Below are 114,468 nucleotides of genomic sequence, written 5' to 3'. Positions count from 1 at the left end.
GCTCATCACAAAGCCGTAGGCACCGGCGGAGTGCACGGCCAGCAGGTCACCTTCGGCCAGGGCCAGATCACGGTCCTTGGCCAGGAAGTCACCCGTCTCACAGATAGGGCCGACGATGTCGTAGGTGCGGGTTGCCGTGTCGCGTGGCTGCACGGCAGCCACGTCCATCCAGGCCTGGTACAGCGCCGGGCGGATAAGGTCGTTCATGGCCGCGTCGACGATGGCAAAATCCTTGTGCTCGGTGTGCTTGAGGTATTCCACCTGGGTCACCAGCACGCCTGCATTGGCTACGATATACCGGCCAGGTTCAAACAGCAGCGCCAGGCCACGGCCTGCAGTACGTTCCCGTACGGCTTGGATATAGTCACTGACCGGCGGTGGCGTTTCGTCTCGATACCGCACGCCTACGCCGCCGCCAAGGTCGATATGGCGCAGGTGAATACCGCATTCGCCCAGGCGGTCTGTCAGCGCCAGCAGGCGGTCAAGTGCGTCCAGGAACGGTTCCAATGTGGTCAGTTGAGAACCGATATGGCAGTCGACACCGACCACGTCCAGGTTGGGCAATTGCGCCGCACGCAGGTACACGCTCTCGGCCTGCTCGATAGAAATGCCAAACTTGTTTTCTTTCAGGCCTGTAGAAATGTACGGGTGGGTGCCGGCGTCCACGTCCGGGTTCACACGTAGCGATACAGGAGCACGCAAGTTCATGTCGGCGGCGACCGCCTGCAGGCGCTCGAGCTCGTCAGCGGACTCTACGTTGAAGCAATGAACGCCTACCTCCAGCGCCCGGCGCATGTCGGCGCGGGTTTTGCCAACGCCAGAAAACACGACACGGTCGGCACGCCCGCCGGCGGCCAGAACCCGCTCCAGTTCACCACCGGACACGATATCGAAACCGGCCCCCAGGCGCGCCAGCACGTTGAGCAAGGCCAGGTTCGAGTTGGCTTTCACCGCGTAGCACACCAGGTGCTCCACCCCTTGCAGGGCGTCGGCGTAGCTGCGGTACTGGGCTTCGATATGGGCCCGTGAGTAAACGTAGGTGGGGGTGCCGAAGCGCTTGGCAATGGCCGACAACGCTACGCCCTCCGCGAACAGCTCACCGTCGCGGTATTGAAAAGCGTTCATATCGACCCTTATTCGTGTTGCGACTGGCTATGGCCGTCGTGTTTGGCGTCGTCCGGAAGATACAGCGGGCCCTTCTGGCCACAGGCAGACACGAGGCAGGCAACCGCGACGAGCGCAGCGAATGAGGCGATCAGGCGCTTCATGGCGAAATCCTTTGTATAAACCGTCAGTTGCGCCCGAGTATACCGGCGAGCTGTCAGCTTGCCTACGAAATGACCACCCCGCCGAGCGGCAGCCCATTGGCCGATAGTCTTTGCATTCGCCTGGATCTGCTCGTATCGTGCCGCAGTTGTCTGGCCCGTTCGATACTGAGGTTGCTCATGAGTTTGACTGAAGCGCGTTTCCACGATCTGGTGGACAAGACCCAGGAAGCCCTGGAAGACGTGTTCGATGAGAGTGGCCTGGACGTGGACGTGGAAAGCTCCGGCGGCGTGTTGACCGTGCGTTTCGATAATGGCACCCAACTGATCTTCAGCCGTCAGGCACCCCTGCGCCAGCTCTGGTTGGCCGCCCGTTCAGGGGGCTTTCACTTCGACTACAGCGAAGAGTCGCGGCAGTGGATGTGCGATTCTTCGGACGAGCTGCTCAATGAAATGCTGGTGAGGATTGTGTTCGAACAATCTGGCGAAAAACTGGACTTCGACGACATCTGATGGCCGCCAAACCCCTCTACAGCAATATCAGCACAGCCGTGAAGTCGCCCTGTGTAAGCCTGTGCAAGCTGGACGAAGACCGCTATTGCCAAGGGTGTCACCGCCACGTGGAGCATATCCGCGAATGGCGTGCGGCCAGCGACGAGCGCCGGCGGGAGATTCGAGCACTGGCCGAGCAGCGTGAGGCCAGCGTTTAGGCAAAGTACGCAAGGAGATAGGCCCCAGAAGCTCATGGCTATGGGGCTGGGCGTAGCTCAGGAGCTGGTCACAGGCTCTTCAAGGCCGCATTCAGCGCTTCTTCCAAAGTGGCCTTGTAACGTAGGTAGGTGTTGCTGGACAGTTGCAGGTCGCCGCTCAGCCCAGACAAATCCAGGTCTGTGATGTAGCAGCGGTAGCCCTCTGTACCGTGCCGCTGCTGCAGTATCTCGCGGGCTACTTCCAGGTACAGCCTGTCTCCGTGCTCAGCCTCGCTGAATTCTTTCTGATGGCAGAACAAGGTTACACGGGGCGCGCCTCCTGGCTTCTTGTGCAGAATGGCTTGCACGGCGTAAAAGCCGCTGCTGTCGTCGGGCTCTGAAGGATGGCGGCGTTCGACGCTGCGGCGCTGCCCTGGTGCGTTATTGATTCGGTAGTACAACGGGCCGAGGGCAGGGGGGCTATCCGCAGCCATTCGGGTTTCGCGTCGATACGCCACGCTTCGAAGAAAGCGTTGCAGTGGCAGCAATAGCCCAGCCTCATCATGGAACGCAAATGGCTGGAGCCACAGGCTGTTGTATTCATCCAGCACGTACACCAGCGCCTCATGCCCCTGCGGGCTGTAGAAAACCTGCACGCAGTCGGGGTGGGCATGCGGCAATATCAGCGACAGCTCATGGCCGCCCAGAGCATAGGTATCCAAATGCAGGGGGCTGTAACGCTTGAGAGGCCTGGCCAGGTAGTCAAGCAGCACGGGCAGGCCTGGCAGCGGCACATGACGCACATGGCCAGGTGCAAGCTCCAGCACATGGTACTGTTGCTGGACCTGAATCAGATAACGGTGCCCCAGGTCGCGGGCCAGCAGCTGCACTGCGGTGTCAAACAGGTCCTTCACCCGTGTACTGATCGCGTGGGCGCGGTTGTGGCAATAGCAGCCTACCTGCAGCTTGGGCGCCTTGTGCCCTGGCAGCCCATTCAGGTAATCGCGCAGGCAGTCGAGCAAGGCGTGGCGGCTGTCATAGCGGTGGTACAGCACTTCGTTCCAACTGTTCACAGTCACTTGGTCCAACGTTAGTACAAGGTTGTCACCTGCAGCAGCGTAGCTAAGCGAGTCGGTGCGCTCCGTGGTCATCAGAATGTTGAGTTCCCGGTGGTGCCTGAGCGGGTCTACGCCCACGTTTACGATCAGCAGCACCTCGGCCGGCACACTGGGTTGTAGCAACTGCGCCTCACTGACAGCCGGCATAGGCAGTGACACCGTGCGCTGCAGGGCACCCAGCACATTGAATAGCTCAAGCTCCGACAGGTCCGACTCTCCCGGATGAAGCGCGATACGGGTGGCCGTATCGATAATGCCGTTGAGGTGCCCCCAAGTCAGCAGCGCAATCAGCTCATGGCTGCGTTTCAACGGCGTGTGGTGCTCGTACTCAAATGCGCCAAGGTTGCCGCGGTACAGGCACCAGAGGCGCTTTCCTGCTTCACGGCGGTCAGGGACCTCTACCAAGGTAATGGTGTGCTCGGCCAAGTCGGGCGCAATGCCAGGGTTCAGGCGTTCAACCTTGCCTGCACGCCGGTCAAAGGCTGCATAGAGGCGGCGCCCCAACACGTTGAGGTCCTTGCGGTTGGCCGGGCTGCTGGCCTGTTGCACATGCGAAAAGCGCGTGAGGAATTGATAGCTGTTGTTCAATTCACCCACCAGTGCCTGGCGCTCATAAATGACCTGAGCCACTTTCCACTGGTTACGGTGGTCCAGCAGGCGAACCTGTTGCTCGCTCCAGTGCCACTCGGTAACCAGCTGCTGCATAACGCATAGCTGCCAACTCTTGGTGCGCTCAGGGCGCGCCAGGCTGACCTTCCGGTTCACCTTCACGTACAAGCTGCGCCGTACCAGCTCCAGCCGATCATGTTGGCTGCGGGCGAGCAGGTATGTCTCGATACGGCGATAGACCATCAGGTAAGGGTCCAGCTCATCCAGTATCAGCCGGCCCGCATACACCGCCTGCTTGAACTGCAGGCTTACACACTGCACAGCGGGATGCTGCGCGGCATACACCTCCGTCAGTAACAGCTTGAGCAGAGACTTGTAGGGTGACGCCAGGCCTTTGAACAGTTGCCACAGGCCAGCACCGAGGTATTCGCCTGGCGGAATATGCGACAGGTTTCCCAGGTCCAGTACGTCTTGCTGGCGAACGAACCGTTTGCTTAGCAGGGCTTGGGTGAAACCAGCGTAATTCGCTTCCTCATAGGCAGGTACCAGCCACCACAGGGGGGTGCGCCCGGCTAGCCAGATGGCGGTACGGTAAAACTCGTCCAGTAGCAGGTAGTGCTGGGTCGTACCGCTGTCATCCGAACTGAGAGCGTTGTCGCGGTCTTCCCGAACGAAGCGCTCGCAGTCGATCAGGAAGAAATGTACTTCGGCACCCTGGCTCTCGGCCCAAACCTCGATAGCGTGGGCTTTGCGTCGCAGCTCGTCGCACGCTTGAGGGTCGAGGTCGGAGGCATGGCACACCCATACATCCATGTCGCTGCCTTCCTCCTGGGCCAGGCTGCCCAGGCTCCCCATCAGAAAAAGCCCCTGCACAGGCGTAGGGGCGTTACCTCGACGTGGCTTGTAGCTGAAAGAGCGGGTAAGGCGCTGTGCTTCGGCCAGGGTCTCCTCGTCGGGTTCGTACGCGCTCAGCCCTGCTGGGGTGAACCCTGACACATAACCCGGCAGTAAGGGATGGTTCACGTGGAACAGCAATGGCATCAGGCGCAACACGGACTGCTGGCGGCTGCCGAACCCTTCCAGGGCGCGCTCCAAGCGACCGGCATTGACCCTAAGAAAACGCTGGCGCAGATGGGCCAGCACCTTGCGATCGATGCCTGTACCCAGGTCAGGGCGGATCTCGCGAGTACGGGTCATCTCATGCTCAGGCCATCAGGCCGACAACGACCTATAGGTGTTATCGGCTGGTTTGGCTCAAGGTTGAGGGTGGTCAGGCGTTTTCTGTGGCCGTCAGTATGGTGGTGAGCGCTTGCGCATGTCGCGCAGCTTCAAGGCCAAGGCTGGTGAGGTAGCCCCCATCGGGCTGGGTGAGCAGCTCTTTGTCGTGCAGCCGTAGCGCTGCCGCAATGGCGGCAGGTGCCGCCGTATGATGGACTTTCAACCCTTCTTGGGTGTTGGCAAGGTTGAACAGGGACAGCAATTCGATTTCGGCAATCAATTCCGTGCTGTAAGTCATGAAGCGGCCTCGCTATTGTTGTTGTCGTCGATGAGGCATACCGGCTTTAGGTATGCCCCGTGGGCCACTCGACGGGTCAGGCTTCCTCTTCAGGAAGTTCAGGTAGCGCACGAAGCGCCGCCTCGTACCATGCCCCGTCGAAGGGGCGGTCGGCCTTGAGCATGTTGTCGATCTCGATCGCCAGCACGTGGGCCATGAGGTTCAGGATATCGTCTTCTTCGTATCCCACCAGTTTGAGTTTGTTGAAAGTGGCTTTGGCCGCTGGGGGTTCATCATTTTCCAGCTGGTTGCGGATGGCCTCGGTCAGGGTTGCCTCGGCAAAGTCTTCATCGTTGAGTTCGTCGTTCATTGTCAGGCCTTAGCGTTGGGCAATCAGAGAGCGGCCACGGATGACAGCTGCCATTACCTGTGCAGGCGCAGTGCCCCCCACATGGTCACGGGCGTTCACCGAGCCTTCCAGCGTCAGCACTTCAAACACATCGCCATCGATATGGGCGCTGAACTGGCGCAGCTCCTCAAGGCTCATCTCGGCCAGGTCCTTGCCGGTGTCTACGCCATATTTCACAGCATGGCCGACGATTTCGTGGCAATCGCGGAAGGGCAGGCCACGGCGTACAAGGTAGTCGGCCAGGTCTGTAGCAGTGGAGAAACCGCGTAGCGCGGCTTCGCGCATTACGTCCGGGCGGGGCTTGATAGCTGGCACCATGTCGGCGAAGGCGCGCAACGAGTCGCGTAAGGTATCCGCGGCGTCGAACAGCGGCTCCTTGTCTTCCTGATTGTCCTTGTTATAGGCCAGGGGCTGCCCCTTCATCAGGGTGAGCAGGCCCATCAGCGCGCCGAATACGCGGCCGCTCTTGCCCCGTACCAGCTCCGGCACATCCGGGTTTTTCTTCTGAGGCATGATGGAGCTGCCAGTGCAGAAGCGGTCTGGCAGGTCGATGAACTGGAATTGCGCGCTGGTCCACAGCACCAGTTCTTCGGAGAAACGTGACAGGTGCATCATGGCCAGGCTGGCCACCGCGCAGAATTCGATGGCGAAATCCCGATCGGATACGCCGTCCAGCGAGTTTCCACTGACGGCTTCGAAACCCAGCAGCGCGCAGGTTGCTTCCCGGTCGATGGGGTAGGTGGTGCCTGCGAGGGCGGCGCTGCCCAGCGGCATGCGATTGGTACGCTTGCGGCAATCGACGAGACGTTCGTAGTCCCGGCTGAGCATTTCAAACCAGGCCAGCAGGTGATGACCGAACGTCACAGGCTGTGCTGTCTGCAAGTGCGTGAAGCCTGGCATGAGGGTACCCGCCTCGCGCTCGGCAAGGGTCAGCAAGCCTTCCTGAAGGCGCGTGATCTCGGCCAGGATGGTATCGATCTCATCGCGTAGCCAGAGGCGGATATCGGTAGCCACCTGGTCGTTACGGCTTCGGCCGGTGTGTAATTTTTTTCCCGTGACACCAATGCGATCGGTGAGGCGGGCCTCGATGTTCATGTGCACGTCCTCAAGGTCCGTGCGCCAATCGAACTCACCGGCTTCGATCTCGGCCTGGATCGTGCTTAGCCCCTCAACGATGGTGTCTCGTTCTGCCTCTGTCAGTACCCCCACTTGCGCCAGCATGGTGGCATGGGCCACCGAGCCCATGATGTCATGGCGATACAGGCGGCGGTCAAAGCTGACCGAAGCGGTGAAACGGGCGACGAAGGCGTCGACGGGTTCGCTGAAGCGGCCGCCCCAGGACTGATTGGTCTTGTCGGTGCTCATGAAAGGCTCGTAGAGGTTCGAACGGGAGGGCTGCATCATAGCAGGGTTGCCCTGCAAGGGCTGCGTGCCGCCGTTGCATGGCCAACGCTTGGCCGCTGGCTAAAAGGAGGCAGGGCGATTGAGCAATATTGCGCTAACAAGCGTCTACAGTGAGAAGGACGCCGCAATCGTGTGCATTGGCCCGTCCAAAGGCCTGATGCTACGAGCACAGACCTTGTCCTTTTGGGGGGCAATGGCAGGCGACCAGGGAGAGATCAGTTGCGCCTCAATTACAGCACTACCCCCCTTGCGATAGCAGCTTTAACACCCATGCCTGCAAGCGCAGGTGAGAGATCGGTGAGGCTTATGGCACTTTTCGATACAAGCGCCAGTCTCAGCGTGGAGCGCCGTCACGGCTGCCCGCTCACCTGTTTCCGCTTTTTATCCGCAAGACTTACCCAGGAATCCGGCACTCTATGAATGTCCTGATCGTTGATGACGAACCCATGGCCCGCGAGAAACTGAGCCGAATGGTCAGCGACCTCGAAGGGTACAGCGTCCTGGAGCCAGGCGCAGGAAACGGCGCCGAGGCCTTGACGCTGATCGATAGCCTTAAGCCAGATGTGGTGCTGCTGGACGTCCGCATGCCTGGCCTCGATGGCCTACAGGTTGCTGCAAAGCTCTGCGAACGAGACGCTCCGCCGGCCATCGTATTCTGCGCCGGGCAGGACGAGTTTGCCGTCAGCGCCTTTGAGAACAACGAAGTTCGCTACCTTGTGAAACCGGTAAGTTCGGACAAGTTGTCTGATGCATTGAAACGGGCAGAGCGACCCAACCGCGTGACATTGGCCGCACTTACCCGGCCAGCCGCCAGTGCCGGCAGTACGGGCCCCCGCACCCATATCAGCGCACGTACGCGCAAGGGCATTGAGCTGATTCCCATGGATCAGGTCATCTATTTCATTGCTGATCATAAGTACGTCACGCTTCGCCACGAGAGCGGCGAGGTGTTACTGGATGAACCGCTCAAGGCCCTCGAAGACGAGTTTGGCGACCGGTTTGTGCGTATCCACCGCAATGCGCTGGTGGCCCGGGAGCGAATAGAAAAGCTTCAGCGTACGCCCGTGGGTCACTTTCAGCTGTACCTCAAGGGGCTCAATGGTGACGCATTGATTGTCAGCCGCCGCCATGTGGCCGGTGTGCGCAAGATGATGCAGCAGCTTTGAGTGACCTGCCGTTGCCCTTGATGAATAGGCCTCTATCAGGCCAATAGGGGCACAGAACGGTCTTGGGCGTGGGGAAATGTTATTATTGGCCGTATTTTGGCTTTGGTATCTCCCCCATGTACGCTCGAACGGTTCGCATCGCCACGCGCAAAAGCGCACTTGCCTTGTGGCAGGCCAACTATGTAAAGGCTAGCCTTGAACGCGCCCACCCAGGGCTGCAAGTCACCCTGGTTCCTATGGTTAGCCGAGGCGACAAGTTGCTCGACTCGCCATTGGCAAAGATCGGCGGCAAGGGCCTGTTCGTGAAGGAACTGGAGACAGCGTTGCTCGAAGACCGCGCAGATATCGCCGTGCATTCGATGAAAGACGTGCCCATGGACTTTCCCGAAGGGCTTGGCCTTTACTGCATCTGCGAGCGTGAAGACCCCCGAGACGCCTTCGTATCCACCACCTACGCCAGCCTTGAAAGCCTTCCCGCAGGCAGCGTTGTCGGCACGTCCAGCCTCAGGCGCCAGGCTCAGTTGCTTGCATCCCGGCCAGACCTGCAAATCCGCTTTTTGCGCGGCAACGTCAATACGCGTTTGGCCAAACTGGACGCCGGTGAATATGACGCCATTATTCTCGCGGCGGCCGGGCTCATTCGCCTGGGCTTTGAAGACCGGATCCGGGACACGCTTTCTGTGGAAAGCAGCCTGCCGTCTGGTGGGCAGGGCGCTGTAGGCATCGAGTGCCGCACCACAGACGCCGTGCTGCATACCTTGCTTGCACCTTTGCATCATGGCCCCACCGCCGTGCGTGTAGACGCTGAACGCGCCATGAACAAACAGCTCAACGGCGGCTGTCAGGTGCCCATTGCCGCTTATGCAGTGTTGGAAGGTGAGCAGGTATGGCTGCGGGGAATGGTCGGGCGGCCAGACGGCACTCACTTGCTGCACGCTGAGGGCCGGGCGCCCATGGCCAGCGCCGAGGCCTTAGGTCGCCGTATTGCGGATGAACTACTGGCCAAAGGTGCCAAGGTCATTCTGGACGAGGTTTATGCAGGCGACGAGCCTCGGTGAGCGCATGGCGGCTGCTGCTGACACGCCCACAGGCTGAGTGTGAGGCATTGGCAGCTGAACTGGCAGAGCAGGGCCACTATGGCAGTGCCATGCCCATGCTGCTGATAGAGCCACATGTGGTAGCGTCCTTGCCCCTGCCTCCCAACTTGAAGCGCTTCACTGCTGTGGTGGTCGTGAGCAAACCGGCTGCCCAGCTAGGCGTGCGCTTTTTAAACCCTGCCCCAACCCTTGCCAGCCCAGCCTGGTTTGCCGTGGGCGCTGCAACTGCTGGGGTGCTTGAGCAGGCTGGCCTGAAGCCACAGTTCCCCCCAAAGGGGGATGACAGCGAAGCCTTGTGGCGATTACCTGCGTTTGAGGCCGCCATAGGCGAGCCTGACGCCCGCGTATTGATATTGCGCGGAGAAGGGGGGCGGGAGTGGTTGGCCGAGCGCCTGGGCGACCGAGGTATTGCTGTGGAACATCTCGAACTGTACCGGCGCAGCGCGCCTGACTATCCTGCCGATGCAGTAGCCCAACGGCTGCAAGCGGAACGCCTGAATGGCACGGTGGTCAGCAGTGGTCAGGGGCTGGAACATTTGTACCGTGTTGCGGGTACTGCCTGGCCTGAACTTGCAGCGCGGCCCTTGTTCGTGCCTAGCGAACGCGTGGCTGGCCTTGCACGATCGCTAGGCTGCCGTAACCCTATCAACTGCCGCGGCGCAGGTAGCGTTGCCCTGATGGCTGCCCTGTCCACCTTAAGCCCGTGAACCGCGCCCCTCGACAAAGGAAGGATACGTGAGCGAAACAGTCCCGCCTAACGACTCTAAAGGCCCTCTCCCTAAGCCGACACCGGTAGGGGAGCCGGTACCCAGTACGGCAAAAGCTTCGGCCTCAGGGCCAGAGCCTGTACGCGAGCCTGTCAAGCCTGCACAGGGTTCAGCAACACCGCCGCCTGCTGCCCGTAATGCTGCTACGCGCCAACGCGCTGGCCGAGGCATCGCCGCGCTCGCCTTGCTGGTAGCTGCAGCAGGCCTTGGTGTAGGCGGGTGGGCCGCCTGGCAACTGCGCCAGCTTAGTGCAGGCCAGCAGCAGCAAGGCAGCCAGGTAGAAAGCCTGGCATCCAATGGTCGTGAACTTGCCAGCCAGGCCCGCAGCCTTGATGAGCGACTGGCTCAGCTGCCGACCGCTAGCGAGCTTGACGAACGGCGCAGGCTGATCACTCAGCTCCAGGGCGATCAACAGCGCCTCGGGCAGCGCCTGGAAACTGTACTAGGTGCAAGCCGTCAGGACTGGAGACTGGCTGAGGCCGAACACTTGGTCCGCCTGGCAAGCCTGAGGTTATCGGCGCTTCAGGATGTAAACAGTGCTCGTGCACTGGTTCAAGGCGCCGATGATATTCTGCGTGAGCAGGATGATCCCAACGCCTTCGCTGCCCGCGAGCAACTTGCTCGTAGCCTGGCCGCCCTGCAGGCCACGGAGCAGCCTGACCGTACCGGGCTGTTCCTGCAGCTTTCGGCCCTGCGTGAGCAGGCAGCCCAGCTCTCTGTGCTTGCACCACAATTCGAAGCCGATCGTGATGCAGTCAATGCCGTCGAAGACGACAGCACTCTGCATTGGCGCCAATGGTGGGCGCGTATTTCCAGCTTCTTCCGTATTGATTTCAACCCGGATGCCAACGTGCGGCCATTGCTGGCTGGGCAAAGCCTTACGCAGGTACGGTTAGCGCTAAGCCTTGCCCTTGAGCAGGCCCAATGGGCCGCTTTGAACGGTGAGCAACCGGTGTTCAAACAGGCGGTAGCGCAGGCCCGTGAGGTGCTTACAGCAAACTTCAACCAGGACAACACCCAGAGCGCCAGTGTGCTGTCGAAGCTGGAGCAATTGGCTTCCAGTCGTGTGACCGTGGATACCCCGGACCTGTCAGCTAGCCTGGCGGCGTTGCAAGCCTACATGGCACGTCGTCATCAGCCGGCTGAAACACAGGAGCGTCAGCCATGAAGCGCCTGTACGTGGTGCTGTTTGTCACGATCGCGCTCGCGTTGGTGATCGGCCTGAGCATTTCCCTCCATCCCGGCTACGTACTAATCGACTACCCACATGTATTCCGTTATGAGTCAGGCCTATGGACCACCCTGGCAGCCCTGCTGATCTTGGTACTGATAGGTGTTGTGCTCGTCAGCCTGCTCCGCATGCTGGCCACTTCCGGAGGTGTGGTAAATCCCTGGTCGCGCCGCAACCGTAAGCGCCGCCTGCATTCGGCGATCGCGCGTGGCCAGGTAGACCTGGCCGAGGGTCGCTGGGCCAGTGCGCAAAAGCACCTTACGCTTGCTGCTGAAAATGAGCAGTACCCGCTGTTCTATTACTTGGGCGCCGCACGCGCGGCTAACGAGCAAGGCCTTTACGACCAAAGTGATGCGCTATTGGAGAAGGCCTTGGCGCGTCAACCCAAGGCTGAGCTGGCGGTGGCGCTGAACCACGCCCAGTTGCAGGTCGATCGCGCAGACAGTGAAGGTGCGTTTTCAACACTTGAGGTTATGCACCAACGCTACCCAGGGAACACTCAAGTACTGCGGCAACTGGCGGGTGTCTGTGTGCAACGCCAGGAGTGGCCTACTCTGGTTCGCCTGCTGCCGGACTTGCGCAAGCATAAAGTCATGCGCCCAGAGGATATTGCGGCGCTGGAGCAGCAAGCGGTGGGTTCACGGTTGCTCTCAGGTGGGCTCGAAGGCGAGGCTGCTAATGAAGCGGAACTGGATAACGCCTGGCAGCAACTGAGCTCCAGCCAACGCCAGGAACCTGCCTTGGTGCTTAGCTACGCCGAGCGGTTGCGCCGTCTGGGCGCGTCAGCGAAAGCTGAAGAAGTGGTACGCAATGCTCTGAAACGCGGCTATGACAGCCATTTGGTGCGCCAGTATGGCCTAGTGGCAGGGGACGCTCCTGCGAAGTCGGTAGCCTTTGCCGAAAGCCTGCTCAAAGCGCACCCACAGGACCCTAGCCTTCTCCTGACATTGGGGCGCTTATGCCTACAGGACAGGCTATGGGGGAAAGCACGTGATTACCTGGAAGCCAGCCTACGTTGTCAGCGTAATCCTGAAACCTGTGCTGAGCTCGCGCGGCTGCTGGCGCAATTGGGCGATACACAGCGTAGTAATGCGTTGTTCCAGGAAGGGTTGGGCCTATTGGACGAGCGCCTTTTGGCGTTGCCACTGCCCGGCCCTGTCAGGGCGTAACCTGATTGCGACCACACGCTGCTGGTGAGCTGCGACCGGCGGTTTGAACACCTTGGTTTTTCAGATTGGTTCTGGTGTTGCCACGCTTGAAAGGCTTGGAGGCTTTCAACTAACGTGGCTGCCCTTTAACCGCGTAGCTGGATTGCACATGCCATTGGCCCGTTCGCGTCATCTGTTTGTGTTGATCTTCGCAGTGGCCATGCTGGCATTGAGCGCGGCAGTCTATGTAGAAAACACAGGCTTTTTGCGACCATGCCCTACGTGTGTGATTCAGCGGGGTTGCCTACTGCTGGTTGCAATCACAAGCGTGTTTGGCTGGTTCAAGGCACGTACCCTCTCAGGGGCGCGCCTGTGTGCAGCCGGCGCTTTGCTGGCCATAGGTGTCGGCGCCGCGTCGGCCATGCGGCAATTGTGGCTTCAAGCTCACGCCCCCCTACAGGAACGGGTTTGCATGCCGAACCTTTTGCACCTTGATAAGTCAGACGCTCTGCTCCAGACATTGAAGGTGCTTGTATTGGGTTCTCCCGACTGCGCCATCGTCACCTGGACGCTACTGGACATGAGCTTGCCTGAGTGGAGCCTTCTGACCTTCGCCGGCCTTGGGGTGATTTCATTCATGCAAGTACTCCAACGCTAAGCAGCCGATCGCTGGAATCAAACGCTTGTATGAAGATTGCGGCGCTGCGCCTTGCCGCTGCAAGCACTGGGGCATACTCTCCTTTAAGGCACCAGAGCATGGCCCTTTGCTACGCTCGATGAGTCGTACAGTGCTGGTTCGCTGGCCATTGGCTGGTTTGCGTTCCGTCTTCAGCGTAAACCTCAAGGGAAGAACAGACCATGCTGGAAAGTTGTCAGAATGCGCAGGAACGTTGGGGTGGTGTCCATTTGATCATCGACCGATGGTTGCAGGATCGCCAGCACCTGATTCAAGCGTTCGGTGCTATTGAAGAGGCCTCAGAGGAAGGCCGTCTTCGTCGCTCGGCACTGCAGGACTTCTGCGGAACACTGGTGGATTACGTATCTGCCGGTCACTTCGGGGTGTATGAGCAGCTAACCCAGGAAGCCAAAGCGTTTGGTGATGAGCGTGGCCTTGAGCTGGCTGAACAGATCTATCCACGCCTCGATGTGCTTACCGAGCGCTGCTTGCAATTCAACGACCATTGCGACAAGGGCGACTGCACGGATTTTGCAGACCTCTGCGCGCGGTTGCGTGAGTTGGGCGGCATTCTGCACGAGCGTTTCGAACTGGAAGACTGCCTGATCGAGGTGCTGCATACCGCTCACCGCGAGGACGTCGCCGTCCAGGCCTGAACCGCTTCAACCCGCCAGGTTACGCAGTTCGATCTCAAATACCAGGGGGCTGTAGGGTGGAATAAGCTCCCCTGCGCCTTCTGCGCCGTACGCCAGGTTTGAAGGCACTACCACGCGCCACCGAGCCCCGGTAGGCATCTGCTCAAGTGCGATTTTCCAGCCCTCTATCACGCTGTCCAGCCGAAACCATTGCGGCTGATCATTCCTGTCAAACACCGTGCCGTCTGGCAATTGTCCTACATACACCACCTCCACACGTGAGCTGGCAGTAGGTTTCTGCCCCTGGCCGGGCGTTAACTCCGTGTATAGAACGCCACCTGGCAATTCATGAACGCCAGCGCGAGCGCGCTCAGTGGCCATGAAACGCCGCTCGGCCTGTAGCGCTGCTTCCACTGTTGACCCTTGCGCAGGCGGGTTCAGTGCGGCCTCATGGTCCGCTAGAATCTGGCGGATCCTGGCTTTGTCCAACGCCAACGGCTGATCACGGTAGGACTGCTGCAAACCCTCTACCAGTGCTTCTATGTCCAGGCCAGGCTGGTCATCGCGCAACCGCTCGCCGATGCTGGCACCCAGGCTGTAGCCTAGGTCGTGAGCGGTCGCAGGTGCGTCTTCGGCCAAGCTCAAGGGCGCGGCCAGGCATAGCGTTAACAACAGGAAACGCGACATTGAAAACTCCCGAGGTGAAGCCCGATTATCGTCGCCTCTGGCCAGGGTTGCCACCTTTGGCATGCATTGCCTGACGCCAGCAGGCTGTCACGTAAAATTATCCGTTGCTTGCTGGCGAGCTGGGACCGGTAGGCATACCATGCAAGGCCACCCAGTCAGGAGGAACATCATGTCGGCTAAGAAGAAGCCCGTAAGCACACCGTTGCACCTGCTTCAGCAACTGACTGCCAGTTTGTTAGACCATTTTGAAGACGCCTGTACACAGGCCCTGACTGATGCCGAAAAGGTCCTTGCCAAGCTCGAAAAGCAGCGGACCAAGGTGCAAGAAAAACTTCATAAGCAGCGCGCGCGTGTCGAAGAGGCTGCCGCTGCGGGTAAGGCCAAAGCGCAGTCAAAGGCGCGCGCTAATGTAGATGTGCTGGAAAATGCCTTGGACGATCTGCAACGGCGTCAGCGTGAAACCCGGCAGTACATTGGCGAGCTCAAGAATGATGTGCAGGCCGGCCTGGCGCTTGCCCAAGGTGTTGGCAAAGTGCGTGAAGCCGTGGCGCAAGCCCTTGATAAACGCAATGCCAAAGGCGCCACAGTTCCACCCTCCGTTGCGCCTGCCCGCAAGGCAGTACCCCAGGCTGCTGCGGCAACACCTGCCACCCCCGCCACTGATTCGGTGCCTGTGCCAGCTATCAAGCCCGCAGGGCGCAGGCCTGCTGTACGCAAGGCGGCCTTGGCAACCGCTGTTCATTCAGGTGAGGAGGTTACGAACGCTCCTGCTGCCGCAGCGCTCACCAAGCGCGCCCCGCGCAAGCCACGGGCGGCCGCTTCTGCTCCCAAACCGGTCGCTGGCAAGGTCACAGCCTCTGAAGCGCCTACCGGTGGGAATGACGGGCCTGCGAACGGCTAACGCTGTGCAATAGCCTCACGTAGCGCAAGGCGGGCGTTCACGTCCGCCACTGCCCAGGCCAACCAGGCCGGGTCTGCAGAAGGGCCGCTGGGCCAGCCTGCAGTAGCCTGCTCCAGGCGTTGCAGCAGCACGTGCTCAGCTTCAAGCTCCAGGCGTTTCACTTCGTTCCTGATCGAGCCCAGTGCGGCATCGCGCTGGGCGTCAGCACGCCAGCCCTGACGTAGCGCCCTGAGCGGGTTTACGACAGCCTCGGCCCAGGTGTTCGCGAGATTCTCCAACGTGTCGGCACCGGCGCCTGACCACCTGACTTGCCGGTGCTCCAGCCACAGTGCACATAAGGCCAGGCATACGTTAGCGCCAGTGGCCTGAAGTTCGAGGCAGGCGGTTTCCACCCCAGGCAATGCATACATCCTACAGGCATACTGCCAAAGCTCATTGTGCATCGTCAGCCCACGCCAGTTTGCAGGGAAGCTGGTAAACTCCGCCGCCATTATGATCCGAATTCAGAACCTTACTTTACAACGTGGCCCGCAGCGCTTGCTAGAAGGCGCCGAGCTGACCCTGCACGCCGGTCAAAAAGCCGGGCTCATCGGTGCCAATGGCGCCGGCAAGTCCAGCCTTTTCGCCCTGTTGCGCGGCCAACTTGCGCCTGACGCCGGCAGTTGCAACCTGCCGCCAGACTGGCGCATCGCTCACATGCGCCAGGAAATCGATACACTTGACCGTATCGCCGTGGACTACGTGCTCGATGGGGACCAGCGCCTGCGCGCTATCCAGGCCGAGCTGGCGGCTGCCGAAGCCTCTCAGGAGGGCACGGCGCTGGCCCGCGCTCATGCTGAGCTGGACGCTGCCGACGGCTATACCGCCGATGCAAGGGCGCGCAAGCTGCTGGCCGGGCTGGGGTTCAGCAATACACAGATGGACCAGCCCGTGGGCGACTTCTCCGGTGGCTGGCGGATGCGTCTGAACCTGGCCCAGGCCCTGATGTGCCCATCGGACCTATTGCTGCTCGACGAACCCACCAACCACTTGGACCTGGATGCGATCCTGTGGCTTGAGGAATGGCTAAAGGGCTATCCCGGTACCTTGCTGCTGATTTCTCACGACCGCGACTTCCTGGACGCCGTGGTTGACCACATTGCCCACGTGGACCAGCGCAAGCTTACGCTTTACCGGGGTGGTTACACGGCCTTCGAGCGTGCCCGGGCCGAGCGCCTGGCGCAGCAGCAGGTGGTGTACGAGAAGCAGCAAGCCCGCCGTGCACACATGGAAAAGTACATTGCGCGGTTCAAGGCGCAGGCGACCAAGGCGCGGCAAGCTCAAAGCCGGATCAAGGCCCTGGAACGCATGGAAGAGATTTCCGCAGCCCATGTGGACTCTCCCTTCGAGTTTATCTTCCGCGAAGCCCACAAGCTGTCCAGCCCCTTGCTGGACTTGTCCGACGCACGCCTGGGTTATGACACCAAGGTGGTGCTGGAAAAGGTGAAGCTGCAGCTCGTGCCGGGCGCGCGCATTGGCCTCTTGGGGCCAAACGGCGCGGGTAAATCCACCCTGATCAAGAACCTGGCAGGCGAACTCTCACCTTTGGGCGGAGAGCTGCGGCGGGGTGAAAACCTTGAGGTTGGCTATTTCGCTCAGCACCAGCTGGACTCGCTGGACGGCAAAGCCAGCCCCTTGCTGCATATGCAGCGCCTGGCCCCGGCCGAGCGCGAACAAACGCTGAAGGATTTCTTGGGCGGCTTCGATTTCCGTGGCGCGCGCATTGACGAGCCCGTACTCAATTTCTCAGGGGGCGAGAAAGCTCGCCTGGCATTGGCGCTGATTGCCTGGGGCCGCCCGAACCTACTGCTGCTCGACGAACCCACCAACCACCTGGATCTGGAAATGCGCCTGGCGCTGACCATGGCCTTGCAGGAGTTCGGTGGTGCGGTCTTGGTGGTGTCTCACGACCGACACCTGCTCAAGAGCACTACAGACGACTTCATGCTGGTTGCCGAAGGCCGTGTGGAGCCCTTCGACGGCGATCTGGACGATTACGCTCGGTGGCTGGTGGATTACCGCCAACGCCATGCGCCCACCTCCGCGCCTTCAAGCAACGGTAACGGCCTGGATAAAAAGGCCCAGCGCCAGGCGGCGGCTGCCCTGCGCCAACAATTGGCGCCACACAAGCGTGAAGCGGATCGGTTGGAAGCCCGTTTGGGTACCGTACACGAGGAGCTGGCCCGCATAGAAGCTCGGCTGGGTGACAGCGCCGTGTACGAAGCGGCGCAGAAGGATGAACTCAAGACGCTGCTTGCTCGCCAGGCCTCCCTCAAGGTAGAGGAAGGCCGCCTTGAGGAAGACTGGATGGCGGCGCTAGAGCTGCTGGAAACCCTGCAAGGTGAGCTGGAACAACTTAGCTGACGTTCAGGCAGTGCCCTTGCTTCAATAAGCAAGCTTACCCACGGTACAGGAGGTATTTCATGGCGTGGCACACATGGTTGGCGTTTCTGGCCGCCAGTTGGGTAATCAGTCTATCCCCCGGCGCGGGTGCTATTGCTTCAATGAGTTCTGGCCTGCGATATGGCTTTGGCAGGGGATACTGGAACGCATTGGGCCTTCAGCTAGGGTTGGCCTTGCAAATTGCTGTGGTCGCGGCAGGGGTGGGTGCCATTCTGGCAGCCTCCGCTACAGCCTTTACTGTGATCAAATGGTTTGGGGTGTTTTACCTGCTGTACCTTGCGATACGCCAATGGCGTGCCGCACCCATGGACATGCAGGGCGACTCAACCCCAGTGGTGGGCAGCAGCCGCACCAGCCTGGTGCTTCGCGGGTTTCTGGTAAATGTAAGCAATCCCAAAGCCTTGGTGTTCATGCTGGCCGTGTTGCCCCAGTTCATTGACCCGCAGGCCCCGCTGCTTGCCCAGTATCTGATCATAGGGGCCACCATGGTGACCGTCGATTTGATTGTGATGGCGGGTTATACAGGCCTGGCTTCGAAGGTGCTGCGCCTGATGCGTACCCCACGGCAGCAGCAGCGCCTTAACCGCACGTTCGCGGGCCTTTTCATAGGCGCTGCTACCTTCCTGGCAACGCTGCGTCGAGCACCACTGTAGGCTTATTGAGCCGGAGGCTCAGGTAGCTTGCCGGCCTGTTCAGCCTTGCGTGCAATGCGGGCGGCCTTGATGCGGCGGGTGATCCATAGGCCCACGCCCAGTAATAGCAGAATGCCGAGTACCCAAAGCTCGTACTTCTTTACACTGCCCAGCAAACGCTCTAGCACCGAGCCGAAGTGATACGCCGCCTGGCCCAGGGCGATGGACCAAACAGCGGCACCGATGCCATTGAGCAGCAGGTAACGGCGTGGTGGATAGCCGGACAGCCCGATGGCGACAGGCATCACAGTGCGCAGCCCATAAACGAACCGGAAGGAAAGCACCCACAGGTCTGGGTGCTTGCGGATATGCTCCAGCGCACGATCCCCCAGGGTTTGCCAACGCGGCTTGCGGGCCAGCAGCCGCCGGCCATGGCGCCTGCCCAGGAAATACCACAGCTGATCGCCGGCATAGCTGCCGAAGAAGGCCACCAGCATCACCAGGTTGATGTCCATGTATCCGCGAAACGCGAGAAACCCGGCAAGCACCAGGATGGTTTCGCCTTCGAAGAAGGTCCCCAGGAACAGGGCCAGGTAGCCGAAATCGTTGAGAAATTGATGGAGCATTTTCAAGATGCTGGCGAAATGAACGCGCAGCCTAACCCTTAAGAGAACTTCATGAAAGTGTCGATATGTGTCTCGACGTGAACATTGAGGCCTGCAGACGCTCTACGTCTATCAATACGTGGCTGTCATGCGGTTGTCACAGGCTGGCCTTATAACAGCCCGGTTCGTCTCCGACGGCAATTGCACGCTTGCTTGGCGCCCGCTCGCTGGCGGCCGTGACCTTGGCCTGCAAGCCATCGTCACTGTGGCTAACGACATTGCAGTGTGTGCCGCCCATTGCCCCCGGGCCTCTGGCCCTTCAGGATATTCACATGAATAATGAAGCGCTCCCCGATCTGGTCGTAGAAGAGGCTCAACCTGTGACCGAACCCTTGCAGGACATCGTGGCCGAGATGCCGCTCGAAGCACCCCTGGAGGCAGCGCCAGCCGTGCCCGTCATGGCCATTCCGGGCCTGGACGACCCTGTGTTGTACAGCCATCGGGAACTGTCCCAGCTGCAGTTCAACATTCGCGTCCTTGAGCAGGCACTGGACGAAAGCTACCCCTTGCTTGAGCGCCTCAAGTTTCTATTGATCTTTTCCAGCAACCTGGATGAGTTCTTCGAAATCCGCGTAGCCGGGCTCAAGAAGCAGATCACCTTTGCCCGTGAGCAGGCAGGTGCCGATGGCCTGCAGCCTCACCAGGCGCTTGCCCGCATCAGCGAGCTGGTGCATGTTCAAGTGGACCGGCAATACGCGATTCTCAACGACATTCTATTGCCCGAGCTTGAAAAACATCAGGTACGGTTTATTCGCCGCCGCCATTGGACGCCCAAGCTCAAAGCGTGGGTGCGGCGCTATTTCCGTGATGAAATTGCTCCCATCATCACGCCTATCGGATTGGACCCGACTCACCCGTTCCCGCTGCTGGTGAACAAGAGCCTGAACTTCATTGTGGAGCTGGAGGGCGTTGACGCCTTCGGGCGAGACTCAGGCCTGGCCATTATTCCAGCGCCGCGCCTGCTGCCGCGCGTAATCAAGGTGCCAGAGGACGTGGGCGGTGTGGGCGACAACTTCGTGTTCCTGTCCTCCATGATTCATGCCCATGCTGACGACCTGTTCCAAGGCATGAAGGTGAAAGGGTGCTACCAGTTCCGCCTGACCCGAAACGCCGACCTGTCACTGGATTCCGAAGATGTGGAAGACCTTGCGCGCGCTCTGCGTGGCGAGTTGTTCTCGCGCCGTTACGGAGATGCAGTACGCCTGGAGGTGGCCGATACCTGTCCCAAGCACCTGTCGGACTATTTGCTCAAACAGTTCAACCTGGCTGAGTCAGAGCTGTACCAGGTCAACGGGCCGGTCAACCTTACGCGCCTGTTCAGCATCACGGGCCTGGATAGCCACCCTGAATTGCAGCACGTGCCGTTCACGCCGGCCATACCCAAGCTGCTGCAGAACGCTGAAAACATTTTTAGCGTGATCAGCAAGCAAGACATTCTGCTGTTGCACCCTTTCGAGTCCTTCACACCGGTCGTGGACCTGCTGCGTCAGGCCGCGAAGGACCCTCATGTTCTGGCTATCCGGCAAACCCTGTACCGTAGCGGGGCCAACTCGGAAATCGTAGATGCCTTGGTAGACGCGGCACGTAGTGGCAAGGAAGTCACGGCCGTGATCGAACTGCGCGCGCGCTTTGACGAAGAGTCCAACCTGCAAATGGCCAGCCGGCTGCAGGCAGCAGGTGCGGTGGTGATCTACGGCGTGGTCGGTTTCAAGACGCACGCCAAGATGATTCTGATCCTACGGCGCGAGGCAGGCGAAATTGTTCGCTATGCGCACTTGGGGACTGGTAACTACCACGCCAGTAACGCACGGCTGTACACCGACTACAGCTTGCTGACATCCGACGACGCCCTGTGCGAAGACGTGGGTAAACTGTTCACGCAGTTGATCGGCATGGGTAAAACCTTGCGCATGAAAAAGCTCTTGCATGCGCCTTTCACCCTCAAAAAAGGCATGCTGGACATGATCGCGCGGGAAACCCAGTTTGCTGTAGACGGCAAGCCTGCGCACATCGTGGCCAAGTTCAACGGGCTTACCGATGCCAAGATCATCCGCGCGCTGTACAAGGCCAGCCAGGCCGGCGTGCGGATCGACCTGATCGTGCGTGGCATGTGCTGCCTGCGGCCTGGCGTGCCAGGGGTTTCCCATAACATTCATGTGCGCTCGATCATCGGCCGGTTCCTGGAACACACCCGCATGTTCTATTTCCTCAACGGAGGGGAAGAGCAGCTGTACCTGTCCAGTGCTGACTGGATGGAGCGTAACCTGGACCGGCGAGTGGAAACCTGCTTCCCGGTAGAGGGCAAAAAGCTGATCACGCGGGTGAAGAAGGAGGTGGAGGCCTACCTGACGGACAATACGCACGCCTGGATTCTACAGCCGGACGGCACCTACGTACGTCAAACGCCAACCGGCAACCAGAACCCCCGCAATGCACAGGTCACGTTGCTCGATCGGCTCAGCAACCAACCCCTTACCGTACGGTAAGGGTGAACCCGACCCGGGTCAGCCACTCGGCCTCAAGGGCGAAGTCGGCCTGGGTCAACGGGTTGTTTTCCAGCCACCCGGCAGGGAATGCCACGTCCAGGGTATCTTTACCCGCCTGGAGCTGCACCTGGGGCATTTCCTGGGTGCCGCGGATGTGGTGGAACAGAATGGCAAAGCGCAGCAGCACGCATAGCCGGATCAGCTTATTGCCGTCTTCACCAAATTCGGCGAAGCGCTCGCGAGGAATGTTGCGGCGATGGCCGCGCACCAGCAGTGCCAGCATATGCTGATCTTCCCGGGAAAAACCGGCCAGGTCGGAATGCTCGATCAGGTAGGCACCGTGCTTGTGGTAATGGTAGTGGGCGATGTCCAGGCCCACCTCGTGCACCTTCGCCGCCCAGCCCAGCAGGTCTCGCCATACGCCGTCCTCCAGCCCCCAAGCATCCGCTACCTGGTCGAACGCGCTCAGCGCTTTCTGTTCTACGCGTGCGGCCTGGCCCAGGTCCACATGGTAGCGGTCCATGAGCGAGCTCAAGGTGCGCTCACGCACATCCTCATGGCCATGGCGGCCCATCAGGTCATACAGCACCCCTTCGCGCAAGGCGCCTTCGCAGTGATCCATGCGTTGCAGCTCAAGGCTGTCGAAGATGGCTTCCAAAATGGCCAGCCCTGCGGGGAAGATAGCGCGGCGATCGGGCTTGAGCCCGTCGAAGTCGATCTTTTCAATATCGCCTAGCTTGAATACCTTGCGCTTGAGCCAGGCCAGCCCTTCAGCGTTCACCTCACCCGAGCCTAGCCCCGCGGCTTTGATGGCGGCGCCAATGGCCCGAATGGTGCCTGACGAGCCGATGGCTTCATCCCAACCCAATCGATGCAGGGCATTTTCGATGCCCATGATTTCCAGGCGTGCGGCCGTGTAGGCTTGTGCATAGCGGGCTGGGGTAATCTTGCCATCGCGGAAATAGCGCTGGGTAAAGCTCACGCAGCCCATTTGCAGGCTTTCGCGAATCAGTGGCTCGAAGCGCTGGCCAATGATGAACTCGGTGCTGCCACCGCCAATGTCCGTTACCAAGCGTTTGCCGGGGGTGTCGGCCAAGGTATGCGACACACCCAGGTAGATCAGGCGGGCTTCTTCACGGCCTGAAATCACCTCCACCGGATGGCCCAGCAGCGCTTCGGCGCGGCGGATGAACTCACCGCGGTTACGTGCTTCACGCAGAGCGTTGGTGCCTACGATACGCACAGCGCCCAAAGGCAGGCCATTGATCAGCTGCGCAAAACGTTTGAGGCAGTCCAGCCCGCGTTGCATGGACTCTTCGCTCAACTGGCGCTGGTCGTCTATGCCAGCAGCCAACTGGACCTTTTCGCCGAGCCGTTCAAGGATACGAATTTCGCCTTGGACCGGTTTGGCCACAACCATGTGAAAGCTGTTGGACCCCAGGTCAATCGCAGCAATGAGTGACAGGTTCGTCGGCTTGAGTGGCGGCATGTTCGAGGTTCTCGGTCGATAACCTGTGCATCCTGCCACGATCCGCGTGCTTCGCCAACGGCACCCGGTTTTAGGCGGCCACCCTCATTGCGCCCCTTGCCCTAGGAAATGGGCCAGCTCGGGTGTGCCTGGTGCGGCGAACAGCTGCCGGGGATCGCCGCTTTCATGAACCCGGCCCTGGTGCATGAAGACCAGTTTGTCCCCTACCTCTCGGGCAAAGCGCATTTCATGGGTCACCATGATCAGCGTCATGCCGTCCTTGGCGAGCTGCCGGACCACGCTCAACACCTCGTTCACCAATTCTGGGTCCAGCGCCGAGGTGATTTCGTCGCACAACAATACCTTTGGCGACATGGCCAGCGCTCGCGCAATAGCTACGCGCTGTTGCTGGCCCCCTGACAGGCGATCTGGAAAGGCATCGAACTTGTCTGCAAGGCCTACTCGTTCCAGCATGTCACGGGCCAGGGCGCGGGCTGCTGCTTTGCTGACCTTGCGCACCACTTGGGGCGCAAGCATGACGTTTTCCCCCACGCTCAGGTGCGGGAACAGGTTGAACTGCTGGAACACCATGCCAACCGTCTGGCGAAGCGCGCGTAAATCGGCACGGGCGGCATCCAGGTAATGGCCATCTACCTCGATAACGCCGTCATTGATGGTTTCCAGCCCGTTGAGGGTGCGTAACAGCGTGCTTTTGCCCGAGCCACTGCGCCCGATGATTGCCACCACCTGGCCTTCTTCTACGCTAAGGTCGATCCCTTTGAGTACGTGGTGGTCGCCATAGTATTTGTGCAGGGCAGTCACTCTAAGTAGCGGCATGCAGCCTCCTTTCCAGATAGCGAGCGAACAACGAGAGCGGGAAGCACAGGCAGAAATAACCTAGGGCAACCAGGCCATACACCATGAACGGTTCAAAGGTGGCATTGGCCAGCATGCTGCCGGTTTTAGTGAGCTCGGTGAAGCCGATAATGGAGGTCACGGCCGTGCCTTTGACCACCTGAACGGAAAAGCCCACCGTTGGCGCAACGGCAATGCGCAAGGCCTGGGGAAGCACCACGTGGCGCAATTGCTCGTAGCGAGTAAGGGCCAGGCTGGCAGAGGCTTCCCACTGGCCGCCCGGAATGGCCTCTACACAGCCGCGCCAGATTTCGGCCAGGTAGGCGGCGGTAAACAACGTGAGTGCGATAGCAGCGGACATCCAAGGGGATATGTCGCCGCCCAGCAGAGCAACCCCGAAAAACACTAGAAACAGCTGCATCAGTAAAGGTGTGCCCTGGAACACTTCGATGAATACAGTGGCCAGTGCCTGAGGAAAGGTATGGGTAGAGACGCGTGCCAGCAGCACCAGCCAGCCCAGTACGCCACCACCGATGAAGGCTAGCAGTGACAGCAGCAGGCTCCATTGCAGGCCCGTGAGCAGGTTGCGAGCGATGTCCCAGAACGTGAAGTCCATCAGCGGGCCCCTTTGAACAGGTATCGCCCCAGCCATGCCAGTGCCCAGCGCACGCCAATGGCCAGCAACAGGTACAGCAAGGTGGTCAGCAGGTAGGTTTCGAATGCTCGGAAATTGCGCGATTGAATGAAGTTGGCTGCAAAGCTGAGCTCTTGGGTCGCAATCTGCGAACACACGGCCGAGCCGAGCATCACGATAATGATCTGGCTGCTCAACGCTGGCCACACCTTGGCAAGGGCGGGCCGCAGTATCACATGCCGGAAGGCCTCGGCTCGGGTCAGTGCCAACGCTGCTGCCGCTTCCAGTTGCCCGTGGGGCACGGCCTGGATACCTGCACGGATGATCTCGGTACTGTAAGCGCCCAGGTTGATGATCATCGCCAAGGTTGCAGCCTGCCATTCGCTGATGTGAACGCCCAACGAAGGCAGCCCGAAGAAGATGAAAAACAGCTGCACCAGAAAGGGCGTATTGCGAATAGCCTCTACATAGACCGCAAAAATGCCCGCTAGCGGCTTTACCTTCCAGGCCCGAGCCACGCCACCTAGGATGCCCAAGGCCAGGCCACATACCGCGCCAGTTGCCGTAAGTGCCAGGGTAACTCCCGCGCCCTTGAACAACAGCGGAGCGGCTTGCAGCACTGGCGTGAAGTCGAAGTGATAAGCCATGGGGCGTCCTTGGTCAGCCGGCGCAGCGCGCCATCAGAGGTCGGCAGGCAGCGGCTGCTTGAGCCAGGTCATGGCATTCTTGTTGAGGCTACCGTCAGCTTTTGCTGCTGCGATGATGTCATTGATTTTGGCCAGCAACGCCGGCTCGTTCTTGTTCACGCCCACATACACAGGCGAGTCCTTGAGCTTGAACTTAAGGGCGGGAACCCGCTTGGGGTTGCGTTCGGTAATGGCGGTCATCACCACGTTGCCGCTGGCGATCAGGTCGGTTTGCCCGGCCAGGTAGGCGGCGATGGTGGAATTGTTGTCCTCGAAGCGTTTGATGGTGACGCCTTCGGGGGCCACCTTGCTCAGTTCGATGTCCTCGATAGCCCCCCGGGTAACACTGATGGTCTTGCCCTTAAGGTCGTCAGGGTTGGCAGCAGCGGTATCTGGCGGGCCGAACACGGCCAGGTAGAAGGGCGCATAAGCGTTGGAAAAATCGATCACCTGCTCACGCTCAGGGTTTTTCCCTAGGCTGGAAATCACCAGGTCAACCTTGCCGGTGGTCAGGAAGGGAATGCGGTTGGTGCTGTTCACCGGGGTCAGTTCCAGCTTCACATTCAACCGTTGGGCCAGCAACTGGGCAGTATCGATGTCCAGGCCGCGGGGCTTCATGTCAGGGCCCACTGAACCAAAGGGTGGGAAATCCTGTGGTACCGCCACGCGTAGCGTGCCGCGCTCGGTGATGTCGGCCAAGCCATCTGCATGAGCGATCTGGGTGAGCGAGCAAGCGAATACGGTGGCAGCGAACAGTGAAATACAACCTTTGAGCATGGGGTGCTCCAATATGGGCCAGGATGGAGCGGCCGTTGCACAGGGCATGCCAGTGCATTTAGGGCCCCTACGAAAAGGCGCCAAGCCTTGCCACAAGCCTGATGCTGCCAAGCAGGTGCTCTGCCGTGGTGCTTGCGCACCAGTGTTTTAAAGGCAGTGATCGTTCACAGTGCATTTTTTTGCAGGGGCTCGGTCATAAGTTAAATGCTTGCAGGCCATAGGTAGACTCAATAGCCCTTAGCTTCCGGTTACAACCGTAGAGAGCTATGATGTACCCAACTTTTCAAGGTCGTGACCAGGAGATTTTAATGAGCAGCGACAAGATCAAACACGTAAGCGATGCCTCGTTCGAGGCTGACGTACTCAAGGCCCAAGGCCCTGTGCTGGTCGACTACTGGGCTGAATGGTGCGGCCCGTGCAAAATGATCGCGCCTGTGCTGGACGCCGTTGCTTCGGAATACGAAGGCAAGCTGACCGTTGCCAAGCTCAACATTGACGAAAACCAGCAAACCCCAGCCAAGCATGGCGTGCGTGGCATTCCTACCCTGATGCTGTTCAAAGACGGCGAAGTGGCGGCTACCAAGGTAGGCGCCTTGTCCAAGTCCCAGCTCGCAGCCTTCATCGACGCGAACATCTGATGTTTGCATCTGCTGCACAAGGCCCCGCACTTCGCGGGGTTTTTCATTCTGCCGACTAGACGGGCCTGCGATCAGGTGTTAAATTCGGCCTCGCACTAGCCTCTCTAGTGCCCCCTGCAAGTCGTCGCCGACGCATTCCAATTCGAATTTGTGCGCGATCCTATCGCCTCTTCCCGGCGCGGCCTCTCTAAGCCCAAATGCTTATTCCCTCCATACAGAACACGTCATTCCCTCTATGAACCTGACTGAACTCAAGCAAAAGCCGATCACCGACCTGCTCGAAATGGCCGAACAGATGGGCATCGAAAACATGGCCCGCTCTCGTAAGCAGGATGTGATTTTCTCCCTGCTGAAAAAGCACGCCAAAAGTGGCGAGGAGATATCCGGTGACGGCGTGCTGGAGATCCTCCAGGACGGTTTCGGCTTCCTCCGTTCCGCAGACGCCTCCTACCTGGCAGGGCCGGATGACATCTACGTCTCGCCGAGCCAGATCCGCCGGTTCAACCTGCGCACCGGTGACACCATCGTGGGCAAGATTCGCCCGCCGAAGGAAGGCGAGCGTTACTTCGCCCTGCTGAAGGTCGACACCATCAACTACGACCGTCCGGAAAACGCGAAGAACAAGATTCTCTTCGAAAACCTGACACCGTTGTTCCCCAACAAGCGCTTGAAGATGGAAGCCGGTAATGGTTCCACCGAAGACCTCACCGGCCGCGTGATCGACCTGTGTGCACCTATCGGTAAAGGCCAGCGCGGCCTGATCGTTGCGCCGCCCAAGGCTGGCAAAACCATCATGCTGCAGAACATCGCCGCGAATATCACCCGTAACAACCCTGAGTGCCACCTCATCGTTCTGCTGATCGACGAGCGCCCGGAAGAAGTAACCGAAATGCAGCGTACCGTGCGCGGCGAAGTGGTTGCGTCCACCTTCGACGAGCCGCCAACCCGCCACGTGCAAGTGGCCGAGATGGTGATCGAGAAGGCCAAGCGCCTGGTCGAGCACAAGAAGGATGTGGTCATCCTGCTGGACTCCATCACCCGCCTGGCGCGTGCCTACAACACCGTGATTCCAAGCTCCGGCAAGGTACTGACCGGTGGTGTGGATGCCCACGCCCTTGAGAAGCCAAAGCGCTTCTTTGGCGCGGCGCGGAACATTGAGGAAGGCGGGTCGCTGACCATTATCGCCACCGCGCTGGTTGAAACCGGCTCGAAGATGGACGAAGTGATCTACGAGGAATTCAAGGGTACGGGCAACATGGAGCTGCCGCTCGATCGCCGTATTGCTGAAAAGCGTGTATTCCCGGCCATCAATATCAACCGCTCCGGCACCCGCCGCGAAGAGTTGCTGACCGCTGACGACGAATTGCAGCGCATGTGGATTCTGCGCAAGCTGCTGCACCCGATGGATGAGATCGCTGCCATCGAGTTCCTCACGGACAAACTCAAGCAGACCAAAACCAACGACGAGTTCTTCTTGTCGATGAAGCGCAAGTAACAGTGCGTTTCAAAAGAACGGCGCCTTAGGGCGCCGTTTTTTGTACTTTGCGAAAATGTACCGCTAGGCTGGGTAGGCGTAATAGCGAGCGATCAAAGCAATACCGGAAACAAGTACAACGACATTGATCACTTTGAGAAACTGCTCTCGGGACATAGTGAGTGTGATGCGTCTGCCCACAGTCACGCCGATCAGCATGCCAGGCGCGAGGAAGAGCACTAGCCACAACAGGCTGGTATCGAGGTACACGCCGGCAAGTGCAAACAGCACAACACGGGTAAGGGTGCTTAGGCCGATGAGTGTTGTTTGAGTGATGCGCATGGCCTCTTTGGTGGGGAGCCGGCCGCTAAGGTAGATCGCATAGATAAACCCACCACTGCCAAACAAGGCACTGAAGATGCCGCCAATCGAACCGAAGGGGTAGGCTGCGGCGGCATTGAAGCTACGCTGAGGTTTAAACCCGCTAAGGGAGTACAGCGCATAGGCCGTGACGAAAATGCCTAGCGCCGGTAGAAGGTGTTCTGGGCGGGTGGTCAGAAGAATTGCCGCACCTATCAGGCTGCCCAGGATCATCATGGGCACAAGCCGCCGCAACTCACTCCAATCAGCATTGCGCCCATCACGGCTTACATTCACCAATGCCGCAAACAAGTCCATCAACGCCAGCAAAGGGACAATCTTGGCAACAGGGATGAACACTGCCAGTACAGGGCTTGCCACTAAAGCGGTGCCAAAACCTGCAATACCAAAAATCACGTAAGCGACCAGCAGGGTGGCAAAAATCAAGGCATAAGGGCCCAAGCCGATGGTCAACCCATCACTCATCGCACGAATCCTTTATTGTTATAGGGCTAATTCGCTTTGGGATCCTAATAAGGCGAAACTTATTGTGCAAGCGTTAAAGGATCCAAGTTACGGCTTTTTTGCGGCTGTGATTCAAGGCGCTGTGTCTGGCATGGCTTGGCAAGTCTCACGAAGCTGACTCACACGGCTACGGGTCCGCGCCAGGTCTCCCGACTCACAATCGTCCATCATTTGAGAGAGGGGCACCTCGCTGATCAAAAAAAGCACGGAGCGCCTGTCGTACAGCACGTCTATGAGGTTCAAGAAACGCTGTTGCCCGGCGGCACTGGCGGTAGAAAGCCTAGGGACGGCATCGATAATCCAACGCGCGTAACGGTCAACCAGCGCCAGGTAGTCGATTGTGGCCGAGTCGGCCTCACATAGGTCTACAAACGTGAAGTACACGGTGCTTTCGTCCAGTGCCAGGCCAGTCAGTGGGCGGCGGTTGACTGTAAGGGTTTCGGTTATCACAGGCCCGTCAGGTAGCCCAAGGCTTTGCCGCTGCCTTGCCGTGCCAGGGCAGATAAAGGCACCTTGGTTGAAAGCGTCTGCCGAGGCGTTGCTGGAGGCACGATAGTCCGTATCGCCCGCTACGGGCTGCACCTCCAGATGCTGTTCGATCAGCTGGATAGTCGGCAAAAAGCGCTCATGATAGAGCGGGTTCGGCAATAGGCCTTCAGGCGGGTAGTTAGAGGTTATAACCACAACGCATCTGCGGTTGAACAATGCTCTGAACAATTGGCTCATGAGCATGGCATCGCCAATGTCGTGCAAGTGAAACTCGTCAAAGCACAGCAATCGGCAATCGCCAAGCAGGCCATCCAGTGCCATGCCTACGGCATTGCGGGTGGCACCGTGATCGAACATCCGCTGGTGGAACTCTCGAAAAAATGCATGGAAATGCACGCGACGCTTTTGCTGCAGAGGAACGGCTGCAAAAAAGGCGTCCAGCATAAAGCTCTTGCCACGGCCTACCGGCCCCCAGAGGTATAGCCCCTGCGGTATCCCTTGCCCGAGCCGCATCAGCAGCGACGGCTTGAGCAGCTTCTGGGTTAGAGCGCCCAGGCGTTGCGCCACGGCAACTTGATAGGTATCGAGCGTGTACCCCTTGGCATGGGCGGCCTGCTCAATGGCGGCTATAACGTCGTTTCCAGGGGTGCCATGTTTCATCGTTGAGCCTATCGAAGAGCGGTGCTGAATAGTAGGCGCAGCCGAGGCAGAGGAACAGTTGTCGGAGCCTGACAAGCTACCTGTGTTCGGCATTTTCCAGGTGCGAGTATCGACGGGCGCTCTCGCTAGCTTTACGCGCGCTGCACTTGAAAGCCAAGCACGCCTATCACACCTATGCACCAAGGGGTTGCGCACAGGCAAGGTATAGCGGGTAAGCTAGGCGCCTCTTTTGTGGTGTGATCTGGGCGATGGAATTCAAGGACCTGCGGGACTTCGTGCAGCAGCTAGAGCAGCGCGGAGAATTGAAACGCATCGCAGTGCCGGTGTCGCCGGTGCTGGAAATGACTGAAATCTGCGACCGTACCCTGCGCAAGCAGGGCCCGGCGCTGCTGTTTGAAAACCCGGTGGGGCATAGCATGCCGGTGCTGGGCAACCTGTTTGGCACACCGGGGCGCGTGGCGCTTGGTATGGGTGCCGAATCGGTCAGTGAGCTGCGCGAAATCGGCAAGCTGCTGGCCTTTCTCAAAGAGCCGGAGCCACCCAAGGGGTTGAAAGACGCCTGGTCCAAGCTGCCGATTTTCAAGAAAATCATCTCCATGGCGCCCAAGGTGCTTAAAGACGCTGCCTGCCATGACGTCGTGATCGAAGGCGAAGACGTGGACCTGGGCGCGCTGCCTGTTCAGCACTGCTGGCCAGGCGATGTAGCCCCGCTGATCACCTGGGGGCTTACGGTTACCCGAGGGCCCAACAAGGAACGGCAGAACCTGGGTATCTACCGGCAGCAGGTGATCGCCCGCAACAAGGTCATCATGCGCTGGCTCAGCCACCGTGGCGGCGCACTGGATTACCGGGAATGGTGTGAGAAGCATCCGGGCGAACCGTTCCCGGTGGCCGTGGCGCTGGGCGCAGACCCTGCGACTATTCTGGGCGCCGTCACGCCAGTGCCGGACAGCCTGTCCGAATACGCATTCGCCGGCCTGCTGCGCGGCCACCGCACCGAACTGGTCAAGTGCCGTGGCAATACCTTGCAGGTGCCGGCCAGTGCAGAAATCGTGCTTGAAGGCGTGATTCACCCTGGTGAGATGGCCGATGAAGGCCCCTACGGCGACCACACCGGCTATTACAACGAAGTCGATCGCTTCCCGGTATTTACAGTGGAGCGTATCACCCACCGTACACGGCCTATCTATCACAGCACCTATACCGGCCGGCCACCAGACGAGCCTGCAATCCTGGGCGTGGCGCTGAACGAAGTGTTCGTGCCCATTCTGCAAAAGCAGTTCCCGGAAATTGTCGACTTTTACCTGCCACCAGAAGGGTGCTCATACCGCATGGCGGTCGTGACCATCAAGAAGCAGTACCCCGGCCATGCCAAGCGGGTGATGCTGGGGGTGTGGTCATTCCTGCGCCAGTTCATGTATACCAAGTTCGTGATCGTCACCGACGACGACATCAATGCCCGGGACTGGAACGATGTGATCTGGGCCGTGACCACCCGCATGGACCCCAAACGCGACACGGTGCTGATCGACAATACGCCCATCGATTACCTGGACTTCGCTTCACCGGTGTCCGGCCTGGGCTCGAAGATGGGCCTGGATGCCACCCACAAGTGGCCAGGGGAAACCACCCGGGAATGGGGCAGGGTGATTGAGAAGGACCCTGCGATTACCCGCCGTGTGGACGAACTCTGGAATCAGCTGGGAATAGACTGATGCGCGTAACCTTGCAGCCTTCGGGCGCCGTATTGGACGTGCAGGTTGGTGAGCACATCCTCGATGCCGCCCGGCGCCTGGGCTATGACTGCCCTCACAGTTGCCGTAATGGTAATTGCCACGTGTGTGCGGCCCTGTTGGTCGAGGGCCGGGTCTCTCAGGAGGGGCAGGTGCGCGACCATGGCGAGCTGTATACCTGCGTGGCTACGCCCCTGGACGATTGTGTGGTGCTATGGGACGGCGTGCTGCTGCGGGGCGAGCTGCCCTTACGAAGGCTCGCCTGCCAGGTGACGGAATGCACGCAGGTAGGCGGAGACGTATGGCGCGTGCGGTTGCAGGTACCGGCTGGGAAGCTCCCTCGCTACCATGCCGGGCAGTACTTGCTGATGGAGCGCAACGGCGCTGACAAAGCGGCATTTTCCATTGCCTCCGCTCCCCACAGTGGCCGTGCGCTGGAGCTGCATATCCTGGGGCGCGAGGAGGGTGCGCTCAAACTGCTCGCTCAACTGCAACGGGAAGGCCTGGCCCAAGTGGAGCTGCCTTATGGTGATACTCATCTGGCAGCGCTGCCAGACCAGCCGTTGGTACTGATCGCCGCGGGTACGGGTATGGCGCAGATGTGCAGCCTGATCGAGCATTGCCGCGCCAAGGGCTTTCACTATCCGGTTCATCTGTATTGGGGCGTGCGGCGGGTAGAGGACTTCTACCAGGTCGATCAATGGGGCGAATGGGAAAACCTGCCTAACCTGTTCCTGCACAAGGTGGTCAGTGACCCATGTGGTTGGGAAGGGCGTTGTGGGCTGTTGCATGAAGCCGTAAGGGAAGACATCCCGGACCTGACGACCGTGCAGGTGTATGCCAGCGGTTCGCCGGCCATGGTTTATGCCACCCTGGATGCCCTTGTGGATGCAGGCATGGATGCGCACCAGATGCGCGCGGATGTATTTGCCTACGCCCCTCGCGCTTGAGCTGTCGCGATGGCCGGTACTCCCTTGGCAGCGTGCTTCGGTTAGAGTGACGGGGAAGCAGTCTGGAACTTCCGGGGTTTTTCCATGTCGGCACTCGAACCTGCCCTTGCGTACCCAACCGCGTACCCACCCATCCTTGATACACCGCAACTGAGCGATGAAGAGCTGGCCTGCTCGCTGGCCGCAACCATGAGCCAGCACGCGGGTGGGCCGGTATGGCTGTTTGCCTACGGGTCGTTGATCTGGCGACCGGAATGTAACAGTGTCGAACGGCGCCGCGCGCGGGTACATGGCTACCACCGCGGGCTGTATCTGTGGTCACAAGAGCACCGTGGCACACCACAGAAACCTGGCCTGGTGTTTGGCCTGGATCGTGGTGGCTCCTGCACCGGGTTTGCCTACCGGCTGCATGACGAGCACCTGCAGGCGTCACTGATGGCCCTGTGGAAGCGTGAGATGCCCTATCCCTCTTACCGCCCTCACTGGCTCACCTGCCGGCTGGAGGACGGAAGCAAGGTCCAGGCACTGGGCTTTGTGCTTGAGCGCCACCTGCCCACCTATGCCGGCAACCTGCCTGACGACCTGCTGGTGCAGGTGTTGGCCAGTGCGTGCGGGCGGTCTGGCAGTTGCCGCGACTACGTGGAGCAAACCATCACGGCACTGCGCTCCCACGCTATGCCTGACCGAAACCTGGAAGCGCGGTTCAAGCGTTGGCTGGAAATGGCACTGACGCCTGCCAGTGCTATTCCACCAGGGTGTGTACAAGGTACTCAGCCCACCTGAATCACGCCGCGCGTTTGCCCGAATGTTGTGTGTATCGCCAAAGGCTTTGCACAATTACGCGATCTTGGGCTATTCCTTTGCAGGTAGTGGCCGATAGTGTAGGCAAGCCCGACCTTGCACGGGCGGCCGCATCTGGTCGCTGCCCATAATTGCTGTGCCTGCCGCGCATAGAATGAGGAATCAACGCTGTGAAACCCTGGATCGCTGTATTGCTGGCTGTGTGTCTTCCCTTCGCCGCCCACGCTGAAGAAGGCGGGGAGTCCAAGGAAGGCCCGCCCAAGGTTGTCTACTACTCACTGGCCCCGCCTCTGGTTGGCAATTACGCCATGGACGGCGGGCCTCGGTTGCATGTGTACAAGGCCGACATCGCCTTTAAAGTCACAGGCCCCGAGGCCCTGGCAGCAGTGAAGCACCACGAGCCTTTGATCCGCAACCAACTGGTGCAGCTGTTCAACCAGCAAACCATGGATTCGATGGGCTCTGGGGATGCCAAGGAAGCGCTGCGCCAGCAGGCCTTGAAGCAAACCCAGCAGGTATTGAATGACGAGGAAGGGAAGCCGGTGGTCGAGGACTTGCTGTTCAATAACCTGATTGTGCAGTAAGGCGCGCTTTCCCTTTACACAGGCTTCGCATCGAAGCCTGTGCTGCCTCACCTGAGGCCTGATAACACCCTTGAATGGCTGAAACGTGCGATCTGAATAAGACCGTCTACAGTTCAGATACATTTCAATTCAAGGAGTTACCTATGCCGTTGCCGCCATCCAACCGTCTGCTGCTGTCCGCCTTGGCACTGGCCATGTCCCTGGCCGTATTACCGGTGCAGGCTGCCGTCGACGCCAAAGTGCAACAGGCAGCAGAGCACTTGAAGGATCCGGCCCTCAAGTTGTTGGAACAACTGGTCAACATCGACTCAGGCTCTGGCTATGAGCCCGGCCTTACCCAAGTCCGCACCCTGGTTGAGGCGGAGCTGAAAAAGCTGGGCGCCAGCATCGAAACCTTTCCCAACACGGCACCTGATAAAAGCCAGCACCTGGTTGCCACTTTAAAAGGTACGGGCAAGGCTAACATCTTGTTGCTGGCCCACATGGATACTGTGTTCAAGGAGGGTTCGGCCGCAGCAAGGCCCTTCCATATCAAAGACGGGCGCGCTTACGGGCCGGGGGTAATGGACGACAAAGGCGGTATCGTGGTCGCGCTCCAGGCCTTGCAGATTCTCAAGGAGTCCAACTTCAAGGATTACGGCCAGATCACGCTGCTGCTCGACGCCAGTGAGGAAACAGGCTCCGAGGCGGCCAGCGCCTTGATTCAGAAGGTTGCCAAAACCCATGATGTGGTGCTCAACCTGGAGCCCGGTCGGCCTGCGGACGGCCTAGTGGTATGGCGCAAGGGCAGCGCCACGGCGGTGGTGGAAGTGACTGGCAAGGCTTCCCACGCTGGCGTTGCGCCTGAATTGGGCCGCAATGCGGCCATGGAAGCGGCGCATCAGATCCTCCAACTGGGCCAGTTGGGTGATGCCGAGAAAAAAACCACGGTCAATTTCACCGTCATCAATGCGGGGGATCGTATCAATGTGATTCCCGACCACGCCGTGGCCAAGGCGGATGTAAGGGCGGCCGTGCCGGAAGAATTCGACCGGGTGGAAAAAGACCTGGCTCGGGTCTCTGCTGACAAGCTTATTGCAGATACCCAGGTGACCACTCGCCTGGAGCGCGGCTTGCCGCCCATGCCGCAAACCCCCGCGAGCGACAAGCTAGTGGCCATGGCCCAAGGCATCTACGGTGAGCTGGGGCGCAAGCTGACCGTAGAAGGCACCGGCGGTGCTGCGGATGCCAGCCTGGCCGCCGCGGTCGGCGTTCCTACCCTGGACGGCTTTGGCATTGTGGGCGGCAATATCCACACGCCTGAAGAGTATGCGGAGGTAGAAAGCGTGGTGCCGCGAGTGTATCTGCTGACACGGATGTTGATGGAGTTGTCTAAGTAACCCAACCTTAGTGGGGGCATTGCCCAATGTAGATCAGGCGCCCCCACGCCTTCCTCTAGCTTTTTGAAGGACGTTGAGTTTGCGCTGTACGCTAAACCAACCCTATCACCGCTTCCCACTGCGCCTCTGTCACTGGCATCACCGACAGGCGGCTGCCTTTTTTCACCAGCGCAAGTTCTTCAAGTGCTACCTGCTGCTTGAGCACCCCTAAGCCAAGTACCGAGGGGAACACCTGCTGACAACTAACGTCGACTGATAGCCACGGGTTTTTAAGCTCGCAAGCTTTTGGGTCGTGATAGGGGCTATCTGGAGCCAGTGCGGTGGGGTCGGGGTAGGGCAGGCTGTCAACGCGCGCAATCCCCGCGATACCAGGTTCAGGGCAGCTGGAATGGTAGAAAAAGAACAGATCACCAGGCTGCATGGCACGGATGAAGTTGCGGGCCTGATAGTTGCGCACCCCATCCCACCGAGCGTTGCCCAGTGATGCGAGGCTTTGGACGGACAATTCTTCGGGCTCTGATTTCATCAGCCAATAGGCCATGTTTGGCGATCCTTCAAGCGGGCTTTATCAAGGAAAGGTTACAGGGTTGATTCTCCCGACGGTTGGTCAAAATCAACGTTTGCATGTGACGGAAAGCTGTCGGAGAATGCGCCCATTTTAAGCCTAGGCGCCTCAAATAGGGGCCTTGAGCCACCACTCACTGTGATTGAAATGCCTTAAGGAGGGCCAGGAATGCGGCGTAAACCGGACTTGCTGTGGATACTGGTCTTTCTGTTTGGCCTGGGTGTGGTCACTACCGGCTATGCACAGAACTTCTGGGAGCGGAGCGCAACCGACCCTGCTGAAGCGGTGTATGCCGTTCCGTTGCGCTAAGCGTTCCTGCGCCCGTTTGGGCTAGGCCAAATACCAGCGCTTGTCTGTCACCGTTCCTTGCAAGGGAACGTCCCAGCTGGCCTGCTCCAACCTGTCTACCTTCTGGCATTCATGCGCAAGCCCCAGCAGTGTAGGCTTTCGCCAGGCCGCTCGGCGCGTTCGGTAGGCCAAGCTACGGTCGTAAAACCCTCCACCCATCCCTAGCCTTCCGCCGAGCTCATCAAAGCCCACCAATGGCAGCAGCACCAGGTCCAGCGCCCAGATGCGCCGTTGCCTCCTCGGGCAGCGCACAGGTTCGGCAATGCCGAAACGGTTTGCCCGTAGGCGCTCGCCAGGGCGTATGCGCTGGAATACCATTTTGGTTCTTGGCCAAGGGCTGAGCACGGGCAGGTAAGTATGCTTGCCTCGGCGCTGGGCACAGCGTAGCAAGGGGCGGGGGTCTATTTCGCCGTCATTGGGCAAGTAGAGCGCCACACTGCGCGCTCGGTGGAACACAGGGCTGTGGCTCAACTGCCGATACAAGCCTGCTGCGGCTTTGCGTTGCTGGGCTTGCGGCAGCGACTTGCGCGCTTCACGAAGCGTTTTGCGCAGTTGGCTACGGGTGAGGCTGGAGGCTTCAATCATGCAGGCAGGCTCCGGAGGTAGCAGGGGAACCTGGGGTGCCCAAGGGCTGGGCCAAGAAAAGGTACTCCCCGACGTACCGCTGTCGGTGTAGCCCTTGAACCCGAAAGTTCAAGGTGGAAATTACAGGGGGCCTTCAGGCTTTCCGTCGAGCGGACATGCACACCAGCCCCGACGTGCAACTTCCGTGGTTGTGCGTATCGGCTCAGGGACATGACCGACTGGCGCGCACTACAGGGAGCGGGCACCAGTATACCCCAAACCTTCTCCACGAATCAGCCTCTGGTTGCGATCTGACTAGTGGCAAGCGCCAGGTCTACCCGCTCCAGCAAGTCGCGCACTTGCTCACGGGTAGCCGCACCAGGCTGCGATTCGCTGGTTTCCTTGCGGTTCAGCAGGTCATGGGTGATGTTCAAGGCTGCCATTACCGCTATACGGTCGGCACCAATGACTTTGCCACCTGTGCGGATATCACGCATTTTGCCATCCAGGTAGCGCGCCGCGCTGATCAGGTTACCGCGCTCTTCGGGCGGGCACATGATCGAGTATTCCTTGTCGAGGATATGCACAGTAACGCTGTTGCTCGAATTCATCAGTCTTGCTCCAGGGCCTTGAGGCGCGAAATCATTGACTCGACCTTGCGGCGGGCGACTTCGTTTTTCTCGATCAGGTAGGCTCGCTCTTCTCGCCAGGTGCGTTCCTGGGCATGGAGGAGGGCGTTTTGCCGGTTCAGGTGCTCGACGCGTTCGATCAACAGTTCGATCTTGCCCATCAGCGCTTGCAGGTCATTCTGTTCCATGGTTGGGCGGTTGGATGTCCTGGTTATGGAGCGGTGTGATCGAATGCAGACCACAGTATGGGCCGGCGGTTGCGTCGATGGCCTTGGCTATCCTGCCGGTGTAGGATACGAAGCCTTCATTCTAGACATTGCGCCGCCCGGCGCCTAGCCGCCTATGCCTAACACCACTTCACCGTACGCCGCCTTCGCCTCACTGCTCGCTGACAATGGGTATCCCGTTTCCCCTGCCGAACTGCATGGCTTGCTGCTGGGGCGCAGTTGCGCTGGCGCCGGCTTCGAACCGGAGCCTTGGCTGGACGACGCTGTTGAAGTCCTTGGCGCGCCGGCTGACGGCACTGTTCGTCAGGCCCTGGTAGGCCTGCAGGAAATGGTGAAGGCCGAACTCACCAGCACCGACATGACCGTTGTGCTGCTGCTGCCAGGCGATGATTTCCTGCTGGCCGAACGCACGGGTGCGCTTGGCCAATGGTGCCAAGGTTTCCTGACCGGCTTCGGGCTGGCCGCTGGCGGTACCAAACTCAGCGAAGAGGCCCAGGAAGTGCTTCAGGATCTGGCGTCCATTGCACAGATCCAGGACGCGCTCGATGAGTCCGAGGAAGCTGAAACCGACTACATGGAAGTGACCGAATACCTTCGAGTCGCCCCTTTGCTGCTGTACTCGGAGCTGGCAAAACCGGTTGCACCGGCGCCCAAGCCATCCTTGCACTGACTGCCCAGGAGCCCTGCCGCATGGTCCAGATTCCAAAGCCCGAATATGCCCGTCGGCGCAAGGCCCTGATGGCCGAAATGGTCCCCAACAGCATTGCCATTCTTCCAGCCGCGGCAGTAGCCCTTCGCAATCGTGATGTTGAGCACCCTTACCGCCAGGACAGCGATTTCCAGTACTTGAGCGGCTTCGGGGAGCCTGAGGCAGTAATGGCCTTGATCCCGGGTCGGGAGCACGGGGAATACGTACTGTTCTGCCGGGAGCGTGACCCGTTGCGAGAGTTATGGGATGGCCTGCGTGCTGGCCAAGAGGGCGCCATTGGAGACTTCGGCGCAGATGATGCCTTCCCTATCAGCGATATCGACGACATCCTGCCAGGGCTGATCGAAGGGCGCGATCGTGTCTATACCGCCATGGGTAGCCATCCGGAATTCGATCGCCACTTGATGGAATGGGTGAACCAGATCCGTTCCAAAGCCAACCTGGGTGCGCAACCGCCGAAGGAATTCGTGGCGCTGGATCACTTGCTTCACGACCTGCGCCTGTACAAGTCCACGGCTGAAATAAAGGTGATGCGCGAGGCAGCGGCCATTTCGGCAAGGGCTCATACAAGGGCCATGCAGGCCGCACGCGCCGGCTTGTACGAATACAGCCTGGAAGCGGAACTGGACTACGAATTCCGCCGTGGAGGTGCTCGGCTGCCGGCCTACGGCTCCATCGTCGCCGCTGGCCGAAATACATGCATTCTTCATTATCAAGACAACAACGCACTGTTGCGCGATGGGGACCTGGTGTTGATCGATGCCGGTTGCGAGATCGACTGCTATGCCAGCGACATCACGCGCACCTTCCCGGTAAACGGCGTGTTTTCGCCTGAGCAGCGGGCTATCTACGAGATCGTGTTACAGGCCCAGGAGGCCGCTTTCGCCGAAATCGCGCCAGGCAAGCACTGGAACCTCGCCCATGAAGCCACGGTGAAGGTGATTACAGCAGGCCTGGTTCGCCTGGGCCTGCTGGAGGGGGATGTGGATACACTGATTGCTGCCGAGGCCCACCGTGGCTTCTACATGCACCGTGCCGGCCATTGGCTGGGGCTCGATGTGCATGATGTGGGTGAGTACAAGGTGGGCGGCGAATGGCGCGTGCTGGAACCCGGCATGGCCTTGACGGTAGAGCCGGGCATTTATATTTCTCCCCAGAATGAGCAGGTTGCCAAAAAGTGGCGTGGCATCGGCGTACGTATCGAGGATGATGTCGTGGTCACGCGCACAGGCTGTGAGGTGCTTACCAGCGGCGTACCCAAGGCGATCGACGACATCGAGGCTTTGATGGCGGCATCGCGTGCGGTGAACCCATGACACGCTCTGACATTGCCATCATCGGGGGCGGCCTGGTAGGTGCCAGCCTGGCATTGGCGCTACAGCCGCTGGCGCGAGAAAAAGGTTGGAGCATTCTGCTTATCGAGCCTTTCGCCCCTGGAAAGGGCTACCAGCCCAGTTACGATGCCCGCAGCTCTGCGCTCTCTTACGGCACGCGGCTTATCTATGAACAGCTTGGTGTATGGCCTGAAATAGAGCGCCATGCCGAGCCTATTCGGCGCATTCATGTGTCAGACCGCGGGCGTTTTGGCGCCACACGGCTCGACGCCACGGAAGAAGGTGTACCGGCGCTGGGCTATGTGGTTGAAAACGCCTGGCTTGGGCAATGTTTATGGGCGGCACTGGACCCTGCAGTGGTCAGCTGGCGATGCCCTGCCGAGGTCGTGGCACTGCAGGCGAAACCGGATGGTTACCAACTGACACTGGCTGATGAAACCCAGCTGGACTGTTCCCTGGCCGTATTGGCCGACGGCGGCCGCTCCGGGTTACGTGATCAACTGGGGATCGAGGTCAGCGTTCGGCACTATGACCAGACGGCCTTGATCGCCAACGTCAGCTTCGACCAGCCTCACCACGGGCAGGCGTTCGAACGCTTTACCGACGACGGGCCGCTGGCCTTGCTCCCATTGGCTGATAATCGTTGTGCCTTGGTCTGGACCCGCACGCCAGCCGACGCACAGCGGCTGCGCGAGCTGCCGGATGCCGCTTTCCTGGCTGAGCTCCAGCGCCGGTTCGGCTATCGGCTGGGCTCGCTTACCCAAGTAGGGGCTCGCAGCCTGTACCCGCTGTCATTGTCTCAGGCACGTGAGCAGGTAAGGCGTCATCTGGTGGTGCTGGGCAACGCCGCGCACAGCCTGCACCCGATCGCTGGCCAGGGGTTCAACCTTTCGCTGCGTGATGTGCACGCACTGGCCCTGGCCCTTGGGGCGAGCGATCACGCGCCTGGAGACCTTTCTACCCTGCACGGTTACCTGGCGGCTCAGCAACGGGACCAGCAATGGACAACAGGCTTTTCGGACCAAGTGACTCGGCTGTTTTCCCAGCCGGGCCAGTGGGTAGCTCACGGGCGTAACCTTGGCCTGATCGGGCTGGACCTTCTACCCCCTGCACGTCAGTGGTTCGCGCGCCAGGCCATGGGCCTGGGCAGTAGCCGCGCACCGGTTACCCCTCGATGAATACAACAGCCACTGGCAAAGGCGGCCACCCCGTGGAAATGACAGCGGATGTAACGATTGTTGGCGCTGGCATGGTAGGGAGTACGCTAGCCCTGGCCTTGTTCGGTCACGGCCTCGATGTACTGGTGATCGACGGCAGCCCAATGGCCTCGGTTGCCTTTGACCCCACGGCCCCGTTCGAGCCGAGGGTAAGCGCGCTATCGGCTGCCAGCCAGCGTATTTTCGAGCGACTAGGCGTGTGGGAGGGCATGCAGGCCCGGCGTGTAAGCCCTTATACGGACATGGACGTCTGGGAAGGCAGCGGTACGGGTAACGTGCACTTCAGTGCCGCCAGTGTGCGTGCCAACGTACTAGGCCATATTGTCGAGAACCGTGTGGTCCAGGATGCCCTGCTCGATGCCCTGCAACAGCGGGGCGTCCGTTTGCTGGGCGGAGCCAGGGTGGAGCAGATGCGGTACTCAGGCGATGATCGCCTGCTGACACTGGCTGATGGCGTGAAGGTACGCACGCCTTTGGTGGTCGCTGCCGACGGTGCCCATTCAGTGATCCGGCAATTGGCTGGAACGGCTACCCGGGAGTGGGATTACCTCCATCACGCCATCGTGACCAGCGTACGCACCGAACTCAGCCATCGAGCCACCGCCTGGCAGCGTTTCGGTGACGATGGGCCACTGGCCTTCCTGCCTCTACAGGGCCCTGCGGGGGAATACTGGTCGTCTATTGTCTGGTCCACGACGCCCGAGGAAGCCAAGCGCCTGATGGCCATGAGCGACGAAGGCTTTTGCACAGCGCTCGCCGGCCGCTTCGAGCATCGCCTCGGGAACGTGCTGCATACCGATACCCGGGTGTGCATTCCCCTGCGCCAACGTCATGCGCAGCGCTACGTGGAGCGTGGGCTGGCCTTGATCGGTGACGCGGCCCATACCATTCACCCACTGGCTGGCCAAGGCGTAAATCTGGGCTTACTGGACGCGGCGGTATTAGCTGAAGAGCTGCTGAAAGCTCATCAACGGGGTGAGCGCCTGGCGGACAAACGTGTGCTGAGCCGCTATGAGCGTAGACGCATGCCGCACAACCTTGCGCTGATGGCCGCAATGGAGGGCTTCGAGCGGCTGTTCCAGGCCGACCCACTACCCCTAAGATGGCTGCGCAATACCGGCCTGTCGCTGGTGCAGCGTTTACCGGATGCCAAGGCCTTGTTCGTACGGCAGGCAATGGGCCTTGGCGGGGACTTACCGCATTTGGCCAAAGCTGTTGAGCCGTCACCCCATGTGTAAAGCGACCAAGCGTGGAGGGCTGAGTTACATTCAGTAACTAGTGCGCCCTAGGAAGCCTTTGTCCGGCAAAACGAGAGTCTTTATCATCTCCGTCTTTGCTGTTGCGGACCTTTCCCATGTCTCCTGTTTCGCGCGTGTTCGCTGGGCTAGCGCTTTCCCTCTGCAGTGCCTTGGCCTATGCCAAGGATGAAGTGGTGGTGTACTCGTCACGCATCGACGAGCTCATCAAGCCGGTGTTCGATGCCTATACCGCGCATACCGGGGTGCCTATCCGCTTTATCACGGACAAGGAAGCGCCACTGATGCAGCGAATCAAGGCCGAAGGCGCGAACACCCCGGCGGACCTGCTGCTGACCGTAGACGCAGGCAACCTGTGGCAAGCTGAGCAAATGGGCATTCTGCAACCGGTGGAATCCCCCCTTATCGATTCCCGTATTCCCGCGCAGTACCGGTCTTCGACCCATGCCTGGACAGGGCTCAGCCTTCGCGCGCGCACCATTGCCTATTCGACCGACCGTGTAAAACCCGAAGCCTTGTCCACGTATGAGGCGCTGGCAGGTGAAGCCTGGGAAGGCCGCCTGTGCCTGCGCACCGCCAAAAAAGTGTACAACCAGTCCCTTACGGCCACCTTGATCGAAACCCACGGGCCAGCCGAAGCGGAGAAAGTGGTCAGCGGCTGGGTAAACAACCTGTCCACCGATGTGTTTTCCGATGATCTTTCCGTGCTCCAGGCCATTGCCGCCGGCCAATGCGACGTGGGCATCGTGAACAGCTACTACTATGGTCGCCTGCACCGGGAAAACCCAAACCTGCCGGTTCGGTTGTATTGGCCTAATCAGGAAGGCCGGGGTGTTCACGTAAACCTTTCGGGTATTGGGCTTACGCGCCATGCGCCTCATCCACAGGCGGCTAAAGCCCTTATGGAGTGGCTGACCGGGCCCGATGCCCAGGCTATCTTTGCCGAGGTGAACCAGGAATTCCCTGCCAATCCTCAAGTGCTGCCTTCTGCCGAAGTGGCCAGTTGGGGAACATTCAAGGCAGACCCTATTGCCGTGGAGGTTGCCGGGCAACGGCAGGCTGAAGCGATCCGGCTCATGGACAGGGCGGGCTGGAACTGACTGCCCCGGCTTCATCAGGTACAGGGCGTTGGTATTTGGTCACCGCCGTGCTGGCGTCTCTGGTGTTGCTGCCAATGGTTGTGCTGGTAGCGGCCTGGGGCGATATCCAGGCTGATATCTGGGTGCACCTGTGGCACACCCAGCTACCCAGGGTGCTGGGCAATACCCTGAAGCTGGCTACAGGGGTGGCAATAGGTGTAACCCTGCTGGGTGTCAGCCTTGCATGGTTGACCAGCCTCTGCGAATTCCCTGGGCGGCGCTGGCTGGATTGGGCCCTTATGCTGCCATTCGCCATACCGGCTTATGTGCTGGCGTTCGTATTTGTGGGCTTGCTTGATTTCTCCGGGCCTGTGCAAACCCTGCTGCGGGAGTGGTTTGGTGCGGGTACACGCTTGCCACGCGTGCGCTCCACAGGCGGCGTGATTACGGTACTTGTGCTGGTGTTCTACCCGTATGTCTACCTGCTGGCGCGGTCTGCATTTCTAGCGCAGGGGCGCGGGCTGAGCGAAGCCGCCAGGCTGCTGGGCTGTACGCCTTGGGGCGCTTTCTGGCGCGTTGGGCTGCCCGTGGCGCGCCCCGCGATCGCTGCTGGTGTGTCCTTGGCATTGATGGAAACGCTGGCAGACTTCGGTGCTGTGTCCGTATTCAATTTCGACACCTTCACGACGCTTGTCTACAAGACCTGGTACGGGTTCTTCAGTCTCGGTACAGCCGCCCAGCTGGCCAGCCTGTTGCTGCTGATGGTCCTGATCGGCCTCGGCGTGGAGCGCTGTAGCCGTGGCCGAACAGGCCCTGCCCATGAGCGGGCACGAACCGCCCCTCTGTATCGGCTCACAGGGTTCAAGGCCTGGCTCGCCACCGCCTGGTGTGCTGGCGTATTCGCCTGTGCATTTGCAATTCCCATGCTACAGCTGCTGCTCTGGTGGTGGCGCCGAGGGCGGTTCGACCTGGACGAACGCTACATGGCGCTGGTCAGCCACAGCCTGTACCTGGGGGTTGGGGTAGCGTTGCTCACTGTGGTGGCCTCGCTTCTGCTAGCGTTTGCCCGGCGGCGCGTTCCGCGCTTCGAAGTGCGCACGGGTGTTGCCATTGCGAACCTGGGCTATGCGCTCCCAGGGTCCGTCCTGGCCGTGGCGATCATGCTTGCCTTCAGTTACCTGGACCGGGTTGTGGTCATCCCTTTGGTACACGGGTTTGGCGGGCCTGCCCAGCCAGTGTTGCTCGGTAGCCTGGCGGGGCTGCTGCTGGCCTGCCTGGTGCGGTTCCTGGCGGTGGCCTACGGGCCGCTGGAGGCAGCGCTGTCAAGAGTACGGCCTTCATTGCCCGAGGCGGCACGCAGCCTGGGTTCAGGTGGCTTCATACTGTTCAGGCGCCTGTACCTACCCCTGCTGGCGCCAGCCGCCATGAGCGCTGCCTTGCTGGTATTCGTGGACGTTATCAAGGAAATGCCAGCAACGCTGCTGATGCGGCCATTTGGCTGGGACACGCTGGCCGTGCGCGTATTCGAGATGACCAGTGAAGGTGAATGGGCCCGGGCCTCGTTACCCGCGCTTAGCCTGGTGCTGGTGGGGCTGGTGCCTGTAGTGATGCTGATCCGCCGTTCAGCGCAGCCCCGGGCATAGGCACTGTACTCATATGCCAGGGTGCCAGAGGCCAGGATGAAGGCTACAATGCCGCGCATTCGCAGCGCGGGGAAGGAGAGCGCCATGGGATTGCGTACACCGCTGTACGACCAGCACCTGGCGCTTGGCGCCAAGATGGTCGATTTTGGCGGCTGGAACATGCCATTGCACTACGGGTCGCAGGTTGAAGAGCACCACGAAGTGCGGCAAGCCTGTGGCGTGTTCGATGTGTCGCACATGGCCGTGATCGATATCGCCGGGCCTGAAGCGCACACCTGGTTGCGCCAATTGCTGGCCAATGACATCGACCAGCTAGCTGTGGCAGGTCAGGCGCTCTACAGTGCCATGCTCAATCCTATGGGCGGCGTGATCGATGACCTGATCGTATACCGGCGGGAGGCCAGTTACCGCCTTGTCGTCAACGCGGCTACACGTAGCAAGGACCTCGCCTGGCTGCGCCTGCAGGCTGAAGGCGTTGCCGTAGAAGTGATTGAGCAGGCAGAGGTCGCCATTCTTGCTGTGCAGGGGCCTACTGCCCGGGAGCGGGTGGCGAGCGTGCTCGGCGGTTCCCGCGCTGCGTTGATTCGTCGGCTGGAGCCTTTTGAAGCCGGTGAAGACCACGGCTGGTTCATCGCACGTACGGGCTACACCGGCGAGGATGGGCTGGAGATCATCGTACCGGCAGTGGACGTGTGTGCCCTGTTCAACGATCTGGTAGGGGCCGGTATTTCACCCATCGGCCTTGGGGCACGTGACACGCTGCGCCTGGAAGCCGGCCTGAACCTCTATGGGCAGGAAATGGATGAAGCGCATTCTCCCTGGGTGTCCAACCTAGGGTGGACGCTGGCCATGGAGCCTGCCGGGCGCCCGTTTATTGGTCGCGCTGCCATTGAAGCAGAAATGGCCGGTGGGCCGGCGTCACGGCTGGTAGGGTTAGTGCTTGAAGAGCGGGGTGTGCTGCGTGCTCATCAGGTCGTTCGCCTAAACCAGCACCAAGGTGAAATCACCAGTGGTGGTTTTTCGCCTACGCTGAACAAGTCCATTGCCCTGGCACGTGTACCCCGGCACACGCCCGAACGGGCGGAAGTGGAAATTCGTGGCAAGTGGTACCCTGTGCGAGTGGTAAAACCCACCTTCGTGCGGCATGGCAAAATTCTGATCTGACCGCCAACCGTGGCAAGCCCCGTTTACCTTTGAGGACCCCCCATGAGCAATATCCCCGCTGAACTCCGTTATGCCGCAAGCCATGAATGGGCCCGCCTGGAAGCCGATGGTTCGGTTACCGTCGGTATCTCCGATCACGCTCAAGAAGCATTGGGTGACGTGGTATTCGTCGAGCTGCCCGATATCGGCAAATCAGTGACGGCTGAGGATCAGGTTGCGGTGGTGGAGTCGGTAAAAGCGGCTTCGGATATCTATGCGCCCGTTAGCGGCGAAGTGGTCGCAGTCAACGAAGCTTTGGGCGATGCGCCAGAAAGTGTGAACACAGACCCCTACGGCACCTGGTTCTTCAAGATTAAGCCTGCGAACGCGGCTGACCTTGAGAAATTGCTCGATGCCGAAGGCTACAAGTCCGCTATTGGCGAATGAGCTGATGAGTGATGAGCTGGGCAGCAGCTGCATGGCGGGTACATGAACAGTCCCGCCAGGGGCGGCTGCTTCCAGCCTGCGTACCAGCTCGAATGCTTATTGGTCAGCCAGTGCGTTTTTGGCAAGGATCGCGTTGGCCAAGTCCATGTCGGAAGCTTTCAAGCCTGGCTGGTCAGCCCTTAACTGGGTAATGGCAGCCTCAAGGTAAGGGCCACGGATTTCCCCGTTGCTGGCCACGAAGCTACCGGCGTCATCTTGTGTAGCCACTACCAACTTGTGATCACGCGACGTCAGGTAGGTGGAACCGGTGGTTGCGCCTGAAGACAACACATTGCGCCAAAAGGGATCGGCCATGGCCGAAGCGAGGGGCAAGGAAGCGAGTGCGAGGGTTGCTACAGCAAGTTTGACACGCATGGCTGCGTACTCCGTGTGTATTGTTATCCATTCGGTTTGAGCGTTTGCTAAGGGCGAGAGTTCCTCTACGTGCCCAGTGTAGTATGGCGGCTTCAGGTGAGCCCTGGGACCACCCGCAAGGCCTCGGCCAGGCTTGTCTGGCCAGCGGCAACTAGCCGTGCGGCGGCCATGCGCAAGGGTTTCATACCGCGCTTGCACGCCACTTGCCTCACGTGAGTAAGGTCGGGTGCTGGCACAACGCACTGGGCCAAGGGCTCATCCATGACCATCAGTTCATAAACCCCAGCCCGGCCCTTGTAGCCTGAACCACCACACAGGTCACACCCTTTGGGCTCATAAGCAGTTGTACGAGACAAGCCTTCCTCCGGGGTCATGAGGCTGCGCCAACCTACTGCGGTAAGTGGCTGTGGGCGCTTGCAGTGTGGGCACAACAGGCGCAGTAGGCGTTGGGCCATGACGCCGAGCAGGGTTGCCCTCACCAAGTAGCTGGGAATGCCCAGCTCAAGCAGCCGTGTGAGAGCACCCGGCGCGTCGTTGGTGTGAAGGGTGGAAAGCACGAGGTGCCCGGTCAACGCAGCCTGAACCGCCATATGAGCGGTTTCCTGGTCTCGAATTTCCCCGATCATGATGATGTCCGGGTCCTGGCGCATCAGCGCTCGTATGCCTTCGGCAAAGCCCAGTTCGATGGCAGGGCGCACCTGCATCTGGTTAAAGGCAGGCTCTACCATTTCAATAGGGTCTTCAATGGTGCACAAATTGACCGCCCGCGTCGCCAGCTGATGCAGGCTGGCGTATAGCGTGGTGGTCTTTCCAGAGCCAGTAGGGCCCGTGACCAGGATAATGCCATGAGGGCGCCCCAGCAGTGCCTGCCAACGCTGCAGGTCAGTGCGGGAAAGCCCAAGCGCTGATAACCCTTGCTTGAGCACGCCTGGATCAAAAATACGCAATACCATTTTTTCGCCAAAGGCCGTGGGCAGGGTTGCCATTCGCAGCTCCACCACGGTGCCATCGTGTGCCTGTGTTTTTACGCGGCCGTCCTGGGGTTTGCGTTTTTCCGCAACGTTCATGCGCCCGAGCGATTTGAGCCGGCTGATGACTGCAAGGGTGACAGGTGCGGGAAACTGGTGGGCATCGCGCAGTACCCCGTCGATCCGCAGGCGGATGTCACCGTGCTCTCGGCGAGGCTCGATATGAATATCGCTGGCGCCTTGCTCGAAGGCGTACTTGAACAGCCACTCTACGATCTGCACAACAGGCGCCTCGTAGCTCGCTGCGCTTTCTTGCACGCCTTGCAAGGGCAGCAGTTGCTCGAACGCATCGCCATAGGCCACTGGCCCTTGGCTTTTGGCACCACTGACCGATTGGGCCAACTGGAAGGAATCATCGATCAAGTGGCGTAGCACGGCAGGGTTGGCTATCGCGCGCTGGATGGTTTTTCCACAGGCCTGGGCCAAGTCAGCCTCCCACCCTCTGATACCCGGCTGGGCGCTTGCGACGGTGAGGCTGTGTTCATCCGCCGCTACGGCCAGAATCTGATGGTGCCGGGCAAAAGCGGCTGGCATAGAAGTAGTGACCAGCCGCCGGTCCAGCTTGAGTGGGTCCAGCCGCACGTAGCGTTGCCCCACATGCCCTGCCAACCAGGCGCAGAGGGCTTCAAGGTGCAATGGCTGCCCAGGCGCCATGAGGTCGTCCAACGCCAGTGCAGCGATGAATTCAAGTGGGTGAGTGCCCGGGCTATCGTTTCGAGATTTAAGCGCCAGGTCGGCAGCTGCGGGTGCAAGGCGCTTCTGGCGAACCAGTGCCTGGAGGAGTTCAGCAAGGTCGAGCGGCGTATCTTCTGTGTAGGAGGCAAAGACCATGACGCGTCCTGTGCGGTGAGGGGCATCCTTGCCCGGCCGGGAGATATTACTCCGGCTTCACCTCCAGTGCAGGCGGCAACTGTCAGCGCATATGTACGTGCTTCAGCGCGACAAGGCCTTCCAGGCGCGGGTACGGCTGACAACGGCCGCCTGGTCTGCGCGCGGCTGCAGCACGTCGTCGCTGACCGGCAGGCAGGCCAGGGTGTGCAGCTTGTTAAGCTCCCCATACAGGCGGTCGGTTTCTTCCACCGCCAGCACCTGGCGGGCGTGGCGCAGCCAGACTTGTACGCGCTCTATGCGTGGCAGCTGCTCGGCGAGGTCCTCAGGCTGCATTTCGTAACGTTCCAGCTTCAGGGCACTGGTTTCTTCCTTGAGGAACGTAGCCAGCCAATTGGCCAAGGCCGCTTGTCCCTGGCGGTTGCCACGGTTGGCACGTTCTACCGTCCAGCTGCGCGCCAGCAGCCAGCGCGACAGGCTCAGCGAGAAATGGCCCCAACGCGGGTCCGTCAGTTCCTCAATGAATTGCTCTGGGGCCGCGGCACGGATGTCTTCATCGTCCTGACCGGCATCCAGCAGTGGCCGCCAGTCTTCAAGCAGTGCGTCCAGTTCTGTACGCAGGTCATGCGTAGTGGGGCGAGGCGCCGCCTGGCCCAGGCTGCCCAGCAATGCGCGAAGCTCGATCAGCTGCTGTACCCAGTCTTGAAGCAAGCGCCATTGGCCAGTGTGCCGATACTGTTCGGCCAGCCGCTGGCTGCTACCTAGCAGGTGCCAGGCAATCGACGTAAAAGCATCGTCCAGTGGCTGGTCCGCTTCTAGCGTAGGTGCCGGTACGGCAAGGGTATAGCTGGCAGGGGCAAGCAGGCGATATCCGCGCTCCGCCTTGCTGATGTCGCAGGGCATCAAAGGTAGGCTGGCGGCCAGTTCATGGGCCAGTTCCAATAGGGCGGCAGGGTCACCTTCGCGCAGTTCCAGCTCCAGTTCGCAGATTTCTTCCGACAGTTTGCCGGCTGTTACCTTGCCCAGGTCCAAGGCGGCCTCGATCACGACCTTGGCTTTGCCGCGGCCCCAAGCAATTTCGGCCTTCTCGCGCACGAAGTCGGTAGTGAACAAGGGTTTGATGGTTTTCTTGTCCAGCTCGGCCAGGTCGGCCGGCCAGCAACTGTCGTCCAGCTTTTTCAGGTCCAGTTTGGCTTTGGCCAGGGGCCATTCGAATTCGTTGCGCTCGGATAGCCCAGCAACGCTCTGGCCGCGGGTTTTAAGCGTCTGGATCACGTCTTCCCCGTCCTTTCGAAGGCGTAGTGCCACGCGTGCTTGCGCCAAGTCACGCTCAGGGGTATCGAAATACTGATTGAGCAGTTCGTGACGAGACCATCCACTTTTGTTACGTTTTTTCAGCAGGGGATGCTCGCGCAAGGCAGCCAGGGTTTCGCGGCTGACGCGCAATTTGATTTCGGTTTCTTTGTGCATGGTGGGTATTTCCAGACGCAGACAAGGCGTAGCGTAGAGGCAAGTAGCCTGGCAGTGTACAGCAGTCACAGGGCCTATGCCCCCGGCCCTGGTCGGCCAGCCACCCGTTCATAATGCTTCAAGGAGTATGCGATGCCTTTGCCGACACTCAAGGAACGCTTTGCCGCCCTGGTGGCCACCCCCTCGGTGAGCTGTACTCAGCCCAGCCTCGATCAAAGCAATGGCCCGGTGATCCACCTGTTGGCAGGCTGGCTGTCCGAGCTGGGATTCAATTGCGATGTGCGCGAAGTGTCAGCGGGCAAATACAACTTGCTGGCATCGTATGGCACGGGCCCTGGCGGCCTTGTACTGGCCGGCCATAGCGACACGGTACCGTATGACGAACGCTTGTGGGCCACAGACCCGCTGAAGTTGACCGAGGTTGATGGGCGCTGGGTAGGCCTGGGTAGCTGCGACATGAAGGGCTTCTTCGCGCTGGTGATCGAAGCGGTTCGCCCTTTGCTGACCCAGCCCTTCCGCCAGCCTTTGCTGATCCTGGCCACCTGTGACGAAGAAAGCTCCATGGCTGGCGCCAAGGCACTGGCCCGCGAAGGTGCGCCCTTGGGCAGGGCGGCCGTCATTGGCGAGCCCACCGGCCTGCGGCCTGTGCGCCTGCATAAAGGCGTGATGATGGAGCGCATCGATATTCTGGGGCGCAGTGGCCATTCTTCCGACCCCAGCCTGGGCCACAGTGCGTTGGAAGCCATGCATGAGTCGATTGGTGCATTGATGGGCCTGAGGAAGGAATGGCAAACGCGCTATCAGAACCCCCAGTTCGGTGTGCCCCAGCCCACGCTGAACTTTGGCTGCATTCACGGGGGTGACAACCCGAACCGCATCTGCGGGCAATGCTCGATGGAGTTTGACCTGCGCCCTCTACCGGGCATGGACCCTGCCATGCTGCGCGAAGCCATTACTGAAAAGCTTCGCCCTGTTGCAGAACGGCACCACGTGGAGATTGACTACAAGCCGCTGTTCTCTGAGGTGTCACCGTTCGAAGAGCCAGCAGGCAGCGAACTGGTACAAGTGGCAGAAAAACTCACCGGCCACCGGGCAGAAGCGGTGGCATTCGGAACAGAGGCCCCGTATCTTCAACAGCTCGGCTGCCAAACCATCGTCTTGGGGCCAGGCGATATTGCCTGTGCGCACCAGCCAGGGGAATTCCTTGAAATGTCACGTTTGCCCCCTACGCTGCGTCTGATCCAGGACCTTGTCGAACATTATTGCCTGCGGCCTGTTCAAGCCTAGCCGTGGAGCCTACAGAAAAAGGAGATGTGCGCGTGTTGCCAGGCCTGTTACGACGATAACCGTCCCCATTCCCCGCACTCTATCCGTTCCAATTTCTGTACAGGCTGCTCCATGTTCGAATACGTCAATTGGCTTCGCCATGCTTCTCCTTACATCAACGCCCACCGGGACTGCACCTTTGTTGTAATGCTGCCCGGTGACGGCATTGAGCACCCCAACTTCGGCAACATCGTTCACGACCTGGTGCTGCTCCATAGCCTGGGCGTGCGCCTGGTGCTGGTGCATGGGTCGCGCCCGCAGATCGAAAGCCGGTTGGCCCAACGAGGCCTTACGCCTCATTACCACAGAGGGCTGCGTATCACTGATGGCCCTACGCTGGAATGCGTGATCGATGCCGTGGGCTACCTGCGGGTGGCCATCGAGGCCCGTCTATCGATGGACATGGCGTCCTCGCCCATGCAGGGCGCCCGCCTTCGTGTCGCCAGCGGCAACCTGGTCACCGCACGCCCTATTGGCGTAGTGGAAGGTGTGGATTACCACCACACCGGTGAAGTACGGCGGATCGACCGCAAAGGCATCAACCGCCTGCTGGATGAGCGCACCATTGTATTGCTGTCCCCTTTGGGGTATTCCCCGACGGGGGAGATTTTCAATATTGCCTGCGAAGACGTGGCCACCCGTGCTGCTATCGACCTGGCAGCCGACAAACTGCTGTTATTTGGCGCCGACCCTGGCCTGCTGGACGCACGCGGCCAACTGGTACGCGAACTGCGCCCTCAGCAGGTGCCCGCTCATCTGGAACGCCTGGGCAGTGATTACCAAGGCGAGCTGCTGGACGCTGCTGCGCAGGCCTGTCGCGGGGGTGTGGCCCGCAGCCATATTGTCAGCTATGCCGAAAATGGTGCGCTGCTGGCGGAGTTGTTCACCCGCAACGGTAGCGGCACACTGGTCGCCCAAGAGCAGTTCGAACAGGTACGCGAAGCCAACATCGGAGACGTTGGCGGCCTGATCGAGCTGATCAGCCCCCTGGAGGAGCAAGGTATTCTTGTGCGGCGCTCGCGAGAAGTGCTGGAGCGCGAGATCGAACAATTCAGTGTGGTGGAGCGTGAGGGCATGATCATCGCCTGTGCCGCGCTCTACCCGATTCCCGACTCAGAGGCAGGCGAGCTGGCATGCCTGGCGGTGAACCCGGAATATCGTCACGGTGGCCGGGGGGATGAGTTGCTGGAGCGCATCGAGGCGCGCGCGCGCCAACAGGGCCTCTCAACGTTGTTCGTGCTTACCACTCGCACGGCGCACTGGTTCCGCGAGCGGGGCTTCAGCCCTAGCAGTGTAGAGCGGCTGCCGACGGCGCGCGCCTCGCTCTACAACTTCACACGTAATTCGAAGATTTTCGAGAAAACCCTATAGGTCCGCCCTGCCGCCCGGTTCATGTTCACCGGGTAGCCGGCTACTGGCTGATACCCAGGATACTCGCCTGATACGCCGATACGAACAGGTCGAATTCCCCGACTTCGTCACGCTCCAGCGTATGTTGCTGCTCCAGTGACGCGCTGGCTTGTGCCTCGAAGGCATCTCGCAGCTCGGCAGGCAAAGGCGTACTGCGGAAGTACTCGGCATGGGCCAGGGTCTGGCGCATGGAGAACTGGCTGAAGCTTTCCTTGTTTTCCACCATGTTGGCCAGCACTTGGGCCGATGGCGTGAGGGAAGCATCGGCCACGCGTGCGCGCATGGTATCCAGTGCACGGCGGTGCCCCTCAAGCCCGTGGCTTTGATCCAGCAGCTCGGCCAGGGGGGCAATGGACTCCAGCAACTGATTGGCCCAGCCTTGCAACGTGATGGCTTCGCCGTTGCGTTGCAGTACAAGCCCAGGGCGACGGCCTTCCTTCACCACCTTCATGAAATTGTCCGTGCAATCGCTGCACTCCGGCCCTTCCAGCAGGGGGCTCTCCTCTAGGGCGCAGTACATCAGGAACGCATCCAGAAAGCGCGACTGCTCCAGGTCCACGCCCGTTGGCAGGAACGGGTTGATGTCCAGGCACCGTACTTCAACATACTGAACGCCCCGGGCCATTAGCGCCTGAATCGGCCGCTCGCCGGTATACGTCACACGCTTGGGCCGAATGCTGGAGTAGTACTCGTTTTCGATCTGCAGCACATTGGTGTTGAGCTGTACCCACTCACCGTCTTTGTGGGTGCCGATGTCCACATAAGGCGGGTAGGGTGTGGCCACGGCCTTGCGCAAGCTTTCGGTGTAGCTTTGCAGGTCGTTGTAGCAGGGCGTAAGGCTGGCTTGGGCATTGTTCTGATAGCCCAGGTCGCTCATGCGCAAGCTGGTGGCGTAGGGCAGGTACAGCGTGCTGGCGTCCAAGGTATCCAGCCGATGCGGTCGGCCACGCAGGAAGCCGATATCCAATGCCGGTGAAGCGCCGAACAAATACATCAATAGCCAGCTGTAGCGGCGGAAGTTGCGAATCAGGCCAATGTACGCAGCAGACTGGAAGTCCCGGTCTGTACTGTCGCTGGCATCTGCCGCCCGTAGCAGGGGCCACAGAGGGGCAGGCAACGAGAAGTTGTAGTGGATACCGGCGATGCACTGCATGGTGCGCCCGTAACGTATGGACAGTCCCTTGCGGTACACGTGCTTGAGCTGGCCAATGTTGGAGCTGCCATACCAGGCCAGCGGTATGTCTTCCTCGGCGGGCAATGCGCAAGGCATAGAAGGGGCCCATAACAATTCTTCACCCAGCGCCGTGTAAGCAAAGCGATGGATGTTATCCAGGCTTTCGAGTGTGTCGGCAGGGTCTGGCAGCGCAGGGGTGATGAACTCGACCAGCGCTTCGGAGTAATCCGTGGTGATCTGTTCGTGGGTCAGCGCAGAGCCGAGCGCTTCAGGGTGCGGCGTTTGTGCCAGCCTACCCTCAACGGTTACGCGCAGGCATTCGCGCTCTATACCATGCAGGCACTGCTTGAGCAGGGGCAGGTTGGCAGGCTCGCCGAGCAGGTGCAGGCGGCGGTTCAGAAGTTCGCTCAAGTTGATGTCCTTACGCGTCGATCGCCCCGATATGGGGATGGCCGTGACGTTCTGCAAGGTCGAGGAGGCGCCTGATCGTTATCAACCTGTTCATTACAGGTTGCGTCTGGAGGCCATTCGGCGTTGCCGCTTACGTGCCGAACTTACCCCACTTCAAGCAGCGGGGCTATAGAACGACAAAGGTACCCTGTGCCTTGGCCACCATTTTGGAAGCTTGCGACACGTGTGCTTCTACAACCAATGTCCGACGGCCGGCATGGAGTACCGTGGCCACACAGGTGACCTCACCCTCTGACACCGGCCGCAGGTAATTGATCTTGCATTCCAGGGTAGCGCTTTGTTTGTCGAAACCATGTGACGTGGAGCAGGCCAGGCCCATTGCGATATCGACCAGGCTGAACAATGCGCCCCCATGCAGTACCCCGCCACGGTTACGCAGCGGTGGCGTGAGGGCGAGGGCCACTTCCGCGCGGCCCTCCTCCAGCGCCACCACCCTACAGCCCAGCAGTTGGCTGAATGCGCTTTGCGTCGCTTGGGCGGGAATATCCATCAGCGCTTCTTCAGGGCCTTGGCATTGGCGAACAGGTTTGCCATGGCGCCTGTGGCAGGTGCAGCAGTAGCGGTTTCCCGTGGTTTGGGCGTACTCGACGAGCGATTTCCGCCGGGGCGGCTGTTGCCACGGTTGCCTTCGACTTTTTCCCCAGGCGTGTCACTCATACGCATGGACAGGCCCACGCGCTTTCGCGGGATGTCCACTTCCATCACCTTGACCTTGACCACGTCACCGGCCTTCACCGCCTCGCGGGGGTCTTTCACGAACTTCTCAGACAGCGCTGAAATATGCACAAGGCCGTCCTGGTGAACACCAATGTCCACGAAGGCCCCGAAGTTTGTAACGTTGGTCACTACCCCTTCCAACACCATGCCAGGCTGTAGGTCCTTGAGGTCTTCAACGCCCTCCTGGAAGGCAGCGGTCTTGAACTCGGGGCGAGGGTCACGGCCAGGCTTGTCCAGTTCCTTGATGATATCGGTAACCGTAGGCAGGCCGAAGGTTTCATCGGTGTAGCGGGCAGGGTCCAAGCGGCGCAGGAAGCCGCTGTCGCCAATCAGCGAGCGGATATCCCGGTCGGTCTGGGCGGCAATACGTTGAACCAGCGGGTAGGCCTCGGGGTGGACGGCCGACGCGTCCAGCGGGTTGTCACCATTCATGACCCGCAGGAAGCCCGCAGCCTGTTCGAAGGTTTTCTCACCCAGCCTGCTGACTTTTTTCAGGTCTGCGCGAGTGCGGAAAGCACCGTTGGCGTCCCGGTGGCTGACAATATTCTGTGCCAGGGTGGTATTGAGGCCGGAAATGCGTGCCAGCAAGGCTACAGACGCGGTATTCACATCCACGCCTACGGCGTTCACGCAGTCTTCTACGACCGCGTCCAGCCCGCGTGCCAGCTTGAGTTGGGACACATCGTGCTGGTATTGGCCCACGCCAATGGACTTGGGATCGATCTTCACCAATTCGGCGAGCGGATCCTGCAAGCGGCGCGCAATGGACACAGCACCACGGATCGACACATCCAGGTCGGGGAACTCGCGTGCAGCCAGCTCCGAAGCGGAATAGACCGAGGCGCCGGCTTCAGACACCATGACCTTGGTGAGTTTCAGCGCCGGGTATTTCTTGATCAGTTCGGCAGCCAGCTTGTCGCTCTCACGGCTGGCCGTGCCGTTGCCGATCGCGATGAGGTCCACGTTGTGCTTGGTGCAAAGGGCGCCCAGCACGGCTAGGGTCTGGTCCCACTGGTTCTTGGGAACGTGCGGATAGACCGTGGCGGTATCCAGCAGTTTGCCCGTGGCATCGACCACGGCCACCTTGCAGCCGGTGCGCAGGCCAGGGTCCAGCCCAAGCGTGGCACGCGGGCCGGCAGGTGCGGCCAGCAGCAGGTCGTGCAGGTTGTGGGCAAACACATTGATGGCTTCCGCTTCGGCGTGCTCGCGCAGCTCCCCCAGCAGGTCGTTTTCCAGGGACGTGTACAGCTTGACCTTCCACGTCCAGCGCACCACTTCGGCCAGCCACTTGTCTGCAGGGCGGCCCTGGTTTTTCAGGCCCACTTGTTCAGCCACCATTAGCTCGCAAGGGTGAAGCGTACCGGGCGCTTCGTCCCCCACCTTGAGCGATACGGCCAGGATACCTTCGTTGCGGCCCCGAAAGATGGCCAGCGCCCGATGGGAGGGTGCATTCTTCAAAGGCTCATCATGCTCGAAGTAGTCGCGGAACTTGGCGCCTTCTTCTTCCTTGCCGGGTACGACGCGGGCGGCCAGGGTGGCTTGTTCCCCTAAAAAGCCCCTCAAGCGGCCCAGCAAGGCGGCGTCCTCTGCAAAACGCTCCATCAGGATGTACTTGGCACCTTCCAGCACGGCGCGAACATCCGGTAATCCTTTTTCGACGTCCACGAAACGGGCGGCTTCGGCCTCCGGTACCAGCATGGGGTCGGCCAGTACGCTGTCGGCCAATTCGGCCAGGCCTGCTTCAAGGGCAATCTGCCCTTTGGTGCGGCGCTTCTGCTTGTAGGGAAGGTAAAGGTCTTCAAGGCGTGTCTTGGTATCGGCCAGGCGGATGTCACGGGCCAGTTCCGGAGTAAGCTTGCCTTGCTCTTCGATACTGGTCAGGATGCTGGCCCGGCGATCGTCCAGTTCGCGCAGGTAGCGCAGCCGCTCTTCCAGGTGGCGCAGCTGGGTATCGTCCAGGCTGCCGGTCACTTCCTTGCGGTAACGTGCGATGAAGGGCACTGTGGAGCCTTCGTCGAGCAGCGCTACCGCAGCCTCCACCTGTTGTGGGCGCACGCCCAGTTCTTCGGCGATGCGGCTGTTGATGCTTTCCATAAAACCACCTGAATGACTGTGATGCCTGCGCCTGCAAGGTACAGGCGGCAAACCGGGCCGGGCACTCGCCGGCGCAAAAAGCGTCGCATTATAACCAGCGAAACGTTGCACGGGGCCCTGAGGTAGCCATTTTGGGGTATACAAGGGTGCCGAAGAAAAATCTGCTAACAATGCGCGAAGCACGTACCGCGGCGGCTGCGCCATAATGTGGGCCGACAGCAAAGGAGTTATTCATGAGCAGCACCGCCCAAACCAACGAAGGTGAAAAAATCCTCATCGTGGATGACGACCCGGGATTGAGCAGCCTGCTTGAGCGCTTCTTCGTCAGCAAGGGGTATCGTGCTCGGGCCGTGCCCAACGTGGAGCAGATGGACCGCCTCTTGAGCCGGGAAGTGTTCAACCTTGTGGTACTGGACCTGATGCTGCCGGGGGAAGATGGTCTTTCGGCATGTCGCCGGCTTCGTGCTGCGAACAACCAGATCCCTATCATCATGCTTACCGCCAAGGGCGATGAGCTGAGCCGTATCAAAGGGCTGGAACTGGGCGCCGACGACTACCTGGCCAAACCTTTCAATCCAGACGAGCTCGCGGCACGCGTGAAAGCCGTGCTGCGCCGCCAGTCGGCGCCTGTGCCAGGCGCGCCGGGTGCCAGTGACGAGACCGTATCCTTCGGGGAATATCACCTGTCCCTGGCTACGCGCGAGCTCAAGCGTGGTGACGAAGTGCATATGCTGACCACGGGCGAATTCGCGGTGCTCAAGGCGCTGGTCACCCATGCACGAGAGCCGCTCACGCGCGACAAGCTCATGAGCCTCGCCCGCGGCCGGGAATGGGATGCCCTGGAGCGCTCCATTGACGTACAGATCTCGCGCCTTCGGCGCATGATCGAACCTGACCCTTCCAAACCCCGCTATATACAAACGGTCTGGGGAGTGGGCTACGTGTTCGTGCCGGACGGCAACGCGGGCAAGTAGCGTAATGCGTCGGGCAGGCATGTCGAAAGGCATGCCTGCCCGTTTCTTTTTGTTTTGCCGGCGCGCTCGGCGTATGACCCCGAAATAGGCTGGCCCTATGAAAACCCCTGTGTGGTTCCCCCAGAGCTTCTTTGCCCGCACGCTGTGGCTGGTCCTTATCGTTGTGCTCTTCTCCAAGGCTTTGACCCTGGTTTACCTGCTCATGAACGAGGACGTACTGGTAGATCGGCAATACAGCCACGGGGTGGCCTTGACGCTTCGTGCCTACTGGTCAGCCGATGAGGAGAACCAAGCCAAAATCGCAGAGGCGGCCGGGCTGCTTCGGGTCACCAAGGACGCTGTGCCAGAAGGTGAGCAGCATTGGCCCTACAGCGAGATCTACCAGCGGCAGATGCAGGCAGAGCTAGGGGAAGACACCGAGGTGCGGCTACGGGTACATGCTCCGCCCGCTCTGTGGGTGCGAGCGCCCAGCATTGGGCAGGATTGGCTTAAAGTCCCCCTGTACCCGCATCCGCTTCGCGGCCAGAAAATCTGGAGTGTGCTGGGCTGGTTCCTGGCAATTGGTCTGCTCTCCACGGCCTCGGCCTGGATCTTCGTACGCCAGCTCAATCAGCCACTCAAGCACCTGGTATTCGCGGCCCGGCAACTGGGGCAGGGCCGGAGCATCCGCTTGCCTATCAGCGATACCCCTAGCGAAATGACCGAGGTTTACAGTGCCTTCAACCAAATGGCCGAAGACGTCGAGCAGGCAGGCCGCGAACGGGAATTGATGCTGGCGGGCGTATCTCACGACCTTCGAACGCCGCTCACGCGGTTGCGCCTGTCGCTTGACTTGATGAGCAGCGACAATGAATTCGCCGAAGGAATGGTGCGTGATATCGAGGACATGGATGCCATTCTGGACCAGTTCCTGGCCTTTATCCGCGACGGTCGAGACGAAACCGTAGAGGAAACGGATTTGGGCGCCTTGGTAGAAGAGGTCGTTGCGCCCTTCAACCAGCCAGATCAGCGTGTACGCCTGTGCCTTGAACCCATACCGGCCTTCCCATTGCGGCGTATTTCCATCAAACGGCTGCTGAACAACCTGATTGGTAACGCGTTGTACCATGCCGGCAAAGGGGTTGAAGTAGCGGCTTTCGTGTCGGGTGACTCCAGTGCGCCCTACGTGGTGCTCAGTGTATTGGACAGAGGGGAAGGCATAGCACCCCAAGAGTTCGAAGGTATCTTCAACCCCTTCACCCGAGGCGACCGTGCCAGAAGCAAAGGGACAGGGCTTGGCCTTGCCATTGTGAAGCGTATCGCCTCCATGCACGGCGGCAACGTGGAGCTGCGCAACCGTGCCGGCGGTGGGCTGGAGGCCAGGGTTCGCCTGCCACTGAACCTGATGCTACCGCGGGACGCGGTATAGCCGAGCCAGCGGCCTATGCGCTTGGCCTAGCCTTTACCCCGTGTACGCGTAAGGTTGGGCCCGCTGTTTTTCTCCAGGTGTTCGATAATCATGCAGGCAACGTTCTTGCCAGTAGTGGATTCGATGCCCTCAAGGCCTGGGGACGAGTTCACTTCCATGACCAATGGGCCGTGGTTGGAGCGCAGGATATCCACCCCGGCTACGCTTAACCCCATCACTTTGGCAGCCCGAATGGCGGTCATGCGCTCTTCGGGGGTGATCTTGATGAGGCTGGCACTGCCGCCGCGGTGAAGGTTGGAGCGGAACTCTCCTGGCTTGGCCTGCCGCTTCATGGAAGCGATTACCCGGTCACCTACCACAAAGCACCGGATGTCGGCGCCACCTGCTTCCTGGATGTATTCCTGCACCATGATGTTCTGTTTCAAGCCCATGAAGGCCTCGATCACCGATTCGGCAGCCTTGGTGGTCTCGCACAGCACCACGCCGATGCCCTGTGTGCCTTCCAGTACTTTGATGACCAATGGCGCGCCGTTGACCATCTGGATCAGGTCTGGAATGTCGTCCGGCGAGTGTGCAAACCCGGTTACCGGCAAGCCTACGCCTTTTCGGGAAAGCAGCTGCAGCGAGCGCAGCTTGTCTCGGGAGCGGGCGATGGCAACCGATTCGTTGAGTGGGAACACCCCCATCATTTCGAATTGGCGCAATACGGCGCAGCCATAGAAGGTGACAGACGCCCCGATGCGCGGAATCACCGCATCGAAGCCTTCCAGGGGCTTGCCGCGGTAATGGATCTGCGGCTTGTGGCTGGCAATGTTCATATAGGCCCGAAGCGTGTCCACTACTACCATGTCGTGGCCGCGCTCTGTTCCGGCTTCAACCAGCCGTCGGGTGGAGTACAGGCGCGGGTTGCGCGATAGCACAGCGATTTTCATTCAGCACCTGGAGAGAGGGAAAGAGAGGCCGGGGATGTTGGTTTATTTTGTATGTACGTTTCACCAGGGTTGACTACCAGTTGGCCATCTACCAGCGCCTTGGACCCCAGCAACAAGCGGTAACGCATGGCCTTGCGGCAAGCGAGGGTGAACTCCACCTGCCATACACGATCACCCAAGGCCATCAGGGTGCGGATGACATAGCGCGTTTGTGCCAGCCCATTGGAGCTTTTAATGGTTTTTCTCGCCACCAGCGGGGCTTCGCACCGGCGGTGGCGCAACTGCACCACCGTTCCCAGGTGCGCGTTGAAGCGCACCCAGCGCTGGCCGTCGCGTTCAAACGGTTCGATTTCCGTCGCATGAAGGCTGGAGGTACTGGCCCCTGTGTCTATCTTGGCACGTAGCCCTGCCACGCCCAATTCGGGCAGCGCGATCCATTCGCGAAGGCCAATGACGGTAAGGTGGTCGAAAGTCTTCAACAGGTTTGCCCAAAATTAATTGCCCCTTCAAGAGGCTGAGCTGAGGCTGGCAACGCAACGCGGCCAAGCCCTTGCATAGACCGCGGAGTGGGCCTGATTACGTCAGCGGTTGAACATGTGCCGCACTCTAAACAAAGCGGGGCCACGTTGCATCCCTGCGCAGGGGTAGTAAAGTGGATGAATGTTTCCAAATGAGGTTACGCAGTGGCACAACAGGCTGAGCAGGACAACAAAGTTCGCCTTGATAAATGGCTGTGGGCGGCACGTTTCTATAAAACCAGGGCCTTGGCCAAAGCCGCCATCGAAAGCGGCAAGGTGCATTGCCGTGGGGAGCGCTGCAAGCCTGGCAAAGAGCCCCGGCTGGGCGACGAGTTTCAGCTACGTACCGGTTTTGACGAGCGTACGGTCGTGGTGAAGGCTTTGAGCGATGTGCGCCGGGGGGCGCCCGAGGCGCAACAGTTGTATGCCGAAACAGAAGACAGCGTTGCACGTCGGGAGCAAGCGGCGGCCTTGCGCAAGGCCGGGGCGTTGGGCGTAACAACTGACGGGAAGCCTTCGAAGAAGCAGCGCCGCCAGTTGTTCAGCTTCCGTTCGGAAGGTTAAGCGCTGATCACGCTCAGCCGACGAACGACGGGCAAGTGTCCCAGCAGGCGGAACACGGGTGCGGTGACCTTCACCAACCAGGCACTGGCATGGGCTACGAAAGGGGTGTAGCACGACCACCCCAATGCAACCAGCGCCATGACCAGGCCGCCAATGTAGTCGTCCTGGCCCCAATGGGCGCCTGCTACCAACCGAGGCATCATGAACAGCAACGCCAAGGCCCAGATCACCACACGCTGGCCAATCCGGTGGCTGGAAAATGTCATATAGAACGCCCAGATCAGCAACACTGAAGCATGGTCACCCGGGAAACTGGAGCTGGACTGGTCTTTGAGCTCCCACTTTTTTTCCAGGTGAGGGTACCAGTCGCTCAAATGAATGGCCCCCGTTAGCACCATGGTCGGGCTGTCGTGCTGCCACCCCATGGCGTCACACAGTTTGGAGAACAGTGCCCGTACCACCAGCAGCAGTATCAAGGTTGCGATAAACCCCCAGAATGCCTGGCGTACCTGAGCAGCCTTGAAAACCCAGTCGCCTCGGATCAGCAGCGCCAGTAGAATAAGCCCGACCAGCGCGTCGAACGGGCGCAAGCTGCCCACGGTCCATATGTACCGCCAACCGGCGTTGCTCGCCAAGGGCTGGTTCAACAAGGTGAACAGTGATTCATCGAATGCAGTGAAAGCTGCATGGCCGGCCGGCCATAGCCATACACACAGCAGCGCAATCGCCAACAGATTGCACAGGACCAGCCCGCGCGTATTCCAGCTTGCCCGGAACAGTGCCGGTTTGTTCATATAGACCTCTATCAGGACATCCACTCGCACCCTTCTGGTGCTACGAGTCGGGCTTTTTATAAAAGTACCGATACATATTTTGTCATCTTTCTGTGATAGCCGAACCTATGAGCGATTTGCCAAACACTGATTTCACTCAACGTTTCATCTTTGACAATGCAGACGTGCGTGGAGAAATGGTGTCGTTGGAGCACAGCTATACCGAAGTGCTTACGCGCCATACTTACCCAGCGCCGGTGGCCGAGCTGTTGGGCGAGCTGATTGCTGCCGCCGCATTGCTGGCGGGTACGTTGAAATTCGAAGGTTTGTTGATTCTTCAGGCCCGTTCCGATGGGCCGGTTTCGATGCTGATGGTGGAGTGTTCCAACACACTGGAGATACGGGGCCTGGCACGTTATGACGAGGCGCTGACCGGTATGGCAGACGGCTTGCAGGCGTTGATGCCTGATGGCACTCTGGCTATGACGATTGACCCTACGAATGGGCAGCGTTACCAGGGCATCGTGGCGTTGGATGGTGAAGACCTGGCCGCCTGTTTCTCCAACTACTTTGCATTGTCGGAGCAACTGGGCACCCGGTTCTGGCTAGAGGCAGACGGAAAACAGGCGCGGGGCATGTTGCTGCAACAGCTGCCGGCCGAAAAACTCAAAGATGCCGACGAGCGCAATGACCATTGGCACCATGTATTGACGCTGGGGGGCACACTCAGCGGTGAAGAGCTGCTGGCCTTGGACAACGAAACGGTACTGCACCGTTTGTATCACGAAGAAGATGTGCGGTTGTTCGACCGCCAGGCTATTCGGTTCCAATGCAGCTGTTCGCGAGAGCGTTCGGCGCGGGCATTGATCAGCCTTGGCGAAGACGATGCACAGGCGTTACTCATGGAAGAGGGCGGTAGGGTGGAAATCGATTGTCAGTTCTGTAACCAGCGTTATTTGTTCGATGCTGCCGATGTTGCACAACTCTTTGCCGGCGGCGGGGTCGATACACCGTCAGATAGTCGTCACTGAATAGTTTCAGCACTGTAAATGGACCTGCAAGCGCCGGAATAGCGCCGTTTTGAACCCAAAGAGCTATCCATAGACCTCGGTTCTAGGCATAATCCGGCCCACTTTTTAGCTGTAGTAGGGTGTGGTTTTCTACTACAAACGTTTGGAGCACTCGGCACGATCGCCGACGGGGATTCTCATGACGCAAGCCAAAAACGCCGTGTATACCGATATCAGCACCGCTCAACTGGTCGAAGAGGCCATTCGTCGCGGCGAGGGTGAGCTTGCTGCCAATGGCTCACTGGTTGTCAAAACCGGGCATCGTACCGGGCGTTCACCGGTTGACCGCTTTATTGTAGATGAGCCGTCCACTCACGACTCCATCGCCTGGGGCCCTATTAACCGCAAGTTCCCGGCCGACAAGTTCGATGCCCTGTGGGAGCGCGTGAGTGGGTACGTGGCAGAGCGTGATCACTTTGTTTCGCATGTTCACGTAGGGTCTGACGACAGCCACTACCTAGCTGTGAAAATGACCACGGAAACCGCCTGGCACAACCTGTTCGGCCGTTGCCTGTTCATCAACCCTGAACAGTACAACCCGGCTGCCCGCCAGGAGTGGAAAGTGCTGAACGCTCCATGGTTCACCTGTGAGCCTGAGCGTGACGGTACCAACTCCGATGGCTGTGTCATCATCAACTTCGCCGCTAAAAAAGTGCTGATCGCCGGCATGCGTTATGCCGGTGAAATGAAGAAAGCCATGTTCTCGGTGCAGAACTTCCTGCTGACCGACGCGGACGTATTGCCGATGCACTGCGCGGCCAACATGGGTGAAGACGGCGACGTTACCCTGTTCTTCGGCCTGTCGGGCACTGGCAAAACCACCCTTTCTGCCGACGAAAGCCGCTACCTGATCGGTGACGACGAACACGGCTGGGGCGAAGGCGTTGTCTTCAACATCGAAGGCGGTTGCTATGCCAAGTGCATTGACCTGACCCAGAAGAACGAGCCGGTTATCTGGAAAGCCATTCAGTTTGGGGCCGTGCTGGAAAACGTGGTGTTGAACCCGGAAACGCGCCTGCCGGACTACACCGACGACAGCCTGACCCAGAATAGCCGTGCGGCTTACCCGCGCCAGCTGATCGACAAGATCGCCCCGAAAAACCTGGGCGGCGAGCCCAATGCTGTTATCTTCCTGACCTGCGACCTCACCGGCGTACTGCCGCCTGTGTCGATTCTCAGTGAAGAGCAGGCCGCTTACCACTTCCTGTCCGGCTATACCGCGTTGGTAGGCTCCACTGAAATGGGTTCGGGTTCGGGCATCAAGTCCACCTTCTCTACCTGCTTCGGCGCACCGTTCTTCCCACGCCCTGCCGGTGTGTATGCCGAGTTGCTGATCAAACGCATCCGCGCGTTCGGCTCCAAGGTGTACCTGGTCAACACTGGCTGGACCGGTGGTGGCTACGGCGTAGGCAAGCGTTTCAACATCCCTACTACCCGTGGCGTGATTGCAGCCATTCAAAGCGGTGCACTGGTGGGCGTTGAAACCGAGCACCTGGACATCATCAACCTGGACGTGCCAAAAGCCGTACCGGGCGTTGAGACCAACCTGCTCGCCCCGCGCAATACCTGGGCCGATGGTGCGGCCTACGATGAGGCGGCCAAAGGCCTGGCTGGGTTGTTCATCGAAAACTTCAAGAAATTCGAAGTTTCCGATGCCATCCGTGCCGCAGGCCCTCAGTTGTAAGCCCGTCTGCGCCTACGATCGTAGGCGCTTGGCTTGCCCACGTTGCACCCAGTTGTACAGAACCCTGGCCTTGTGCCGGGGTTTTTTATTGAACAGGGTTTTCCTCCCAGGGCCTCGCTGTCCCTCAATAGCTTGCGCTGAACTAACCCAGGCGTGTTTCAGTCGGCTATAGACCCCTGAACCTGAAAAGAGCCTGTTATGCAGCCCTACGTAATCTGTCACATGATGTCATCGCTGGACGGTCACGCCCTCACAGATGGCTGGGACCGTGCGTTCAAGAAATCGGCCAACGAACTGTACGAAAAACTCGCTAAAACGTTCGAGTTCGATGCCTGGATCTGCGGCCGTGTCACCATGCAGGAAATTGCCCATGATGAGGGCTATCCCAAGGGTATGGCCAAGGGGCCGATCCCACGCACCCATCACTTCGCCAATCGCACCGCTGAAGCCTATGCCATCTCCATCGACCCTGAAGGGAAAGTAGGCTGGAAAACCAACCAGGCGCTGGATTCGCACGTAGTGGAAGTGCTGACAGAACGTGTGTCGGATGATTACCTTGCCTACCTGCAATCCATCGATGTGTCATACCTGTTCGCGGGTAAGGACGAGATCGACCTGGCCCAGGTGATCGATATTCTTTCCAAGGAATTAGGCTGCAAGCGGTTGATTGTGGAGGGTGGGCCCCACGTGAGCGGCTCTTTTGTTGCCGCAGGCCTTGTGGACGAGGTGAGCGTGGCTATCTTGCCGTTGGTAGACGGCCGCGGCGAGCATCCAGCCTCTTTCGAAGTGCCGTCAAAGGCTTGGAAGCAGCCCACACACCTCACCCTTGTGTCTGCAGAGGTGCAAGAGGGTGGGGCGGTGTGGGTGCGTTACAAAAAAGCCTAAGGCTGGCGCAGTAGGTGCTTCACGGCACAAACGCGCCTGCAACCGTACAATACTGAACACGCGCCCCGCGGGTTTCCTTGTCGCGGGACTTCTCCGTGCGACGCGTCCAGTCCTTGCACTGTTCTTTGAAGTATTGCTGTGCTGCACGTCGGCATTCGCGGTAGCCGATGCTGTCGGCCATGAAATTGAAGCATACGGAGCCTTGGTCGATTTCGCTGTCTTGGACACGCCATTTGGCCACGTAACGGTTTGGCCCATCCCATTCACGAATGTTAACCGTCGCGATCTGATAGGGGCGCTGAGTAGCCTCTGGCGAGTGGCCCGCTCCAGCCTTGAACTGTGCCAGGTATTGGGCTGACACCATGCCCTGCGCGGGTTGAGGCGGGGCCGGTGTGGCCTCTGGGATCGGTGCCGGGCGCTTGGGAGCGGTTTGAACAGCCGGGTTGAAGATGACCACTTGGTTGATGACACGAGTGTCCATGGCTTGGTTGACCACGGTGACGGTCTGCGCCTCAGGGGCTGAGGTGACAGGTTGGGGCTGACCAGCTGCTACCGTGACAGGTGACTGGCTTGCCCCCAACCACCATCCCGCGACCGCAATACCAGACAAGGCAAGCCACCACAGCCCTTTGCGGCCCTGCCCTGACGGCGCCTGCGGGCGCTGCGAACGCGCACTGCCAAGCACCACATCGATCTGGTTCGGGTCCAGACGCTGAAAATGCGTTACACCACCGTCATTGGTTGTATTCATCACAAGTGCCCTGCGTACCGACACGACTGCGGTAGAAAGGCGCGCAGGTGATGTCGTAATGCCGTTATTTTCGCGCGCAGATTAAACGCCGCTTCAGAAAATGAACAGAGAAATACAGCGCAGTTGGTCGGAATGGATCCGGTGGAAAAGGGCGACGATTGTCGCCCCAGACATTTTAACGGTGACGCCAGTGTTTGCGATGGCCTCCGTGGCGGCCATTGTCATGGTCCCAGCGACGATCGGCACGCCCACGGTGTTTGCCGTGACGGCTGGAATCGGTGTCTTCACCCATGTAGTTACCCAGCGCGCCGCCTGCACCACCACCGGCTGCTGCGCCCACCAGGCTGCCTGTGCTACCCCCCAGGTTGCGGCCGATCACATTGCCACCTGCTGCACCTAGCGCGCCGCCGATGGCCGCTTGGCCACGGCTGTGTTTATCGGCGCCCACGGCGCTGCCGGCTGCACCGCCAAGGCCAGCACCAATGGCAGAGCCCGTGCTGCCGCCCAGCGACTGGCCAACGACCGAACCGAGAACCCCACCCAGTGCACCACCTGCTCCGGCTTGCACAGTCCCGCCAGCAACGGCAGCACCGCTGACTACAGCTAAAGACAACGCGATGATTGAGGCAAACTTCATGAAGGAAATCTCAGGCTTATGACGGCGCGATCCTGACAATGCAAGGGAGGGGTTACAACCTAAAAACGACGAATCACGCGACTGGGTCACAAAATGCTGATGTGATGGCCTGCCCAGGAAACCAGGCAGGGGTGGGGCGGGTCCTATGATATCAACCCGCCCCAATGGCTACGCGATTTAGAGGATGCGTGCGTTGTCCCGTGCGCGTTCGAATCGGATGGCAACGAATTTCGAGGTAGGCGTGCTGCTGCCGTCACCGGTACTTTCCAGCGGCACCAAGGGATTGGTTTCTGGATAGTAAGCGGCTGCCTGACCTGCCGGGATATCGAATGGCAACAGTGTGAAGCCGCTCACCCGGCGCTCGTGACCGTCTGCCCATACCGAGATCATGTCCACTTTCTGGCCCGGCTGGTACCCAAGGCGAATGATATCGGCCTCGTTGGCAAACACCACCTCGCGCTGGCCACGCACACCACGGTAGCGGTCATCCAGGCTATAGATAGTGGTGTTGTACTGATCGTGCGACCGTAGGGTTTGCAAAATCAGGTCCGGTACCACACCTGTCTCATGCACCTTGTCATGGAGCAGGTCCGCAGGCAGTGCGTTAGCCTTGAAGTTGGCCCGGCCGCTGGCGGTGTTCCACCGACGCGCGCCTGCCGTATTGCCGAGGTAGAAGCCACCAGGGTGATTCAGCTTGGTGTTGAAGTCCGTAAAGCCTGGGATGGTGTCGGCAATCAACTCACGAATACGCTGGTAGTCGCCAATCAACCATTGCCAATCCATGGGGCGTGGGCCAAGCGTTGCGCTGGCAATCCCGGCAATGATTGCGGGCTCGGAGCGTTGCAGCGCAGAAAGTGGCTGTAGCTGGCCAAACGAGGCGTGCACCATGGAGAACGAGTCCTCCACGGTCACGGCTTGCGGCCCTTCGGCCTGGCGGTCAATGTCGGTACGGCCCAGGCAAGGCAGAATCAGCGCCTCCTTGCCATGCATCAGGTGGCTACGGTTCAGCTTGGTACTGATCTGTACCGTAAGGTCGCAATTGCGCAAGGCTTGCGCTGTACGTGGGCTGTCAGGGGTAGCCTGGGCAAAGTTGCCGCCCAGCGCAATAAAGACCTTGGCGCGGCCTTCTAGCATCGCGTGAATGGCTTCGACTACGTTATGCCCTTGCTGGCGCGGCACTTCAAAACCAAAACGCTTTTCGATGGCGTCGAGCAGGAACACCGGTGGGCGTTCGTTGATGCCCATGGTGCGGTCGCCCTGCACGTTACTGTGGCCTCGCACAGGGCACAGGCCAGCACCTGGGCGCCCGATGTTGCCACGCAGCAGCATCAGGTTAGACAGTTCCTGAATGGTAGGCACCGAGTGGCGGTGCTGGGTAATACCCATGGCCCAGCACATGATGACCTTGGTGCCTTTGGCATACATGCGTGCTGCCCGTTCGATCTCGATCAGCGGCAACCCAGACTGCTCCACAATGTGTTCCCACGTGGTGGCGTCTACGGCAGCCAGGTATTCCTGCACGGCAGCGGTGTGTGCGTTGAGGAATTCGTGATCGAACACGGGCGGCTTGCCGGCGGCTTGGGCATCGCGCTCCCACTGCAGCAAAAACTTCGCCATGCCGCGGGCGATGGCCATGTCGCCACCCAAGGCAGGGCGGAAGAATGCAGTGTTGGTCGGGCGGTCACCATTGGTCAGCATTTCCAACGGGTGCTGCGGGTGCTGGAAGCGTTCAAGGCCACGCTCTTTGAGTGGGTTGACGCACACCACCTGCGCACCACGTTCCACGGCTTCGCGCAAAGGCTCCAGCATACGAGGGTGGTTAGTGCCGGGGTTCTGGCCCCATACAAAAATGGCATCCGCGTGCTCGAAGTCCTCGAACGTGACAGTGCCCTTGCCCACGCCAATGCTTTGGGACAAGGCCACGCCGCTGGCTTCGTGGCACATGTTCGAACAATCTGGGAAGTTGTTGGTGCCGAAAGCGCGCACGAACAGCTGGTACAGGTAGGCCGCTTCGTTACTCGCACGGCCAGAGGTATAGAACTCGGCCTGGTCTGGGCTCTCCAGCCCATTGAGGTGCCGTGCGATCAAGGCGAAAGCGTCATCCCAGGCGATAGGCTTGTAGCGGTCATTGGCCGCGTCGTACACCATAGGCTCGGTAAGGCGGCCCTGGTATTCGAGCCAGTAATCGCTCTGTTCCAGCAAAGAAGTCACGCTATGGCGCGCGAAGAAAGACGCATCCACCCGGCGCTTGGTCGCTTCCCAGTTCACGGCCTTGGCGCCGTTCTCGCAGAATTTCACCATGCCGTCTTCTGGAGACTCGCCCCATGCACAGCCTGGGCAGTCGAAACCGCCATTCTGGTTGGTCTTGAGCAGCGTACGAATATTCTTCAAGGCATTACCGCTGCCCAACCAGAAGCGGGTCACGCTTTGCAGCGCGCCCCAACCGGCGGCGGCGCCATTGTAGGGCTTGTAACGGGGGGCAGAGGCTGGAGCGATTTCGTCTTTGGTACTCACGGCTGGTTCTCCATCGCGGGGCTGTACACCCGCGGCGCGCTGTGATGCGGCAGATGAATGAGGTTCAAACGGTGCTGGCGTGCCCATTGGCAAGCCAGGCCTGTAGGTGAGGAAAGGCTCACCAGGGTGCTGATCCCGGCACGTAGCATTTTCTGGATGAGCTCAAGGCTGCAGCGGCTGGTGACTACCACCAGGCCGCCAGCGGTGTCGATCCCTTGGCGGACCAAGGCACCGATAAGCTTGTCCATAGCGTTATGTCGGCCGATATCTTCGCGAGCCAAGAGCAGCTCGCCTTTTTTATTCATGAAGGCTGCGGCGTGTACGGCACCTGAGTGCTGCCCCAAGGGTTGCAAGTCACTGATACGTTGGCGCAGGCCTTGTAGCCACTGGGCGGGCGGCAAGGGCGCCGGAGCTAATACAGGAAGGTCTGGCAGGGCTTGGTCCATGGCTTCCACGCCACATAATCCACAGCCTGTGGTGCCAGCCATTTGCCGGCGATGGTCCTTCAGCGCCCAGAAGGCTCGGCTGGAAATCTCCACCTGGGCCTGGCGAGAGGCACCCAAGCCCTGTAATTGAATGTCATAGATGTCGTCGGCCGCTGGCACGATGCCGCTGGCCAGGCTGAAGCCCACAACAAAGTCTTCAAGGTCGCGAGGGCTGACCAGCATGACGGCCTGGCTGATGCCGTTGTAAGCGATGGCCAATGCCGCCTCATCGGCGAGCGCGGCATTACCGTGCCCGCTTTCATCGAGGTTCGCATAGCGATAGTCCTGACTGGCGGCGGGCGCAGGTTCAGGCGGCGATAGCGGTGCAACGCGCGTGGCAGACATTCGACGATACCGGCAGTTTCGTTCATTGAGCCTATGTCGAGTGTGACTGACCGTCTAATCGCTTGTTCCGATCCTTTGATAGACGGCCTCGATCAGCCAAGTGGCAGGAATTGCTGACAATAGGCAAAACACGCTTGTGCAAGCGGGGAACGTGGTGCAGTACGGCGCATGATCAGGCCTACGCTGGCCAAGGTCTGGGCTTGCTCAATGGGGTGCAGGCGCACGTGTTCGGTAAAACCTTCCAAGCCATTGTGCAAGGGCATGATCGCGCAGCACAGGCCACCGTGTACGGCTTGCAGCAGCTGGTGCACGGCATCGGTTTGCAGTAACGGGCGCGGGTTCAGCCCGCGGCTATGAAATGCGTGGTCAATGGACTGGCGAAAATGCATACCGTTGGTCAGCAGGCCCAGGGGCAGGCTGTTCAACGCCTCCCAGGACAGCGGCGCGGCGTCGAACTGAAAGTATCGCTGGTCATGCAGCAGGCCCATGCGCGTGTCGCTCAACGTCAGGGATTCGAATTGCGAAGCGTCCAGGCGATCTAGGTAGGACACACCTAGGTCCAGGCGATTGCTGGCCAGGTGCTCGATCAACTGGTCGGAACTCAATGAACTGAGCTCGAAGCGCAATTCGGGGTGCAGGCCATGCAAGCCGGTGAGCAAAGGCACTGGGTCGAAGCTCGACAGGGGAACGATGCCTAGGCGTAAGGTCCCTACCAGGTGGCCACGGCAAGCGGCCGCCTCGGCCTGCAAGCCATCATAGGCAGCCAGCACCGTGCGCGCCCACGCCAGAATACGTTCCCCTGGCGGTGTGAACCCTTCGAAACGCTGGCCGCGGTTCACCAGCGGCAGTTGCAGTTCCTCTTCCAGGTTGCGCAACCGCATGGACAGGGTGGGCTGGGTAATATGGCAACGCGCGGCGGCCTGGCCAAAATGGCGGGTTTCGTCCAGTGCTACCAGAAACTTCAGCTGCTTGATGTCCATCAGGCCTCCGGCCGCTGCACCAGGCCCACCACAAGCTCGCGGAAGTCGCCTACGGCTTCGAATTCTTCGGTGTTCTTGGGGCCTTTGCGGCTGTCCGGCTCGCACACTGCCAGCAGGTGGCCAATTCCCCAGGCACGCGCGCTGCGCAGTATCGGCAGCGTGTCGTCGATGAACAAGGCCCGGGCCGGGTCGAAGCCGATGTCGGCCTGCAGTGTATCCCAGAACTGCGCCGCTTCCTTGGGGTAACCGTAGTCATGGGACGTGATCAGCCGGTCGAACCAAGGTGCCAGCTCAATGCGCTCCAGCTTGAGCGACAGCGAATCCCGGTGGGCATTGGTGATCAGCACTAGCCGCTTTCCAGCACCTTTCACGGCCTTGAGGAAGGTGTCGGCGTGAGGGCGCAAGGCAATCAGCTCGGCAATTTCATGCTTGAGGGCCAGGATGGGCAGGTCGAGTTCCTTGGTCCAGAAATCCAGGCAGTACCAGTTCAACTGGCCGGCATTGTGTTCGAACAGCGGCTGCAGCTCCATTTGCGCCATGGCCAGGCTTGTGCCATGGACTTGGGCATAGCGTTGTGGCAAATGGTGAAGCCAGAAATGGTTGTCGAAGTGCAGGTCCAGCAGGGTGCCGTCCATGTCCAACAGTACTGTGTCGATGTCGGGCCAGGCTAAAGCAGGCATTGGTGAGCTCCCGGGCAGCGGAAAAACAGGCTCGGCACAGGCGCGAGCCAAGGTATAGTAACCCGTTCAAGCCAAGGAGCCGCCCTTATGCGCCATAAGCCCACCGTACTGGGTCGTGAGATCGTCGCCAGTAGCCGTATCTTTCGTGTCGAGCAAGTGCAGTTGCGTTTTTCCAATGGGGTGGAACGCACCTATGAGCGCCTGGTGGGGCGCGGCAATGGCTATGGCGCGGTCATGATCGTGGCCATGCTGGATGACGAGCATGCGGTACTGGTCGAAGAATACTGCGGTGGTACCGAAACCTACGAACTGTCCCTGCCCAAAGGCCTGATCGAGCCGGGTGAAGACGTAGTGGCTGCCGCCAACCGTGAGCTGAAGGAAGAAGCAGGCTTTGGTGCACGCCAGCTGGAGCACCTCACCGAACTGTCCTTGTCGCCGGGGTACATGAGCCAGAAGATTCAGGTGGTATTGGCCATGGACCTCTACGAAGAGCGCCTGGAAGGCGACGAACCCGAACCGCTTCGCGTGGACAAGGTAAACCTGCGCAACCTGACCGAGCTGGCCAGCAATGCGGACTTTACCGAGGGCCGGGCCTTGGCTGCGCTGTACCTGGTGCGAGACCTATTGACCCAGCGCGGCGTTTTCAAGCCATGACCTTTGCTCATCCGTTGCTTGAAGGGGTGCTGGCCATAGCTCGCGAAGCGGGGGAGGCGATCCTGCCGTTCTGGCGCGCAGGCGTGGATGTCACCACTAAAACAGATGACTCTCCGGTGACTGCGGCGGACCTGGCTGCTCATCATGTGATCGTTGCCGGCCTTACGCGCCTGGCGCCGCATATCCCCATCTTGTCCGAAGAGGACTGTAACGTGCCGCTGTCGGTACGGGAGGGGTGGACTCAGTGGTGGCTGGTGGACCCCCTGGACGGTACCAAGGAATTCATTTCCGGAACTGAGGAATTCACCGTAAACATCGCGCTCATTGGGCAGGGTGACGTGGTATTTGGCGTGGTAACCATGCCGGTTACCGGGCGTGCCTGGTGGGGCGGCGCGGGCCTGGGCGCCTGGTGCCAGGCGGCGGGTGATGCGCCTGAGCCTATTGAAACGCAACCGGCCCCTCCAGCGGGCGAACCCTTTACCGTGGTCGCCAGCCGTCGCCATTCCAGCCCGCAGCAGCAAGCCCTGCTGGCCGGGCTGGAAAGTGCCGTTGGCCCGCTGAGCCTTACCAGCATTGGCAGCTCCCTGAAGTTCTGCCTGGTGGCCGAGGGCGTTGCCCATTGCTACCCGCGCCTGGCCCCAACCTCCCAATGGGACACGGCCGCCGCCCAAGGTGTGCTTGAAGGTGCAGGCGGTGAAGTGGTGGATACCCAAGGCAAGCCATTCCGCTACCCTGTGCAGGACAGCCTGCTCAACGAGCACTTCCTGGCCTTGCCAGGCAACGCGCCCTGGCGGGGGGCGTTATTGAGGTTGTGCGCGGTTTAGTGCTCACTGAAGACTCTCAGCAACCCTCGGACACTGTGTTACTCCCCCTCATCCCCATTACCCACGCTCAACCCATGCTTGCGTAACTTGTCATGGAGGGTTTTGCGTGGGATACCCAGCGCCTCGGACAGGCTTCTCAATGAGGCATGCCCTCGGGCCATCTCCGCGCTGATCAGTTGCCGCTCGAACGCTTCAACTTGCTCATTCAGTGGGCCATGCGGACCGGGTTCCGTCGCGGCCATCGGCGTATCGACGGGTGCATCCAGGGCCAGGTCCAGCCCGAGCGCGAACCGTTCGGCAGCGTTTTGCAGCTCACGCACATTGCCCGGCCAGCGGTGGCGCAGCAGGGCGCTGCGCTGTGCCGGCTGCAGGGTTTGCGGCGGCAGGCCATGGCGCTCGGAGGCTGCGCTGCTGAAGTGCTCGAATAGGGTCACGATGTCCTCGCCGCGATCGCGCAGGGGCGGAATACGCAGTGGTGCCACGTTCAGGCGGTAGTACAGGTCTGCCCGGAAGCGCCCTTGGTCGGCGGCCTGGCGTAAATCTTCTTTGGTGGCCGCAATGACCCGAATATCCAAAGGGATCTGCTGGTTGCCCCCCAGCCGCTCCACCATTCGCTCCTGCAACAGGCGTAGCAGTTTGACCTGCACGTCCAGGCTCATGCTTTCGATTTCATCCAGGAACAACGTGCCACCGTTGGCGAATTCAAACTTGCCGATACGGCGTTTTTGCGCACCCGTGAACGCCCCAGGCTCATGGCCGAACAGTTCGCTTTCCACCACCGACTCTGCCAGTGCACCGGCGTTGATGGCGACAAAGGGGCCGTTTCGTCGGCTGGACAGGTCATGCAGGGCACGGGCGACCACTTCCTTGCCGGCGCCCGTTTCGCCCAGGATCAGGACGTCCGCACGCGTGCCGGCCAGTGCGCCTATCTGCTCCCTGAGCCGCGCCATTGAGGGGCTATGGCCCACCAGCCGCGTGCCCAATGCCTGGCGGTCGCTCAAGGCCAGGCGCAGGCTGCGGTTGTCCAGCACCAGCCGCCTGTGGCTCAACGCGCGTCGCACGCCGTCGAGCAAGGCCTCACTGGCGAAGGGTTTTTCCAGAAAATCGTAGGCCCCTGCCCGCATCGCTTCCACCGCCAGGGGCACGTCGCCGTGGCCGGTGATGAGCAACACAGGAAGCTCAGGGTCTGCTGCCTGCAATTGGCGCAAGAAGGTCAGGCCGTCCACCCCTGGCATGCGGATATCCGATACCACCACGCCGGGCCAATCCCGGGCGATACGGGCCGGCAACCCTGTGGCCTCTTCCAGCGCAAGTACCTTGAGGCCTGCCAGGTCCAGGGTTTGGCCCAAGGCTTGGCGCAGGTGCGGGTCGTCGTCGATCAACAGTACGTCGATCCGGGCGTCCAGTACATCCAGGTGGCTCATGCCAGGTCCTCAAGGGGTTGCGGGCTTGCACCAGGCGTGGCTGGCCTTAGCCGTAGTGTCAGCAAGGCGCCGCCCTGGGGGTGGTTGGCCATCAGCAGTTCACCGCCAAGGGCACGCATCAGCGTATCGCATATGGCCAGCCCCAGGCCAAGGCCTTGCGTGCGGGTTTTGGTGGTGAAGAACGGCTCTTTGGCATGGGCCAGAGCCTCGCTGCTGAACCCTGGGCCATTGTCACGAATGTAGAGGCTGGTCCCGTCGGCAGACTTTTCGGCGCTTAGCCAGATCCGCCGTGGGTTAGCCTTTTCGGTGAGCGCGTCCAAGGCATTGGCCAGCACATTGCCCAGCACCTGGCGCAGGCGTGTTTCACCGGCCTGTACCCACAGCGGCGCATCTGGAAGGTCCCGAATCAGTTCCACTGCCATGGCGCGACGGCGTTGGGCCAGTAGGGCCAACGCATCCTCTAGGGCAGGTTGCAGCGCTACGCTTTCAGGGGCATGACGGTCACGGCGGGCAAAGGCCCGCAAGTGCGCGATGATGGAAGCCATGCGTGCGGTCAGTTCGCTGATGGCTTTGAGGTTGCCGCGAGCGTCATCGGTGCGCTGGTGGTCCAGCAGCACGCCCGCATTGTCGGCATAGCTGCGAATGGCAGCCAATGGCTGATTCAGCTCATGGCTGATGCTGGCGCTCATGGTGCCCAGTGCCGACAGCTTGCTGGCCTGCACCAGCTCATCCTGTGCCTGCACCAGCTTCTGCTGCGCCTGTTCGCGTTCCAGTACTTCCTGGCGAAGGCGGCTGTTGAGCTTCTGCAGCGCGCTGGTCCGTTCGCTAACCCGCGCTTCCAGTTCCTGGCGGCCGGAAGCCTCCAGGGCAATGCGGTCCATGTAGTTGCGCCGCCGTTGCATCATCAAGCCCAGCATCAGCATCAAGGCCAGCAACGCTGCGCTGCCTACCGCCACCACCGTACGCACCGGCCGATCAACCAGCGCGTGGGGCGCCAGCAGGTTTACGGTCCAACCGGTCTCGGTGATGAAACGGCGCTGGATAAGCCAGGTTCGGTCGTCCAGTTGCAAGGCGCCGGGGCTACTTGTGGGGTAAGGTTGGTTCGCGCCGATAGCAGCCTGCTCTACCTCCGTCAGTGGGCGCGTTGCCCGGTACCGCCATTCAGGGTGCGAGGTCAGGATCACTACACCGTACTGGTCTGTCACGGCCAGTTGTTCTGGCGTACGCCCCCATAAGGTTTCCGTGTGATCAAGGTCTACTTTTACCACCAGTGCGCCCAGGGTTGCCTCCTGGTCGCGAACACTGGCGGCAAAGAAATAGCCACGCTTGGCCGACGTGGTGCCCAAGCCGAAAAAGCGCCCCAGCCGCCCGGCGATCGCATCATTGAAGTAAGGCCGAAAGGCAAAGTTGCGGCCTACGAAGCTGTCTTTCTGCTCCCAGTTGGACGCCGCTAGGGTATTGCCGGCCGGGTCCATCAGGTACATCACTTCTGCGCCGGTCTGGTCACAGAGGGTTTTGAGCAGGGCGTTAGCGGCAGCGAGCAACACGGGATCCCCCGGATGCGCAAGCGCTTCGCGCAGGGCTGGCAGCTGGCCCAATATCGGTGAGAGGGCTTCGTAGCGGTGCAAGGTACCCAGCAGGTTGGCCACATACAGGTCGAGGGTTTGCCGGTTCTGGCTAACCAGTTCACTGTGGTAGTAACGCTCGGCAAGCCGTTGCAAAGGGTACAGCAACGGGGCCAAGCAAATGGCTACGAGCACAAGGTTGCGCCACCGTGGGCGGCGAGGAATGGCCGGTTTGATCATCCGGCCATGTTACCTCAGCCACCGCACAACCGTTATGCCGGGCCGTTATGCCGGGCGCAAGCACTCCAGCAAGGCATCCTGCCAATGCGGCTGGGTCACGCCCCATTGGGCCTGCAGCTTGCCGCACTCAAGGCGGGAATTGAGCGGGCGCTGGGCAGGGGTAGGGTATTGGCTGGAGGGAATAGGCACCAACGACGCACAGGGCTTGCCCGCGTTGCGCAGTTGCTCTCCAATGGCCTGGGCGAACCCGAACCAGGAGGTTTCGCCGCTATTGGTAAGGTGGTACACGCCCCATTCGCCTGGGTTGCCTGCCTGCCAGCGCTCAACCAACTGAACGGTGCTTTGAGCGATGCTGCCGGCCCAGGTCGGGGCACCGATCTGGTCCGCTACCACCTTCAGTTCCGGCCGTTCTTGCAGCAGGCGCTGCATGGTCAGCAGGAAGTTGCGCCCATGAGCGGCATAGACCCAACTGGTGCGCAGTATAAGGTGCTGCCCACCCACGGCCTGAATGGCCTGCTCGCCTGCCAGTTTACTCTGGCCGTATACGCCCAGTGGGGCGGTAGGGTCGGTTTCCACGTAGGGCTCGGCCTTGCTGCCATCGAACACGTAGTCTGTGGAGTAGTGAATCAGCAGCGCGCCCAACGCCTTGGCCTCTTCGGCCAATATGCCAGGTGCCGTAGCGTTGATGGCAAACGCCAGGTCCCGTTCGCTTTCGGCTTTGTCCACGGCCGTATGGGCGGCCGGGTTAATGATCAGGCCAGGCCGCAGGGCCCGTACCTTTTCACGAATGGCCTCGGGCTGTGTCAGGTTCAGGTCGGTGCTACTCACCACGTGCAACTCGACCTTGCCGCGCAAGCGCTGTTGCAGTTCAGTTGTGACCTGCCCGTTGGCGCCTACCAGAAGTACCTTCAACACGCCGCTCATGGGAACAGGTCCGCATCAGCAAAGGCCTTGGCTTGCTGGTCCTTGGCAGACAACCGAGGCTCAATGCCGTCCAGTTGCCAGTCAATGGCCAAGGTCGGGTCATTCCAGGCAATGGCGCGTTCGGCAGTGGGGTTGTAGTAGTCAGTCGTCTTGTAGAGGAAGTCAGCCGTTTCGCTGAGCACCACAAAACCGTGGGCAAAGCCTTCGGGAATCCACAGCTGGCGCTTGTTGGTCTCTGTCAGGCGTACTGCTACGGACTGGCCGAACGTAGGTGAACCCTTGCGAATGTCTACCGCGATGTCCAAAACGTCGCCAGTGGCCACACGCACCAGCTTGCCCTGGGGGTTTTCGATCTGGTAATGCAGGCCGCGCAATACACCGCGCTGGGAGCGCGAATGGTTGTCCTGAACGAAGGTCACCCGGCGGCCAACGGCCTCCTCGAAGGCACGCTCGTTGAAGCTTTCGAAGAAGAAACCGCGGTCATCACCAAAGACGCGAGGCTCGAAGATCAGAACCTCTGGAATGCTGGTTGCAACAATGTTCATCGCGCTGCCCTCACCAAGACAATCTGCTTCATGCGATCAGGTCCTTGGGTTCGGTAAAGCCCAGGCGCTCGCGTTGATAGCTGCCGTCCTGTACGCGGCGGCACCATTCCAGGTTGTCCAGGTACCATTGCACGGTCTTGCGCAGGCCGGTCTGGAAGGTTTCCTGAGGCACCCAGCCCAAGTCACGCTCGATCTTGCTGGCATCGATGGCGTAGCGCAGGTCGTGACCAGGGCGATCCTTCACGAACGTGATCAGGTCGGCGTAGTGGGCGACCCCTTCAGGGCGGCTGGGGGCCAGCTCTTCAAGCAGGGCACAGATGCCGCGCACCACGTCGATGTTCTTCTGCTCGTTATGGCCGCCGATGTTATAGGTCTCGCCTACGTCGCCACGGGTTACTACCTCAAGCAGGGCACGGGCATGGTCTTCCACGAACAGCCAGTCGCGCACCTGCAGGCCGTCACCGTATACCGGCAGTTTCTTGCCTTCCAGTGCATTGAGGATCACCAGCGGGATCAGCTTTTCCGGGAAGTGGTACGGGCCGTAGTTGTTCGAACAGTTGGTGACGACCACAGGCAGGCCGTAGGTACGGTGCCAGGCGCGAACCAGGTGGTCGGACGCGGCCTTGCTGGCCGAGTACGGCGAGCTGGGCGCGTAAGGGGTGGTTTCGGTGAACAGGTCATCCACGCCATGCAGGTCGCCATACACCTCATCCGTGGAAATGTGATGGAAGCGAAATGCTGTACGTGCCGGTTCGCCTAGCTGGCTCCAGTACGCACGCGTGGCTTCAAGCAGCGCATAGGTGCCCACGATGTTGGTCTGGATGAACTCGCTAGGGCCATCAATGGAGCGGTCCACATGGGACTCGGCCGCCAGGTGCATGATGGCTTCAGGCTGGAAGCGCGCCAGCACTTCAGCAATCTTGGGTTGGTCAGCGATGTCGGCCTGAACGAATTCATAGCGCGTGTTGGTCGCGATGCCCGCCAGGGATTCAAGGTTGCCTGCATAGGTAAGCTTGTCGATGTTAAGAACATCGTGCTCGGTATTTTCGATCAGGTGCCGCACGAGTGCAGAACCGATAAAGCCTGCACCACCAGTAATGAGGATTCGCATGTGAACGCGCCTTTTCCCTTAAGTCGCCAATATAAATGGGCATACTTTGTGGGGATATGCGGCCGGGCGCAAGCTGGAATGCCTCAAAGGCGCAAGGCACCCACCAAAAGCGCACCCGCACTTGCCAATTCAGGCGCACCTTGCAGATAGTAGGAGCAGAATAAAGCCGAGGCCTGCCCGATGTCGCTTCCTGCATTGATCCAGCGTTCCAGCCTGCCCACACCTCGCCTGAGTGTTGCTGATGCGTGCCAAATCCTGCATGAGCATTACGGCCTCCAGGCTGAACTGACGCCCATGGGCAGCCAGCAGGACCTTAATTTTCATGTGCAAAGCACGGAAGGCCAGTTTGTGCTCAAGGCCTGCCACGGCTATTACGCCGTAGAAGAGCTTCAGGCGCAGCACGCCGCCTTGGCCCACTTGGCCCATCAGGGGCTGCCGGTACCCAAAGTGAGGCCAACGCATGCGGGGGCGCTGTTGTTAAGCGTGGTCATGAACGATGAGCCTTTGCACATTCGCCTGCTGGATTACCTGGAGGGCGAACCGCTGACGCGCCGGCCTTATGTAGGGCCTGAGCTTCGCGCAGCCTTAGGGCGCCTGTGCGCGCAGGTAGATCGCGCCCTGGAGGGCTTCAGCCACCCAGGCCTGACGCGCACCTTGCAGTGGGACCCTCAGCATGCAGCAACCCTGGTGAAGCACCTGCTCGCCGTGCTGAACGGCCAGCCTGAACGCCAGCAGCAGGTGCAGCAGGCTACACAGCAGGCGCAGGCCAGGCTCGACAGCTTGGCTCACCTGTTGCCCACCCAGGCCGTTCACCTGGACCTTACAGATGACAACACCCTGTGGCAGCGTACGGCGCAGCGCGAATGGGTGCTGGCGGGCATCATCGACTTCGGCGACCTTGCCCATACCTGGCGGGTAGCCGACTTGAGCGTGACCTGTGCGGGGCTATTGCACCACTGTGAAGGGGACCCGCTGGGGCTGCTGCCCGCCATCGTGGCCTATCATCAGGCCAACCCCCTGGCGGTGGCTGAACTGCAAGCGCTGTGGCCGTTGATTGTGAACCGGGCGGCGGTGCTGGTATTAAGCACAGCCCAGCAGCTCACGCTCAACCCAGACAATCCTTACCTGCTGGCCAATGCCGCCCATGAATGGGAAGTGTTCGATGTCGCACGGTCTGTGCCGCCTGAGCTGATGGACAGTGCCATTTTGCAAGCCGTCGGTGCAGCACCCGGTATTACCTTCGAGGGCTCCGGCCATACCTTGTTACCCGCGCTGAATGCAGCATCGGTTAATACCTTGCACCTGGGGGTGCTCAGCCCCCACTGGCAGGCGGGCAACTGGGAAGCGGACAGCGCCGTGGCTCGGCAGCTGGCGGCGGCCTTGCCAGGGTTCGCCGCCGCGGCTTCCCGTTACGGCGAATACTGCCTGGCCCAGACCCAACCCGATACTGCCCGGGAGCCTGACACCTTCGCATTGCACGTCGACCTGCTGCTGGCCAGCGAGCAGGCCCTCCAGGCCCCGTTCGAGGGCCTGTTCGAAGCGACTGACACAGGGTGGGTGCTGAGAAACCAGCAGTGGGCGCTACGCCTGGACAGCGAACATATCAAGGCCCTCCCTGGAAAGAGGCAGGCAGGCCAACCGCTGGGCACTGTCAGCGCTGGCCTACGTGTGCAACTGATGGCCGTTGACCTACCGGCCCCCGCGTTCACCACGCCTTCCAGAGCTGCAGCCTGGTCGCGCCTGTCGCCGTCTCCCTCTGCGGTGCTGGGTTGGGCCTGTGATGCACCGCCGTACGAAGAGGCTCAGGCGCTGCTGGCTCGCCGCGACGCCAGCTTTGCCCGTTCCCAAAAGCATTATTATCAGGCACCGCCCCGTATAGAGCGTGGCTGGCGCAACCACTTGATCGACCTGCAAGGCCGCGCCTACCTGGACATGCTCAATAACGTGGCGGTATTAGGCCATGGCCACCCGCGCATGGCCCAAGTAGCCAGCCGGCAGTGGTCCCTGCTCAATACCAACTCACGTTTTCATTACGCCGCGCTGGCCGAGTTTTCCGAACGGCTGCTGGCGCTATCGCCTTCCTCGATGAACCGGGTGTTCCTGGTCAACAGCGGGAGTGAGGCCAACGACCTGGCCATACGGCTAGCGTGGGCCTACAGCGGTGGCCGCGACATGCTCAGCGTGCTGGAGGCCTATCACGGCTGGACCGCCGGTGCCGATGCCCTATCCACGTCCATCGCCGATAACCCTAAAGCCTTGGAAACCCGCCCGGAATGGGTTCACCCGGTGGTCGCGCCTAACACCTACCGAGGCCCTTATCGAGGTCCTGACAGTACCGCTGACTACGTGCGCAGCGTGAACGATGTGCTAGCTACACTGGATGCGCAGGGGCGGCAAGTGGCAGGGTTCATCTGTGAGCCGGTATATGGCAACGCTGGGGGAATTGCCTTGCCACCGGGCTACCTGGAGCAGGTCTATGGCCAGGTGCATGCACGGGGAGGGGTGTGTATCGCCGATGAAATCCAAGTGGGGTATGGCCGGCTGGGTACTCACTTCTGGGGGGTCGAAGAGCAAGGGGTGGTGCCTGACATTATCACCATGGCCAAAGGCATGGGGAACGGCCACCCGCTGGGTGCTGTGATCACGCGGCGTGAAATCGCCGAAGCCCTGGAAGCAGAAGGTTACTTCTTTTCATCGGCAGGCGGCAGCCCGGTCAGCTGCGAGATCGGCCTGGCAGTGCTGGACGTGATGCAAGAAGAGGGGCTGTGGGATAACGCACGCGAGACCGGAGCCTATTTCAAGCAGCGGCTGGAGGAGCTCGTGGAGCGTTTTCCGCTCGTAGGTGCGGCCCATGGTTCAGGCTTCTACCTGGGGCTGGAGCTGGTACGTGACCGCACTACGCTGGAGCCTGCCACCGAAGAAACCGCCGTGCTGTGCAACCGCCTGCGCGACCTGGGCGTTTTCATGCAACCCACGGGCGACCATCTTAATATTCTCAAGATCAAACCCCCCATGTGTACCGGTCGGCAAAGCGTAGACTTCTTCATCGACTGTGTAACCAAGGTATTAGAGGAGGACCTATAAGCCTTGGGCAATGGCCTGCAAGCCGTTGATCGCGCGTTTCTGCATGCGCTTGCGCTTGGACGCTGCGTCGGATGTTATCCGCCGATTTTTATCGGCAAAAAGCATTCACCGCCTTTCAATCGCGGCCTTGGCATGCTCCCATTGCCCTTTTGACGGTTTACTGGAGCCCTGACCCCTGATGACCACCCTGAACAGCACGCCACGCGCCGACGGCTTCCATATGCCAGCCGAGTGGGCTTCCCAAAGCCAGGTCTGGATGATCTGGCCCGAGCGCCCAGACAACTGGCGCCTCGGTGGCAAGCCGGCCCAGGCCGCACATGTGACCCTGGCCCGGGCCATCGCCCGTTTCGAGCCAGTGACGGTGGCCGTTTCGGCGGCGCAATACGAAAACGCTCGTGCCCGGCTGGATGTTCCTAACATTCGGCTGGTAGAAATGAGCAGCGATGACGCCTGGATGCGCGACACAGGCCCTAGCTTCGTGATCAATGACCAAGGTGAAGTGCGCGGTGTAGATTGGGGCTTCAATGCCTGGGGCGGTTTCGAGGGTGGCTTGTACAGCCCATGGCAGCGTGACGACCAGGTAGCCCGCAAGGTGCTCGAAATGGAACGCCTGGCACGCTACCGCACAGAAGGCTTTGTACTGGAGGGTGGCTCCATTCATGTGGACGGGGAGGGTACGGTGATTACCACCGAGGAGTGCCTGCTCAACCGCAACCGCAACCCCCACATGGACCGTGCTCAAATCGAAGCGATACTGGGGGACCACCTGAATGTCAGCAAGGTGGTTTGGCTTCCCGATGGGCTGTTCAATGATGAAACCGATGGGCACGTGGATAACTTCTGCTGTTACGTTCGCCCTGGTGAAGTGTTACTGGCCTGGACAGACGACCCGGAAAACCCGAACTACAGCCGTTGCCAGGCCGCCTTGCGCGTGCTGGAAACCACGACCGATGCCAAAGGTCGCGCGTTCATAGTGCACAAAATGCCCATCCCTGGCCCGTTGTTCGCCACCGAGGAAGAATGTGATGGCGTCGACATTGCCGCAGGTAGCCAGCATCGAGACCCTTCCGTGCGGCTTGCCGGGTCCTACGTGAACTTCCTGATCGTGAATGGCGGCATTATCGCACCCAGCTTTGGCGAAGCCACAGATGACGCGGCCCGGGCTATTCTGCAGCAGGTGTTCCCGGAGCATGAAGTGGTGTTCGTGCCTGGGCGTGAGTTGCTGCTAGGTGGCGGCAATATTCACTGCCTGACCCAGCAGCAACCTGCGCCCCACCATTCCTGAGCCCTCATAAGCCCGGTACCAAACTGCCGGGCTTTTGCGCATTCACCGTGTTACGTAATGAACGGTGGCACAGGTTTTGTATCTAAATGCTTAGCGAAGACGAACCTGAACGCCCTCGTTTTGTCATGAACAGGACTTAGCCTGCGTTGCGCGTTGAGCCGGGGATGTTGCCATGAATGCAGTCAGAGATGCGGTACCTCAAAAGAGCGACGGCGTGGCCTGCCAAAGTCTTGCCCAGCCGCTCAAAACCAGGCCCTCCACAGGCGCACGGCCCGAAGACTTTCGCGAAGCGATCGCAAATCGCTATCCAGCAGGGTTGATCAGTGACGATGAGCTGGAAGCACTGCTGGGCGGTGCAAAGCCTTAGCAGGCGATGCTGAAAAGCCCATCTGCCGTCGAGCAGGGTGCCCACGCATCTGCCTCCTCCAGCGCGTTTTACTCCGTTTTGTAGTTTGACACCCTTTCCTGTCCTCACTAGGATCCGAGCCCGCTGTGGCTGCTGGTAGCGTTGGCCTGTGCTCTGCAAAGGGCCTTCCAGCCCACGGGTTTTTTCTCGGCACAAGGAATGCAAGATGTTGAACTACCGTATCGGCGTACTGGCGCTAGGGATCTGCACCGCTACCCACGCGATGGCCAGCGATCAATCCAATGCCCAAGGTTTCGTGGAAGACAGCCACCTTAATGTGCTGCTGCGCAATGCCTACATGAATCGTGACTACAAGCACGGGGCTGAAGACCGTGCTGAATGGGGGCAAGGCGTCATTGGCCAATTCAGCTCCGGTTTCACTCAAGGTACTGTCGGCGTGGGCGTGGATGCTTTCGGCCTGTACGCACTGCGCCTGGACGGCGGCGGTGGCCGCAGCGGCGCGGGTGGCATCGATTTCTTCCGGCAGGACAACCACGGCAATCCCGAGCACGACATTGCGCGTGCGGGCGCGGCGATCAAGTTTCGTGTGTCCAATACCGTACTGAAATACGGCGAAATGATGCCGGCGCTGCCTGTCATGAACTACGACGACAGCCGCTTGCTGCCAGAGAGTTACACCGGCTACCTGCTTACCTCTCGCGAGGTAGAAGGCCTGGAACTCAACGCCGGGCACTTCACGGCCCAAACTCGAAAAAGCGATGAAGGCCGTGACAGCGGCGGCATCAAGCAGATGGATGTGTTCGGGGGCAGTTATAAATTCACCGACCAGTTCACCGCTTCGCTCTACGCCTCCGACGTACAGGACCGCCTCAAGAAACAATACCTGGGCATGACCTATGTGATGCCCATGGCCAGCGACCAGTCCCTGACCCTGGACTTCAACGGTTATCGTACACGCCTGGACCAATCCTATGCAGACCAGCTGAGCACAGGCCAGAACAACACGATCTGGAGCCTGGCAGCCACCTATGCCTTGGGCGCCCACTCCTTCACCCTGGCCCACCAGCGCAGCACCGGCGACACGGGCTATAACTACGGCGGCTATGGCAAGAACGGCGGCGTGGGTGATGGGGGTTCTACTATCTTCCTGGCCAACTCCTACTGGTCGGACTTCAACGCCGAGGATGAGCGCTCGTGGCAGCTGGCCTATGGCCTGGACTTTGCGGCCTATGGTATCCCAGGCCTGAGCTACAAGATCGCTTACGTACGGGGCGACAATATCCGCACCAACAGTGGCGAAGGCAATGAGCGTGAGTGGTTCAACCAACTGCAATACGTCGTGCAGGAAGGCCCTGCAAAAGACCTGAAAGTACGCCTGCGCAATTCGATGCTGCGTACCTCCACCAATGTGCGCGAGTCGGGCTACAACGACGACGGTAATGAGGTGCGGGTGTTTGTGGAGTACCCGATCAACGTGTTCTAACCCCTTAAGGCCCGCCTGTTCAGGGCGGGCCTTTTGCACTTTGTAAGCAAAATGTATCAGCGCTGACATTCCGGCCATGACAACCGCGCAAGCGATGCCGCATCATACGTGTCCTTAAAACAACGATCGCTTTGCTTAAGGGCAGCGGCCCTTCAGGCTTGCCTGTCAAAAAGTAAGGCCATTGGGCGCACTGATTTATGACTGAGCACCATCTTTCCCGCCCCCTTGCGGCTTCAATGCCACTGGTTTCGATCATTGCGCCTTGCTACAACGCCGAGCGGTACCTTGAGCAAGCGCTCGAAAGCATTTATGCCCAGGATTACGGCAATTTCGAAGTCATCATTGTGGATGACGGGTCAACGGACCGCAGCATCGAACTGCTGAACAGCCTGCAGCCACGTTATGGGTTTTCTCTGTATACCCAGGCCAACCAAGGGGTCAGTGGTGCGCTGAATACCGGCCTGTCAGTCGCTCGCGGTGATTATGTGGCGACGCCTGACCTGGATGACCTCATGCTGCCGCATTCCATCAGCGTGCGGGCCAGGTACCTGGAAGCTCATCCTGAGGTAGGCCTGGTGGGCGCTCTGATTACCTATATGGATGAGCACGGCACCCTCACCAAAACCGAACGCCAGCAGGGTATTCGGCATCTGGATTTTGCCTCGCTACTAGCTGAAGGGCGCGTGGTAGGTGCACCTGTTTCCTTGTACCGCATGAGCGCAATAAAGGCAGTGGGTGGCTACGACGCTGCGATCAAAGTTCAGGATTTCCAGATGACCCTGCGCATTGCGTACCAAGGCTTCGGGGTACATGTGCTTCCTGACGTGGTCACGCGCTACCGCCGCCACCCTAACAACCTTTCCAAACGCTACAAGGTGCTGCTCGATTCCGACCTGCGCACCATCGCCCCTTACAAGGCGCATCCGCAGTACGCACGGGGCCGGGTGGCGTTGATCAATAAGGCACTCAAGTATGCGGTGGTACAGGACAAGCGCGACGCGTGGCGCTTGTTGCGAGAGATTCCCTGGCGGCTGATCGACCGTACTACGGTAAGGCGCTTCAAGCGGTTGCTGACGCACTGAAATACTGAAGGATGCTCTGTGTGGCTATGGATATAGAACAATGACCGGATGGCTTGAAAAGTGGCGTAAGCGCAAGGTTCGCAAACACCTCAACCAATTGGAACGGGTGCAGCGCTACCCTGAAAAGATCCGCCTTAAATACCCTATGTATTCGGTAGGGCCAGGCAGCTATGGGGTTCCAGAAGTCTGGGATTTCGAGGCCGATGCCACCCTGCGTATCGGTGCATATACCTCGATTGCCGCCAACGTGAACATTTTGCTTGGCGGTATTCACCGCACGGACTGGGTAACGTGCTACCCCTTCCAGAAGGTGTTCAAGGAGGCGGAGCAGATCAAGGACATTCACCCCACCAAGGGTGATGTGATCATCGGGAATGACTGCTGGGTGGGCATGGGCGCCATGATCCTGTCCGGCGTTACTATCGGCCACGGGGCAGTGGTGGGCGCCGGCGCGCTGGTGACCAAAAGCGTGGAGCCTTATGCCATTGTGGGCGGGAACCCATGCCGCTTTATCCGTTGGCGGTTCGAAGATGCTTCGATCAGAGCGCGCCTGCTGGCTACTGCCTGGTGGGATTGGCCTACCGATGAGTTGCGCAACACGGTGCACATGCTTTGCAGTGACCGCATTGAAGAATTTCTTACCTACGCTGAACAACGACCAACGGCTTGAACAAAGCACCACAGGCTTAGAAGAGGGGCGCCTAAGGCCGAAAATGTATCGGTTCTGGTACTCGCCCCTTTTTCGAACACGGTATAGGCTTTCCACTTTTTAAATTTCAGTAACGATATTGATTTGCATTTGACAGTGTTGGATGATCTCGCGCTTTATTGCCCCGCTGGAGCGCAATCATGCGTGCACCCTTCTCGTATACCCCCTTGGTACTGTCGTTGTTGGCTATTAGCGTTGCGAGCGGCGCCTATGCAGATGACGCGGCCGTTGCGTTACCTACCATAGACGTCAACGCCTCAGGGGAGGGCAGCGAGGGTACGGCGGTGGGCTATCAAGGCAAGCCTGCAACAGGCACCACGCGGTTGAACCTCACCGCTCACGAAACCCCACAGGGGGTGACTACCATCAAACGTGAGCAACTCGAGGACTTCAAACTCAACAGCATCCGAGATGTACTGACCAGCACGCCAGGCGTGAACGTGCAAAAAGTGGAAACCGACCGTACCTATTTCACGGCACGGGGCTTCGACATCAACAACATTCAATACGATGGCACCGGCATGCCGTTGATGAGCGGCCTGCTAGTGGGCGACATCGACATGGCTCCCTTTGAACAGGTGGACATCCTGCACGGTGCCAATGGGCTGATGACCGGGAACGGCAACCCTTCCGCCACAGTGAACCTGGTGCGCAAACGCCCAACCTATACGCCCCAGGCTCAGGTGGATATGACCGTAGGTGCCTGGGACAAGCGTCGTGTAGACCTGGACGTGTCTGGCCCGCTCACAGAGAGCGGCAATGTGCGGGGGCGGGTGATTTACGCCAACGAAAACGGTAACTCGTACCTGGACCGCTATTCGCGTGAGAAAAACATTTTCAGTGGCCTGCTAGCGTTTGACCTGAGCGAGCGCGACACCTTGACGGTTGGCTACGAGAACCAGAAAAGCGACGCCAACGCGGCCAGCTGGGGCGCCTTGCCATTGGTAGATGGCAACGGTAACAAGGTCCACTACAGCAGCACCCATTCCAGCATTGCCCAGCCTTGGGTGTACTGGGACGTGCACACTCAACGCGCCTTTGGCGAGTGGGAGCATACCTTCGATAACGCCTGGACTTCCAAGCTGACCATTACCGGCGTAGAGCATCGGGAAGACACCGAGATGTTCTACATCTATGGCGCCGGCGATGGTTACACCGGGCTGGGTTCCAAGTACAAAGACAAAAACACCGAGCTGGACGGCGACCTGGCGTTCACAGGGCCGTTCTCCCTGGCCGGCCGCGAGCACCAGCTGACCTTCGGGGCCAACTGGGCCAGGTCACGTAACCGTGAATCGTCCCAGTATGGCGACACCCTCAACTATGCTCCGGTATCCCTTGAAGATGCGCTGGCAGGCAACCTGCCACGGCCTATCTACAACGCTGCACTGCCAGAGAACACCTCCCGTTATACAGACCGGCAGAAAAGCGTGTATGCCGGCGCACGGTTCAGCTTGGCAGACGACCTGCACCTGATCACAGGAGCACGGATGCTGAGCGCGGACAGCGACGGCGAAAGCTACGACACCCCGCGTGAAGTGCGCGTACACGGCAAGGTCACGCCTTATGCGGGCCTGGTGTACGACCTCACCCCGCAATACGCGCTCTATGCCAGCTACGCCGAGATCTATAACCCGCAGTATTCCCTGGACACTCAGGGCCGTGTGCTGGACCCGCTCGAAGGCAAAAGCTACGAGGCCGGTATCAAAGGCCAACTCATGGACAAGAAGCTGGATGTGTCGGCAGCGGTGTTCCACACCAAGCAGGATAACGTAGCGGCCTATGCCGGTTACGATGCCAGCCTGGGTGGCAGTGTGTATGAAGGCACAAGTTACGACAGCAGCGGTGTAGAGCTGTCCATGGCCGGTGAGCTGGCGCCGGGCTTGCAGGTAAACGGCGGCTATACCTACGTGTACATCACGGACGACAACGACAGCCGCGCCCGCCGCTTTATCCCCCGCCACGCCTTCAACTCATCCGTGACCTACCGCCTGCCCGGCATGCCCAAGGTCAAAGTGGGCGGCAGCCTGAAATGGCAGAGCGAAGTGGCGTACGACACTGACACCACGGCGCGCCAGGACGGTTATGCCTTGGTAGGCCTGATGGCCCGCTACGACATTGATGCCCACTGGAGCACCCAGCTCAACCTGGACAACCTCACCAACGAGAAATACCTGCAAAGCCTGCGGTATGGCCAAAGCAACTACGGCGAACCGCGCAATATCACCGCATCCGTGAGCTGGAAGCTGTAAGGAAAGCCAGGCGGTTAGCTCACCGTAGGCGCCAGGCGCTGCCTGCGCATGGGCCTCAAGCGCAAGCACGCCTTGAGGCCCAGCGTCGGCAATGACCCTTACCGGCTAGCGCTGGCAACCTGCGTATGGCGCAGGGTTGGAATAAGGAACACGATCGCCAGCACGCACGCAGCCACCAGCATCACAAATCCGCCATCCCAACCGAAATGGTCCACGGTGTAACCCATGGCCGCGCTGGCCGCCACCGAACCGCCTAGGTAACCGAACAACCCAGTGAACCCAGCTGCAGTGCCGGCCGCTTTTTTAGGGGCGAGTTCCAATGCTTGCAGGCCTACCAGCATCACCGGGCCATAGATCAGGAACCCAATGGCAAACAGCGCCGCCATATCGATGGTAGGGTTGCCCGGTGGGTTGAGCCAGTACACCAGGGTAGCCACTGTCACCAGAGCCATGAACACGATACCGGTCAGGCCACGATTACCCCGGAAGATCTTGTCCGACATCCAGCCGCACAACAGGGTGCCCGGAATACCCGCCCACTCGTAGAAAAAATATGCCCAGGACGTGGTGTCCACGTTGAAGTGCTTGGCTTCCTTGAGGTAGGTAGGCGCCCAATCCAGCACGCCATAGCGCAGCAGGTAAACGAACACGTTGGCCAGGGCGATATACCACAGCATTTTGTTGCGCAGTACGTACTTAACAAAGATTTCCTTGGCGCTGAATTCCTCTTCATGGCTGGCATCGTAGCCTTCGGGGTAATCATTCTTGTACGCCTCAATCGGCGGCAACCCAACCGACTGCGGGGTATCCCGCATGGTCGCAAACGCGAACACCGCCACCAGCACCGCTACGGCAGCCGGCACATAGAAGGCCGCATGCCAGTCGTTGGTCCAGCCCAGGCCCAGCAGGAACAGCGGGCCAATCAAACCACCCCCCACGTTATGCGCCACGTTCCAAGTGGACACCACACCACCACGCTCTTTCTGCGACCACCAGTGCACCATGGTCCGGCCACTAGGCGGCCAGCCCATGCCCTGAGCCCAGCCATTGATAAACAGCAGCACGAACATGATCGCCACACTGGACGTGGCCCAATGTGCGAAACCGAACACAAACATTACCGCCGCCGACAGCAGCAACCCGAACGGCAGGAAGTAACGCGGGTTGGACCGGTCCGACACCAGCCCCATCAGGAATTTGGACAGCCCGTAAGCAATGGCGATGGCCGAAATCGCCACGCCTAGTTGGCCCCGTGAATAGCCTTCTTCCTCAATAAGGTAAGGCATAGCCAGGGAAAAATTCTTGCGCAGCAGGTAGTAGCCCGCATAGCCGAAGAAGATGCCGGCGAAGATCTGCCAGCGCAGACGCCGGTAGGTGCTGTCGATCTTGTCCTCGGGCAACGGGGCCCGGTGAGCAGCGGGGCGGAAGAAGGCGAACATAAGGTCTCCGATGTTTTTATTGTTTGCGAAACCGAATATTACATTTTCATTACAGAAAATCATGGGGGATTTTGTTGCGAGGGATGAGTTTCTGATAAAGGGTGGGAGAGGGATAAAGGTGTGCAGGGTTCCCATTCAAGGTGTGAGCCCTTGCAGGATAAAGTCCGGTTAGGTCGAAAGCTTTGGTCTTGATAGCGTGTTTTGCCCAAGCTGGAACTGGCGGGTGATTTCTACCACCTATTCAAGCATCTATAGGCCTTGCTGCTCTGGCACAGCCCTTACGGTAGGGCCAAACACCGATCAAAAGGCCACTCTTATCCGTGCACCGGCATAGTAGGTATGTATCGCAATGGTTTCCCCGCTCTCGCCGTCCTTACAGATACCTTCGATCGTTATTCAATTGCCCGATGAACATTCATCGGTTTCTGGCGTTGAACAGGCTTCTTCGCCCCCAGCCCCCTCGGCACCCCACCTTAAACGTGCAACCTCCGCTCACCCACCTGAACCCTCAAAGCGACCCAGGGTAAGCGCTATGGGCCAGGCAATGTACGGCAAGCCTTTGAGGATTCATCAAGCTCTAGCCGACCATGATCCAGCAAAAATCCTCGACCTGCGACGTAGCGGTGAAAAAGCCAACCAGCTGGATAGTGAAGGGCACAGCCCATTACAGCGCCTGGAACGCATGGAAGAGCTTGCCAGCACGCAGCGCACCGCTTTGCATCACGCGCTTGTTGGATCGCTGAACCCTACTGCTCCGGAAGGCCATGAAAAGTGGGAAGCGGGGCACGGAAGCCCATGGGGGCTAGAGATTTTGCTGGCCGGCGCGCTTAGGGGCGGCTTAAACGATGCCAAGGGGGCTCAGAGTCTCTGAACGGGAAAGTCTTTTTTTCTGATCGCACCCCCTACACCGATCAAGCGGAGACAACACGGCCCAACTTGCGAAAAAAAGCCCGCACCTATGCCAAAGGTGCTGGTATCAGGGAATCGACCCCCGGTTATCCGTGCCATTACCCACCGTTTGCTCCAGGCATTGAACACGCACATTGAAGGTGGCAAGGTCCTTTCCATCAGCGGTAACCCCATCACACTTAACCTGCAACCTGGCGAGACGTATGCAGCTGTAGTCAGCAACTGGCTGAGGCAAGTACCGCTTCTCCGTAGTGCCAGCGAGCTCACGGGGTCGCCTGAAAATATCGGCATTCAGTCATTACTTGAAATGCACTTACCTAGGCGTTTGGACATCAAAGAATCTGGTACCGGCAAGATACTGTCTGTTGAAGGGCAGCCTTTACAAGCGCTATACGGGCAGGCCATTCGTAGCGGGTTAGATACGCTGGAGGCAGGTAAAGCGCCATACCTCGCGCTGCTCAACAGTGGGAAGGTAGTGCCTTTGGTATTCGGCTTCAGCCCTATCAAAGCGTTGAAAACCCACACGGTTAAAACCTTTTCTGGCCGCCACTTGCGCTATTCCTATCAGGACGAAGACCATGCATTAGCCGGCTCTGCGAATGGCGGCCGTCTGCTAGAAATAGAAGCCCGCGATTTGCAAGACCTTGCCACGTTGGCGCTGGGTATGCGTGTCAAAGGGGCCTCGCTTCCCGAGGATACCAACACAGCCATCCGCCTGCGCGCGTCGAGAAATAGCCAAACGGGTGCCAAGCAAGGGAAGGCCATCTACCTCTCGGCCGAGCACTTTACCGGCTTCCGTGGAAAACTGGATCAATGGCTCGAAAGCCAGCACATTGAAGGCGAATTATCTGAACAGCCATTAGCGCAACTGCAGGCCTTGAATAAGACACTGCGGGCTGCTCCTCTTCAGACGTGGGTAGGTGGGGTTGACGATGAGGCAGCGAGTTGAAGCAGGTAGCCAGGAAGGTGCGACTACCTGCTCCAACCCGTTGCAAGTGCTTAACCCACAGCCGGCGCTCCAACGGCAGCGGTCGCCAGCAATGTGTTTTTCATGGTGGTGATGATAGATCTCCAGTTCACCGCATCCATGTCGATGGGGAAACGCGCTTGGGCTTCAGGGTTCATCCAAGCCAGGGGCCTGCGCGCTTGGGTATCGTCGAAGGTAAAACAGGTGCTCATGGCAAAGCCATAGGCATTAACGATCACTTTATTGAGCTTGGCCTGCCGCTCATCCAGGCTTTTTAAACCCTGTTCGAACACGTCTCGGTTCGCGTAGTAGGCCACACGGCCCACCATTTCGGTCACCTCGCCCAAGGTTGGGATGTTGCGGGTAGCAGACGAGCAGTTGATAACCTCGAAGGTGCTATTGGTAGGCTCCACGGCATTAGCCAGGAGCATGTTCACGCAGATATCCACAGGGATCATGTCGTTGACCGCTGCCTTCATCGACAGCGGGAAATACTTTACGCCACCTACTACGACAGCGCGTATAAACGCTGGCAATGAAATAGAAAAATCACAGTAGCCTTTGTAAGGGTAGGCCCATGCGCCTGTGACCGACGTAATACGTGCCACCATAATAGGCAACTTTGGGTACTGCTGGTGCAGCAGCCGTTCCATCAGGTTCTTGGCATAAGCGTAGGCATTAGGCCATTCATTCAGCCTGGGGTGGCTGCCGGTCTCCATAATATGGTCAAGTTCAGCTTGAGCCGTATGGTCCTGGTATACCTGCTCCTTAATGGCGCCGTCGCCCACGCGGTTACATTGTGCCCAATAGCTGGAGGTGACGAGAAATAGCTCCAGCTGTTCGAATGTATTGGCCAACTCGGCGCCATGCAGCGCAGCCAGGGTATTGGCCCGTACCTGGTCCTGCAGGCCAGTGTCCCACCGGGTATAGGCGGCCAGGTGGAAAATGATGTTTACCTGCTCGCGAAGGCTCTGCAACAAGCCTTCGGCAATCCCCCAGTTCGCCTGGGTTACATCCCCTTTGACCCACACCACTCGCTTATCGTACGCACTGGCCTCGCCCGGCGTTCTGGAGTGGTAGAGGCAGTAGATCCGTTCCACACCCTTTAGCTTTTCGGAAATTGTTTTAACCAACAATGCGCCGATGAACCCTGTAGCTCCCGTGATAAAAACGCACTTTCCGTTATAAGCCTGATCCATAAGCTATCTCTTTGAAAGGTGGGAAGAAGAGAGGCGGAAACGATTAAACCCCCTCAAAAGACCATGGTTCATAGGGCAAGTCAAGGAAGCTTTAGTGAAGCTTTTATGGTTGAAAGCAAATGGCTGAACAGTATTTGAAAGTTGGCGAGGCTGATTTGCTGGCAGCGCTATCATTCACCCTTGAAAGAGAAACAGAGTAAGCACCTTGGTGCATCCTGCATTCAGAGGCTCCAGGAATAGTTTAAGCGCACGCTTGATTGCGCTTGGCGGTTGTAGCTTGGAGCAAGCTTTAGGGCAGGCGCCCGGCAGGGGAACTGGACAGTTCTCCGCGACACACAGAGGATAACGGCACGTGGCTACGGGCTGCCTGCTTACCGGCCCTTCGTCCGTGAGGCTCCACCATGATTCCGCCCCACAATCGTGCCTGCGCAAGCGGCACTGAATCAGCTTACCCCTTAGACAATGTGCCCACTGGCGGGCATATCGACAGTACCTTACGCCCGCCCGCTACCGCATTGCCGGCCTCAGTGATCGTTGGCGACGCTACGGCTCACTTAGGCCGAGTGATGTCCAGCTTGAGCCAATGGCAGCAACAGCTCCTCCATGACGTATTCAACGCGCAAACCCCAAAGGCTCCCTTGGCATCTGAACCTGGCAGTACTAACCAGCTCCGCTACCAAGTAGCTAAAGAACAGCTTCCTAACCTTGCGCAGGATGCGCATGTGCCTGAACAGCTTGAGGTTACCTGTGCCTTGGATAGCGCCAGGTACGTAACCCAGGCCAGGATCGCCGAAGCAGGCCAGCACAACCCTTCTCAAGCCAATGGGCGCAGCCTCTGCGACACCAGGCTGGAGCCCGCTGCCGCAGGTGATCGTCGAGCCCCTCAGGCAAGCGCTTCGAGCACTCAGAAACCAAGCCTTCTGCGATCGCTCTGCTGTATCAAGCCCAGCGAGCGGAGTACTACACCACCTGCTCGTGAGTCAGCAGCACCTGTTGCGCCTGCACGGGCAGCGATGACTTCTTCTGCGCCATCCACGTCCGCACCTGGGGTAGGGTTTGAAGGCGTTATTAAAAATACCGCCAACGCACAAACGCCAACGCCTGGCTTGAGTCTGTTATTTGAACATGTGGGTGCCAATTATTTCGATGAGCGCAAGCAGGCCGTTGACCTGGGCGCGGGTGGGGGGCGCGATACGCGCTGTCTGAACAAGAAAAACTGCAACGTCACGGCCATAGACCCCTCGGCTGAAACCCTCAAATCGATCTCCGAGGGGGCTGGGGTGAAGGTTGTTTGCGGCACACTTCGAGACGCCAGGCTTGAGCCAGGCATGACTGACGTGATCAACGCCCAACGGGTATTGCCTTTCATCCATGGGGCAGCGCTGGAGGATACCCTGGCGGGCATTGCTGCTGCGCTCAAGCCAGGGGGCTACTTCAGTGCCTCGGTTTTCGGCCCCAAGCACTCCTGGAATGATAAAAAGCACACTCGGCTGCAGTTTCAGGACAAGCCAGATATCGAGGCATCGCTGAAAAAACACGGCCTGGAGATGCAAGACTACCGGGCTGTTGAACGCCCTAACTACAAGGCTGGCAATGGTGAGACCGTCAAAAACTGGAATGAGATTCAGTTTGTGGCGGTGAAACAATGATCCCCAGCGTTACACACACTTAGTGTTGAAGGGCGAACCGTAAGTTTTGCAAACATTACCCCTGCACGCGAAGGCCGCAGGTGTGGCCGGCTAGGTGCGGCCGGCCAGGTGCAACCCACGAAACGAGGCCAAACTTGCGTGGCCCGCCCTTGCCTATTGCTAGGCGGCCACGCGCTTCGGCTGTTTACCGCCCTATCTGATCAATTGCATCAGCAAGTTCGTCCAGCCCGTTGTTAGGAAGGCCATCGCCTACCGTAGGCGTCGGCGCGGCCGCTGCCTGCCTTGCCTCATTTTGCAGCTCTTCCAGATCAAGGGCATATCGCTCCTGGCTCACCGTCGTCTGCAAGCGGGCGCTTTCGGTCTTGGCTTGGCCGTCTGCCAGTGAAGCCCGTGTGCTGCGCACAGGCAAGGTGACAGCCGCTTTCATGTGCGTGCCGAAGCTTTTGCTGGTTTCCCCAAGCGCTTCCATGAACGCACGGGAAGCACTGTGGGTTTGCATGTACCAGGCGCGGGTTTCACGCAGGTCGATCGTTTGGCCGTCGCTCAGTTGGATCGTTGGCTGTAGGCGCAAGTCGGGTTTAAGGGGCGTGCGGCCGGTAAGGGTTTTCTTCTCCCGCAATGCGGCGCCTTCCTCTTTTTTCGGCAGCAGTTGACGACGGGTAACGCGTTGCTTGGTGAACTTGGTCACTGGGTTGGCGTACGCATTGCCAGTCAACACGCCGGTTTGAACCATCGCAGCGGCGGCCGGGCTGGAGCCGGTGACCCCAACTGCCGGCGCGGCGGCTTCAGCGTCCGTACCCTGCGCGTCCCCTCCATCCGGTGCGCTTGCGGACTCACCTGGCCCTGGGTGGGCAGGGCCTACATTAAAGCCGTCTTCAAATGCAGCAAAGACCGTACGTGGCAATGACAAGCCACCATGGCGATCGAGTACCTGAGCTGCGTACTCACCAGGCCTGCGGAATTTGGATTTGGTGAGCAGCATGAAGTGCTCTTTGCTCGACAGCAGCATGGCCGCGATAGTACCGCCGCTATGCAGTTCGGACCATTGGCCGCCTTTGAAGCGAACGATGTCCGTTTTGAGGTTGTTCAGTTCTGCCTGTTGATGAGCGCGCTTTGTTTTAAGGTCGCGCAATGCAGGAGACTCTGCTGCTGCCGAGCCGGGTGGGCCCCGGCGCGCGCTTTGCTTGCCTCGCACTTTATCCGCAAGGCTTACCGTGTTGGAGGTCTTCTCAATCTTTGCATCCAGCTCATCCAGAGCGGCCAGGCGCGACGCCAGTTCGTCTGCCACCACCGCATTAATGTTGGCGGTGACTATCTCCTTGGGGTGTGTCCACAGGCTACGTACCTTGGCCGGATCCAGGTCGGCTTGCTGAAGGTCACGGTCAGTACGGGTTTTGCCGGCTGCCTTGGCAGCATCGGTCAGCACATCGGCGTACTTGGTGTTGGCACGCATCATGTGATCCTTGAGCATGATCTCGTCCATGTAGCCGAACGGGGCTTGCAAGGCCTGTTGTGCAGTGACAGCACCGAACGAGGCGAACGGCCCACCAAACACACCGGCTGCGACGACCGCCGGTGTAGTGACTGCCTTGTAGCCGATCTGGCTTTGGTATTTCACAAAGTTGGCTTGGCCCAAGGCCACGCGTTTGCGGTATTCGTTGTGCAACGTATCGAGCTTTTGGCCGCAGGCCTCCAGCTTGTCCAGTGCCTGGCGACGGGCCTGGGGTGTAGCACCTGGTGCTTCGTAGGCCGCCTGATGGGTAGCGGCTTCTTTCAACGCCTCACCAATGTGCTGGCGGATAACGTTTAGTTTTTTGGTGCCGGCGATATCCCCTGCGAACGCTGGAATGCCGTTAAATTTGGCAACCATATCCTGGTAGCCGTCCACAACGATCTGCCCCGCGCCGTTAGAGAACGGCGTAAGTGCCCAAAGTGCTGCATATTTGATCGCCTTCGCAGCGCCTGGCCCTAGCGCGTCTGCACCCGGCCCGGCTGCCGCCGCCAGCGCTGGGGCAATGGCCAACGTAGTGAACGCAGAGTCGTACACATCCGCCAACCCCTGCATCCCGATGGCGTGCTTGGCCTTATTGTAGGTGGCCTGGTCGATACCGCAGCCTTCGCGCATCAACGTGCGTGCCTGGCTGTACTTTCGGTTGCGCTCGCCGATACCAAGCTTTTCGTCATGCCCCTCGGCCACCAGGCGCAGCGCTTGGGTCACTTTGCCAAGGTCCAGGGGGTGGTCATCGTCCCATTTGTTCAAGCCATCCTGAAAACCCTGCAATTGCACATTCACTGGGCCTTTTTTGGCCAGCGATGCTGCCCGGCGCTCCTGGGGTGACAGTTTGGCCAGCTTGCCATCGCGTACGGCTTGGCGCGGCGCATGTGCTACAACGGTATCGTTCGCGCGCGGCGCTGCGGTGCCGCGAGTGGCTAGCTCATGGGCGGGTTCAGCTGCGGGGGTTGCGTGAGAAAACCCTGGGAGCGAAGGGATACGCATGCTGATTACCTCCGATTAAGGGACGCAGGGGCGCTCAAGCCACGGCGTACCTGCGCTGGGTCAGCCTCGGTGCGGCGATACGACAGCCCGAACGCCTTGCCACGTTCTACCAGGTGGGCCAGTACCTCACGCAGGGATTCAACGGTCATGGTGCCAAGGCTAAAACGGGTCGCCAGAATGATACGGCCGCTGTCCGGCGAGGTGCCGAACACACCCAGGTCTAGCTCGTAGCCCGCCAGGTTCACTTCCAAGATGCGGCTATACACCTTGGCGCGTTGCGCCTGAGGCGGGATGCCAAAGTCGCAGTAAATGCTCAAGCGATCCGGCGCGATCCCCGCCGCGTGCCGTACGGTAATTGCTACGCCGTCGATATTCAGAGGGGCACCGCCGATGATCGCTTCAATGTCAGCGTTATCACGAATGCCAGTCGCTTGGCAGAACTCAGTCATCAATGCTTCAAACGTTATAGGCATATCGTCGGGTCTCTTGGCAACAAAGGGGCCGCGCTATCGCCTTCGACAGTGGGCTTGAAACACTTGAACGTCAGGCCGAGCCACGCTGAAAAGCGCGGCACGGCCTAGGCATTACACGGTCTTCAATTGGCTGAAGTGCTGGTTCAGCTCATTGCCAAGCGCTGTTTTGTCGGTATCTGCCATCTGCTTGGCCTGCGTGGCTGCCAGGGCCATCAGCGACCTTAGGGTGTCAACGAACTGCACGTTGTGAGCGTCAAAGTCTTTCTGATTGATGACCAGAGGTACTTCGGTGCAGGCGCCCGTTACCACTTGCGCTCCACCATCGACCAGGGTTTTCGCCGGCTCAAGCATCAGGTCACGAGAATTTTTGTATTCGCCGCCTTTGATGCCATTAGTTTCAGGGCCGCCCTGGACCGGGAAGTTTTTGGTCCCGTAGATACTGCCCATGGTTTTTTGCTGCTGTTCTTCGTCCGGCACGGTGATGCTGAACTGGTTGGGGTATTTGCTTGCCAAGCGGTTCTGGTACAAACCGGTGCTGTTGGTGCCGTTGGTTGCCAACTGGCCGATTTTGACGGGGTAGTGACGTCCGCCCTTGCCGTCCATGGCCTTGTTGACCTCTTCGGCAACGGAGTCGGCAATGTGGAGCAGCTTCACGCCCTTGGATTCGGCGTGCGCTTCCAAGGCGTCAAACCAGATATGCGCGGTGTTGCAAGTAATCACCGCAACCTTGGCACCTGCGCTGGCTGCTTGGTCGATAGCCCCTTTCATGCCGTGGTAAGGGTTGTCAGCACGCGGGTCGGTCAGCATTTTGATGCGCTCGTCGCGCCCACGTCTACCCAGGTCGGGGGGGAGGTTGTCTTTGGCGTAGGCGGTGCGGTCACCGATGTTGGGGGAGTCCGACACCAGTACATAAGCCCCATGGGCCTGGTCGCTTTTAACTGCGAATTCATTTTGGAAGATGTCTACCAGCCGTTCTGCAGCGGCATTGCCCGCAGCCGGCCCCATCCCACCGATAATGCCAATCTTGGCGAAGTCAGGTAGTGCTCCGCCACGCTTGGCTTCAAGGGCCTGCGTGTTGCCAGGGCGTTGCCCACCCAATATGTCGCTTACCGCTTTTAAGGCACTTCGCCCTTCGTTGACGAACGCGTCACGCGGCGAAATAGCAGGCGGTTGTGATTTACTGATGTCTGCTTGGGCGCAAGCCAGGTTAGCAGCGGCGGATGCCACGTTCGCAGTGGGAATTCTTGGAATCATGTAACGCCTCTCCTTTATAAGTTTCACGCACGCGTGCCGAGACAGCTCTGCTAATGAGCGGCAACTATAAGGCGGCTAACGTACAAGAGGGTGTGTGGCAGAAACTTTCAAGCAGTTCCACATCAAACATTAAATAATGTAGAGTGCCCTGAAATGCTGATAGCAGAGCCTTCCAAGCGAACTAATGGCTTGGAAGGCAGGCACTTATAAAGTGCATGGAATTAATAGTAATAACTTTTTTGCACAGTTAAGGTGCGTTTGTTATTTTTGTGTGACTTTTCAGTTTTACTAGAGCGTTAATTAAAACGATGCTGCACCTTTAAGAGGCAGTTGCAATGGCCACGCACCGCTGTGCCAGTACCTCAGTCGGGTCTACTAAAGCCACTGTGTAGGCGCCAAGGGAAAAAGCGTCCGCTTGGCGTAATACCAAGGGCAGTTCGGTGCAACCCAGGATGAGGATTGTTGCGCCTTGCTCGGCCAAATGCTGTGCCGCGGCCAACAGGTCCTCACGGCATTCCCCTTCGACAAACCCCGCCTTGATGCCGCGTTCGCCGTAGATGGACCGCATCACCCTGGCCTGAAACTCAGCATTGGGTGTCATCAACTGCAAGCCCACCCGCTCAGCTGCCTGCTGATACACCCCTGACTGCACGGTGCCAGCCGTGGCCAGTAGCCCCACGTGCGCCGCTACGCCGTAGCGGTCTCGCACATGCTTAACCGTCTCGTCGAGCATGTGTATCACAGGGATCGACAGCAGCGGCTGGATACGCTCAACGAAGGCATGAGCGGTATTGCAGGGAATAGCAATGGCACCCGCACCTTCTTCTTCCAGCCGTTTGCACGTGGCATACAGCGCAATGCTGGGATCGGCCTCGTTGCGCAGCAAATTTGCTGTACGGTCAGGAATCTGTGGGTTCTGCTCCACGATCATCTTGATGTGATCCTGATCGCGGCTGGCAGGGGTGTTGCGCACCACCTTGCCCATAAAGTCCACCGTGGCTGCCGGGCCTACCCCGCCCACTACCCCGAGCTTGAAGGGCAATGCCCGGCTTATTTCACCGCCACGCGTGGCGAAATCCGCATACAGCCGATTAGCGTCCAGCAGTGGCAGGCCCTGTTGCTGAAGCAGTGGGGCCACCAAACTCAGTTCGGTTGCACCCGGCAATAGCAGGTCTACGCCTTGCTCGCGCAGGTCCAGGCATGCACGGCGCACTTGAGCCAGCGGCTCGCCATCCAAGTGGCCGGCCTTGATACCCGCAGCGCCATACAGCGCGTCCATCAAGGTGGCCTGGTGCTCGGCACGCGGGTAAACAATGGTATAGCGGTCACCGAAGTAGCGCTCGAACAACCCGGCATGCCGTACAAAATCCGAGCACACCACACCCAGGCGCCCACCGTCACCCAAGGTTTCGCTCACGTGCTGGCGCAGGGCGGCCATCATGTCGATCACCGGAATGTCCAACTCGTCTTGCAGCTGCTCTAGAAACGTATGGCTGGCAAAACAGGGCAACAGCACCGCATCTGCTGACCGCCGTGCCAATGCCTGGCAGGTCTGGAACACGTAGAACATCCGTGAGCTGAGGTTAGCGTTCGAAGCCAGCGGCAGCGCGCTGCCTTTGAACGGATCCTGCTGCAGTATGAAATGGTATTGGTCGCGAGCGCCCTGCACCGCCGGGTTGCTGACCAGCTTCGCCAGCAAGTCGACGCCGGCCAGGTCGCCGAGGCCGCCCACGACCCCTAGTGAGCGCTCGCCAGCTTGGTGGGTATACCGGTTCATTATGTTCATCGCTACTTCCGTTAGCTTAAGCCAGTTCTGAGGTATTCAGGGGTTGCCGCGGGGGTGTGCCGGCCACAGCTGGCGTTTCGAGCGTGTCGGCTGCCGGCGCTTCTCCACGGTCGGCTTCGAGCTTGGCCACTACGGCGGTTGCAATGCTGTTGCCGCCGACATTGGTAGCAGTACGGGCCATGTCCATGAAAGGGTCGATGCCGATGATCAGCAACAGCCCGGCTTCAGGCAGGTGCACGATTGGCAAGGTAGCGGCTACCACCACCAAGGATGCCCGCGCTACGCCGGCCATGCCTTTGCTGGTGATCATGCACGTGAGGAGAATCACGACCTGTTCAAAGATCGACAAGTCAATGTTGTACGCCTGTGCAATGAACATCAGGGCGAATGCCTGGTACATCATCGAGCCGTCCAGGTTGAACGAATAACCCAGTGGAAGCACGAAGCGGGTTACGTTCTTGGAGGCACCGAAATTTTCCAACGCGTCGATGGTTTTAGGGTAGGCCGACTCACTGCTGCACGTAGAGAACGCCAACAGCACCGGCTCACGGATCAGCTTGATCAGTTTAAATACCGCGTTGCCAAGAAACGCACGCCCTACCAGAATCAGCGCTGCCCACAACAAGGCAATACCTACGTAGAACTCACCTACCAGCTTGCCGTAGTCGACCAGCAACCCCAGCCCTTGCACGGTGATCGCCGAGCCAATCGCGGTAAAGACGGCGATCGGTGCCAGCGCCATGACATAGTCGGTAATGCGGAACATGACCTTGACCAACTCATCGAGCAATGGCTGGATCATGGAGTTGCCGGTGGTCTTCTTTACATAGGCCAATGCGGCGCCGAAAAACAGCGCGAAGATCAGGATCTGCAAGATCTCATTAGTGGCCATGGCCTCGGCAATGCTACGAGGGAACACATGGGTCAGGAACGATTGCAGCGTAAAGCCACTGGTGTTGAGCCCAGCGACTGCCGCATCCTTTTCGGGAATAGGCAGGTTCATGCCCGCGCCCGGCTGGAACACGTTCACTAGCACAATCCCGAGCGACAAGGAAAACAACGACGCGCAGACAAACCACGTCATGGATCGAATGGAAATCCGTGCGACCATGCCCGAACCACTGGAGCTCATGCTCGCCAGGCCCGCTACCAAGGTGGCGAAAACCAGCGGTGCGATAATCATCTTGATCAACCGCAAGAACACGTCGGTAATCATGTTGAAGTACGAGGCTACTTCTTTGGTCATTTCGGGGTTTGCCAGGTAATGATGCAGGCCACCCCCGACCACTACGCCGAGTATCAGAGCCATAACGATTTGCTTGGCCAATCGGATGTTATTCATGCGTAACCTCAGCAAGGCGCGCGGCGAACCTGGCGCGCAAAAAGTATGTTCAGCGGGCAACACGGCACACCGCATACCCGCTCTGGTAAAGCGATGCGTTAGGCAGGTAAAACGTAAGTGGTGACACCGCGTTAACCGAGAACGGGCTTGTGCTCTAGGGGTCAATGCCCGAATCACCATCGCGCCCTGTGAGGGCATCGGCGGCTGAGATCGATTCTAAGAACAAATGCTTCACAAGGTGATGCATTCGCGGTCTATAACTATGTGCTTTATGCATAGCCTGGGTGGCGTATGGCGCTGAAAGGTTTCACCTTCCATCGCGAGGTCGTAGATGGAACGCTGGGCGTCGTATTTTTCTCGAATCCGGGCTGCCTGCAGGTGCCGTTGCTTGTTAGGGTAATGCCCTCGCCAACAGGGAACCGGGTACACCATGCAACTGAAATGGATCGAAGACCTGATTGCGTTGGCAGAGACCAACAGCTTCTCGCGCGCGGCTGATATCCGCTGTATCAGCCAGTCGGCGTTGTCCCGGCGTATTCAGTCTCTAGAGAGCTGGGTAGGGGTAGAGCTGGTCAATCGCGGGATCTACCCCGCGCAACTTACTAGTGCCGGGCAGGCGTTTTATGAACAAAGCCGAGAAACCCTGCTCAGCTTGCTCGCTGTGCGCGAGGAGTTACTAGAGGCCGGCCGTATGCCGGGGGACTCTATCGCGGTAACCGTAGGCCATACCCTCTCGGTCACCTTCCTCCCCAAATGGCTCAAGCAACAGCAGGCGCGCAACGGCCACTTCAAGGCGCGCGTAGTGGCCGCTAATGTGCACCAGGCCGTAATGGCCCTGGAAGAGGGGCACTGCGACTTGATGATCGGCTACCACCACCCCCATGCCCCGATCTCCTTAAGCACGGAAAAATTCAGTAGCTTGTCCCTGGGTTTGGACTCCTTGGTGCCTGTGTCCGCGCCAGGTAGGCGCGGCCGCCCCTTGTTCACCTTACCCGGCAGCCCCCATGCACCCACCCCGCATCTGGCCTACACGGAAAGCACCTTCCTTAGGCGGATTGTCGATACCATCCTCAAGCGCAGCCCTACGCCTTACTACTTGGAAACCTGCTACGAAGGCGACATGGCGGTGCAGGTCATGCAAATGGCCCGGGAAGGCTACGGCCTGGCCTGGCTGCCTAAAAGTGCAGCCCAGGAAGAGTTGGCACGAGGCACGCTGGTGCCCGCTGGCAGCGATGCCTGGAATGAAGAGCTGGAAATCCGCTCCTACCGCACCAATGGGAACAACAATGCCACCATGCAGGCTTTCTGGAACGCCCTAAAACACGATAGCGAATCACGCCAGGGTTGAGGCCTGTTGCAAGTCCCGGCGGCCTCCAAACGTTTTTCATCATTCTAAGGCGTAGCGCGTCGGGTTGGACCGTGTTTTCAGGCTGGAGGATTGGTTCGCGGCTCTGTGCTGCAGCCGCTTGCGCATAGGTTCGCCATTGAGGTCGCTATCTGCGTTTTAGGTGGTAGCGCCACTACGGGGTGCGTGTCGCTGATCCCGCAGTGCAGTGCTGATTCAACCAACCCAAGAAAAGCAGCGGCGATGTGGCTCTAGCCTTGCCTGAGTGCTACACGCGGCTAGCGACCACACACACAGCGCCCAAGGGCGTACCAAGCCTGAAGGCTTCGCAGGGCACGGCCTCGCCACAGCTCTTCTCCACCTCAGAAACGAAAAAACCCGCCAAAAAGGCGGGTTTTTCGTACCCCGACGCATCCATCGAACGCGTAGGAGCTAAACATGGTGCCGGCACCAGGAATCGAACCCGGGACCTACTGATTACAAGTCAGTTGCTCTACCAGCTGAGCTATACCGGCGGTGAGGGCGCTGATTATAACGATTACGCGCGCGCTGTAAAGCGAAACCTGCAAACGGCTCTGCACGGCGTGTGCAATTGATTTTCAAGAAAATTCCTATACGTCGCTCGGATATTTCGAGCAGCTCAGAAAGAAAATTCTCGCATGAACTTTTTTGGAAAGTTCCAACAATGGCGCCTCCTTAACGCCGCTTCGCTTGTTGTTGGAGGCTATTGTTCCATGCGGTTTATCTTCGTAATTGCATTGTTGTTCGGTTTGCCTGGGCTGGCGCTGGGCGGGCCGCAGATCAGTATCGGGTCCCTCAACGATTACCTGCAGGCCGAAAAAGGCGTGCTGGTAAAGCGCATCGCTAACGGTGGGGACGCAACCGCGTTTGTGAAGGTGCGCGCCTGGGAGCTTATCCCAAAGCCCGACGGCACGGTTGAGGAGTTGCCCCTGGATATCCAGGCCGGCGGCGGCCAGCGTGAGCTGGTGGTGAGCCCTACACGGTTGATCATTCCCGCCAAAGGGATGCAAACCGTACGTTTGCTGTTCGATGGCGACCGCACGCATGAGCGGTATTTCCGCCTGCGCTTCAACCCCGTGCTGCCAGGGGCAGGGGATGGCTTCGAGCTGACCGAGCAAGAAGCCCAGGATTATGAAGTTTCCATTTCAGGCGGGGTACAGATGTTGGCCGGCTTCGGCTCGGTTTTGTACGTACGCCCCCGTGAAGTCACTCACCAACTGGCTATCGACGAAGAAGAGGGCCGCTTCGTAGTGCGCAATGTTGGCAATGCCACGGCGGTACTCGAGCGCTTTCGACGTTGTGACGCCTCCGGCATCGACTGCGACCCGGCGGTGGTGCACCACCTGCCGCCAGGCGGCCGCCGTGTATTCCCCAAAACCCCAGGCTCTACCTACGCCTTCGAGCACCGGCGTGGTGCGCTTGCGCCTCTGCCTTATGAAATCAAGGGCTAGCCGGGCCCTCTCTTACCGGCACTTAAAAAAACCAACGCAACCAGGAGCACCCTCCAATGATGAAATACCTCGCCCTTCCCCTCGCCCTGTTGATCGCAGGTTCGGCCATGGCCGCGGACAACAAAATCACCAAGCGTATCCAGATCACTGCGGAAGTGCCGACCGCTGCGTTCACCTTTATCGATGAACACGGCTGGATGAATGAAAACCAGAAAATGACCTTGGGCGCCGATGGCAATCTGGAAACCATCGCGGGCAAGCGCGTGATTGTGAAAAGCACCACGGGCGCCATTTCTGCCCGGCTGGAAAGCGATGCCACCCTCACCAGCCGTGGTGACCGTATCCCGTTGACCATCACGGCCAATGGCGTGGATTTAACCAACACCGCCCAAGAAATAGTCTCCGCCACCGACGCCGCGGATCGCTTCTGGATGAACATGGACATTGCCGCCGCTTCTGGCCCGTACCAGCCGGGCAACTACATGGCCTTTGTTGACGTGACCTTCGAAACCCCACTGGCTGTTAACCCGTAAACCTTAGTAGCGCGGGCCGCTGCTGGCCCGCGTTCCTTGCCTTCCAGCTGGGATACGTACCGTGCTAGCAAACAATCACCTCAAGCTCGTAATCGCCTGGGCGGTGGGTTTGGGCCTGCTGGCTGCCGAAGCAAGTGCGGCCGGGCCCTCCAGCCTCGACCTGCTCAGCCAGGCAAAAGGGCTACCTCCGGAATTTCGAGACCACTTCTTCAATGTGCCCTTGGTGGTACGGGTCGACCTCAATGGTCGCTACCTGGGGGACGCTATGCTGTTGCTTGGGCAAGACAACACAGCCCAACTGCTCAAGTTCACCAGCACCACCCAATCCGATGCCTCGCAAGCGCAGCGTCAAGCATGGCTCGATGCCTTGGGCGAACCCTTGTCCTTGGGCGATTGCACAGCCCGCTGCCCAGAAGGCTTGGTTGCGCTGCACTACAGCCTGGAGCGATCTGCGCTTTCCATTCTCACCGCACAAGCGGAACAAGACACCGAAACACCCCGATTTCATCGGCTGCCCGAACGCAGCAGCGGCTTGCTGGTGCGTAATCAACTGAATGTCGCGGGCAGCGAGTCCCAGATGTATGGCACCTGGCTGGCAGCTGCCACGGGCAGTGTCGGCCAGTGGACCACCGTAGCCGAAGGGCAGGTCGACCGCAGCCGCTATGAAGGCTTGAGCGAAGACCGCCATCGGTTGCGCAGCCTGTATGCCGATCACTTGCGGGGCGATCACTTTTACCGCCTGGGTTATTTTGCGCCCTCCCTGCAAGGCTTGAGCCGCCAGCCGCGCACCCTGAACGGCCGCCCCGAAGGCACCTTGGGGCTCATGTTTGGGAGCAGCGATAGCCTGGCGATCGACAGCGCCCAGCCAAGCGCCAGCCCGGTGTACGTCACGCCCAACCGCCCGGCTACCGTGGAGGTGTACCGCAGCGGCTCCTTGATCTACAGCCAACCGGTACAGCCGGGGCTACAAACCGTGGATACACGCTCACTGCCGGGCGGTATCTATGAAGTAGAGGTGCGGGTAGTGGAAGACGGCCAGGTCACGGCTACCAGTAATGAGTTCATCTACAAACCCCAGAACTGGAAAAATCTCGACCAACGCTGGCGCTATAACGCGTACCTGGGGCAAGGGCGCGAATTGCTCAGCAACTGGGACAGCACGCGCGAAGAAGGCATGAACGCTGGCCTGATCGCCAACTACCTGCTGCACCCGCAAGCCATCCTAGGGATGTCGGTGGAGCATGTGGATGCCCGTATGCAATACGGCCTGTCGCTCGATGCGTCGTTGAGCCAAGGCTTGCAGCTGTTCAGCAACGTTTACCGCACCGATGGCCTTGGCGATGGCCTGGACACCCAAGCTATCTACACCTACCGCGCGGGTAACCTGATGCTTAGTCACAACCGCTCCTGGCTGTATTACCAGGCGTGGGATGATCGCTTGCCTCCAGGCTTTCCTAGCCGGCAGCGTTGGGCAATACAGGAGAATACCCAGACTGCCTTGAGTTGGCAGCACCGGTTTACTGCGCGAGGCACGGGCACTGCCCGGCTTACGCATGACACCGGGCCTGCGGCCGGCACCGGGCTGGATCTGTCCTGGGTGCAGCGTAGCGTGGTACTGGGCTCGGACGCCTATTGGCGCTTTTCAATGTTTGACCGGCCAGGAAGTGACAGCAGCGGCAACCGTCGCAACCGTGGCCTGGATGTCAGCCTGACCGTTGCCCTGGGCAGCGGTGGCGACAGTGTGTATGGCACCTTCGGTACACGCACCGACCGTGAAGGTGGCCGTGAGCAAGTGGCCACGCTCAACTATCGCCATGCACTGCATGGGCCTTTCCTGCAGAACGTGACCGGTACCCTCAACAAAGACAGCTACGGCGTTGGGGTAGGCGGGCGCGTGGACTTTCTCAGCCCGGCGTTGGCTGGCGACCTGTACGTGCAGTCGTCTTCCTATAACGGCGAACTGGGCGGCGGGCTCAACCTGGGCAATACCATTGCTTTGGGAGGCGGCCATGTGGCCTCCAGTGGTGATTTCAACAGTTACGCCTCCGGCATGATCGTGGACGTGGACAGTGACCTTCCCGATATCCAGCTGCGTACCTATGACGAGCACGGTACCAGTGGCCGGCTGCAGGCTGGGCGCAATGTCATCCCGCTGACCCCTTACGAGCCCGGGCGCGTTCGCTTCGACGTCAGAGGCGATAGCGCACACCCCGCAGTGGTAGTGCCTCAAGTCGCGGACTATCACCTGAACAAGGGCGCAGTGGGCTATCAGCGCGTGCGGATCATGCGCACGGTCACGGTCATCGGGCGCTTGCTGGACGACGGCGGCAAACCGCTGCCCGGCGCCATGGTGGTCAATCACGCTAGCCGTGGCGTGAGCGAAGCAGACGGCTTTTTCGCGGTGGAAATGAGCCATTCCACGCCCACGCTTGAGGTTCGTCATCACGGCAAACGCCGTTGCCTGGTCAATGTGGACCCTGCCCGCGTGCAACGCGAACAGGATGTGCTGATGGTAGGCGACCTTACCTGCAGCCAGACCCAGGTGGCCGGTACATTGGAAGGAGAACGCCCCGATGCGTGATACACATCATTTACCGCGCAGGCGCGGCACCAGTCGTCATTACCTGGCGCTAATGGCCCTGGCCTCAAGCCTTATGCTGGGCGCCTACGCTCAGGCGGCTACGGTGGACATCAGTGCCGCCTACCGGCCATCGTCCTCTAGCTCGGAGTTCCAAAACACGACGCCACCCTCCGGTTTTTGTGTGGAATATGGCGGCTGCGGTAACCAGATCACGTCGGTGGCGTTGCCTGTGCAGTACGACCGCAATGTACTCAGCGGCCTGCCGCCAGCGTCCCGCCGCTGGTCGCTGCAGGCGCCTCCTCAAGCCAACGTGACCTTGATCTCCGCCGAAGGTAATACACTCGCGGCACAGTTTCAGATCACCCATATGGCGCAAGTACTGAGTGGTACAGGGTTCGACAAGCTCGAAAACCCGGCCAACCATTCCAGCACAGGTGGTAATTGCTCGTTCGTGGCGCCCTATGGAAGCGACGGTGGCAATGCCGCAGGGTTTATCTGGCGCATGGCGGACCCAGTATCGCCGGGGCTGTGTTACCCCGCTACGGCGGGCACCAGTAAACAGTTGGAAATCACCCCTTCGGCCCGGCGAACGTCGGTCGGGTACCGGCTGATATTACCCGCGCCCCATACGGTCCCGGCTGGGGCTTATCAAGGCAGCGTGACCTACAGCATCGGCGAAGCAGGGGATTTCAGCCTGGGTAGCCGCGTGAGCAACCTGAGCGACAACAGTGTGACCTTCAACTTTAGCGTGACGGTACAACACGAGCTGAGCATGAGTTTCCCGGCAGGGTCGGACCACATTGACCTGCAGCCACCTGATAGTTACGGCGGATGGCACTTGTACTTAACCGGTCAGAAGCCACCGCCCGGTACCATCCTTAAGATACTGCCCTTCCAGATCTCAACCAGTGGGCCTTTCAAGCTGACTATGCGCTGCGACGAACCCAATTCGGTCGATACTTGCGTGCTGCACAGTGCTCGCAATCAATTGACAGCCCGGGTGCTTATATTTATTGAGCTCCCACCTGCCATCACGCATATGGGGCAACCTGTACGGTTTAATGAGTTAAATCACAACCGTACAGTTGAGTTTCAGGTCACCCAGCCTGTGTTGGATCAGCAGGGGCGGTTGCGGATCGTAATAGAAAACGGGGATCTCAAAAGGATCATGCTGCCGAACCCCGGCAATCCCTTCCAAGGTGGCATTACGTTGGTGTTCGATGCGCAGGTTTAGCCGCAGGTTGATCCTCTGTGGTGTGTGCGCCGGGCTGGCTATGGCCGCTTCGCCAGTGATGGCCATGCCCGAGCTGAATACCGGTGCCCTGTATGACTACCTGGCCCCCACGCGTTCAACCTTCACCAAGCGCGTTCGTAATCTGGGCAACGAGACGGCGTTCGTGCGGGTAGAGGTGGCAGAGATCACTTATAACGCCAAGGGCGACTCGGTAGAGCAGGTGCTCGAAGGCACCGATCGGCCCCTGATCGCCAGCCCTGGCCGGTTGATCGTGCCTGCCGAGGGCAGCCGTGACATCCGCCTGGTCTACCGTGGTGCTCGAACCACCGAGCGTTACTTTCGCCTGCGCTTTGTCCCAGTAGTACCTTCCAAGGACGACACGTTCGGCCTGGGGAATGAAGAGCGAGCGCAATACCTTAACGCAATCGAAGCACAAGTAGGCGTGCTCAAGGCCATCGGTGGGGTTGTGCTGGTGGGGCCTTCACCCGCGCGCTTCGATACCCGGCTCCAGCAGCGGGAGGGGGAAGTGCGCGTGACCAACCAGGGCAACACCACCGTGCGCTTGGAAGACTTTTCCACCTACCGCGCTGAAACAGGCTGCGGGCAAGGCAGAACCGTTCATGTAAGGCCTGGCCAGACATTCACTGAAACGGCTGCGCCCTCGCAGCGGTTCTGCTTCACGCTGGTTGAAGGCAGCCAACGCACGCGTCACCAGCGTTAAGCAAGGTGTGGCGTATGGTAAGGAGACCCCTATGCGTAATGCACTGATCGTTGATGACCAGCCCTACATCCGTACTATCGTGGAGAACCTGTTGGCTGAGGAAGGCATCAAGACCCTTGCCCATGCCAGCGATGGTGTGCAAGCGCTGGCGCTGGCGCGCAAGCTTGAGCCAGAGCTGATCGTGATGGAAATCGCCGTAACAGGGCTGGATGGCATCGAAGTCATCAGCCGCATCAAACAGCTGGGGTTCGACACGGATATTCTGGTGCTCACCAGCTATCCCGCTGAATACAGCGCCGAGCGCTGCATGAAGGCCGGCGCTGCGGGCTTTTTGACCAAAACACACCAGCCGGAGGACTTTCGTCAGGCGGTACGTACCCTGGTATCGGGTTATATCTTTTTCCCTAAACCTTTCTTGGGGCAGGTAACGCCGGCCTTGGGTGGCCCTACCGAGCAAGAGCGGATAGCACGCTTGTCCGCGAGGGAGTTGGCGGTTTTGCGTTATCTCGCCATGGGGTTCACTAACATCCAAATCGGCGAAGCCTTGTTACTGAGCAATAAAACGGTCAGCTCTTACAAATCGAGACTAGTGGCCAAGCTCAAGGTGGATTCACTGGTTTGCCTGGCAGACCTTGCCCGTCGCCATCACCTTGTTTGAATGGCTATGCACACGCTAGCAAAAAGGCCTAGTGCCTGCGTGCCGGTAGTGCGAGCGTATGTGCTAAAAGGTTCTTCACAGGCTTATCCACAGGTTATCCAGGCTTGCTCGCCAGGACCATCAGGTTGCGCGGCGTTAGCCTGGGTTCACAAAACAGCCCTACCTGCACGTCATAACCGTGCTCCCGCAAATACAATGCACGGTCCAGTACCAGCCACAGTTCCAGGGGCCGGCGGAACAGGTTGCGTACCCGCTCCAGGTTGCGCACCTGCGCCAGGCGTTGCCAGCCTTGAGCTTCCCAAGTGCTCCACGCTTCGTTGGGGCTTAATGCCACGCCTTTGAGCGCTGCCAGGTGAAGGCAGTATTGTGCGAACGTCTCGTTCAGCCAGTGGGCAGGCAATGACGGCGTAGGCAAGTAAGCGTTTTGGCCGCGCACGTGCCGCTGCACTAGATCGAACCCCAGGCGCCGTGCCATAGAGGTATCGCGCTGGCGCCGCTCGCGTGCGCCTGCAGTGACCGTTTCGCTGGCAGTTAAAGCCAGGTCCTCACGGTTCAATATCAATGGCCTGGTACGGCCTGCATCTGACAAAGGTACGTAGGCGTCGGCCTGGGTGCGGTTGTAGCAGCAGGGTGCTAATGCCAAGTGTCCACAACCCTGTTCAACGGCTTTTTGCAGCAGCCGTACATGCAGGTCGCCGCAGGCATGCAAAGCAACCGGTACGTGATGAGGTTGCAACGGCGTATCGGCGGCTAATACGTCCTGCAACTGGTGCCGGGCGTGCAGGCGGTGGTGGTCGCTAAGGGCCTGGCCCGCGCTTACCAGGGCAGGGTCCCATTCCAGGCAGGTCAGGGCCTGGCCAGGCTGCACCAGCCTGCGCCCCAGGTGCCCCTTGCCACCGCACCAGTCCACCCAATGGGTGACTGAGTGAGCGAAGGGCAGGTGGCGCGAAAACGCCTCCACTTGTTCCCACTTACGGCCAGGTACCTCGCGCTCCAGTCGGTGGAGTGCTGGAGGTAACTCCAGGGTAGGCAGGCTGCCTAGCTGCGAGAGCGCAAGGCCTTGTTCGGCGAGGCCGCGTAGAAGCTCAGGCGCCTGTGCAGGTACAGGCACCTCTGCTGCTGCCTCGGCGTCTTCCAAAGACTGGCTACGAAGCCACTGGGCCAAGGCGGGGTGCTGTGTTTCCCAAGGCAATTGCAGGTGCGTGAAGGGCCGTGGCTTCCACAGCCCCTCATGGGTATTCAAGAATGCCTGCAGTGCGAAGAATCGAGCCTCCAGCCCATCGACAGCGTGCACGGTCAACGAATGCTGAACGGAAAGTACTTGTCGTTGATTTTCTTGTAGGTGCCGTCCTGGATGATGTCCTTGAGGGCCAAGTTCAGCCGGGTACGGAGGGGGTCGTTCAAGCGCGTGGCAATGGCGATCTGGTCGCCGTCTTTCACAGGTTCGCCTTTGAGCTCATAGCCTTTGCCCGCGTCGGTACGCATCCACTCGTAGCTGGAGTACTTGTCTGCCAGCGCGCCATCGATCTGCCCGGTTGTCAGCGCTACGTACAGCTCTTCCTGGGTGGAAAAGCTTTGCACAATGGCAACGTCGGCAGCGTTCTCTGCCAGCCAGCTGGCCGCCAGGGTCCCTTGCTGAGCCCCCAGTGTCTTGCCCATGAAGCTGCTGGGTGTGCCAGAAAGGTCACTACTGGCCGCAGCGATGAACTGCAGTTTGTTGGTGTAGTAGGGGTCAGTGAAATCCACTTGCTGCTTGCGGTCTTCAGTGACGGAAAGCGAAGAGATCAGAAAGTCGTACTGGTTGTTGTTCAAGGCAGGGATCAGGTTTTCAAAATCTGCCGTAACAATCTCGCACTCCACTTTCATCTTGGCGCAGAGTGCAGCACCGATGTCTGCATCGAACCCTACCACCTGCCCGCTGGCATCTGTGTCGTTGAAGGGGGGATGGCTACCTTCCATACCCATGCGCAGCTTATCGACCGCGTACGCCGAAGACAGGCAGGTCAGGGCCAGAACGCAACCCACCAGCGAACTG

General features: G+C 59.7%; 104 protein-coding genes, 1 tRNA gene, 1 other RNA gene and 1 pseudogene (2 of these 107 cut by a window edge). 56 read left to right on the top strand and 51 right to left on the bottom strand.

The genetic code is table 11. From position 1 onward, the window contains the following. Both lysA and lptM read right to left on the bottom strand, forming a co-directional pair. Positions 1-1,125: the 5' portion of a diaminopimelate decarboxylase gene (gene lysA / locus HBH25_RS08220; RefSeq protein ID WP_168083351.1), read on the bottom strand. Its footprint begins 123 nt before the window's first position; the window shows 1,125 of its 1,248 coding nt (coding positions 1-1,125); its start codon is at positions 1,123-1,125; its stop codon lies beyond the left edge, outside the window. Positions 1,126-1,133: 8 nt separating this feature from the next. Next, positions 1,134-1,268 carry an LPS translocon maturation chaperone LptM gene (gene lptM, locus HBH25_RS08215; RefSeq protein WP_168083349.1) on the bottom strand — a complete coding sequence of 45 codons (135 nt, stop codon included), beginning with the start codon at positions 1,266-1,268 and terminating at the stop codon, positions 1,134-1,136. A 177-nt stretch (positions 1,269-1,445) separates the two neighbouring features. On the opposite strand from lptM, the gene cyaY reads away from it, so the two are divergent. Next, positions 1,446-1,778, top strand: coding sequence for an iron donor protein CyaY (gene cyaY, locus HBH25_RS08210; protein ID WP_168083347.1), 333 nt, complete (start codon positions 1,446-1,448; stop codon positions 1,776-1,778). Next, positions 1,778-1,975, top strand: a complete 198-nt coding sequence (locus HBH25_RS08205) for a DUF1289 domain-containing protein (protein ID WP_168083345.1) — start codon at positions 1,778-1,780, stop codon at positions 1,973-1,975. Before cyaY ends, HBH25_RS08205 begins: the two co-directional genes overlap by 1 nt. A gap of 68 nt (positions 1,976-2,043) precedes the next feature. Here HBH25_RS08205 and HBH25_RS08200 read toward each other — a convergent pair whose 3' ends face one another. From HBH25_RS08200 to argH, 4 genes are all read right to left on the bottom strand, one after another. Continuing rightward, positions 2,044-4,878, bottom strand: a complete 2,835-nt coding sequence (locus HBH25_RS08200) for a class I adenylate cyclase (protein WP_168083343.1) — start codon at positions 4,876-4,878, stop codon at positions 2,044-2,046. Between the two features lie 73 nt (positions 4,879-4,951). Then, positions 4,952-5,197, bottom strand: a complete 246-nt coding sequence (locus HBH25_RS08195; RefSeq protein WP_168083341.1) for a TIGR02647 family protein — start codon at positions 5,195-5,197, stop codon at positions 4,952-4,954. 76 nt (positions 5,198-5,273) lie between these two features. Beyond that, positions 5,274-5,546 (bottom strand): hypothetical protein, encoded by a 273-nt coding sequence (locus tag HBH25_RS08190; RefSeq protein WP_168083339.1) that lies wholly within the window; start codon positions 5,544-5,546, stop codon positions 5,274-5,276. A gap of 9 nt (positions 5,547-5,555) precedes the next feature. Further along, positions 5,556-6,950: an argininosuccinate lyase gene (gene argH / locus HBH25_RS08185; RefSeq protein WP_168083337.1), complete on the bottom strand. Its 1,395-nt coding sequence runs from the start codon at positions 6,948-6,950 to the stop codon at positions 5,556-5,558. 455 nt (positions 6,951-7,405) lie between these two features. Between argH and HBH25_RS08180 the strand changes: the two genes are divergently transcribed. The 7 genes from HBH25_RS08180 to rsd all read left to right on the top strand — a co-directional run bounded on the left by HBH25_RS08180 (position 7,406) and on the right by rsd (position 13,730). Continuing rightward, positions 7,406-8,155: a LytR/AlgR family response regulator transcription factor gene (locus HBH25_RS08180; protein WP_168083335.1), complete on the top strand. Its 750-nt coding sequence runs from the start codon at positions 7,406-7,408 to the stop codon at positions 8,153-8,155. A gap of 116 nt (positions 8,156-8,271) precedes the next feature. Then, a complete protein-coding gene (hemC, locus tag HBH25_RS08175; protein WP_168083333.1) occupies positions 8,272-9,213 on the top strand; it encodes a hydroxymethylbilane synthase in 942 nt (313 codons plus the stop codon). Beyond that, entirely contained in the window at positions 9,210-9,959 is a 750-nt protein-coding gene (locus tag HBH25_RS08170; RefSeq protein WP_168083331.1) for a uroporphyrinogen-III synthase, read from the top strand. The genes hemC and HBH25_RS08170 overlap by 4 nt, the downstream gene beginning before the upstream one ends. Before the next feature lie 28 nt (positions 9,960-9,987). Beyond that, complete coding sequence (locus tag HBH25_RS08165; RefSeq protein ID WP_168083329.1) at positions 9,988-11,187, top strand: uroporphyrinogen-III C-methyltransferase; 1,200 nt, start codon at positions 9,988-9,990, stop codon at positions 11,185-11,187. Further along, positions 11,184-12,419 (top strand): heme biosynthesis HemY N-terminal domain-containing protein, encoded by a 1,236-nt coding sequence (locus HBH25_RS08160; RefSeq protein ID WP_168083327.1) that lies wholly within the window; start codon positions 11,184-11,186, stop codon positions 12,417-12,419. The genes HBH25_RS08165 and HBH25_RS08160 overlap by 4 nt, the downstream gene beginning before the upstream one ends. A 148-nt stretch (positions 12,420-12,567) precedes the next feature. Beyond that, entirely contained in the window at positions 12,568-13,056 is a 489-nt protein-coding gene (locus HBH25_RS08155; protein WP_168083325.1) for a disulfide bond formation protein B, read from the top strand. A gap of 200 nt (positions 13,057-13,256) precedes the next feature. Further along, positions 13,257-13,730, top strand: coding sequence for a sigma D regulator (rsd, locus tag HBH25_RS08150; RefSeq protein WP_168083323.1), 474 nt, complete (start codon positions 13,257-13,259; stop codon positions 13,728-13,730). A gap of 6 nt (positions 13,731-13,736) precedes the next feature. Here the strand turns inward: rsd and HBH25_RS08145 are convergent, their stop codons facing one another. Beyond that, positions 13,737-14,396, bottom strand: a complete 660-nt coding sequence (locus HBH25_RS08145) for an FKBP-type peptidyl-prolyl cis-trans isomerase (protein WP_168083321.1) — start codon at positions 14,394-14,396, stop codon at positions 13,737-13,739. 169 nt (positions 14,397-14,565) lie between these two features. Here HBH25_RS08145 and HBH25_RS08140 point away from each other — a divergent pair, with 169 nt between their 5' ends. Further along, the gene (locus HBH25_RS08140; RefSeq protein ID WP_168083319.1) at positions 14,566-15,297 is read left to right on the top strand and encodes an AlgP family protein; all 732 of its coding nucleotides are present in this window, start codon (positions 14,566-14,568) and stop codon (positions 15,295-15,297) included. On the opposite strand, the gene HBH25_RS08135 is transcribed toward HBH25_RS08140, so the two are convergent. Beyond that, positions 15,294-15,740, bottom strand: a complete 447-nt coding sequence (locus HBH25_RS08135) for a TIGR02444 family protein (protein ID WP_168083317.1) — start codon at positions 15,738-15,740, stop codon at positions 15,294-15,296. The two genes, HBH25_RS08140 and HBH25_RS08135, sit on opposite strands and share 4 nt — an antisense overlap. 49 nt (positions 15,741-15,789) lie before the next feature. Between HBH25_RS08135 and HBH25_RS08130 the strand changes: the two genes are divergently transcribed. After that, complete coding sequence (locus HBH25_RS08130) at positions 15,790-17,700, top strand: ATP-binding cassette domain-containing protein (RefSeq protein ID WP_168083315.1); 1,911 nt, start codon at positions 15,790-15,792, stop codon at positions 17,698-17,700. 59 nt (positions 17,701-17,759) lie between these two features. Then, positions 17,760-18,392 (top strand): LysE family transporter, encoded by a 633-nt coding sequence (locus HBH25_RS08125; protein ID WP_168083313.1) that lies wholly within the window; start codon positions 17,760-17,762, stop codon positions 18,390-18,392. A 2-nt stretch (positions 18,393-18,394) separates the two neighbouring features. On the opposite strand, the gene HBH25_RS08120 is transcribed toward HBH25_RS08125, so the two are convergent. Beyond that, on the bottom strand, positions 18,395-18,997 hold the full coding sequence (locus HBH25_RS08120; RefSeq protein WP_168083311.1) for a DedA family protein: 603 nt from the start codon (positions 18,995-18,997) through the stop codon (positions 18,395-18,397). Between the two features lie 311 nt (positions 18,998-19,308). Here HBH25_RS08120 and ppk1 point away from each other — a divergent pair, with 311 nt between their 5' ends. Next, complete coding sequence (ppk1, locus tag HBH25_RS08115) at positions 19,309-21,522, top strand: polyphosphate kinase 1 (RefSeq protein ID WP_168083309.1); 2,214 nt, start codon at positions 19,309-19,311, stop codon at positions 21,520-21,522. Here the strand turns inward: ppk1 and ppx are convergent. From ppx to HBH25_RS08090, 5 genes are all read right to left on the bottom strand, one after another. Further along, positions 21,509-23,011, bottom strand: coding sequence for an exopolyphosphatase (gene ppx / locus HBH25_RS08110; RefSeq protein WP_168083307.1), 1,503 nt, complete (start codon positions 23,009-23,011; stop codon positions 21,509-21,511). The genes ppk1 and ppx overlap by 14 nt on opposite strands. Before the next feature lie 84 nt (positions 23,012-23,095). Continuing rightward, positions 23,096-23,827 carry an amino acid ABC transporter ATP-binding protein gene (locus HBH25_RS08105; protein ID WP_168083305.1) on the bottom strand — a complete coding sequence of 244 codons (732 nt, stop codon included), beginning with the start codon at positions 23,825-23,827 and terminating at the stop codon, positions 23,096-23,098. Further along, complete coding sequence (locus HBH25_RS08100; RefSeq protein ID WP_178088901.1) at positions 23,814-24,464, bottom strand: amino acid ABC transporter permease; 651 nt, start codon at positions 24,462-24,464, stop codon at positions 23,814-23,816. Before HBH25_RS08100 ends, HBH25_RS08105 begins: the two co-directional genes overlap by 14 nt. After that, positions 24,461-25,126, bottom strand: a complete 666-nt coding sequence (locus HBH25_RS08095; protein ID WP_168083301.1) for an amino acid ABC transporter permease — start codon at positions 25,124-25,126, stop codon at positions 24,461-24,463. Before HBH25_RS08095 ends, HBH25_RS08100 begins: the two co-directional genes overlap by 4 nt. Positions 25,127-25,159: 33 nt before the next feature. Further along, positions 25,160-25,942, bottom strand: a complete 783-nt coding sequence (locus tag HBH25_RS08090; protein ID WP_168083299.1) for a transporter substrate-binding domain-containing protein — start codon at positions 25,940-25,942, stop codon at positions 25,160-25,162. Between the two features lie 308 nt (positions 25,943-26,250). Between HBH25_RS08090 and trxA the strand changes: the two genes are divergently transcribed. Both trxA and rho read left to right on the top strand, forming a co-directional pair. Beyond that, complete coding sequence (gene trxA, locus HBH25_RS08085; protein ID WP_168083297.1) at positions 26,251-26,580, top strand: thioredoxin TrxA; 330 nt, start codon at positions 26,251-26,253, stop codon at positions 26,578-26,580. A gap of 235 nt (positions 26,581-26,815) precedes the next feature. After that, positions 26,816-28,075, top strand: coding sequence for a transcription termination factor Rho (rho, locus tag HBH25_RS08080; protein ID WP_168083295.1), 1,260 nt, complete (start codon positions 26,816-26,818; stop codon positions 28,073-28,075). 63 nt (positions 28,076-28,138) lie between these two features. Here the strand turns inward: rho and HBH25_RS08075 are convergent, their stop codons facing one another. Together HBH25_RS08075 and zapE are read right to left on the bottom strand one after the other, a co-directional pair. Next, a complete protein-coding gene (locus tag HBH25_RS08075) occupies positions 28,139-28,900 on the bottom strand; it encodes a sulfite exporter TauE/SafE family protein (RefSeq protein WP_168083293.1) in 762 nt (253 codons plus the stop codon). A gap of 111 nt (positions 28,901-29,011) precedes the next feature. Beyond that, entirely contained in the window at positions 29,012-30,088 is a 1,077-nt protein-coding gene (zapE, locus tag HBH25_RS08070) for a cell division protein ZapE (protein WP_168083291.1), read from the bottom strand. A 248-nt stretch (positions 30,089-30,336) separates the two neighbouring features. Here zapE and ubiD point away from each other — a divergent pair, with 248 nt between their 5' ends. From ubiD to HBH25_RS08045, 5 genes are all read left to right on the top strand, one after another. Continuing rightward, the gene (gene ubiD / locus HBH25_RS08065; protein ID WP_168083289.1) at positions 30,337-31,803 is read left to right on the top strand and encodes a 4-hydroxy-3-polyprenylbenzoate decarboxylase; all 1,467 of its coding nucleotides are present in this window, start codon (positions 30,337-30,339) and stop codon (positions 31,801-31,803) included. Beyond that, a complete protein-coding gene (locus HBH25_RS08060) occupies positions 31,803-32,771 on the top strand; it encodes a CDP-6-deoxy-delta-3,4-glucoseen reductase (protein ID WP_168083287.1) in 969 nt (322 codons plus the stop codon). Before ubiD ends, HBH25_RS08060 begins: the two co-directional genes overlap by 1 nt. Before the next feature lie 84 nt (positions 32,772-32,855). Beyond that, positions 32,856-33,554: a gamma-glutamylcyclotransferase gene (locus tag HBH25_RS08055; protein ID WP_168083285.1), complete on the top strand. Its 699-nt coding sequence runs from the start codon at positions 32,856-32,858 to the stop codon at positions 33,552-33,554. Between the two features lie 188 nt (positions 33,555-33,742). Continuing rightward, positions 33,743-34,156, top strand: coding sequence for a flagellar basal body-associated protein FliL (locus HBH25_RS08050; RefSeq protein WP_168083283.1), 414 nt, complete (start codon positions 33,743-33,745; stop codon positions 34,154-34,156). A 143-nt stretch (positions 34,157-34,299) separates the two neighbouring features. Beyond that, on the top strand, positions 34,300-35,535 hold the full coding sequence (locus tag HBH25_RS08045) for a glutamate carboxypeptidase (RefSeq protein WP_168083281.1): 1,236 nt from the start codon (positions 34,300-34,302) through the stop codon (positions 35,533-35,535). Between the two features lie 91 nt (positions 35,536-35,626). Here HBH25_RS08045 and HBH25_RS08040 read toward each other — a convergent pair whose 3' ends face one another. Further along, positions 35,627-36,076, bottom strand: coding sequence for an EVE domain-containing protein (locus HBH25_RS08040; protein WP_168083279.1), 450 nt, complete (start codon positions 36,074-36,076; stop codon positions 35,627-35,629). 192 nt (positions 36,077-36,268) lie between these two features. Here HBH25_RS08040 and HBH25_RS08035 point away from each other — a divergent pair, with 192 nt between their 5' ends. Continuing rightward, entirely contained in the window at positions 36,269-36,409 is a 141-nt protein-coding gene (locus HBH25_RS08035; protein ID WP_168083277.1) for a hypothetical protein, read from the top strand. A gap of 21 nt (positions 36,410-36,430) precedes the next feature. Here the strand turns inward: HBH25_RS08035 and HBH25_RS08030 are convergent, their stop codons facing one another. From HBH25_RS08030 to HBH25_RS08015, 4 genes are all read right to left on the bottom strand, one after another. Continuing rightward, a complete protein-coding gene (locus tag HBH25_RS08030; protein ID WP_168083275.1) occupies positions 36,431-37,033 on the bottom strand; it encodes a 5-formyltetrahydrofolate cyclo-ligase in 603 nt (200 codons plus the stop codon). A gap of 61 nt (positions 37,034-37,094) precedes the next feature. Beyond that, a non-coding RNA gene (ssrS, locus tag HBH25_RS08025) (6S RNA) lies at positions 37,095-37,273 on the bottom strand. A 32-nt stretch (positions 37,274-37,305) separates the two neighbouring features. Beyond that, positions 37,306-37,623, bottom strand: a complete 318-nt coding sequence (locus tag HBH25_RS08020) for a cell division protein ZapA (protein ID WP_168083273.1) — start codon at positions 37,621-37,623, stop codon at positions 37,306-37,308. Continuing rightward, on the bottom strand, positions 37,623-37,829 hold the full coding sequence (locus tag HBH25_RS08015; protein WP_168083271.1) for a TIGR02449 family protein: 207 nt from the start codon (positions 37,827-37,829) through the stop codon (positions 37,623-37,625). The genes HBH25_RS08020 and HBH25_RS08015 overlap by 1 nt, the downstream gene beginning before the upstream one ends. Before the next feature lie 154 nt (positions 37,830-37,983). On the opposite strand from HBH25_RS08015, the gene HBH25_RS08010 reads away from it, so the two are divergent. The 8 genes from HBH25_RS08010 (at position 37,984) to gcvH (ending at position 46,696) form a co-directional block, all read left to right on the top strand. Further along, entirely contained in the window at positions 37,984-38,538 is a 555-nt protein-coding gene (locus tag HBH25_RS08010; RefSeq protein ID WP_168083269.1) for a YecA/YgfB family protein, read from the top strand. 20 nt (positions 38,539-38,558) lie between these two features. Next, positions 38,559-39,893, top strand: coding sequence for a Xaa-Pro aminopeptidase (gene pepP, locus HBH25_RS08005; RefSeq protein ID WP_168083267.1), 1,335 nt, complete (start codon positions 38,559-38,561; stop codon positions 39,891-39,893). After that, the gene (gene ubiH, locus HBH25_RS08000) at positions 39,890-41,089 is read left to right on the top strand and encodes a 2-octaprenyl-6-methoxyphenyl hydroxylase (RefSeq protein WP_168083265.1); all 1,200 of its coding nucleotides are present in this window, start codon (positions 39,890-39,892) and stop codon (positions 41,087-41,089) included. The genes pepP and ubiH overlap by 4 nt, the downstream gene beginning before the upstream one ends. Positions 41,090-41,121: 32 nt before the next feature. Next, on the top strand, positions 41,122-42,366 hold the full coding sequence (locus tag HBH25_RS07995; protein ID WP_168083514.1) for a 2-octaprenyl-3-methyl-6-methoxy-1,4-benzoquinol hydroxylase: 1,245 nt from the start codon (positions 41,122-41,124) through the stop codon (positions 42,364-42,366). A 116-nt stretch (positions 42,367-42,482) separates the two neighbouring features. Then, positions 42,483-43,484, top strand: coding sequence for an extracellular solute-binding protein (locus tag HBH25_RS07990; protein ID WP_168083263.1), 1,002 nt, complete (start codon positions 42,483-42,485; stop codon positions 43,482-43,484). Between the two features lie 35 nt (positions 43,485-43,519). After that, entirely contained in the window at positions 43,520-45,106 is a 1,587-nt protein-coding gene (locus HBH25_RS07985; protein ID WP_420708449.1) for an ABC transporter permease, read from the top strand. A gap of 84 nt (positions 45,107-45,190) precedes the next feature. After that, positions 45,191-46,270 carry a glycine cleavage system aminomethyltransferase GcvT gene (gene gcvT, locus HBH25_RS07980; RefSeq protein WP_168083261.1) on the top strand — a complete coding sequence of 360 codons (1,080 nt, stop codon included), beginning with the start codon at positions 45,191-45,193 and terminating at the stop codon, positions 46,268-46,270. Positions 46,271-46,312: 42 nt separating this feature from the next. Continuing rightward, a complete protein-coding gene (gene gcvH / locus HBH25_RS07975; protein WP_168083259.1) occupies positions 46,313-46,696 on the top strand; it encodes a glycine cleavage system protein GcvH in 384 nt (127 codons plus the stop codon). 96 nt (positions 46,697-46,792) lie between these two features. On the opposite strand, the gene HBH25_RS07970 is transcribed toward gcvH, so the two are convergent. From HBH25_RS07970 to HBH25_RS07960, 3 genes are all read right to left on the bottom strand, one after another. Continuing rightward, the gene (locus tag HBH25_RS07970; RefSeq protein WP_168083257.1) at positions 46,793-47,110 is read right to left on the bottom strand and encodes a DUF2388 domain-containing protein; all 318 of its coding nucleotides are present in this window, start codon (positions 47,108-47,110) and stop codon (positions 46,793-46,795) included. 92 nt (positions 47,111-47,202) lie between these two features. Then, a complete protein-coding gene (locus tag HBH25_RS07965; protein WP_168083255.1) occupies positions 47,203-48,969 on the bottom strand; it encodes a GspE/PulE family protein in 1,767 nt (588 codons plus the stop codon). A gap of 102 nt (positions 48,970-49,071) precedes the next feature. Then, positions 49,072-50,436, bottom strand: a complete 1,365-nt coding sequence (locus HBH25_RS07960) for a CYTH domain-containing protein (protein WP_168083253.1) — start codon at positions 50,434-50,436, stop codon at positions 49,072-49,074. 132 nt (positions 50,437-50,568) lie between these two features. Between HBH25_RS07960 and argE the strand changes: the two genes are divergently transcribed. Both argE and argA read left to right on the top strand, forming a co-directional pair. Continuing rightward, entirely contained in the window at positions 50,569-51,723 is a 1,155-nt protein-coding gene (argE, locus tag HBH25_RS07955) for an acetylornithine deacetylase (protein ID WP_168083251.1), read from the top strand. A 111-nt stretch (positions 51,724-51,834) separates the two neighbouring features. Next, positions 51,835-53,133 (top strand): amino-acid N-acetyltransferase, encoded by a 1,299-nt coding sequence (gene argA / locus HBH25_RS07950; RefSeq protein ID WP_168083249.1) that lies wholly within the window; start codon positions 51,835-51,837, stop codon positions 53,131-53,133. A 40-nt stretch (positions 53,134-53,173) separates the two neighbouring features. Here argA and gshA read toward each other — a convergent pair whose 3' ends face one another. The 3 genes from gshA to HBH25_RS07935 all read right to left on the bottom strand — a co-directional run bounded on the left by gshA (position 53,174) and on the right by HBH25_RS07935 (position 57,628). Next, entirely contained in the window at positions 53,174-54,757 is a 1,584-nt protein-coding gene (gene gshA, locus HBH25_RS07945; protein ID WP_168083247.1) for a glutamate--cysteine ligase, read from the bottom strand. A gap of 166 nt (positions 54,758-54,923) precedes the next feature. After that, the gene (locus HBH25_RS07940) at positions 54,924-55,307 is read right to left on the bottom strand and encodes a PaaI family thioesterase (protein ID WP_168083245.1); all 384 of its coding nucleotides are present in this window, start codon (positions 55,305-55,307) and stop codon (positions 54,924-54,926) included. Next, positions 55,307-57,628, bottom strand: coding sequence for a Tex family protein (locus HBH25_RS07935; protein WP_168083243.1), 2,322 nt, complete (start codon positions 57,626-57,628; stop codon positions 55,307-55,309). The genes HBH25_RS07940 and HBH25_RS07935 overlap by 1 nt, the downstream gene beginning before the upstream one ends. A gap of 233 nt (positions 57,629-57,861) precedes the next feature. Here HBH25_RS07935 and ompR point away from each other — a divergent pair, with 233 nt between their 5' ends. Both ompR and HBH25_RS07925 read left to right on the top strand, forming a co-directional pair. Beyond that, positions 57,862-58,602: an osmolarity response regulator transcription factor OmpR gene (ompR, locus tag HBH25_RS07930; protein ID WP_168083241.1), complete on the top strand. Its 741-nt coding sequence runs from the start codon at positions 57,862-57,864 to the stop codon at positions 58,600-58,602. 97 nt (positions 58,603-58,699) lie between these two features. Continuing rightward, positions 58,700-60,010 carry an ATP-binding protein gene (locus tag HBH25_RS07925; protein WP_168083239.1) on the top strand — a complete coding sequence of 437 codons (1,311 nt, stop codon included), beginning with the start codon at positions 58,700-58,702 and terminating at the stop codon, positions 60,008-60,010. Between the two features lie 26 nt (positions 60,011-60,036). Here the strand turns inward: HBH25_RS07925 and rimK are convergent, their stop codons facing one another. Together rimK and rimB are read right to left on the bottom strand one after the other, a co-directional pair. Continuing rightward, complete coding sequence (gene rimK, locus HBH25_RS07920; protein ID WP_168083237.1) at positions 60,037-60,942, bottom strand: 30S ribosomal protein S6--L-glutamate ligase; 906 nt, start codon at positions 60,940-60,942, stop codon at positions 60,037-60,039. Beyond that, complete coding sequence (gene rimB, locus HBH25_RS07915) at positions 60,939-61,421, bottom strand: retropepsin-like aspartic endopeptidase RimB (protein ID WP_168083235.1); 483 nt, start codon at positions 61,419-61,421, stop codon at positions 60,939-60,941. The genes rimK and rimB overlap by 4 nt, the downstream gene beginning before the upstream one ends. A gap of 204 nt (positions 61,422-61,625) precedes the next feature. On the opposite strand from rimB, the gene HBH25_RS07910 reads away from it, so the two are divergent. Continuing rightward, positions 61,626-62,024, top strand: coding sequence for a S4 domain-containing protein (locus HBH25_RS07910; RefSeq protein ID WP_168083233.1), 399 nt, complete (start codon positions 61,626-61,628; stop codon positions 62,022-62,024). On the opposite strand, the gene HBH25_RS07905 is transcribed toward HBH25_RS07910, so the two are convergent. Further along, positions 62,021-62,818 carry a phosphatase PAP2 family protein gene (locus HBH25_RS07905; protein WP_168083231.1) on the bottom strand — a complete coding sequence of 266 codons (798 nt, stop codon included), beginning with the start codon at positions 62,816-62,818 and terminating at the stop codon, positions 62,021-62,023. The two genes, HBH25_RS07910 and HBH25_RS07905, sit on opposite strands and share 4 nt — an antisense overlap. Before the next feature lie 107 nt (positions 62,819-62,925). Between HBH25_RS07905 and hslO the strand changes: the two genes are divergently transcribed. From hslO to HBH25_RS07890, 3 genes are all read left to right on the top strand, one after another. Then, positions 62,926-63,828 carry an Hsp33 family molecular chaperone HslO gene (hslO, locus tag HBH25_RS07900; RefSeq protein ID WP_168083229.1) on the top strand — a complete coding sequence of 301 codons (903 nt, stop codon included), beginning with the start codon at positions 62,926-62,928 and terminating at the stop codon, positions 63,826-63,828. A 178-nt stretch (positions 63,829-64,006) separates the two neighbouring features. After that, positions 64,007-65,551, top strand: a complete 1,545-nt coding sequence (locus tag HBH25_RS07895) for a phosphoenolpyruvate carboxykinase (protein ID WP_168083227.1) — start codon at positions 64,007-64,009, stop codon at positions 65,549-65,551. Positions 65,552-65,749: 198 nt separating this feature from the next. Then, positions 65,750-66,436: a dihydrofolate reductase family protein gene (locus tag HBH25_RS07890; RefSeq protein WP_168083225.1), complete on the top strand. Its 687-nt coding sequence runs from the start codon at positions 65,750-65,752 to the stop codon at positions 66,434-66,436. A gap of 19 nt (positions 66,437-66,455) precedes the next feature. Here HBH25_RS07890 and HBH25_RS07885 read toward each other — a convergent pair whose 3' ends face one another. The 6 genes and pseudogenes from HBH25_RS07885 to yrfG all read right to left on the bottom strand — a co-directional run bounded on the left by HBH25_RS07885 (position 66,456) and on the right by yrfG (position 72,828). Then, positions 66,456-67,187, bottom strand: coding sequence for a hypothetical protein (locus tag HBH25_RS07885; protein WP_168083223.1), 732 nt, complete (start codon positions 67,185-67,187; stop codon positions 66,456-66,458). 175 nt (positions 67,188-67,362) lie between these two features. Beyond that, entirely contained in the window at positions 67,363-67,824 is a 462-nt protein-coding gene (locus HBH25_RS07880; RefSeq protein WP_168083221.1) for a glycine zipper domain-containing protein, read from the bottom strand. 177 nt (positions 67,825-68,001) lie between these two features. After that, positions 68,002-70,307: pseudogene (locus tag HBH25_RS07875) on the bottom strand (FdhF/YdeP family oxidoreductase). Between the two features lie 27 nt (positions 70,308-70,334). Then, the gene (gene fdhD / locus HBH25_RS07870; protein WP_168083217.1) at positions 70,335-71,168 is read right to left on the bottom strand and encodes a formate dehydrogenase accessory sulfurtransferase FdhD; all 834 of its coding nucleotides are present in this window, start codon (positions 71,166-71,168) and stop codon (positions 70,335-70,337) included. A 92-nt stretch (positions 71,169-71,260) separates the two neighbouring features. Then, positions 71,261-72,148, bottom strand: coding sequence for a LysR family transcriptional regulator (locus tag HBH25_RS07865; RefSeq protein ID WP_168083215.1), 888 nt, complete (start codon positions 72,146-72,148; stop codon positions 71,261-71,263). Further along, on the bottom strand, positions 72,148-72,828 hold the full coding sequence (gene yrfG, locus HBH25_RS07860) for a GMP/IMP nucleotidase (RefSeq protein WP_168083213.1): 681 nt from the start codon (positions 72,826-72,828) through the stop codon (positions 72,148-72,150). Before yrfG ends, HBH25_RS07865 begins: the two co-directional genes overlap by 1 nt. Positions 72,829-72,915: 87 nt before the next feature. Here yrfG and nudE point away from each other — a divergent pair, with 87 nt between their 5' ends. Both nudE and cysQ read left to right on the top strand, forming a co-directional pair. Beyond that, a complete protein-coding gene (gene nudE, locus HBH25_RS07855; protein WP_168083211.1) occupies positions 72,916-73,482 on the top strand; it encodes an ADP compounds hydrolase NudE in 567 nt (188 codons plus the stop codon). Further along, entirely contained in the window at positions 73,479-74,306 is an 828-nt protein-coding gene (gene cysQ / locus HBH25_RS07850; protein WP_168083209.1) for a 3'(2'),5'-bisphosphate nucleotidase CysQ, read from the top strand. Before nudE ends, cysQ begins: the two co-directional genes overlap by 4 nt. 38 nt (positions 74,307-74,344) lie before the next feature. Here the strand turns inward: cysQ and HBH25_RS07845 are convergent, their stop codons facing one another. The 5 genes from HBH25_RS07845 to rfbB are packed head-to-tail and all read right to left on the bottom strand — an operon-like array spanning position 74,345 to position 80,115. After that, complete coding sequence (locus HBH25_RS07845) at positions 74,345-75,730, bottom strand: sigma-54-dependent transcriptional regulator (RefSeq protein WP_168083207.1); 1,386 nt, start codon at positions 75,728-75,730, stop codon at positions 74,345-74,347. After that, positions 75,727-77,535, bottom strand: coding sequence for a sensor histidine kinase (locus HBH25_RS07840; protein ID WP_168083205.1), 1,809 nt, complete (start codon positions 77,533-77,535; stop codon positions 75,727-75,729). The genes HBH25_RS07845 and HBH25_RS07840 overlap by 4 nt, the downstream gene beginning before the upstream one ends. Positions 77,536-77,580: 45 nt before the next feature. Continuing rightward, positions 77,581-78,459: a dTDP-4-dehydrorhamnose reductase gene (gene rfbD, locus HBH25_RS07835; protein ID WP_168083203.1), complete on the bottom strand. Its 879-nt coding sequence runs from the start codon at positions 78,457-78,459 to the stop codon at positions 77,581-77,583. Further along, positions 78,456-79,004: a dTDP-4-dehydrorhamnose 3,5-epimerase gene (gene rfbC / locus HBH25_RS07830; protein WP_168083201.1), complete on the bottom strand. Its 549-nt coding sequence runs from the start codon at positions 79,002-79,004 to the stop codon at positions 78,456-78,458. The genes rfbD and rfbC overlap by 4 nt, the downstream gene beginning before the upstream one ends. Positions 79,005-79,032: 28 nt before the next feature. Beyond that, positions 79,033-80,115: a dTDP-glucose 4,6-dehydratase gene (rfbB, locus tag HBH25_RS07825; RefSeq protein WP_168083199.1), complete on the bottom strand. Its 1,083-nt coding sequence runs from the start codon at positions 80,113-80,115 to the stop codon at positions 79,033-79,035. 180 nt (positions 80,116-80,295) lie between these two features. On the opposite strand from rfbB, the gene HBH25_RS07820 reads away from it, so the two are divergent. The 7 genes from HBH25_RS07820 to HBH25_RS07790 all read left to right on the top strand — a co-directional run bounded on the left by HBH25_RS07820 (position 80,296) and on the right by HBH25_RS07790 (position 90,374). Then, positions 80,296-83,199, top strand: a complete 2,904-nt coding sequence (locus tag HBH25_RS07820; RefSeq protein ID WP_168083197.1) for an aminotransferase — start codon at positions 80,296-80,298, stop codon at positions 83,197-83,199. A gap of 178 nt (positions 83,200-83,377) precedes the next feature. Continuing rightward, the gene (gene aguA, locus HBH25_RS07815; RefSeq protein WP_168083195.1) at positions 83,378-84,484 is read left to right on the top strand and encodes an agmatine deiminase; all 1,107 of its coding nucleotides are present in this window, start codon (positions 83,378-83,380) and stop codon (positions 84,482-84,484) included. 172 nt (positions 84,485-84,656) lie between these two features. Beyond that, positions 84,657-84,851 (top strand): hypothetical protein, encoded by a 195-nt coding sequence (locus HBH25_RS07810; RefSeq protein WP_168083193.1) that lies wholly within the window; start codon positions 84,657-84,659, stop codon positions 84,849-84,851. Between the two features lie 205 nt (positions 84,852-85,056). Next, positions 85,057-86,334: an OprD family porin gene (locus HBH25_RS07805; protein ID WP_168083191.1), complete on the top strand. Its 1,278-nt coding sequence runs from the start codon at positions 85,057-85,059 to the stop codon at positions 86,332-86,334. 236 nt (positions 86,335-86,570) lie between these two features. Beyond that, positions 86,571-87,416, top strand: coding sequence for a glycosyltransferase family 2 protein (locus HBH25_RS07800; RefSeq protein ID WP_281361130.1), 846 nt, complete (start codon positions 86,571-86,573; stop codon positions 87,414-87,416). A gap of 40 nt (positions 87,417-87,456) precedes the next feature. After that, a complete protein-coding gene (locus HBH25_RS07795) occupies positions 87,457-88,086 on the top strand; it encodes a CatB-related O-acetyltransferase (RefSeq protein ID WP_168083187.1) in 630 nt (209 codons plus the stop codon). Between the two features lie 179 nt (positions 88,087-88,265). Next, positions 88,266-90,374, top strand: a complete 2,109-nt coding sequence (locus HBH25_RS07790) for a TonB-dependent siderophore receptor (protein WP_168083185.1) — start codon at positions 88,266-88,268, stop codon at positions 90,372-90,374. A 98-nt stretch (positions 90,375-90,472) separates the two neighbouring features. Here HBH25_RS07790 and glpT read toward each other — a convergent pair whose 3' ends face one another. After that, complete coding sequence (glpT, locus tag HBH25_RS07785; RefSeq protein ID WP_168083183.1) at positions 90,473-91,813, bottom strand: glycerol-3-phosphate transporter; 1,341 nt, start codon at positions 91,811-91,813, stop codon at positions 90,473-90,475. A 532-nt stretch (positions 91,814-92,345) separates the two neighbouring features. Between glpT and HBH25_RS07780 the strand changes: the two genes are divergently transcribed. Both HBH25_RS07780 and HBH25_RS07775 read left to right on the top strand, forming a co-directional pair. Then, complete coding sequence (locus HBH25_RS07780; protein ID WP_168083181.1) at positions 92,346-92,684, top strand: hypothetical protein; 339 nt, start codon at positions 92,346-92,348, stop codon at positions 92,682-92,684. 87 nt (positions 92,685-92,771) lie between these two features. Continuing rightward, a complete protein-coding gene (locus HBH25_RS07775; RefSeq protein WP_168083179.1) occupies positions 92,772-93,671 on the top strand; it encodes a hypothetical protein in 900 nt (299 codons plus the stop codon). A gap of 50 nt (positions 93,672-93,721) precedes the next feature. Here HBH25_RS07775 and HBH25_RS07770 read toward each other — a convergent pair whose 3' ends face one another. Then, positions 93,722-94,888 carry an SDR family oxidoreductase gene (locus tag HBH25_RS07770; protein ID WP_168083177.1) on the bottom strand — a complete coding sequence of 389 codons (1,167 nt, stop codon included), beginning with the start codon at positions 94,886-94,888 and terminating at the stop codon, positions 93,722-93,724. A 1,013-nt stretch (positions 94,889-95,901) separates the two neighbouring features. On the opposite strand from HBH25_RS07770, the gene HBH25_RS07765 reads away from it, so the two are divergent. Then, entirely contained in the window at positions 95,902-96,537 is a 636-nt protein-coding gene (locus HBH25_RS07765; RefSeq protein WP_168083175.1) for a class I SAM-dependent methyltransferase, read from the top strand. 184 nt (positions 96,538-96,721) lie between these two features. Here HBH25_RS07765 and HBH25_RS07760 read toward each other — a convergent pair whose 3' ends face one another. The 5 genes from HBH25_RS07760 to HBH25_RS07740 all read right to left on the bottom strand — a co-directional run bounded on the left by HBH25_RS07760 (position 96,722) and on the right by HBH25_RS07740 (position 103,889). Then, positions 96,722-99,034 (bottom strand): hypothetical protein, encoded by a 2,313-nt coding sequence (locus HBH25_RS07760; RefSeq protein WP_168083173.1) that lies wholly within the window; start codon positions 99,032-99,034, stop codon positions 96,722-96,724. A gap of 5 nt (positions 99,035-99,039) precedes the next feature. After that, complete coding sequence (locus HBH25_RS07755) at positions 99,040-99,507, bottom strand: CesT family type III secretion system chaperone (protein ID WP_168083171.1); 468 nt, start codon at positions 99,505-99,507, stop codon at positions 99,040-99,042. Positions 99,508-99,618: 111 nt separating this feature from the next. After that, positions 99,619-100,761, bottom strand: coding sequence for an aspartate/glutamate racemase family protein (locus HBH25_RS07750; RefSeq protein WP_168083169.1), 1,143 nt, complete (start codon positions 100,759-100,761; stop codon positions 99,619-99,621). A 319-nt stretch (positions 100,762-101,080) separates the two neighbouring features. After that, positions 101,081-102,547, bottom strand: a complete 1,467-nt coding sequence (gene cuyB, locus HBH25_RS07745; protein ID WP_168083167.1) for a cysteate racemase — start codon at positions 102,545-102,547, stop codon at positions 101,081-101,083. Positions 102,548-102,563: 16 nt separating this feature from the next. Continuing rightward, the gene (locus HBH25_RS07740; protein WP_168083165.1) at positions 102,564-103,889 is read right to left on the bottom strand and encodes a dicarboxylate/amino acid:cation symporter; all 1,326 of its coding nucleotides are present in this window, start codon (positions 103,887-103,889) and stop codon (positions 102,564-102,566) included. A 430-nt stretch (positions 103,890-104,319) separates the two neighbouring features. On the opposite strand from HBH25_RS07740, the gene HBH25_RS07735 reads away from it, so the two are divergent. Continuing rightward, positions 104,320-105,237, top strand: a complete 918-nt coding sequence (locus HBH25_RS07735; protein WP_168083163.1) for a LysR substrate-binding domain-containing protein — start codon at positions 104,320-104,322, stop codon at positions 105,235-105,237. A gap of 436 nt (positions 105,238-105,673) precedes the next feature. Here HBH25_RS07735 and HBH25_RS07730 read toward each other — a convergent pair. Then, a tRNA-Thr gene (locus HBH25_RS07730) sits at positions 105,674-105,749 on the bottom strand. Positions 105,750-105,968: 219 nt separating this feature from the next. Between HBH25_RS07730 and HBH25_RS07725 the strand changes: the two genes are divergently transcribed. The 6 genes from HBH25_RS07725 (at position 105,969) to HBH25_RS07700 (ending at position 112,433) form a co-directional block, all read left to right on the top strand. Further along, positions 105,969-106,706: a molecular chaperone gene (locus HBH25_RS07725; protein WP_168083161.1), complete on the top strand. Its 738-nt coding sequence runs from the start codon at positions 105,969-105,971 to the stop codon at positions 106,704-106,706. A gap of 56 nt (positions 106,707-106,762) precedes the next feature. After that, positions 106,763-107,239, top strand: coding sequence for a CS1 type fimbrial major subunit (locus tag HBH25_RS07720; RefSeq protein WP_168083159.1), 477 nt, complete (start codon positions 106,763-106,765; stop codon positions 107,237-107,239). 61 nt (positions 107,240-107,300) lie between these two features. Then, the gene (locus tag HBH25_RS07715) at positions 107,301-109,820 is read left to right on the top strand and encodes a CS1-pili formation C-terminal domain-containing protein (RefSeq protein WP_324616868.1); all 2,520 of its coding nucleotides are present in this window, start codon (positions 107,301-107,303) and stop codon (positions 109,818-109,820) included. After that, on the top strand, positions 109,813-111,054 hold the full coding sequence (locus tag HBH25_RS07710) for a hypothetical protein (RefSeq protein WP_168083157.1): 1,242 nt from the start codon (positions 109,813-109,815) through the stop codon (positions 111,052-111,054). Before HBH25_RS07715 ends, HBH25_RS07710 begins: the two co-directional genes overlap by 8 nt. A gap of 40 nt (positions 111,055-111,094) precedes the next feature. After that, positions 111,095-111,775 carry a molecular chaperone gene (locus HBH25_RS07705; protein ID WP_168083155.1) on the top strand — a complete coding sequence of 227 codons (681 nt, stop codon included), beginning with the start codon at positions 111,095-111,097 and terminating at the stop codon, positions 111,773-111,775. 31 nt (positions 111,776-111,806) lie between these two features. Beyond that, positions 111,807-112,433: a response regulator transcription factor gene (locus tag HBH25_RS07700; RefSeq protein ID WP_168083153.1), complete on the top strand. Its 627-nt coding sequence runs from the start codon at positions 111,807-111,809 to the stop codon at positions 112,431-112,433. A 94-nt stretch (positions 112,434-112,527) separates the two neighbouring features. Here HBH25_RS07700 and HBH25_RS07695 read toward each other — a convergent pair whose 3' ends face one another. Beyond that, a complete protein-coding gene (locus tag HBH25_RS07695; RefSeq protein WP_168083151.1) occupies positions 112,528-113,727 on the bottom strand; it encodes a methyltransferase in 1,200 nt (399 codons plus the stop codon). A gap of 2 nt (positions 113,728-113,729) precedes the next feature. Then, on the bottom strand, positions 113,730-114,468 hold the 3' portion of the coding sequence (locus HBH25_RS07690; RefSeq protein WP_168083149.1) for a transporter substrate-binding domain-containing protein. The gene runs 14 nt beyond the window's last position; 739 of the gene's 753 nt are visible here — the last part of the coding sequence; the start codon falls outside the window, past its right edge; it ends in the stop codon at positions 113,730-113,732.

Source organism: Pseudomonas quercus, assembly GCF_012033695.1.
In the GTDB taxonomy this organism is placed as follows: Bacteria; Pseudomonadota; Gammaproteobacteria; order Pseudomonadales; family Pseudomonadaceae; genus Aquipseudomonas; species Aquipseudomonas quercus.
Note: the sequence above shows the minus strand (reverse complement) of the source record. Positions and strands in the feature narration are given on the sequence as shown.

Bases quoted from the DNA above. Each gene is read 5' to 3' on its own strand.
- HBH25_RS08055 (WP_168083285.1), top strand. From the start codon at position 32,856: ATGTCGGCACTCGAACCTGCCCTTGCGTACCCAACCGCGTACCCACCC.
- HBH25_RS07760 (WP_168083173.1), bottom strand. From the start codon at position 99,034: ATGCGTATCCCTTCGCTCCCAGGGTTTTCTCACGCAACCCCCGCAGCT.
- HBH25_RS07885 (WP_168083223.1), bottom strand. From the start codon at position 67,187: ATGAATACAACCAATGACGGTGGTGTAACGCATTTTCAGCGTCTGGAC.
- fdhD (WP_168083217.1), bottom strand. From the start codon at position 71,168: ATGTCTGCCACGCGCGTTGCACCGCTATCGCCGCCTGAACCTGCGCCC.
- HBH25_RS07865 (WP_168083215.1), bottom strand. From the start codon at position 72,148: ATGGACATCAAGCAGCTGAAGTTTCTGGTAGCACTGGACGAAACCCGC.
- HBH25_RS08190 (WP_168083339.1), bottom strand. From the start codon at position 5,546: ATGAACGACGAACTCAACGATGAAGACTTTGCCGAGGCAACCCTGACC.
- HBH25_RS07840 (WP_168083205.1), bottom strand. From the start codon at position 77,535: ATGATCAAACCGGCCATTCCTCGCCGCCCACGGTGGCGCAACCTTGTG.
- HBH25_RS07720 (WP_168083159.1), top strand. From the start codon at position 106,763: ATGATGAAATACCTCGCCCTTCCCCTCGCCCTGTTGATCGCAGGTTCG.
- HBH25_RS07895 (WP_168083227.1), top strand. From the start codon at position 64,007: ATGACGCAAGCCAAAAACGCCGTGTATACCGATATCAGCACCGCTCAA.
- HBH25_RS08105 (WP_168083305.1), bottom strand. From the start codon at position 23,827: ATGCCGCTACTTAGAGTGACTGCCCTGCACAAATACTATGGCGACCAC.
- HBH25_RS08130 (WP_168083315.1), top strand. From the start codon at position 15,790: ATGATCCGAATTCAGAACCTTACTTTACAACGTGGCCCGCAGCGCTTG.
- HBH25_RS07890 (WP_168083225.1), top strand. From the start codon at position 65,750: ATGCAGCCCTACGTAATCTGTCACATGATGTCATCGCTGGACGGTCAC.
- HBH25_RS08125 (WP_168083313.1), top strand. From the start codon at position 17,760: ATGGCGTGGCACACATGGTTGGCGTTTCTGGCCGCCAGTTGGGTAATC.
- trxA (WP_168083297.1), top strand. From the start codon at position 26,251: ATGAGCAGCGACAAGATCAAACACGTAAGCGATGCCTCGTTCGAGGCT.
- HBH25_RS08075 (WP_168083293.1), bottom strand. From the start codon at position 28,900: ATGAGTGATGGGTTGACCATCGGCTTGGGCCCTTATGCCTTGATTTTT.
- HBH25_RS07795 (WP_168083187.1), top strand. From the start codon at position 87,457: ATGACCGGATGGCTTGAAAAGTGGCGTAAGCGCAAGGTTCGCAAACAC.
- HBH25_RS08010 (WP_168083269.1), top strand. From the start codon at position 37,984: ATGCCTAACACCACTTCACCGTACGCCGCCTTCGCCTCACTGCTCGCT.
- gcvT (WP_168083261.1), top strand. From the start codon at position 45,191: ATGGGATTGCGTACACCGCTGTACGACCAGCACCTGGCGCTTGGCGCC.
- HBH25_RS07790 (WP_168083185.1), top strand. From the start codon at position 88,266: ATGCGTGCACCCTTCTCGTATACCCCCTTGGTACTGTCGTTGTTGGCT.
- HBH25_RS07965 (WP_168083255.1), bottom strand. From the start codon at position 48,969: ATGGTCTTTGCCTCCTACACAGAAGATACGCCGCTCGACCTTGCTGAA.
- HBH25_RS08095 (WP_168083301.1), bottom strand. From the start codon at position 25,126: ATGGCTTATCACTTCGACTTCACGCCAGTGCTGCAAGCCGCTCCGCTG.
- HBH25_RS07770 (WP_168083177.1), bottom strand. From the start codon at position 94,888: ATGGATCAGGCTTATAACGGAAAGTGCGTTTTTATCACGGGAGCTACA.
- HBH25_RS08120 (WP_168083311.1), bottom strand. From the start codon at position 18,997: ATGCTCCATCAATTTCTCAACGATTTCGGCTACCTGGCCCTGTTCCTG.
- HBH25_RS07935 (WP_168083243.1), bottom strand. From the start codon at position 57,628: ATGGAAAGCATCAACAGCCGCATCGCCGAAGAACTGGGCGTGCGCCCA.
- HBH25_RS08160 (WP_168083327.1), top strand. From the start codon at position 11,184: ATGAAGCGCCTGTACGTGGTGCTGTTTGTCACGATCGCGCTCGCGTTG.
- HBH25_RS07960 (WP_168083253.1), bottom strand. From the start codon at position 50,436: ATGCACAAAGAAACCGAAATCAAATTGCGCGTCAGCCGCGAAACCCTG.
- HBH25_RS08090 (WP_168083299.1), bottom strand. From the start codon at position 25,942: ATGCTCAAAGGTTGTATTTCACTGTTCGCTGCCACCGTATTCGCTTGC.
- HBH25_RS07725 (WP_168083161.1), top strand. From the start codon at position 105,969: ATGCGGTTTATCTTCGTAATTGCATTGTTGTTCGGTTTGCCTGGGCTG.
- ompR (WP_168083241.1), top strand. From the start codon at position 57,862: ATGAGCAGCACCGCCCAAACCAACGAAGGTGAAAAAATCCTCATCGTG.
- HBH25_RS07735 (WP_168083163.1), top strand. From the start codon at position 104,320: ATGCAACTGAAATGGATCGAAGACCTGATTGCGTTGGCAGAGACCAAC.
- HBH25_RS08040 (WP_168083279.1), bottom strand. From the start codon at position 36,076: ATGGCCTATTGGCTGATGAAATCAGAGCCCGAAGAATTGTCCGTCCAA.
- HBH25_RS08195 (WP_168083341.1), bottom strand. From the start codon at position 5,197: ATGACTTACAGCACGGAATTGATTGCCGAAATCGAATTGCTGTCCCTG.
- HBH25_RS07780 (WP_168083181.1), top strand. From the start codon at position 92,346: ATGGGCCAGGCAATGTACGGCAAGCCTTTGAGGATTCATCAAGCTCTA.
- HBH25_RS08200 (WP_168083343.1), bottom strand. From the start codon at position 4,878: ATGACCCGTACTCGCGAGATCCGCCCTGACCTGGGTACAGGCATCGAT.
- HBH25_RS07990 (WP_168083263.1), top strand. From the start codon at position 42,483: ATGTCTCCTGTTTCGCGCGTGTTCGCTGGGCTAGCGCTTTCCCTCTGC.
- HBH25_RS07925 (WP_168083239.1), top strand. From the start codon at position 58,700: ATGAAAACCCCTGTGTGGTTCCCCCAGAGCTTCTTTGCCCGCACGCTG.
- ubiH (WP_168083265.1), top strand. From the start codon at position 39,890: ATGACACGCTCTGACATTGCCATCATCGGGGGCGGCCTGGTAGGTGCC.
- HBH25_RS07805 (WP_168083191.1), top strand. From the start codon at position 85,057: ATGTTGAACTACCGTATCGGCGTACTGGCGCTAGGGATCTGCACCGCT.
- HBH25_RS07820 (WP_168083197.1), top strand. From the start codon at position 80,296: ATGTCGCTTCCTGCATTGATCCAGCGTTCCAGCCTGCCCACACCTCGC.
- aguA (WP_168083195.1), top strand. From the start codon at position 83,378: ATGACCACCCTGAACAGCACGCCACGCGCCGACGGCTTCCATATGCCA.
- HBH25_RS07905 (WP_168083231.1), bottom strand. From the start codon at position 62,818: ATGAACAAACCGGCACTGTTCCGGGCAAGCTGGAATACGCGCGGGCTG.
- HBH25_RS07710 (WP_168083157.1), top strand. From the start codon at position 109,813: ATGCGTGATACACATCATTTACCGCGCAGGCGCGGCACCAGTCGTCAT.
- gcvH (WP_168083259.1), top strand. From the start codon at position 46,313: ATGAGCAATATCCCCGCTGAACTCCGTTATGCCGCAAGCCATGAATGG.
- HBH25_RS08035 (WP_168083277.1), top strand. From the start codon at position 36,269: ATGCGGCGTAAACCGGACTTGCTGTGGATACTGGTCTTTCTGTTTGGC.
- glpT (WP_168083183.1), bottom strand. From the start codon at position 91,813: ATGTTCGCCTTCTTCCGCCCCGCTGCTCACCGGGCCCCGTTGCCCGAG.
- cuyB (WP_168083167.1), bottom strand. From the start codon at position 102,547: ATGAACATAATGAACCGGTATACCCACCAAGCTGGCGAGCGCTCACTA.
- rfbD (WP_168083203.1), bottom strand. From the start codon at position 78,459: ATGAGCGGCGTGTTGAAGGTACTTCTGGTAGGCGCCAACGGGCAGGTC.
- HBH25_RS07810 (WP_168083193.1), top strand. From the start codon at position 84,657: ATGAATGCAGTCAGAGATGCGGTACCTCAAAAGAGCGACGGCGTGGCC.
- HBH25_RS08145 (WP_168083321.1), bottom strand. From the start codon at position 14,396: ATGTCGCGTTTCCTGTTGTTAACGCTATGCCTGGCCGCGCCCTTGAGC.
- HBH25_RS07705 (WP_168083155.1), top strand. From the start codon at position 111,095: ATGGCCGCTTCGCCAGTGATGGCCATGCCCGAGCTGAATACCGGTGCC.
- ppk1 (WP_168083309.1), top strand. From the start codon at position 19,309: ATGAATAATGAAGCGCTCCCCGATCTGGTCGTAGAAGAGGCTCAACCT.
- HBH25_RS08140 (WP_168083319.1), top strand. From the start codon at position 14,566: ATGTCGGCTAAGAAGAAGCCCGTAAGCACACCGTTGCACCTGCTTCAG.
- HBH25_RS07755 (WP_168083171.1), bottom strand. From the start codon at position 99,507: ATGCCTATAACGTTTGAAGCATTGATGACTGAGTTCTGCCAAGCGACT.
- argE (WP_168083251.1), top strand. From the start codon at position 50,569: ATGCCTTTGCCGACACTCAAGGAACGCTTTGCCGCCCTGGTGGCCACC.
- rho (WP_168083295.1), top strand. From the start codon at position 26,816: ATGAACCTGACTGAACTCAAGCAAAAGCCGATCACCGACCTGCTCGAA.
- pepP (WP_168083267.1), top strand. From the start codon at position 38,559: ATGGTCCAGATTCCAAAGCCCGAATATGCCCGTCGGCGCAAGGCCCTG.
- HBH25_RS07800 (WP_281361130.1), top strand. From the start codon at position 86,571: ATGCCACTGGTTTCGATCATTGCGCCTTGCTACAACGCCGAGCGGTAC.
- yrfG (WP_168083213.1), bottom strand. From the start codon at position 72,828: ATGCCTGCTTTAGCCTGGCCCGACATCGACACAGTACTGTTGGACATG.
- ppx (WP_168083307.1), bottom strand. From the start codon at position 23,011: ATGCCGCCACTCAAGCCGACGAACCTGTCACTCATTGCTGCGATTGAC.
- zapE (WP_168083291.1), bottom strand. From the start codon at position 30,088: ATGAAACATGGCACCCCTGGAAACGACGTTATAGCCGCCATTGAGCAG.
- HBH25_RS07845 (WP_168083207.1), bottom strand. From the start codon at position 75,730: ATGAGCCACCTGGATGTACTGGACGCCCGGATCGACGTACTGTTGATC.
- argA (WP_168083249.1), top strand. From the start codon at position 51,835: ATGTTCGAATACGTCAATTGGCTTCGCCATGCTTCTCCTTACATCAAC.
- cysQ (WP_168083209.1), top strand. From the start codon at position 73,479: ATGACCTTTGCTCATCCGTTGCTTGAAGGGGTGCTGGCCATAGCTCGC.
- HBH25_RS08155 (WP_168083325.1), top strand. From the start codon at position 12,568: ATGCCATTGGCCCGTTCGCGTCATCTGTTTGTGTTGATCTTCGCAGTG.
- cyaY (WP_168083347.1), top strand. From the start codon at position 1,446: ATGAGTTTGACTGAAGCGCGTTTCCACGATCTGGTGGACAAGACCCAG.
- HBH25_RS08180 (WP_168083335.1), top strand. From the start codon at position 7,406: ATGAATGTCCTGATCGTTGATGACGAACCCATGGCCCGCGAGAAACTG.
- argH (WP_168083337.1), bottom strand. From the start codon at position 6,950: ATGAGCACCGACAAGACCAATCAGTCCTGGGGCGGCCGCTTCAGCGAA.
- HBH25_RS07765 (WP_168083175.1), top strand. From the start codon at position 95,902: ATGACTTCTTCTGCGCCATCCACGTCCGCACCTGGGGTAGGGTTTGAA.
- HBH25_RS08205 (WP_168083345.1), top strand. From the start codon at position 1,778: ATGGCCGCCAAACCCCTCTACAGCAATATCAGCACAGCCGTGAAGTCG.
- rimK (WP_168083237.1), bottom strand. From the start codon at position 60,942: ATGAAAATCGCTGTGCTATCGCGCAACCCGCGCCTGTACTCCACCCGA.
- HBH25_RS07775 (WP_168083179.1), top strand. From the start codon at position 92,772: ATGCCAAAGGTGCTGGTATCAGGGAATCGACCCCCGGTTATCCGTGCC.
- ubiD (WP_168083289.1), top strand. From the start codon at position 30,337: ATGGAATTCAAGGACCTGCGGGACTTCGTGCAGCAGCTAGAGCAGCGC.
- rfbB (WP_168083199.1), bottom strand. From the start codon at position 80,115: ATGCGAATCCTCATTACTGGTGGTGCAGGCTTTATCGGTTCTGCACTC.
- HBH25_RS08020 (WP_168083273.1), bottom strand. From the start codon at position 37,623: ATGAATTCGAGCAACAGCGTTACTGTGCATATCCTCGACAAGGAATAC.
- rfbC (WP_168083201.1), bottom strand. From the start codon at position 79,004: ATGAACATTGTTGCAACCAGCATTCCAGAGGTTCTGATCTTCGAGCCT.
- hslO (WP_168083229.1), top strand. From the start codon at position 62,926: ATGAGCGATTTGCCAAACACTGATTTCACTCAACGTTTCATCTTTGAC.
- HBH25_RS07970 (WP_168083257.1), bottom strand. From the start codon at position 47,110: ATGCGTGTCAAACTTGCTGTAGCAACCCTCGCACTCGCTTCCTTGCCC.
- HBH25_RS08015 (WP_168083271.1), bottom strand. From the start codon at position 37,829: ATGGAACAGAATGACCTGCAAGCGCTGATGGGCAAGATCGAACTGTTG.
- HBH25_RS08060 (WP_168083287.1), top strand. From the start codon at position 31,803: ATGCGCGTAACCTTGCAGCCTTCGGGCGCCGTATTGGACGTGCAGGTT.
- HBH25_RS07750 (WP_168083169.1), bottom strand. From the start codon at position 100,761: ATGATTCCAAGAATTCCCACTGCGAACGTGGCATCCGCCGCTGCTAAC.
- lptM (WP_168083349.1), bottom strand. From the start codon at position 1,268: ATGAAGCGCCTGATCGCCTCATTCGCTGCGCTCGTCGCGGTTGCCTGC.
- rsd (WP_168083323.1), top strand. From the start codon at position 13,257: ATGCTGGAAAGTTGTCAGAATGCGCAGGAACGTTGGGGTGGTGTCCAT.
- HBH25_RS08030 (WP_168083275.1), bottom strand. From the start codon at position 37,033: ATGATTGAAGCCTCCAGCCTCACCCGTAGCCAACTGCGCAAAACGCTT.
- HBH25_RS07740 (WP_168083165.1), bottom strand. From the start codon at position 103,889: ATGAATAACATCCGATTGGCCAAGCAAATCGTTATGGCTCTGATACTC.
- HBH25_RS07940 (WP_168083245.1), bottom strand. From the start codon at position 55,307: ATGGATATTCCCGCCCAAGCGACGCAAAGCGCATTCAGCCAACTGCTG.
- HBH25_RS08135 (WP_168083317.1), bottom strand. From the start codon at position 15,740: ATGCACAATGAGCTTTGGCAGTATGCCTGTAGGATGTATGCATTGCCT.
- HBH25_RS07700 (WP_168083153.1), top strand. From the start codon at position 111,807: ATGCGTAATGCACTGATCGTTGATGACCAGCCCTACATCCGTACTATC.
- hemC (WP_168083333.1), top strand. From the start codon at position 8,272: ATGTACGCTCGAACGGTTCGCATCGCCACGCGCAAAAGCGCACTTGCC.
- HBH25_RS08045 (WP_168083281.1), top strand. From the start codon at position 34,300: ATGCCGTTGCCGCCATCCAACCGTCTGCTGCTGTCCGCCTTGGCACTG.
- nudE (WP_168083211.1), top strand. From the start codon at position 72,916: ATGCGCCATAAGCCCACCGTACTGGGTCGTGAGATCGTCGCCAGTAGC.
- HBH25_RS07880 (WP_168083221.1), bottom strand. From the start codon at position 67,824: ATGAAGTTTGCCTCAATCATCGCGTTGTCTTTAGCTGTAGTCAGCGGT.